This is a genomic window from Vibrio sp. 1562, assembly GCF_033340155.1.
In the GTDB taxonomy this organism is placed as follows: Bacteria; Pseudomonadota; Gammaproteobacteria; order Enterobacterales; family Vibrionaceae; genus Vibrio; species Vibrio alginolyticus.
Genome location: NZ_JAWOVY010000021.1, coordinates 1 through 85,414 on the forward strand (window position 1 = coordinate 1; position 85,414 = coordinate 85,414).

The 85,414-nt window shown below is 44.8% G+C and carries 76 protein-coding genes, 1 tRNA gene, 1 rRNA gene and 1 pseudogene; 27 read left to right on the forward strand and 52 right to left on the reverse strand.

What is annotated here, in order from left to right; genetic code table 11:
• The 8 genes from R7Z49_RS18440 to R7Z49_RS18475 all read right to left on the reverse strand — a co-directional run.
• Positions 1-67, reverse strand: a 16S ribosomal RNA gene (locus R7Z49_RS18440); the annotation flags it as partial.
• A gap of 565 nt (positions 68-632) precedes the next feature.
• Positions 633-1,886, reverse strand: a complete 1,254-nt coding sequence (locus R7Z49_RS18445; protein WP_005381029.1) for an HD-GYP domain-containing protein — start codon at positions 1,884-1,886, stop codon at positions 633-635.
• A 130-nt stretch (positions 1,887-2,016) separates the two neighbouring features.
• The gene (locus R7Z49_RS18450; RefSeq protein ID WP_053303320.1) at positions 2,017-3,015 is read right to left on the reverse strand and encodes a LacI family DNA-binding transcriptional regulator; all 999 of its coding nucleotides are present in this window, start codon (positions 3,013-3,015) and stop codon (positions 2,017-2,019) included.
• A gap of 104 nt (positions 3,016-3,119) precedes the next feature.
• Positions 3,120-3,875, reverse strand: a complete 756-nt coding sequence (gene chbG / locus R7Z49_RS18455; protein WP_053303321.1) for a chitin disaccharide deacetylase — start codon at positions 3,873-3,875, stop codon at positions 3,120-3,122.
• An 18-nt stretch (positions 3,876-3,893) separates the two neighbouring features.
• Positions 3,894-5,216, reverse strand: a complete 1,323-nt coding sequence (locus R7Z49_RS18460; protein WP_053303322.1) for a 6-phospho-beta-glucosidase — start codon at positions 5,214-5,216, stop codon at positions 3,894-3,896.
• Positions 5,217-5,228: 12 nt separating this feature from the next.
• Positions 5,229-5,540 (reverse strand): PTS lactose/cellobiose transporter subunit IIA, encoded by a 312-nt coding sequence (locus tag R7Z49_RS18465; protein WP_031777269.1) that lies wholly within the window; start codon positions 5,538-5,540, stop codon positions 5,229-5,231.
• 51 nt (positions 5,541-5,591) lie between these two features.
• Positions 5,592-6,926: a PTS sugar transporter subunit IIC gene (locus R7Z49_RS18470; protein ID WP_005381064.1), complete on the reverse strand. Its 1,335-nt coding sequence runs from the start codon at positions 6,924-6,926 to the stop codon at positions 5,592-5,594.
• 88 nt (positions 6,927-7,014) lie between these two features.
• Positions 7,015-7,320: a PTS sugar transporter subunit IIB gene (locus tag R7Z49_RS18475; protein ID WP_025767645.1), complete on the reverse strand. Its 306-nt coding sequence runs from the start codon at positions 7,318-7,320 to the stop codon at positions 7,015-7,017.
• A 247-nt stretch (positions 7,321-7,567) separates the two neighbouring features.
• On the opposite strand from R7Z49_RS18475, the gene R7Z49_RS18480 reads away from it, so the two are divergent.
• A complete protein-coding gene (locus R7Z49_RS18480; RefSeq protein ID WP_053303443.1) occupies positions 7,568-8,851 on the forward strand; it encodes a carbohydrate-binding protein in 1,284 nt (427 codons plus the stop codon).
• Positions 8,852-9,097: 246 nt separating this feature from the next.
• Here R7Z49_RS18480 and R7Z49_RS18485 read toward each other — a convergent pair.
• Both R7Z49_RS18485 and R7Z49_RS18490 read right to left on the reverse strand, forming a co-directional pair.
• Positions 9,098-9,182, reverse strand: a tRNA-Leu gene (locus R7Z49_RS18485).
• A gap of 190 nt (positions 9,183-9,372) precedes the next feature.
• Complete coding sequence (locus tag R7Z49_RS18490) at positions 9,373-10,038, reverse strand: SDR family NAD(P)-dependent oxidoreductase (RefSeq protein WP_053303444.1); 666 nt, start codon at positions 10,036-10,038, stop codon at positions 9,373-9,375.
• 227 nt (positions 10,039-10,265) lie between these two features.
• Between R7Z49_RS18490 and R7Z49_RS18495 the strand changes: the two genes are divergently transcribed.
• On the forward strand, positions 10,266-11,534 hold the full coding sequence (locus R7Z49_RS18495) for a DUF2254 domain-containing protein (protein ID WP_318111912.1): 1,269 nt from the start codon (positions 10,266-10,268) through the stop codon (positions 11,532-11,534).
• Between the two features lie 184 nt (positions 11,535-11,718).
• Positions 11,719-12,198 carry an RDD family protein gene (locus tag R7Z49_RS18500; protein ID WP_318111913.1) on the forward strand — a complete coding sequence of 160 codons (480 nt, stop codon included), beginning with the start codon at positions 11,719-11,721 and terminating at the stop codon, positions 12,196-12,198.
• Positions 12,199-12,285: 87 nt separating this feature from the next.
• Here R7Z49_RS18500 and lptG read toward each other — a convergent pair whose 3' ends face one another.
• Positions 12,286-13,356 (reverse strand): LPS export ABC transporter permease LptG, encoded by a 1,071-nt coding sequence (gene lptG / locus R7Z49_RS18505; RefSeq protein WP_005381071.1) that lies wholly within the window; start codon positions 13,354-13,356, stop codon positions 12,286-12,288.
• Positions 13,357-13,359: 3 nt separating this feature from the next.
• Entirely contained in the window at positions 13,360-14,460 is a 1,101-nt protein-coding gene (gene lptF / locus R7Z49_RS18510; RefSeq protein ID WP_005381072.1) for an LPS export ABC transporter permease LptF, read from the reverse strand.
• A 200-nt stretch (positions 14,461-14,660) separates the two neighbouring features.
• Here lptF and pepA point away from each other — a divergent pair, with 200 nt between their 5' ends.
• From pepA to R7Z49_RS18535, 5 genes are all read left to right on the forward strand, one after another.
• On the forward strand, positions 14,661-16,169 hold the full coding sequence (gene pepA / locus R7Z49_RS18515) for a leucyl aminopeptidase (RefSeq protein WP_005381073.1): 1,509 nt from the start codon (positions 14,661-14,663) through the stop codon (positions 16,167-16,169).
• 115 nt (positions 16,170-16,284) lie between these two features.
• A complete protein-coding gene (locus R7Z49_RS18520; RefSeq protein ID WP_031777270.1) occupies positions 16,285-16,734 on the forward strand; it encodes a DNA polymerase III subunit chi in 450 nt (149 codons plus the stop codon).
• A 96-nt stretch (positions 16,735-16,830) separates the two neighbouring features.
• Entirely contained in the window at positions 16,831-19,689 is a 2,859-nt protein-coding gene (locus tag R7Z49_RS18525) for a valine--tRNA ligase (protein ID WP_186584637.1), read from the forward strand.
• A gap of 202 nt (positions 19,690-19,891) precedes the next feature.
• Positions 19,892-20,296, forward strand: coding sequence for a DUF2061 domain-containing protein (locus R7Z49_RS18530; protein WP_005381078.1), 405 nt, complete (start codon positions 19,892-19,894; stop codon positions 20,294-20,296).
• 115 nt (positions 20,297-20,411) lie between these two features.
• Entirely contained in the window at positions 20,412-21,317 is a 906-nt protein-coding gene (locus R7Z49_RS18535) for a bifunctional helix-turn-helix transcriptional regulator/GNAT family N-acetyltransferase (RefSeq protein ID WP_186584636.1), read from the forward strand.
• A gap of 19 nt (positions 21,318-21,336) precedes the next feature.
• Here R7Z49_RS18535 and R7Z49_RS18540 read toward each other — a convergent pair whose 3' ends face one another.
• Both R7Z49_RS18540 and rraB read right to left on the reverse strand, forming a co-directional pair.
• Positions 21,337-22,137, reverse strand: coding sequence for a glycosyl hydrolase 2 galactose-binding domain-containing protein (locus R7Z49_RS18540; protein WP_042523476.1), 801 nt, complete (start codon positions 22,135-22,137; stop codon positions 21,337-21,339).
• A gap of 154 nt (positions 22,138-22,291) precedes the next feature.
• Complete coding sequence (rraB, locus tag R7Z49_RS18545) at positions 22,292-22,705, reverse strand: ribonuclease E inhibitor RraB (RefSeq protein ID WP_005381081.1); 414 nt, start codon at positions 22,703-22,705, stop codon at positions 22,292-22,294.
• A 583-nt stretch (positions 22,706-23,288) separates the two neighbouring features.
• Between rraB and arcA the strand changes: the two genes are divergently transcribed.
• From arcA to R7Z49_RS18570, 5 genes are all read left to right on the forward strand, one after another.
• Positions 23,289-24,509 carry an arginine deiminase gene (gene arcA, locus R7Z49_RS18550; RefSeq protein ID WP_005381082.1) on the forward strand — a complete coding sequence of 407 codons (1,221 nt, stop codon included), beginning with the start codon at positions 23,289-23,291 and terminating at the stop codon, positions 24,507-24,509.
• 156 nt (positions 24,510-24,665) lie between these two features.
• Complete coding sequence (locus R7Z49_RS18555; protein WP_005385520.1) at positions 24,666-25,670, forward strand: ornithine carbamoyltransferase; 1,005 nt, start codon at positions 24,666-24,668, stop codon at positions 25,668-25,670.
• Positions 25,671-25,951: 281 nt separating this feature from the next.
• A complete protein-coding gene (gene pyrB, locus R7Z49_RS18560; RefSeq protein WP_005381085.1) occupies positions 25,952-26,881 on the forward strand; it encodes an aspartate carbamoyltransferase in 930 nt (309 codons plus the stop codon).
• Positions 26,882-26,896: 15 nt separating this feature from the next.
• Positions 26,897-27,358 carry an aspartate carbamoyltransferase regulatory subunit gene (gene pyrI, locus R7Z49_RS18565; protein WP_005381086.1) on the forward strand — a complete coding sequence of 154 codons (462 nt, stop codon included), beginning with the start codon at positions 26,897-26,899 and terminating at the stop codon, positions 27,356-27,358.
• A 130-nt stretch (positions 27,359-27,488) separates the two neighbouring features.
• On the forward strand, positions 27,489-27,878 hold the full coding sequence (locus R7Z49_RS18570; RefSeq protein ID WP_005381087.1) for a RidA family protein: 390 nt from the start codon (positions 27,489-27,491) through the stop codon (positions 27,876-27,878).
• An 85-nt stretch (positions 27,879-27,963) separates the two neighbouring features.
• Here the strand turns inward: R7Z49_RS18570 and R7Z49_RS18575 are convergent, their stop codons facing one another.
• The 8 genes from R7Z49_RS18575 to mlaF form a co-directional block, all read right to left on the reverse strand.
• On the reverse strand, positions 27,964-28,689 hold the full coding sequence (locus tag R7Z49_RS18575) for a 1-acylglycerol-3-phosphate O-acyltransferase (protein WP_005381088.1): 726 nt from the start codon (positions 28,687-28,689) through the stop codon (positions 27,964-27,966).
• A 155-nt stretch (positions 28,690-28,844) separates the two neighbouring features.
• Positions 28,845-30,101: a UDP-N-acetylglucosamine 1-carboxyvinyltransferase gene (gene murA, locus R7Z49_RS18580; protein WP_005388419.1), complete on the reverse strand. Its 1,257-nt coding sequence runs from the start codon at positions 30,099-30,101 to the stop codon at positions 28,845-28,847.
• A gap of 9 nt (positions 30,102-30,110) precedes the next feature.
• Positions 30,111-30,365, reverse strand: a complete 255-nt coding sequence (gene ibaG / locus R7Z49_RS18585; RefSeq protein ID WP_005381092.1) for a BolA family iron metabolism protein IbaG — start codon at positions 30,363-30,365, stop codon at positions 30,111-30,113.
• Positions 30,366-30,368: 3 nt separating this feature from the next.
• Complete coding sequence (locus R7Z49_RS18590) at positions 30,369-30,689, reverse strand: lipid asymmetry maintenance protein MlaB (protein ID WP_318111914.1); 321 nt, start codon at positions 30,687-30,689, stop codon at positions 30,369-30,371.
• Complete coding sequence (gene mlaC, locus R7Z49_RS18595; RefSeq protein ID WP_033907408.1) at positions 30,689-31,327, reverse strand: phospholipid-binding protein MlaC; 639 nt, start codon at positions 31,325-31,327, stop codon at positions 30,689-30,691. The genes R7Z49_RS18590 and mlaC overlap by 1 nt, the downstream gene beginning before the upstream one ends.
• Before the next feature lie 2 nt (positions 31,328-31,329).
• Complete coding sequence (gene mlaD, locus R7Z49_RS18600) at positions 31,330-31,818, reverse strand: outer membrane lipid asymmetry maintenance protein MlaD (RefSeq protein WP_005381099.1); 489 nt, start codon at positions 31,816-31,818, stop codon at positions 31,330-31,332.
• 2 nt (positions 31,819-31,820) lie between these two features.
• The gene (mlaE, locus tag R7Z49_RS18605) at positions 31,821-32,612 is read right to left on the reverse strand and encodes a lipid asymmetry maintenance ABC transporter permease subunit MlaE (protein ID WP_005381100.1); all 792 of its coding nucleotides are present in this window, start codon (positions 32,610-32,612) and stop codon (positions 31,821-31,823) included.
• Positions 32,602-33,405 (reverse strand): phospholipid ABC transporter ATP-binding protein MlaF, encoded by an 804-nt coding sequence (gene mlaF, locus R7Z49_RS18610; protein WP_005388422.1) that lies wholly within the window; start codon positions 33,403-33,405, stop codon positions 32,602-32,604. The genes mlaE and mlaF overlap by 11 nt, the downstream gene beginning before the upstream one ends.
• 374 nt (positions 33,406-33,779) lie before the next feature.
• Here mlaF and R7Z49_RS18615 point away from each other — a divergent pair, with 374 nt between their 5' ends.
• The 11 genes from R7Z49_RS18615 (at position 33,780) to mgtE (ending at position 42,542) form a co-directional block, all read left to right on the forward strand.
• Positions 33,780-34,745, forward strand: a complete 966-nt coding sequence (locus tag R7Z49_RS18615; protein ID WP_005381102.1) for a calcium/sodium antiporter — start codon at positions 33,780-33,782, stop codon at positions 34,743-34,745.
• A gap of 29 nt (positions 34,746-34,774) precedes the next feature.
• On the forward strand, positions 34,775-35,746 hold the full coding sequence (gene kdsD, locus R7Z49_RS18620) for an arabinose-5-phosphate isomerase KdsD (RefSeq protein WP_005381104.1): 972 nt from the start codon (positions 34,775-34,777) through the stop codon (positions 35,744-35,746).
• Between the two features lie 86 nt (positions 35,747-35,832).
• Positions 35,833-36,396, forward strand: coding sequence for an LPS export ABC transporter periplasmic protein LptC (gene lptC, locus R7Z49_RS18625; RefSeq protein WP_005381106.1), 564 nt, complete (start codon positions 35,833-35,835; stop codon positions 36,394-36,396).
• Positions 36,377-36,871 (forward strand): lipopolysaccharide transport periplasmic protein LptA, encoded by a 495-nt coding sequence (lptA, locus tag R7Z49_RS18630; protein ID WP_005381109.1) that lies wholly within the window; start codon positions 36,377-36,379, stop codon positions 36,869-36,871. Before lptC ends, lptA begins: the two co-directional genes overlap by 20 nt.
• A gap of 1 nt (position 36,872) precedes the next feature.
• The gene (gene lptB / locus R7Z49_RS18635) at positions 36,873-37,598 is read left to right on the forward strand and encodes an LPS export ABC transporter ATP-binding protein (protein ID WP_005381111.1); all 726 of its coding nucleotides are present in this window, start codon (positions 36,873-36,875) and stop codon (positions 37,596-37,598) included.
• Between the two features lie 50 nt (positions 37,599-37,648).
• Positions 37,649-39,118, forward strand: coding sequence for an RNA polymerase factor sigma-54 (locus tag R7Z49_RS18640; RefSeq protein ID WP_005381112.1), 1,470 nt, complete (start codon positions 37,649-37,651; stop codon positions 39,116-39,118).
• 24 nt (positions 39,119-39,142) lie between these two features.
• Positions 39,143-39,430, forward strand: a complete 288-nt coding sequence (hpf, locus tag R7Z49_RS18645) for a ribosome hibernation promoting factor (protein WP_005381114.1) — start codon at positions 39,143-39,145, stop codon at positions 39,428-39,430.
• A gap of 2 nt (positions 39,431-39,432) precedes the next feature.
• Positions 39,433-39,879: a PTS IIA-like nitrogen regulatory protein PtsN gene (gene ptsN / locus R7Z49_RS18650; RefSeq protein ID WP_005381116.1), complete on the forward strand. Its 447-nt coding sequence runs from the start codon at positions 39,433-39,435 to the stop codon at positions 39,877-39,879.
• Between the two features lie 14 nt (positions 39,880-39,893).
• On the forward strand, positions 39,894-40,757 hold the full coding sequence (gene rapZ, locus R7Z49_RS18655; RefSeq protein WP_005381118.1) for an RNase adapter RapZ: 864 nt from the start codon (positions 39,894-39,896) through the stop codon (positions 40,755-40,757).
• Positions 40,758-40,759: 2 nt separating this feature from the next.
• A complete protein-coding gene (locus tag R7Z49_RS18660) occupies positions 40,760-41,035 on the forward strand; it encodes an HPr family phosphocarrier protein (protein WP_005381120.1) in 276 nt (91 codons plus the stop codon).
• A gap of 148 nt (positions 41,036-41,183) precedes the next feature.
• The gene (gene mgtE / locus R7Z49_RS18665; protein WP_005381121.1) at positions 41,184-42,542 is read left to right on the forward strand and encodes a magnesium transporter; all 1,359 of its coding nucleotides are present in this window, start codon (positions 41,184-41,186) and stop codon (positions 42,540-42,542) included.
• 64 nt (positions 42,543-42,606) lie between these two features.
• On the opposite strand, the gene pmbA is transcribed toward mgtE, so the two are convergent.
• The gene (gene pmbA, locus R7Z49_RS18670) at positions 42,607-43,950 is read right to left on the reverse strand and encodes a metalloprotease PmbA (protein WP_085570019.1); all 1,344 of its coding nucleotides are present in this window, start codon (positions 43,948-43,950) and stop codon (positions 42,607-42,609) included.
• Positions 43,951-44,060: 110 nt separating this feature from the next.
• On the opposite strand from pmbA, the gene yjgA reads away from it, so the two are divergent.
• Positions 44,061-44,588, forward strand: coding sequence for a ribosome biogenesis factor YjgA (yjgA, locus tag R7Z49_RS18675; protein ID WP_025767614.1), 528 nt, complete (start codon positions 44,061-44,063; stop codon positions 44,586-44,588).
• Between the two features lie 89 nt (positions 44,589-44,677).
• On the opposite strand, the gene R7Z49_RS18680 is transcribed toward yjgA, so the two are convergent.
• Both R7Z49_RS18680 and R7Z49_RS18685 read right to left on the reverse strand, forming a co-directional pair.
• The gene (locus tag R7Z49_RS18680; protein WP_025767613.1) at positions 44,678-45,640 is read right to left on the reverse strand and encodes a D-2-hydroxyacid dehydrogenase; all 963 of its coding nucleotides are present in this window, start codon (positions 45,638-45,640) and stop codon (positions 44,678-44,680) included.
• A gap of 103 nt (positions 45,641-45,743) precedes the next feature.
• Positions 45,744-46,496, reverse strand: a complete 753-nt coding sequence (locus R7Z49_RS18685) for a pseudouridine synthase (RefSeq protein ID WP_085570018.1) — start codon at positions 46,494-46,496, stop codon at positions 45,744-45,746.
• Positions 46,497-46,838: 342 nt separating this feature from the next.
• On the opposite strand from R7Z49_RS18685, the gene R7Z49_RS18690 reads away from it, so the two are divergent.
• Complete coding sequence (locus R7Z49_RS18690; protein WP_085570017.1) at positions 46,839-48,104, forward strand: NRAMP family divalent metal transporter; 1,266 nt, start codon at positions 46,839-46,841, stop codon at positions 48,102-48,104.
• 108 nt (positions 48,105-48,212) lie between these two features.
• Here R7Z49_RS18690 and rapA read toward each other — a convergent pair whose 3' ends face one another.
• Positions 48,213-51,122, reverse strand: coding sequence for an RNA polymerase-associated protein RapA (gene rapA, locus R7Z49_RS18695; RefSeq protein ID WP_005388434.1), 2,910 nt, complete (start codon positions 51,120-51,122; stop codon positions 48,213-48,215).
• A 561-nt stretch (positions 51,123-51,683) separates the two neighbouring features.
• Between rapA and R7Z49_RS18700 the strand changes: the two genes are divergently transcribed.
• Positions 51,684-53,060 carry a PhoH family protein gene (locus R7Z49_RS18700; protein ID WP_005381133.1) on the forward strand — a complete coding sequence of 459 codons (1,377 nt, stop codon included), beginning with the start codon at positions 51,684-51,686 and terminating at the stop codon, positions 53,058-53,060.
• 66 nt (positions 53,061-53,126) lie between these two features.
• On the opposite strand, the gene tldD is transcribed toward R7Z49_RS18700, so the two are convergent.
• The 26 genes and pseudogenes from tldD to R7Z49_RS18830 form a co-directional block, all read right to left on the reverse strand.
• Complete coding sequence (gene tldD, locus R7Z49_RS18705) at positions 53,127-54,572, reverse strand: metalloprotease TldD (protein WP_005381134.1); 1,446 nt, start codon at positions 54,570-54,572, stop codon at positions 53,127-53,129.
• A gap of 11 nt (positions 54,573-54,583) precedes the next feature.
• Positions 54,584-55,405, reverse strand: coding sequence for a carbon-nitrogen hydrolase family protein (locus tag R7Z49_RS18710; protein WP_005381136.1), 822 nt, complete (start codon positions 55,403-55,405; stop codon positions 54,584-54,586).
• A gap of 33 nt (positions 55,406-55,438) precedes the next feature.
• Complete coding sequence (locus tag R7Z49_RS18715; protein WP_318111917.1) at positions 55,439-59,320, reverse strand: YhdP family protein; 3,882 nt, start codon at positions 59,318-59,320, stop codon at positions 55,439-55,441.
• 12 nt (positions 59,321-59,332) lie between these two features.
• A complete protein-coding gene (gene rng, locus R7Z49_RS18720; RefSeq protein ID WP_005381138.1) occupies positions 59,333-60,802 on the reverse strand; it encodes a ribonuclease G in 1,470 nt (489 codons plus the stop codon).
• Positions 60,803-60,820: 18 nt separating this feature from the next.
• Entirely contained in the window at positions 60,821-61,390 is a 570-nt protein-coding gene (locus R7Z49_RS18725) for a Maf family protein (protein WP_005381139.1), read from the reverse strand.
• Between the two features lie 4 nt (positions 61,391-61,394).
• A complete protein-coding gene (mreD, locus tag R7Z49_RS18730; protein ID WP_005381141.1) occupies positions 61,395-61,883 on the reverse strand; it encodes a rod shape-determining protein MreD in 489 nt (162 codons plus the stop codon).
• Positions 61,873-62,769 (reverse strand): rod shape-determining protein MreC, encoded by an 897-nt coding sequence (gene mreC, locus R7Z49_RS18735; RefSeq protein WP_005381142.1) that lies wholly within the window; start codon positions 62,767-62,769, stop codon positions 61,873-61,875. Before mreC ends, mreD begins: the two co-directional genes overlap by 11 nt.
• A gap of 150 nt (positions 62,770-62,919) precedes the next feature.
• Complete coding sequence (locus tag R7Z49_RS18740; RefSeq protein WP_005381144.1) at positions 62,920-63,963, reverse strand: rod shape-determining protein; 1,044 nt, start codon at positions 63,961-63,963, stop codon at positions 62,920-62,922.
• 151 nt (positions 63,964-64,114) lie between these two features.
• Complete coding sequence (locus R7Z49_RS18745; protein WP_318111918.1) at positions 64,115-68,170, reverse strand: DUF6701 domain-containing protein; 4,056 nt, start codon at positions 68,168-68,170, stop codon at positions 64,115-64,117.
• Positions 68,171-68,178: 8 nt separating this feature from the next.
• The gene (locus R7Z49_RS18750; RefSeq protein WP_186584633.1) at positions 68,179-68,613 is read right to left on the reverse strand and encodes an MSHA biogenesis protein MshP; all 435 of its coding nucleotides are present in this window, start codon (positions 68,611-68,613) and stop codon (positions 68,179-68,181) included.
• Complete coding sequence (locus R7Z49_RS18755) at positions 68,603-69,316, reverse strand: PilW family protein (RefSeq protein WP_104979757.1); 714 nt, start codon at positions 69,314-69,316, stop codon at positions 68,603-68,605. The genes R7Z49_RS18750 and R7Z49_RS18755 overlap by 11 nt, the downstream gene beginning before the upstream one ends.
• Entirely contained in the window at positions 69,316-69,897 is a 582-nt protein-coding gene (locus R7Z49_RS18760; RefSeq protein WP_132937235.1) for a prepilin-type N-terminal cleavage/methylation domain-containing protein, read from the reverse strand. Before R7Z49_RS18760 ends, R7Z49_RS18755 begins: the two co-directional genes overlap by 1 nt.
• Positions 69,894-70,385 (reverse strand): type II secretion system protein, encoded by a 492-nt coding sequence (locus tag R7Z49_RS18765; protein WP_132937236.1) that lies wholly within the window; start codon positions 70,383-70,385, stop codon positions 69,894-69,896. Before R7Z49_RS18765 ends, R7Z49_RS18760 begins: the two co-directional genes overlap by 4 nt.
• Positions 70,386-70,500: 115 nt before the next feature.
• Complete coding sequence (locus R7Z49_RS18770) at positions 70,501-70,734, reverse strand: MSHA biogenesis protein MshA (RefSeq protein ID WP_132937237.1); 234 nt, start codon at positions 70,732-70,734, stop codon at positions 70,501-70,503.
• A gap of 44 nt (positions 70,735-70,778) precedes the next feature.
• Entirely contained in the window at positions 70,779-71,291 is a 513-nt protein-coding gene (locus tag R7Z49_RS18775; RefSeq protein WP_132937238.1) for a type II secretion system protein, read from the reverse strand.
• Positions 71,292-71,582: 291 nt separating this feature from the next.
• On the reverse strand, positions 71,583-72,044 hold the full coding sequence (locus R7Z49_RS18780) for an MSHA biogenesis protein MshF (protein WP_132937239.1): 462 nt from the start codon (positions 72,042-72,044) through the stop codon (positions 71,583-71,585).
• Positions 72,045-72,047: 3 nt separating this feature from the next.
• Positions 72,048-73,271 (reverse strand): type II secretion system F family protein, encoded by a 1,224-nt coding sequence (locus R7Z49_RS18785; protein WP_318111919.1) that lies wholly within the window; start codon positions 73,269-73,271, stop codon positions 72,048-72,050.
• Positions 73,272-73,279: 8 nt separating this feature from the next.
• Positions 73,280-75,004 carry a GspE/PulE family protein gene (locus R7Z49_RS18790; protein ID WP_005381188.1) on the reverse strand — a complete coding sequence of 575 codons (1,725 nt, stop codon included), beginning with the start codon at positions 75,002-75,004 and terminating at the stop codon, positions 73,280-73,282.
• Complete coding sequence (locus tag R7Z49_RS18795; RefSeq protein ID WP_186584632.1) at positions 75,001-76,095, reverse strand: tetratricopeptide repeat protein; 1,095 nt, start codon at positions 76,093-76,095, stop codon at positions 75,001-75,003. Before R7Z49_RS18795 ends, R7Z49_RS18790 begins: the two co-directional genes overlap by 4 nt.
• On the reverse strand, positions 76,092-76,937 hold the full coding sequence (locus tag R7Z49_RS18800; RefSeq protein WP_186584631.1) for an ExeA family protein: 846 nt from the start codon (positions 76,935-76,937) through the stop codon (positions 76,092-76,094). Before R7Z49_RS18800 ends, R7Z49_RS18795 begins: the two co-directional genes overlap by 4 nt.
• Positions 76,938-76,981: 44 nt before the next feature.
• Positions 76,982-78,622 (reverse strand): pilus (MSHA type) biogenesis protein MshL, encoded by a 1,641-nt coding sequence (mshL, locus tag R7Z49_RS18805; protein ID WP_005388471.1) that lies wholly within the window; start codon positions 78,620-78,622, stop codon positions 76,982-76,984.
• A 20-nt stretch (positions 78,623-78,642) separates the two neighbouring features.
• Positions 78,643-78,975 (reverse strand): hypothetical protein, encoded by a 333-nt coding sequence (locus tag R7Z49_RS18810; protein ID WP_005381196.1) that lies wholly within the window; start codon positions 78,973-78,975, stop codon positions 78,643-78,645.
• The gene (gene gspM / locus R7Z49_RS18815) at positions 78,968-79,618 is read right to left on the reverse strand and encodes a type II secretion system protein GspM (protein WP_005381197.1); all 651 of its coding nucleotides are present in this window, start codon (positions 79,616-79,618) and stop codon (positions 78,968-78,970) included. Before gspM ends, R7Z49_RS18810 begins: the two co-directional genes overlap by 8 nt.
• Positions 79,615-81,060: a hypothetical protein gene (locus R7Z49_RS18820; RefSeq protein ID WP_005387799.1), complete on the reverse strand. Its 1,446-nt coding sequence runs from the start codon at positions 81,058-81,060 to the stop codon at positions 79,615-79,617. Before R7Z49_RS18820 ends, gspM begins: the two co-directional genes overlap by 4 nt.
• An 11-nt stretch (positions 81,061-81,071) precedes the next feature.
• Positions 81,072-83,081 (reverse strand): RNase E specificity factor CsrD, encoded by a 2,010-nt coding sequence (csrD, locus tag R7Z49_RS18825; protein WP_005381201.1) that lies wholly within the window; start codon positions 83,079-83,081, stop codon positions 81,072-81,074.
• Between the two features lie 487 nt (positions 83,082-83,568).
• A pseudogene (locus tag R7Z49_RS18830) lies at positions 83,569-85,332 on the reverse strand (UvrD-helicase domain-containing protein); the annotation flags it as partial.
• Positions 85,333-85,414 lie beyond the last annotated feature (82 nt).

Consider the following 85,414-nt stretch of genomic DNA (forward strand, 5'->3'; position numbering starts at 1 on the left):
GCTCGACTTGCATGTGTTAGGCCTGCCGCCAGCGTTCAATCTGAGCCATGATCAAACTCTTCAATTTAAGATTTTGTCGGCTCAATGAATACTGAACATTCCTTTCGCTAATAAATAGCAGAAGTAATGTTTGAATTGACTGTGCTCTTATTGGTTTTTACTTTTGAAAAAGTAAAACAAAACAGCTCAAGGCTGCTTCCCAATTCGAATGGTCACTTCGTTTCATTGAAACCTAATTTGATACCGCTTTCCGTTAAGAAAGAAATATCTAATTGGATTATCATCAACGAGTGCCCACACAGATTGATAGGTCTATATTGTTAAAGAGCTTGCTTTGCGAGAAGTTTTTCTCTCAAAGCGGAGGTGCATTCTAGCGATTTAGTTGTTAGTGTCAAACACTTTTTTAAACTAATTTTTTGTAGAAGCTTTTTACCTCTTCGACCCTGCTGAAGCCTTGTGACGTCTGCCGTGTCGATGGATGCGCATTATAGGGAGAAGATTTTCTTTGGCAATACTAAAAATGCATTTTTTCTAAAAAAACATGCCAAATGGATACTTTCCATCCAACCCCAAAATTACCCAGAAATAACACTCAGGATTTATACAATTTACCCACAAAAAGCTGTGGATAACTACTCATCGCTATCAAAGAAATAAGAAATACGCGAACGCGGATTTAGATACTCTTTTACTTTATCCGGTAATTTTGACGGATGAATCGCGTTAACTATCTTTATATCTTTTGACGCAAGATCAATGATTGGCGCTTGCGTCCTTGGTACTGATGGATCGTAAACCAAGACATTCGGGAATAATAAATGCGATGCATTCACTGAGATAACCAGGCCGACCATATTATTAGAAAGCTGAACTACGGTACCCGGAGGAAACACGCCCATAAACTTAATTAGGATGTTCAGGTTCTCTTCTTTATATAGGTGTTTACAGTTCTTATATAAATGAGAGAGTGCGGTATAAGGAATCTTTTGGTCTGAGACTATCGGGGTATGACACAAGTTATCAAACGCATTGGCTACAGCAATAATTTGAGCAAACTCGTTGATCTCATCTCCTTTCAGGCCTTTAGGATAACCAGACCCATCTCTTAGCTCATGGTGCTGCGCGATCACAATTCTCGCGACTTCGGGAAAAGCCTCGATTTGACTCGCAAGATCGACGCCATATTTAGTGTGCAACTTTAAGTAGTTGGTTTCTGGCTCTGTTAGAGGTAGTTGCTTTCTTAATATTGCAGTCGGGATTTTTATTTTCCCGATATCATGGAATAGTGCGGAGAAGGAAAGCTCTTTCAACTGTGCTGCTGAGTACCCTTTAGCACGGCCAATCATCATCGAGATAACAGCCACGTTCAATGAGTGGAAATAAATATCTTCAAACTCATTTTTTCCGTTCATCAGATGTAACGTAACATTATCATCGCACATTAACTTCTCGACGATATCTTCAATAAGAAGCTTTGCTTCATCAACTGCTGCTGTCGGACGGTTACGGATTTTAGTCATGACTGAACGCATACGTGCCAGAGAGCGCTCAAACTCTTTTTCACACTGAATCACGCGTCGACGGTATGCACTTAACTTCTCTATGCGGTTCTGTTTTTCTTGCCACATTTTTTGAGTTTCATGATCTAACGACGCTTCATTTGTTACTCTGTCAGCTTGTCTTTGATCAACAGGGAGTGGAACGGCATCGCTTTGCTCTGGATTAAAGTAAACGAACTTTACGCCGAGGTGGCGGATCATCTCGACTTGCTCTTGGTCTTTAATCTTAAAGCTATTGAGTAGAAAGGGGTGATCGTTCCACTTTAGCGGAAGACGGATATGTAGTCCGGGTTGAATACGATCGACCGTTAGTTTAATGGCTGCCACTTATTCACTACTGATTTATATTTCTTAAGAGAGTTAGAATACTAGTAAATTTTGTGAATAAATTCATCAGTAACTATCAAAACATCAAACCGTTATTTCTAAGCGACTCACTTAATTAGATAGAAGTAAGCTACTTTAAGGAGCGATCTGCTTTGCGTATTTTAAGCTTGGCCTCGAACACTGGCTTGTCTATTACTTCTTGATCTTTGACTAGTCCCATTAACGTTTGTACCGCTACACGGGCCATGTCACTGATAGGAAAGTGCACTGCTGATACTGTAGGGTAAAGACTTTCACAAAGATCAACACTGTCAAAGCTAGTTAATGAGATTTGCTCTGGTACAGAAATACTGTGCTCGTGTAAGTACTGCATTGCGCCAACCGTCATTTCTTCACTGCACGAAAAGACAGCCGTCACATCAGGGTGTCGTTGTAAAATTGCAGCCATTGCATCATAACCACTTTGCCGGCCATAATTCCCTTCTTCACACCAGCTTTCATCAATATCTATACCAGCATCCTTCATTGCATCAATATACCCAAGCTTTCTCAATACACTGTTATGACGTTGGGATGGACCGGCAATACAAGCAATCTTTCGATGAGCACCAGCTAAAAGGTGCTCAACGGCAATACGACTTGCATGATGATGGTTAAAGGTAACACAACGCTCTTCTATTCCTTCCACGTAGCGATCCAGGAGAACGAAAGGTGTTGGCTGTTTAGCTAGTTCACGTAAGTCATCATCTGACAAATAACGACTATGAAGTACATAGCCGTCACAACGTAAATCATTAAAACGCTGAATTGCCTCTTTTTCACCTTGTGCAGAATGATGGCCTTGAGCTGTAATCAAAAACTTCTTATGAATATCCAGCTCGGTCTGAACCTGCTCCATCATCTCGCCAAAGAAGCCCCCCGTATAGTAAGTCACCAATAACCCAACCATATTACTGGATGAGGTTGCGAGTGAACGAGCAATTGCACTAGGACGATAATTCAATTGCGCCATAGCTTGCTCTACTTTTTTTCGAGTTTCCTCGCGAAATTTCCCCTCTCCATTAATAATTCGAGAAACGGTAGAGCGATTTACACCGGCGAGTTCGGCTACATCTTTAATCCTGGCCATAATGCTATTGGGTCCAACTGCAATTGTTATTAAATATTCGTTTGTGTAGAACGGCTGCCAGCAATTCGTAAGGTGCTATAGGGGGCGAAGCTGGCAGCCTTTAATCATACACCGACCATTTGATTGGTAGAAACAAGCTCAGAGTAATCCGTGACAGTTATACCATGATGAGCTAACTGTTCTTTTAAAATGGGAGAGGTAAGAACTTGTAACTCTAGCTCTCGCTGAAGCACATAGCCACTCTTTAAGATAAGCGCCTGATCGGCCTCTGCCGGGTGGCACATCACCTCAACCAAGTCATAGTCAGCTTTTAAGCTCAATAGATGTGCCATTAAGCCATCCAAGCTCACTTTTTGATCATAAAACTCATCAGTAAAGATATACCTGATTGTCATCGATTCTTGACACAAGCCAGTGCCCCGCAGTGGCACTCGGTATTCATTCGCTACTTCTTTAATAACGGGCAAAATTTGAGGGTGAGTATGCGCGTGATGATGGCTATCTAAGTGGCTTAGCTCTAACCCAAGCGATAAAAAATGTTCCACCTGAGCTTTTGCTTCATCATAAACGACCTGAGTTTCGAAGTCCTGCTTACTCCAAAGTTCGTCATAGTTGATAAAGTGCGCTCGGCCGTTAGTCAAGTTACGATGCTTCGTTATAGGCACACCTGCTGTAAACCTAAGATGAACGCCAACTTTCAAGTCTGGATTATGGCGAGCTAGTTCTAAGGCATGTTGCTCAGCATCCATACCCACCATCATGGTGGTTGAATGAACCACACCTTGCCGATGAGCTTTAACGATGCCGTTATTTACACCTCTCGTTAAACCAAAATCATCAGCATTAAAAATGACTTTCATCGGCGCCCTTCCTTAGTCTTACAACGTCGTTAGTTTAAATTGAGGTAAATACGGAGCGTTCACCGCCAGAATATCATCCAGGATTGACTTGGCGCGGCCAATGTCAGGCACCAATGGGTTATTGGTTAATGCCATAAGCGCCTTGTCATAATTACCTTCGACAGCAGCTTCTATTGTTAGCTGCTCATACGCTTTAACTTGATAGAGTAATCCTTTGATATTGTTTGACAACTCGCCAACCGCAAGAGGTTTCGCCCCCCAGCTACCAATCACCGCACTACATTCAATCACAGCATCGTCAGGTAGGCCGTTGATCGCTCCATTATTTAAAACGTTAACAACATGAATACTATTACGATTGTTATAAATTGAATCAACTAGGTTCAGTGATGCATCAGAATAATAAGCACCACCCCGCTCCTCTAACTCTTTCGGCTTATGATCGAGGGTAGGATCTTGATAGAGCTTAAATAGCGCATTTTCTGTTTCCATTACCTGCTCAGCACGAGTGCCTTTTTCATCGGCACTTTGTTTCTCTTCAGCAAGCATGGCATCAGTTTGGTAGAAGTAGCGATGATAAGGACATGGTATCGCCCCCAGTGCTTTTAGAAATGCAGGATCCCACGGCTCTTCCCAGATATTCTTCATACTGAAGTTGGCACCATCACCGACTTTCTCTAATACCGTTTGAGTAATATCTTCCCCATTGAGCCATGCTTTGTGTACCCACACGAGATGGTTTAACCCAGCAAACTCAAGTTGTAGCTCTTTTGGCTCGCACTCCATCATTTCTGCAATCATCATTTCCATTGAAACGGGCACATTGCATAAACCAATACTCTTTACTTTGGTGTACTTACTGACCGCTTCGGAAACTAAACCCGCTGGGTTGGTGAAATTGAGCATCCATGCGTTTGGAGCCAACTCTTCAATGTCTTTACAGATATCAAGAATGACCGGAATGGTTCGCAGTGCTTTAGCAAAACCACCAGGGCCCGTTGTTTCTTGGCCGATGACGTCGTACTTGATTGGGATTCGCTCATCGTTAGCGCGTGCAGCAAGGCCACCAACACGAAACTGCGTCATCACAAAATCCGCATCTTTTATCGCAGCACGGCGATCGAAACTGGCTTTTATCTCAATTTTTGCTCCGGCTTTATCGACCATTCGCTGAGCCAATCCTTTGATGATCTCAAGCTTCTCAGCTCCTGACTCAATGTCCACAAAATGAATCTTCCTAACGGGTAAATATTCTAAGCGCTTAATAACCCCTTCAACCAATTCCGGGGTATAGCTACTACCACCGCCAATAATGGCAAGTTTGATCGCCTCTCTAGACATTTTCATCCCCCTTTATTTGTTCGAGATTTTTTTGTTCAGTGCGACGATTTCTACAGCCATCTCTTGAGCCAAAATCGTAGTCATTAGGTGATCTTGAGCATGCACCATCACTAACGTCATCGGGACTTTCCCTTCTCCCTGATCTTCTTCAATAAGCTGAGTCTGTATTAAGTGGGCTTTATTAATGCACTCTCTTGCTTGAGAGAGCTTCTCATCAGCCGCTTCAAAATCTTGTTCTCGAGATAAACGCAATGCCTCGTAGCTTAAACTTCTGGCTTCACCAGCATTGCAAATGATCTCCATTACAACCAATTCTTGTTCCATCATTTTCTCTCCGAAAATCGGGCCGCGGTAATTGCGGCCCATTAAGCACAGTTAAGCAGTAACGCCTTCGCCTGACGGCTGCGTGTCACCTTTAGTTTCCTTCGTCGTTGGTAGTTCTTGCTCCAACATTTGCTTCTCAAACATTTTGAAGAATGGGAAGTAGATGATTAGATCAAGAATTAATAAACCAATGACGAGCAATACTGGCGCAAAGGTCCAACCGCTACCCCACGAAGCACCTATCAGTGCCGGTGTTGTCCAAGGTGTTGTAGCGACACCCATACCCACAAAGCCGACATGCACAGCAAAATACGCAATCGTAGCGTTGATGACTGGAGCGAAGACGAACGGGATAAACAAGGTCGGGTTCATCACAACTGGGCTACCGAAGATCACTGGTTCGTTGATTTGGAAAAAGCCAGGCACCGCACTCATTCGACCAATGCTCTTAAGGTGAACAGAACGGCTAAACGACATCAGCATAACAAGAGCAAGTGTTGCACCAGAGCCGCCAATAAAGATGTAAAAATCCCAGAACGGTTGAGTAAATACGTTTGGAATCGGTTCACCTGCAACAAAGGCTTCAATGTTGGCACCAATGTTGGTCAAAAAGATTGGAGAAAGCAGTCCAACAACAATTGCAGCACCATGAATACCCGCAAACCAAAGCAGCTGGCAAAGCAATAAAGCGCCAATAATGGCAGGCAATGAGTTAGACGCACTAATTAGCGGTTTAAAGATAGCCATAACAGCATCTGGAATCAGCATGTCGTACTGGGTTTGTACGAAAAGGCTAAGTGGATATAAGGTAATGAATATCGCTAAGACTGGTAGCAATACTTCAAATGATCGCGCAATCGCCGGTGGCACCTGCTCTGGCATGCGAATCGTAATATTGTGCTTTTTCATAAAACGGTAGAGCTCCACCGAGAAAAATGCACACATCACTGCGGTGAAGATCCCGGTTCCGCCCATGTGAGACATAGACAAAGCGCCATCTTTAGCTGGGGCCGCTATGAGTAAAAAAGACATTAGTGACAATACAGCACTCGTGATCCCATCCATCTTGTAAGCCTTCGCTAAACTATAAGCAACGCCCAGCGAAACAAAAATGGTCATGATCCCCATCGACATGTTGTAGGGCATCATTATGGTATCAAAATGTGTAGTGGCGAAATCGAGCCAAATTCGACCAAAAGTAAAGGTTGTATCTTCGGCAAATGGGGGGAATGCAAAAATCAAAATGAAACTACCAACAATAATAAACGGCATTGCGACAATAAAACCGTCTCTCATTGCGCGAACATGGGGCTGATTCCCCACTTTAGCTGCTATAGGGGCTATATGCTTTTCGACTGCGCCTATAATTGCGTCATAAAGCTTCATAGAATCCATCCTTATTTTAGGCAAAAGAATCCCGCATCAAATATTTATATTTGATGTACAGTTATCTTTTTTAATTTAAAACTATGGTTTAGTTAATTAATTCTAATGCTTGCTCTAGTACTTCCTCTCCCTTCATCATTCCATAATGCTGAGGAGAAATCGCGTCAATGTTTTTACCATGCTCTTGCGCCGTTTTTCTTAGCTCTTCTAGCTGAAAACGTACTTGAGGCCCGAGAAGACAAACATCGTACTCTTTAATTGCATCTTCAAATGCATTCACTGACATCGCATCAATTTTGCATTCAATTCCTTTATTTTCAGCAGCTTGCTCCATTTTCTTAACAAGCATACTGGTTGACATCCCTGCGCTACAGCATAAAAGGATCTTTTTCATAGCCTTACTCCCGTTGTGTAAATTTCAACCTGCAAAAACTGTAGCAAAAATAACCAAGACAAAAAAGCGCAACCGGTTGCATTATTCGTGAACACAATCCCAATTTAGAAAATACCACCTATTTTTTTATAATTATTTAGGTCTAGGATAAAAGTCATAAAATAATTTAAGACATCACATTAAGTTTCAAATTATCAATATTTTACTACTGACAACGTCGTTATTAATTTCTTAAAAGGAATAGAGAATGAAATTTAATAAATTGGCTATTGCAACGCTTGTAAGTGCCGCACTATCACAACACTCATTTGCTCAAACCGACTCTAAAGGCACAATTTATCTAACGTTTGATGATGGCCCAATCAATGCATCTATTGACGTTATTCAAGTACTTAACCAGGAAGATATCAAAGCGACGTTTTACTTTAATGCTTGGCATTTAGATGGAATTGGTGATGAGAATGAAGACCGTTCCCTAGAAGCCTTAAAGCTCACATTAGACACTGGTCATATTGTTGCGAACCACAGTTACGATCACATGGTGCACAACTGCGTGGATGAGTTTGGACCGAACAGTGCTGCGGAGTGTAATGCGACCGGGGACCACCAGCTTAACTCGTATCAAGACCCTGTTTACGATGCCTCAATGTTTACGGAAAACTTATCTGTGTTAGCAAAGTATTTGCCGAACATTACAAGCTACCCGAACTACAAGGCAACAGAGTTTGCTAGACTGCCCTACACCAACGGTTGGCGCGTGACGAAAGACTTCAAAGCAGATGGGTTATGTGCCACGTCTGATGACCTGAAACCTTGGGAACCAGGATATGTATGCGATACATCCAACCCATCCAACAGTGTAAAAGCAGCTATCGAGGTTCAAAATATCCTAGCGAATAACGGCTATCAAACTCACGGTTGGGATGTGGACTGGGCACCCGAAAATTGGGGCATTGAAATGCCAGCAAACAGCCTTACAGAAGCAGAAGCATTTCTTGGATATGTGGATTCCGCGTTAAACACTTGTGCACCAACAACGATTAACCCGATCAACTCCAAAGCTCAAGAGTTCCCATGTGGTACACCTTTACACGCCGATAAAGTTATCGTATTAACTCACGAGTTCCTATTTGAAGATGGTAAGCGTGGCATGGGTGCAACGCAAAACCTACCTAAGCTCGCTAAGTTTATACAGTTAGCAAAACAAGCGGGTTATGACTTCGACACAATGGATAACTACACACCGAACTGGCAAGTTGGTCATAACTACGACGCTGGCGATTACGTCTTACACCTAGGTACTGTATACCAGGCTGTAACAAACCATACTGCGCAACAAGATTGGGCACCATCTCCAACCTCTAGCCTTTGGACAAATGCAGACCCAGCCACTAACTGGACTCAGAATGTTTCCTATAAACAAGGTGATGTGGTGACTTATCAAGGTTTGCGTTATCTAGTTGATGTACCGCACGTGTCCCAAGCAGACTGGACTCCGAACACTCAGAATACCTTGTTCACAGCTCTATAGGCTGTTCTTACTATCACCATGTAGTAGTTTGCGCGAGGCATACCCCTCGCGCTTTTTTGTTTTGAAGATCCAGATACAACAAAGCCCCGACTTTCATCGAGGCTCTGTCTTAAAATATGGTACCGGTGGACGGAGTTGATTGGACTGGCATTCCTGCCGCCACCGCGAAGGCAACGCTAACTTTCTTTTGATATTTACGAACACCTAAAACGACGAAAGGCCGCTATAAAAGCGACCTTTCTAATATGGTACCGGTGGGCGGACTTGAACCGCCACGCCCGAAGGCAACGGATTTTGAATCCGTCGTGTATACCAATTTCACCACACCGGCATCTTTGGGCTATTGCCCTTTGATGGTTGGCATTATACGTAAGCTTTTGACCTGCGCAAGCAGAAATACCTTAAATAACTATCGTTTGCTGATAATTTCGCCACAAAGTGTGACAAAGCTGTACTCATAAGAAACGTACGCTCCATTTTCTACTACTCTTCCAGATGAAAATGAGTATACGAAACTCTTTTTAAGTTCTATTCACTGTAATATCAGAAACATAACCATTCCCAATGCTCGACAACGCATTATGGAGCATCTCTGCGGCATCTTCTGCTTGCATGAAGTGACTCGTGTCCATCGTATTGCCACTTGTTTTCCAGAATTCCGTATCCATTCCACCAGGATAAACCGCGATAATTTTCATAGGTTTTCCTTTTAGCTCCAAACGAACCGACTCAATTAATCCTTTGATGGCCCATTTCACTGCACAATACGTAGACTCTTGCGCTTTAGGTTGTTGCGCGGCTGTGGACATGATCATGACCACTTTTATTGGATGATCTTTGTAACGCTTTACTAACTCTCTTAGCACATGAATCGCAGAATTCAGGTTGTTATCAATCAACTTTTGAATCTCTTTCGGCTCCTGCTCTTCCAGTAAGCCAAAATAACCACTTCCCGCACTATGAATGACCATTTCAGGGGACTGTTTCACCCCATCAAAGAGCTGTTTCACATTTTGGTGCAATGAGAGGTTGCAAGCTTGATAACCAACGTTATGAGAGAGTTGTTTTGCTAGTGCGGATAGTTTTTCTGTATTTCTTCCTATTACATACGTCTCTTTGCCTTCCGCATCATAACGCTTTGCTAGTTCCGCCCCTAAGCCGCTACTTGCACCTGTAATTACAATCATGCGCTACCTCTTTTCAATCACATACTTTTAATTCATCTATCAATTAAGGTAACAGAATCGTGGTAATTCACACCTCAAGAGCACCATTCTTTGAAGCAAGCAGCTTTCTTACTTTCGTGATGCATGAAATATCAAGCAGAACGACGGGCATTTAACCTATGCTTAAGCAAGAATAACTTTCTGAATTTTCTATCGACTTTCTAGTGAGAACTGAATAGGAGCAAAGAATGACTGGGTCAAAATGGCAGTGGTTACTGAAACAGATGACACGAAAACTGTGGGTCCGGACGTCACTCTACGCATTACTAGCTGTTGCTACCGCCTTAATGTCGATTGTTTTAAACCAGTTCATTACTCTGCCCCCTGTCATCAACGTCAGCAAGGATTTGTTGAACAACATATTAAATATCCTCGCAACCTCCATGCTTGCAGTGACTACATTCTCTCTCAATATTATGGTCTCAGCGTACAGTGCCGCTAGTGCAGGGGTAACGCCGCGAGCGACAAAACTGTTGATGGAAGACAGCACAACACAAAATGCCTTAGCAACCTTTCTTGGCTCTTTTCTATTTAGTTTGGTAGGAATTATCGCGCTAGGTATTGGGGCCTATCATCAACAAGCACAAATTTATCTATTCATCGTGACTATCGCCGTAATCGTGATGATCATACTCACTCTGCTACGTTGGATTCAGCACCTTTCCGTACTAGGAAGGGTCAGTGAAACCACTTCATACGTAGAGCAAGCCTTGTTAGATGCGATAAGAAAACGGGGCAAAGAGCGCTGGCTAGGTGCTCACCCATGGAGCCACCCAGAGCATAAGCCCAGAGGAAGTAAACCTATTTTGAGCCAAGAAATTGGCTACTTACAGCATGTTGATATGCATCACCTCGATAGTATTGCTGAAGCAAACCAATGCACCATCTACCTTGAGCGACAACCGGGAAGTTTTGTGTACGTAGGTCAACCATTGGCTTGGGTTTGTGGAGAATTGCCAGACGAAAGCGAAGTAACGGCAGCCTTCACGATTCGAACGGAGCGTTCATATGATCAGGACCCTCGCTTTGGTTTAGTCGTTATGGCGGAAATCGCCTCACGAGCACTATCTCCGGCTGTAAATGATAATGGCACCGCGATTGACGTTCTTGGGCGTTCTGTACGAGCACTTTCATTATGGGGAGACCTACTCAGTGAGCCGCCAGCCAAAACTCGATATCCTAGACTATTTGTGCCCGCATTGAGCTACCAGGATTTGTTTGATGATGTCTTTTTGCCGATAGCACACGATGGTGCAGCGCAACTCCAAATACAGATTCGCCTACAAAAGGCCTTGCTAGCTCTCTCTAGTATGCACCCTAAGTTATTTTTGTCACCAGCAATCAAGCTGTCAGAAAAAGCTTTAGAGCTTTCATTAAGCCAACATTATACCGAAGATGAGAAACACCAACTCTCTCAGCTATCTAATCTGGTCACAGACCAAAAAGCCAATGGTTAAGAGAGTCGAATTCAGTTGAAACATATTGCTGCACGGCCTCGTGTATCATGACATGTGCTGATAACGTAGGGCAGAAAAGTCTCTTCGTTTATACACAATTAAAGACTCTGTGCGTTAGGTCTCTTTTCTCTTGGTGAGGGAATCTATATTCTGACGCACAATTTTTAAGGTAAGTGATGGAATAATGACAACGTCTACAACTCTTCCACCTGCAGGTCTCTTTCGTCGACTTGCAGCGTTGATTTACGACACATTGATTATTATCGCAATTGAAATGATGGCCGCTGGTATTGTTATGGCCGTTGTGTTTGCACTAAATGCAGCAGGATTGTTGAGCTATGGCGAGTACGCTGATGCCGCAGATATGCTCGGAAAGCACCCTGCATTGAGCCCTCTATTTACACTTTATCTTGCGGGTGTGTGGATATATTTCTTTGTGTTCTTCTGGACGCGAGCAGGACAAACTCTTGGGATGCGCGCTTGGAAGCTTCGAGTTCGCAATGCCAAAGACGGTGCACCAATTACGGTAACTCAAGCTCTAATTCGTATTTCGACATCTGGCTTTGGCTTGGCAAATCTGACTGTACCGATTGATCCGAAGAAACGTGGTTTCCACGACATTTGGGCCAAAACAGAGGTTGTTGTATTACCGAAGGCAAACTAACTTGTCTAGGAACACAAAAAAGGAAGGCGTAATGCCTTCCTTTTACATTTGGTTCGGTAAAACTTGGTTTATTCGATGATGCTTCAGTTATAGCTTTCTTCGTAGCAGTGCAATCGCAATAGCTAAGAACACCAAACTCGGGGCCAAAGCACCAAACACTGGGGATATGCCATACACCAAGCTTAATGGGCCAAAGAACTCACTGGATATGTAAAAAGTAAACCCGGCAACCACGCCCGACAATACCCTTGCCCCCATGGTCACGCTTCTGAGTGGACCGAAAACAAAAGATAGCGCCATTAACATCATCACAGCAATTGAAAGCGGCTGAGTCAACTTACGCCAAAACGCCAACTCATAGCGAGATGCATCTTGTTCCGATGCTTTTAGGTAAGTCACATAATCATACAAACCGCTCAGTGACAGTTCTTCTGGCTTCACGGTCACCACAGCTAGCTTATCTGGTGCCAAAGAGGTGTGCCACTCCATCTGTTCGATGTCTTGCTTTGAAATTACGTTTTCATTTTCCATGTCCGTAATTTGTACGTAACGCATCAGCCAGTTGTTATCTTGTTGGTAGTCGACTTCTTCGGCGAAAATAACTTTTTGTAGATTCTTATCATCATCAAAACGCCACATATTTAAAGCATAAAGTTTGTCGTCTTCGACTTTACCGATAAAGATAAAGTCGTTTGCATCACGAGCCCACACACCTGAGCGCACAGACACAATGCTACCACCTGATATCGCAAACGCACGTAAGTCACGGGCCATCTTCTGGGCCTCAGGAGCGCCCCATTGACCTAACGCCATAACAACAATCATGAGCGGGACGGCCGTTTTGAGTACCGATAACCCGATATCCAGCTTAGAGAAACCAGCAGCTTGCATCACCACAAGCTCAGAGCTTGAAGCCAACATACCTAAGCCGATCAGGGCACCGAGTAATGCCGCCATTGGAAAGAACATTTCGATATCACGCGGCACACTGAGTAACACAAAGTACAACGCATGAGTGAGGTCGTACACACCTCGCCCAACTTTACGTAGCTGTTCTACATATTTGATGATGCCCGATAAGCCAACAAACGTCGCTAAAACCAAGGCAGTGGTAGAGATGATGGTTCTACCGATGTAAAGGTCTAATATTTTGAACACAGCTTACGCGAGCCTCTTCTTGCGGAATTTGTCTTTTATTCGTCTAGCAGCAACGCTGTCCATCATATTCGCCATGATAGCAACAATCAGCAACATCGCATTGATTGGCCACATACCAATAGCAGCCGGGATGTCACCATCTTCTAATGCAGATTTGGTTGCACTGATCGCCAAGAAATACGCTAGGTAGATCAGAATCGCAGGCCCCATTTTGGCAAACCGTCCCTGACGCGGATTCACCGCAGACAAAGGAATAACGAGCATCGTTAAGAGTGGAATACACACAAATAACGAAATTCGCCATTGTAGCTCCGCTTGCGCCTCTGGATCTGGGTGACCTATCAAGTCAACCGTTGGGTATGCTTCCCAGTCTCGCCCTTTCTTTTTGACCTCACGTTGGCCGATAACACCTTCGTATTCATCGAATTTCGTGATCATATATTCAACGCGAGTAGGCACACCTTCATAACGCGTACCTTCTTTCATAGTGATGATCTGACGACCGTCCGAAAGCTCTTTTACTTCACCAGAAGATGAGAACATCACACTCGGTAACACCGAATCTCGAGGGCGCATCTGCGCAACAAAAACGTTGCTCAAGGTATTGTCTTTAATGTCATCGATGAACACAACCGATGAACCGTCTGGTGTACCTTGGAACTGACCTTTTTTAAGTAGGTCAACGCTGTTTTCTGACGCTACCTGCTCATAAAGCTGCTCAACGCGGTCTTGAGACCACGGAGATAGCCACAACGCATTGAAAGCCGCCACCGCTGAAGTAATCAACGCTAGGTATAAGGCCGCTTGAACTAAGAATTTATTACCAATACCTGTCGCGTTCATTACGACAATTTCGCTCTCTGCATACAGACGACCAAATGTGATCAATATGCCGATATACAGACTTAAAGGCAGCATTAACAGACCCATTGCTGGCATGTTCAAACCAACAATAGAGAAAATCAATCCAGCAGGAATATCCCCATCAGAAGCATCAGCAAGAACACTTATGAATTTCTGGCTTACAAACACCAAAAAAAGTACGAAAAAAATCGCAAATTGGCTCTTGAGTGTTTCGCGGATCAAATATCTAACAATAATCACGCTGAAATTACCTATACAAAACTTGTTTTTTTGGTCGAATCACTATAGTTTCCCGTTGAACCATTTATTTTTTTAAAAATTATAAACTAGATGTTAGTCGCTTAATCAGCTCTGCATGTAAGTCTGGAGCTAAAATTCAACAAGTAAGCGATCATTATCTAACATTTAGAGCAATTTGTCTTCAGGATGTAGGAGTACGCATGGAGTTCAGTGTAAAAAGTGGCAGTCCAGAGAAACAACGTAGCGCATGTATCGTTGTTGGTGTGTTTGAACCACGTCGCCTTTCTCCAGTAGCCGAACAACTTGATAAAATCAGTGACGGTTACATCAGTTCACTACTTCGCCGTGGTGATCTAGAGGGTAAACCTGGTCAGATGCTGCTACTGCATCAAGTACCAGGTGTTTTGTCAGAGCGCGTTTTACTTGTCGGTTGCGGCAAAGAGCGTGAACTTGGCGAGCGCCAGTACAAGGAAATCATTCAAAAGACGATCAGCACACTTAACGAGACAGGCTCAATGGAAGCGGTATGTTTCCTAACTGAACTGCATGTTAAGGGTCGTGATACATACTGGAAAGTGCGCCAGGCTGTAGAAGCGACTAAAGATGGTCTATACACATTTAATCAATTCAAGAGCGTGAAACCTGAGACTCGCCGCCCACTGCGCAAGCTTGTTTTCAACGTACCAACGCGTCGTGAATTGAACTTGGGTGAAAAAGCAATCACTCATGGCCTTGCTATCGCATCAGGTGTCAAAGCCTCAAAAGACCTTGGCAACATGCCGCCAAACGTAGCTAATCCAGCTTACCTTGCTTCTCAAGCTCGTCGTCTAGCGGACGATTACGAAACCGTAACCACCAAAATTATTGGTGAGCAAGAGATGGAAAAACTGGGTATGACCTCTTACCTAGCAGTAGGCCGTGGTTCTAAAAACGAATCTATGATGTCTATCATCGAGTACAAAGGTAACCCTGACTCAGATGCAAAACCGATTGTGCTCGTAGGTAAAGGTCTAACCTTCGACTCAGGCGGTATCTCTCTAAAGCCGGGTGAAGGTATGGATGAGATGAAGTACGACATGTGTGGTGCGGCATCGGTATTCGGTACAATGAAAGCGCTAGCGAAGCTAAACCTACCAATCAACGTTATTGGTGTTCTAGCGGGCTGTGAAAACATGCCTGGCAGCAACGCTTACCGTCCAGGTGACATCCTAACGACCATGTCTGGTCAAACTGTAGAAGTTCTGAACACGGATGCTGAAGGCCGTCTTGTTCTTTGTGACGCACTGACTTACGTAGAGCGTTTCGAACCAGACTGCGTGGTTGACGTTGCAACGCTAACTGGTGCTTGTGTTATCGCACTAGGCCACCATATCAGCGGCGTAATCTCTAACCACAACCCTCTTTCTCATGAGCTAGTAAACGCTTCTGAGCAAGCGAGTGACCGTGCATGGCGTCTACCAATGGCAGACGAGTACCACGAACAGTTGAAGAGCCCGTTTGCGGATATGGCAAACATTGGTGGTCGCCCTGGTGGCACAATTACTGCGGGTTGCTTCTTATCTAAGTTCGCGAAGAAGTACAACTGGGCACACGTCGATATCGCAGGTACCGCGTGGAAATCAGGCGCAGCGAAAGGCTCAACGGGCCGTCCTGTCTCAATGCTTGTCCAATTCCTTTTGAACCGCAGCGGCCAAGAGACAGAAGAGTAATTTCTGAACAGAATCTAAAAGGGCCGCAAGGCCCTTTTTTATTATCCTAATTTTCTAAAATGAAAGTGGGACTTAAGATGGTCTTAGGAAGAGACCCAAGGCAAGTGAGAGAATGATGCAAACTGCAACCTTCTACATCATTAACGAAGAGAGCCCGCAAGCAACGGTGGCTGGCTTTGAAGAATACATCGTGTTTTTGGCTCAGCACTTTGCTCGCCAAGGCGCTAAAGTGTATTTAAACTGCCAAGACAAACCACACGCCGAGCAGCTCGCTGAAGCCTTTTGGCAAGTTGATGCAGACAAGTTCATGGCACATAACCTCGTAGGCGAGGGACCGAAATACGCCACCAACATTGAAATCGGCCATGAAGGTGTAAAACCTAATTGGAACCGTCAGCTGGTAATTAATTTGGCGGAAAATGAGACAACCTTTGCGAACAAGTTTGCTCAAGTGGTAGACTTCGTGCCCTGCGAAGAAAAAGCTAAACAACTCGCAAGAGAAAGATATAAAATTTACCGTCAAGCAGGTTACCAGCTGCAAACGATCGAAATTCAATATCCTTAACGGTCAATCCTTATAGTTAAGGCGATCTTGTTAAGATCCCTCACTTATAAAGATTGACTAAGATTCAACCATCAACGTATCCATTAAAAGAGCGCTATGGAAAAGACATACAACCCAACTTCAATCGAACAAGCTCTGTATCAGACTTGGGAAGAGAAAGGCTACTTTAAGCCACACGGTGACACTACTAAAGAATCATACAGCATCATGATCCCGCCACCGAACGTCACTGGTAGCCTACACATGGGCCACGCGTTCCAAGATACGATCATGGATACGCTTATCCGTTGTGAACGTATGAAGGGTAAAAACACCCTTTGGCAAGTAGGTACTGACCACGCTGGTATCGCAACTCAGATGGTTGTTGAGCGTAAGATCGCTGCAGAAGAAGGCAAAACAAAACACGATTACGGTCGTGAAGCTTTTATCGACAAAATCTGGGAATGGAAAGGCGAATCTGGCGGCACTATCACTAAGCAGCTTCGTCGTCTTGGCGCATCTGTAGACTGGGATCGTGAACGCTTCACGATGGACGATGGTCTATCTAACGCCGTTCAAGAAGTGTTCGTACGTCTATACGAAGACGATCTAATCTACCGCGGTAAGCGTCTAGTTAACTGGGATCCAAAGCTACACACAGCGATTTCAGATCTAGAAGTAGAGAACAAAGACACTAAAGGCAACATGTGGCACTTCCGCTACCCACTAGCAGATGGCGCAAAAACAGCGGATGGCAAAGACTACATCGTTGTTGCAACGACTCGTCCAGAGACCGTGCTAGGCGATACAGGTGTTGCAGTTAACCCAGAAGATCCACGTTACAAAGATCTTATCGGTAAAGAAATCATCCTTCCTATCGTTGATCGTCGCATCCCAATCGTGGGCGATGAGCACGCAGATATGGAAAAAGGTACTGGCTGTGTGAAAATCACACCTGCGCACGACTTCAACGACTACGAAGTAGGTAAGCGCCACCAGCTACCAATGATCAACATTCTGACTTTCGACGCGAACATCCGCGACTCAGCAGAAGTATTCAACACTAACGGCGAAGCAAGCGACGCTTACAGCACTGAGCTACCAGCTAAATACCACGGTATGGAGCGTTTTGCCGCTCGTAAAGCTATCGTTGCTGAATTCGACGAGCTAGGCCTACTTGAAGAAGTGAAAGATCACGATCTACAAGTTCCTTACGGCGACCGTGGTGGCGTGGTTATCGAACCAATGCTAACTGACCAATGGTACGTACGTACTGCGCCTCTAGCGAAAACCGCAGTTGAAGCAGTAGAAAACGGCGACATCCAATTCGTTCCTAAGCAATACGAAAACATGTACTTCTCTTGGATGCGTGACGTTCAAGACTGGTGTATCTCTCGTCAGCTATGGTGGGGTCACCGCATCCCAGCTTGGTACGACAACCAAGGTAATGTTTACGTAGGTCGCACTGAAGAAGAAGTTCGTAAGAACAACAACCTAGAGTCAGTCATTGAACTTCACCAAGACGAAGACGTACTGGATACGTGGTTCTCTTCTGCACTATGGACGTTCGGTACTCAAGGTTGGCCAGAGCAAACTGACGATCTGAAAGTATTCCACCCTTCAGACGTTCTAGTAACTGGTTTCGACATCATCTTCTTCTGGGTTGCGCGCATGATCATGATGACCATGCACTTCGTGAAAGACGAAAACGGCAAACCACAAGTACCATTTAAGACGGTTTACGTTACTGGTCTAATCCGTGACGAAAACGGTGACAAGATGTCCAAGTCGAAAGGTAACGTACTTGACCCAATCGACATGATTGATGGTATCGACCTAGAGTCTCTCGTAGAGAAGCGTTGTGGCAACATGATGCAGCCTCAACTAGCGAAGAAGATCGAGAAGAACACTCGTAAGACGTTTGAAAACGGTATCGAAGCATACGGTACAGACGCACTGCGTTTCACTCTTGCAGCAATGGCATCAACAGGTCGTGATATCAACTGGGACATGAAGCGTCTTGAGGGTTACCGTAACTTCTGTAACAAACTATGGAACGCAAGCCGTTACGTAATGATGAACACAGAAGAGCAAGATTGTGGCTTCAACGGTGGTGAGATTGAATACTCACTAGCAGACAAGTGGATCGAGTCTCAGTTTGAACTTGCAGCGAAAGCGTTCAACAACCATATCGACAACTTCCGTCTAGATATGGCGTCTAACACGCTTTACGAATTCATCTGGAACCAATTCTGTGACTGGTACCTAGAGCTAACTAAACCCGTTCTATGGAAAGGTACTGAAGCGCAACAGCGTGGTACTCGCCGTACGCTAATCACGGTTCTTGAGAAGACTCTTCGTCTAGCTCACCCAGTGATTCCTTACATCACTGAAACTATCTGGCAAAGCATCAAGCCACTAGTTGAAGGTGTTGAAGGCGAGACAATCATGCTTCAAGCACTGCCTCAATTCGACGAAGCAAACTTCAACCAAGAAGCGCTAGACGACATTGAATGGGTGAAAGCGTTTATTACCAGCATCCGTAACCTACGTGCTGAATACGACATCAACCCAGGTAAGCCGCTTGACGTTATGCTGAAAGCAGCAAACGCAGAAGACGCTGCGCGTCTAGAAGCAAACAAACAAGTACTAATGTCTCTAGCGAAACTAGAATCTGTACGCGTACTTGCTGCTGACGAAGAAACGCCAGCGTGTGCAACAGCATTGGTTGCTAAGTCTGAGCTAATGATCCCAATGGCAGGTCTGATCGACAAAGATGCTGAGCTTGCTCGTCTAGATGGCGAAATCAAGAAGACGCACGGCGAAATCAAGCGTATCGAAGGCAAACTGGGCAACGAAGGCTTTGTAGCGAAAGCACCTGAAGCTGTTGTTGCTAAAGAGCGTGAGAAGCTTGAAGGCTACAAAGAGACACTAGCTAAGCTAGAAGAGCAGAAGACAACGATCGCTGCACTTTAAGCCTCAGTGAAAGAGAAGAACTCACACTTCTCACTTTGAATCCAAAGGTTGGCCATCATGGTCAACCTTTTTTGTATCTCTTTCACCAAAAACCATCATCAATAGCTTTCCCCTATCGCAACAATACTCATCATCCATTAGCATTAATGAGAATTATTATCGATAATGAACTCATCGAAACAAACACGATTGAGTAATTATCATGAAAAAGACACTAACTTTCGCAGCACTGCATTTTACTATCGCATTTAGTGTCGCTTACGTACTCACAGGCGACATTCTAATTGGTAGTTTAATTGCCATGATTGAGCCTTCAGTGAACACCGTAGCCTTCTACTTTCATGAAAAGGCATGGGCAAAAGTCCCAGCACTTAAAGCTCGTCAGTGGATGACCAAATTAAAAACCGCAAGCTTTGCGACCGTGCACTTCAGCGTCGCTTTTACCGTGGTTTACTTACTAACAGGTGATGCATTTGTCGGCGGCGTAATGGCGATGCTAGAGCCGAGTTTGAACACGGTGGCTTACTACTTCCACGAGAAAGTATGGATGCGTAAATCATCAGAAAAAGCTCCAGCACCGCAGTTTTGTTTACATCACCACGCTTAAACATGGAGGCTCACTACGTCTCCTAACGAGAAAAATGACATTTACCATTGACAAGGTTGCGCACCGCAATTATTTTAGTTGCGGTGCGCAACTTTATTTTTAGAGGTAAGTGATAATGAACGCTCGTCAACTTCGACACTACTCCCGTCAAGCAGTCCGATTGCTTGGTATGCTTGATAAACAATGCGGCGATGTCGCTCTCACTCCAGTGCAAGCGCACGCATTGGGTGAAATCCAATTGCAGCCATTGACCATCAATCAGCTGGCACAGCAGCTTAATGTCGACAAGTCCAACGCGAGCCGAACCGTTACTGGTTTGATTAAATTAGGTTTGGTCGAGAGCATCGAAAACCCAAAAGACAAACGTAGTCAACTCGTCGCGATTACAGAGCAAGGCCAACAGGCGTTATCACAACTGGACCAACAGCAAAACCACTTCTTTGAACAACTGCTTACCCAACTCGATGACAGCGAGCAAGAGCAACTCAAACTTGGTCTAGAGACTTACCTAAAAGGGCTAACAAAAGTGTGTCAGGCTGAGGAATACGTTCTTCGACCTCTTACTAAAGCAGACAACCCGCAAGTCGCAGATGTGATTCGTAAAGTCTCTGCAGAATACGGCTTAACCGCAGACAAAGGTTATGGTGTGGCCGATCCAACGCTTGATGATATGTATTCGGTGTACAATCAAAACAGGGCCGCCTATTGGGTCATTGAACATCGCGGAGAGATCGTTGGTGGCGGTGGCTTTGCCCCTTTAGCTGGCGAGCCAAATGTATGTGAACTACAAAAGATGTACTTTTTACCTCAAACACGAGGGCACGGTTTAGCCAAACGCATCGTCGCATTGAGCTTACAATTGGCGAAACAATTTGGTTATCAGCAGTGCTATTTAGAGACAACTGAATGTCTGAGAGAAGCGGTAAGCTTGTATGAAAAGCTAGGCTTTGAGCATCTCGATGCCCCGCTTGGACAAACAGGGCATGATGCATGTGAAGTCGTAATGCTTAAAACACTGTAATAAAGAGCATTACTAAGAGTTAAAGCACAACATGGGTAACACAAAGCTCCTGGCTCAAGGCAACAGTGAAGTTTTGGTGCTGCCCATCCAACTCAACAGACAACTGGTAGAGATCACTTGGATCAGGATCAGTAAGATCGGCATACTTTGGCGCTTCGATCTGGAATAAAGCGCTCGCATGCTCCGCTCGGACATCAATAGGAATATGGTAAGTCATACCATTAAACTTAACCGATGCAGAGACCAGGCCCGGCGAAAAAGTTTGATAGTACAAGTCTACTTTAAACTCACAACCACCACCGTGGTGCCAAATCTGTTCGGTAGCCACGCGGTCTAAACGCACATTGCGAATGAACTGCAGATACGGTTCTTGCCATACCCCTAAGCGCTCATCACTTTTTTTATATTCATGATCTGCAAGTAAACACAACTCCGGTTTATCCTCATCCAACAGAAGATCTTCTTCTTCCTCAAGGAATAGGATCTCAAAACGGTTGCGCCCCATCTGCATGAACGGGCGAATGTCTTTCTTGTAGACATTTTGAGAACCGTCACAGTCAAACAATGCTACTCCGTTCAAACGCACTTCTGCATGGTAATCCACACCACCCAACACCATTTCTACCGCTGGGAATGCCATCATGGATTCGTCCACTTCAATGTCATGCATCAGGTGCCACTCTTGCTGACGAATTGCTTCTTCTGTCAGTTCAGCTGGCAATACCTGACTCAAAGGAGCAGGGAAAGTAATGTCATCCTGTGGGATAGAAAGGTCCGTCAGTGGAGAGACTTGCCATAAACCGGCGAGTGAGAGTTGCATATACACCTTGAGCTAGATCAATTTTCACGCATTATAGGGAGAAATCCCCTATAAACTCAATGTGAATTATTTATCGCCTCCACATTCGTCAGTTTTTCAAGGAATAAAAAAACCAGCGTTAAACGCTGGTTTTTCCAAAAGTAGTGAGCTTTGATTACTCGTCGTCTTCATCTTCTTCAGGGTAAAGCGCATCTTCGCCTTCGTAGTACGTACCCCAACCGTCATAGATGATGTCGTATTTTTCTGCCAAGTGAATCAATTTTTCAACTTGCGCATCAATCGCTTCTGCGTCTAGTGCGGACTCCATAGTCGCATCACAGCAAAGCAACTTGTTACCATCTTCATCTTCAGTTTCTTCTGCTTCAAGAACTTCAAAGCCCATCTTGAATGCTTCAACTACCGCTTTTTCTAGCGTGTCAAAATCTTCTGCAAACAGGTGGTGCTCAATTTCGTATAGCGAATCTGGATCGCTGCCATCTTCTAGCAATGCTGCAATGATATCGCGAGTCTCTTCCTTTTGAATCTCAATTAATTCTTCTACTGATAGATATTCATCTTCGTGAGACATGTTTTGGCTCCAGATTAGTTACTTGATGGAAACACAATACCCGATACTGAGTATGCTGATCCGGTGAAATATGGCATGGATTGCGATGAAAAGCCACAAACAAACATCATACCACTGCGATTCTTATCGGTTATTTGAATCTAAATATTAAACCGACCACACAAAGAAACAAAAAATTAACAAAGAATGGCGTTTTTTAATATTCAGAACATCCTAATTGACACTTAATGTGGTTATTTTCTCTTTCTATGCGTGTTTATGATGCTTTCTTGAATACACTCACGTGTAAAACGAAGATGCATAACGAATAAATTCACTTTAATAATGCATAATTTAGAATAAAAATGCACGTTTTATGCACTGTGCATGTATTCTTTCTCAACGGGAAAATTAGAATAAAAACGCACGCACTCTAATTTTAGTAAAATAGCATTTATATCTAATAATAAATTTCATAAGAATAAAAATAAAAATAAAAAACTCACAAAACCATAAACACCAGAATATAAACAAAGCTTGATAACTTGCATCTTTCTAGGAAGCTTGTCATAACTAATGGCTGGAAAATTTGTAAGGATACAAAATGAGCAAGCTGTACGTTGGATCAGAAGTTGGTCAACTTCGACGAGTTCTATTAAATCGCCCTGAACGCGCCCTAACCCACTTAACTCCGTCAAACTGTCATGAGTTGCTATTTGATGACGTTCTTGCTGTAGAAGCGGCAGGTGAAGAGCACGATGCATTCGCACGTACGCTGCGCGAGCAAGACGTTGAAGTGCTTCTCCTCCACGATTTACTGGTCGAAACCCTCGCTGTTCCAGAAGCAAAACAATGGCTGCTGAACACTCAGATTTCTGACTTTCGTTACGGGCCAACCTTTGCGCGAGACCTACGCCAATACTTTTCAGAAATGGATGATGAACACCTTGCCTGCATCTTTTTAGGTGGCTTAGCTTACTCAGAGCTACCGATCTCCTCATCTTCTATGCTGCCAAAAATGAAGCGTCCTCTCGACTTTGTTATTGAGCCACTGCCTAATCACCTCTTTACTCGTGATACCTCATGCTGGGTTTATGGCGGCGTTTCTCTTAACCCGATGATGATGCCTGCACGCCAACGTGAAACAAACCACTTACGTGCGATTTATCGTTGGCACCCAATTTTTGCTGGCCAAGATTTTATCAAATACTTCGGTGACGATGATCTGCATTATGATAATGCGAATGTCGAAGGCGGTGATGTGTTGGTTATTGGTAAAGGTGCAGTTCTTATCGGTATGTCTGAGCGTACGACTGCACAAGGTGTAGAGAACCTTGCAGCAAGCCTATTTAAAGCAGGCCAAGCTACCGAGGTGATTGCAATTGATCTGCCTAAACACCGCTCATGTATGCATTTAGACACCGTGATGACCCATATGGATGTAGATACTTTCTCTGTTTACCCAGAGATCATGCGCAAAGATCTCGACACATGGCGCTTAACACCAAAAGGCAACGGTGAAATGCATGTTGAAGCCTCACATAACTATCTGCACGCGATTGAGTCCGCTCTTGGCTTAGATCAGCTGAAAATCATCACCACTGGTGGCGACAGCTATGAAGCGGAACGCGAACAATGGAATGATGCCAATAACGTTCTAACTGTAAAACCGGGCGTAGTAATTGGTTACGAACGCAACGTATACACCAACGAAAAATACGATAAAGCTGGCATCAAAGTACTGACAGTACCTGGTAACGAGCTTGGTCGTGGTCGCGGTGGCGCTCGCTGTATGAGCTGTCCAATAGAACGAGACGATATATAACTTACTCGTCCCTTTACATTAGGTGAATCAAAACTAAGGTTGATGTGAATACATCAACCTTTTTTAGCTTTAATTAAAAATAATTATTCACAATAAAAGCATTTATATGTTTTAATAAATTCTATTAATCTAATCACATGTACTAAGGGACGAGCTATGGCTTTCAATTTACGTAACCGCAACTTTTTGAAGCTATTGGACTTCTCAACCAAAGAAATCCAGTTTTTGCTCGAACTGTCTGCAGAGCTGAAAAAAGCTAAATATGCAGGAACAGAGCAGAAGAAACTTCAAGGTAAAAACATCGCACTAATCTTTGAGAAATCTTCGACTCGTACCCGATGTGCGTTTGAAGTCGCTGCCTTTGACCAAGGTGCTCAAGTCTCTTACATCGGCCCTTCTGGCTCGCAGATCGGTCATAAGGAATCGATGAAAGACACAGCTCGTGTTCTTGGTCGTATGTACGACGGGATTGAATACCGAGGCTTTGGCCAATCCATTGTTGAAGAGCTTGGTACTTATGCTGGTGTTCCAGTGTGGAATGGTTTAACGGATGAGTTCCACCCAACCCAGATCCTTGCTGACTTCCTGACCATGCAAGAGCACGGCCGTGGTAAACAGCTGCATGAAATAACCTTCGCTTACCTAGGTGATGCGCGCAACAACATGGGTAACTCACTTATGGTGGGCGCAGCGAAAATGGGCATGGATATTCGCCTTGTCGCGCCAAAAGCGTTCTGGCCTGAAGAAGAGCTCGTGGCAACTTGTCAAACTATCGCGCAACAAACCGGTGCAAAAATCACGTTAACAGAAAGCGTTGAGGAAGGTGTGAAAGGTTGTGACTTCCTATACACCGACGTTTGGGTGTCTATGGGTGAGTCTGCCGAGGCATGGGATGAACGTGTAGCGTTAATGACACCTTATCAAATCAATATGGACGTGATTGAGCAAACGGGTAATCCACATGTGAAATTCATGCACTGCCTTCCAGCTTTCCACAATGATGAAACCACCGTCGGCAAAGAAGTCGCTGAAAAATACGGTATGAAAGGCCTTGAAGTAACAGAAGAGGTATTTGAATCGGAATACTCCATCGTATTCGACGAAGCTGAAAACCGTATGCATACCATCAAAGCCGTGATGGTTGCGACGCTAGGAAGCTAAACCAGTGCGCAAAAACAGCCGATAAAAACCATGATGTAATCGCTTGCGCTCACGAAAGTTAAGCGTATAATGCTCGGCAATTTGTCTGAGGATTAAGAAATGACCACGCTGATTGCTGACGTAAAAACGCGATTTGCTCTCGCTAAGCGACTACGCTTACGTGGTGTTATTTTCGTTAATTCTATTGAATTTTAAAACCTCCCCATTGGGGAGGTTTTTTTATGTCCAAAATTCCTTTCGGTTATTTGGATGTAGTCATCAATGTTATAGGGAAGAAGATCATGGCGAACTCGCTTTACCAGAAGCACATCATCTCTATTCCAGAGCTTTCACGCGAAGAACTGGAACTTATCGTAGAAACAGCAGGTAGCCTTAAAAAAGCACCTCGACCAGAACTGATTAAAAACAAAGTCGTTGCAAGTTGTTTCTTTGAACCATCAACACGTACACGTTTATCGTTTGAAACAGCGATTCAGCGCATTGGTGGTGACGTGATTGGCTTTGATAATGATGGTAATACCTCTCTGGCGAAGAAAGGCGAAACACTCGCAGATTCAGTACAAGTCATCTCTTCTTACGTCGATGCCTTTGTGATGCGTCATCCACAAGAAGGCGCCGCTCGCTTGGCATCTGAATTTTCAAATGGCGTGCCAGTGATCAACGCGGGCGACGGTGCAAACCAACACCCAACTCAAACGCTACTCGACCTATACACCATCGCGGAAACACAAGGGCGTCTAGACAACCTGAACGTCGCATTCGTAGGTGACCTAAAATATGGCCGCACAGTGCACTCACTGACTCAAGCCTTAGCAAAGTTTAACAACATCCGCTTCTTCTTTGTTGCACCAGATGCGCTGGCAATGCCAGATTACATCTGCGAAGAACTAGACGAAGCTGGCATTCAATATAGCCTACACACAGACATGGAAAGTGTGATTCCTGAACTGGATATTCTGTACATGACACGCGTACAGAAAGAACGCTTTGACGAATCGGAATACGCACATATTAAGTCGGCTTACATCCTAACGGCGGCACTACTAGAAGGCGCGCGTGAGAACTTGAAAGTACTGCACCCACTACCACGTGTGGATGAAATTACAACTGATGTTGATAAAACGCCTCATGCTTACTTCTTCCAGCAAGCTCAAAATGGCGTGTATGCTCGCCAAGCACTGCTGGCGCTTGTTCTAAACGAAACACTGTAATCGAGGGGAGAAATCATGGCTAAAGAAACTCAATTGCAGGTAGAAGCAATCAAAAATGGTACGGTCATCGACCACATCCCTGCGCAAATCGGCATCAAAGTATTAAGACTGTTCGATATGCACAATTCATCACAACGCGTAACGATTGGACTGAACTTGCCATCATCAGCACTCGGTCATAAAGATCTACTCAAAATCGAAAATGTGTTTATCAATGAAGAGCAAGCGAGCAAGCTAGCGTTGTATGCTCCTCACGCGACCGTGAATCAAATCGAGAATTATGAAGTGGTGAAAAAGCTCGCATTAGAGCTTCCTGAGCGCATCAATGATGTATTTGAATGCCCGAATTCAAACTGTATTTCTCATAATGAACCAGTAGAAAGCAGCTTTAGCGTGTTCGAGAAGAAACAAGAAATCCGCCTAAAGTGTAAATACTGCGAGAAAGTGTTCTCACGCGAGATCGTAACCGAGCGATAAACACGCCGCACGACTAGGCTGTGATACGTTTAAAATACCCTGTAATGTCAGGGTATTTTGCTCTTTACCTACCGAGGGTTTAGAGGCAAACTGAGAATCTTTATTCCCTACAACTGATGGAAAAAATCAAATGACGAAAGTACTTCACACTGAGTCTGCACCAGCAGCAATCGGTCCTTACGTTCAAGGCGTAGATCTAGGTAACATGGTTCTTACTTCAGGCCAAATCCCAGTAAACCCAGCGACAGGTGAAGTGTCTGCTGATATCGCAGAACAAGCTCGTCAGTCTCTAGAAAACGTAAAGGCTGTAGTTGAATCTTCAGGTCTTAAAGTATCTGATATTGTAAAGCTAACGGTTTTTGTTAAAGACCTAAATGACTTTGGCACAGTGAACGAAGTTTACGGCAAGTTCTTTGATGAGCACGGCGTAGCAAACTACCCTGCACGCTCTTGTGTAGAAGTGGCTCGCCTACCAAAAGATGTTGGCATCGAGATTGAAGCAATCGCTGTTCGCAAATAATTGCACTTGCTGACAAACATAAAAAAACGGGTAGCTCAGGCTACCCGTTTTTTATTGTCTTTTCGTGATGATATCGCAGTAAAACTTAAGCAGCGTTGCGCTGTTTGACTTCTTCATCTAACGATTCAAGCTTCTCTTTCATCTGTTCACGACAGATATTCGCTAACTCGCGAATGCCCTCTTTACCATAGCCTTCAGTGCTGATTGGAGGTAGCATTTCAACAATCACATGACCATTGTTCCAACGGTTCAGCTTAATTTTATTCGTCGAGCTACATACGATAGGAATGATTGGCACACCTGCACCAATTGCCGCATGAAAAGCACCTGTTTTGAATGGAAGCAAACCACGCCCACGAGAACGCGTGCCTTCTGGGAACATCCACACCGAAACATCACTTTCTTTCATGCTGCTCACGACCTGATCGATAGTACCTTTTGCTTTAGAACGATTCGCTCGGTCAATCAGAATGTTACCCGTAAGCCAGTAAAGCTGACCAAACAGTGGCATCCAAGCCAAGCTCTTTTTACCTACTGTCACAACTTTCGGAGTCACAGCCGCAGAAACAGTAAACATGTCCCAGTTGTTCTGGTGGTTAGCAATGTAAACATGTTGACCGCGTGAATACGCATCTTCAGGGATACGCAACTCTAACTTAATCCCAAACACACGAGACATCTTGGCAAACAAACGGCCAAAAGTGAAAACGTGCTTAGGGTTTCTAGGGCTTAATAGGCAGTAACCACAACCACCAATAAACATAACAATCGCAAAGATAGCGACAGCAAATACACGTAACAGTGCAATCATTCTTGTTCTCCAGGAACCGGCTTTTGCCAGATACAGCTATTAATATCTCTCTTTCCATAAAGGGAAAATATGGTCATGAGAGTGATATAAAAAAGCCGAAACTCAGGTTTCGGCTCTCTTGATATCCAAGTTACCTGCGGTGCAGTTTAACTTGCCTAGCTCACTCGCTCAATATTTGCGCCAAGTGCAGCCAGTTTATTTTCGATTTTGTCGTAACCACGGTCGATATGGTAAATACGATCAACGACGGTTTCGCCTTTAGCAATGCAACCTGCAATAACCAAACTAGCCGAAGCTCGTAGATCGGTTGCCATCACTTGCGCACCGCTGAGTGACTCAACATCACCACAGATAACCGTATTGCCTTCGATCTCAGCTTTAGCGCCCATACGCATGAGTTCTGGTACGTGCATAAAGCGGTTTTCAAAGATAGTCTCAGTGATTACGCCGCCACCTTTCGCCATCATGTTCAGTAGCGTAAATTGAGCTTGCATATCCGTCGGGAAACCAGGATGTGGCGCAGTACGTACACTTACCGCTTTTAGCTCGCGGTCGGTCATATCAACGGAGATCCAATCTTCACCCGTTTCGACAAGCGCGCCAGCTTCTTCCAGCTTGGCGAGAACCGCTTCAAGCAAATGAGCATTAGTGTTGCGACATACCACTTTACCGCCAGATACTGCTGCTGCGACAAGGAATGTTCCCGTCTCAATACGGTCAGCAACCACGTTGTGTTTACAACCGCCTAGGCGCTCAACACCTTCAATCGTAATGGTATCTGTGCCAGCGCCAGAGATTTTTGCGCCAAGCTTATTTAGGAAATCAGCGGTATCGACGATTTCAGGCTCACGCGCAGCGTTATCTAGTGTTGTTGTGCCTTCCGCCAGCGCAGCGGCACACATGATGGTGATCGTCGCGCCTACGCTGACTTTATCCATCACGATGTGCGCGCCTTTTAGACGACCATCCACTTCTGCTTTCACATAACCATCTTCTAATGTAATGGTTGCGCCAAGCTGCTCTAAACCAGAAATATGCAGATCCACAGGACGAGCGCCAATAGCACAACCGCCTGGTAAAGAAACCTGACCTTGACCAAAGCGCGCCACCAAAGGACCCAAAGCCCAAATAGAAGCACGCATGGTTTTCACCAAGTCATAAGGCGCACAGTATTCTGTAATACTGCTTGGATCAACATGAACAGAGCCATTGCGGCTTACTTTCGCGCCTAAACGCTTAAGCAATTCCATGGTTGTATCGATATCACGAAGGTGTGGTACGTTTGCCACTTCTACTGGCTCTTCCGCCAAGATAGACGCAAATAAAATCGGCAGTGCTGCGTTTTTTGCACCTGAAATGGTCACTTCACCAACTAGTGGTTTATCTGACCCAATAACTCGAAACTTTTCCATCAATAAACCTTAAAGCGACATCAATTTCTTATCACGAGCCCACTCTTCTGGTGTGAACGCTTTGATTGATAATGCGTGAATGTCGTTACGCTGGATGTATTCCATCAGAGGAGCATAAATTAGCTGCTGCTTCTTAACGCGGCTCATTCCATCGAAACAAGCATCAACAGCAACCACTTCATAGTGGCTACCTTCACCTTTCACATGCACTTCTTGAAGGTTTAGTGCTTCTTCTAATAACTGTTGTACTTTTGCGCTATCCACAATTTACCCCTGATAATTCTGTATGTGTTTGGCCACTAAAGATTCAACATTGCTCAGTTGAAACAAAGTGCGCAGTTGCGCCGGCACGAAACTGAGCATTATATGACAGTTTTGCTTTTTTGCATGCTCTAATAAGTGGATTAACATCACCATTCCTGCAAAGTCGACGCGCTCTATCTCTTTTAGCGAGCATTCCAGCTCCGATTGAGCAGGTTGCCATTGCTGTGCATACGCCCACAATGAAGGCACTGTATCTCTATCAAGTGCCCCTGTTAGCTTAAGAATGTTTTGATCCAATTGCCACTGAGCGGGAGTCTGGGCCATTATTTCTTCGCCTCGAAGCGGATCGGTTCTGCGGCCAATTTTTCTAGGTCTTTAGCAACAGATAGAATACCTTCTTGACGAATTTTACTGTTCCATTCGGATTGTTTACTAGAAAGCAAACTAATGCCCTCTGCAATCATATCGAATGCTTCCCACTCACCAGACTGGTTGTCTTTACGCAGTTTAAACTCAAGTTTGATGTTTGGACGCGGAGTATCGATGATATCAACTTTAATGCTTGTAATACGCTTAGAGTCATCAATGCTAGGCTCAGGACCAAACTCAATTTTTTGGTCAGAGTATTGCGTCAACACTTGTGCATAAGACGCAATTAGGTACGCACGAAATGCATCGATAAACTCAAGTACATCTTCACGCTTAGCACCTTTTAAGTTTGGACCAAGAAGTTTTAACCCTGCATAGCGGTAGTTGACGTAAGGCATTAGCTCTTCTTCAACGATCACTTTAAGTAAATTTGGATCTTGTTTGATTTTCGGCTGTTCGGCTTTCAATCTTTCGAACGTGACTTCAGCTACCTGCTTCATCATCTTATAAGGTTCAGTTTTATCCACCTCTGCTGCTGTTGTTCCAAAGACGCTAAACACAGCACAAACTGAAAGTAGTAATCTCGCTAACATAGTTATTCCTTACTTGAGTCGTCTGAACCACCTACGCTGTATAGTACTTGACCAATTAAGTCTTCAAGCACAAGCGCCGATTTGGTGTCTTCGATGGTATCACCATCCACCAGCATGACTTCATCATCAAAAACGAAGCCAGGTACTAAACCAATGTATTGCTCACCAATCAGGCCAGATGTCAAAATTTGTACGCTCGACGTTTCTGGGAACTGATTGTATTTGCTATTGATAGATAGTGTTACAACTGGCAATAAGTTGTCTGGGTTAAGCGAAATACTACTTACTCGACCAATCACAACGCCCCCCACTTTTACGGGCGAACGAACTTTTAAACTGCCAATATTATCGAACTCGGCTTTGAGGGTATAAGTATCACCAGAGCCAATGCTTTTTACGTCAGCAACTTGAAAAATCATCACAAGAATCGCGCAAATTCCCGCTAATACAAAGCTGCCAACCCATAATTCAGTTTTACGTGTTTGTTGCATGATTAATTCCCAAACATCAATGCGGTCAGTACAAAGTCTAATCCTAGTACTGCTAAAGAAGAATGCACAACAGTGCGCGTAGTTGCTCGGCTGATCCCTTCCGATGTTGGAATAGCATCATAACCGTTAAATAGAGCGACCCAAGTAACCGTAATTGCAAACGCAAAACATTTGATCATACTGTTACCAATGTCTTGCCCTAGCTCAACAGAGGACTGCATCGCTGACCAAAAACTGCCGTGATCAACGCCTTTCCAGTCAACACCAACAAGCTGAGCGCCCCAAATTCCCACAGCCATGAAAATCATAGCCAGTAAAGGCATTGAGATAACCCCAGCCCAAAACCGTGGTGCAATCACTCGTTTCAATGGGTCTACCGCCATCATTTCAAGGCTAGACAGTTGTTCCGTTGCTTTCATTAGACCTATCTCTGCGGTTAACGCAGAACCGGCACGACCAGCAAACAAAAGTGCAGTAACAACGGGTCCTAATTCACGGAGTAACGAAAGCGCTACCATTTGCCCCAAACTGCCTTCTGCGCCGTAATCCACCAACACAACATAGCCTTGTAGACTCAAAACCATTCCAATGAACAGACCAGATACGACGATGATCGCCAGCGACTGAACACCAACAGAATAAAGTTGCTTAACAAGCAGAGGAAAGCTTCTGATCGGTTGTGGCTTAGAAAATAGCGCCCCAATCAACATGAAAGTCGCACGACCAAATGCTCCGCAAATAGAAAGCGTGCGTCGACCCAGCGAGGCGACAAAGTGAATGAAGTTATCGACCATCAAATAAGTCCTTTTCGATACTTTGAGAAGGGAAACGAAACGGTACAGGACCGTCGGCATCACCTTGTAAGAACTGCTGGACACGAGGATCAGAGTTTTGAGTCAGCTCTTCTGGCGTACCATAGGCGATGATTTTTCCATCGGCCATCAGGTATACCCAGTCAGCAATACTCATGACTTCAGGTACGTCGTGAGAAACCACAATAGAGGTCAAACCTAACGCTTGGTTTAGATTGCTAATTAGCTCAACCAAAACGCCCATAGTGATTGGGTCTTGCCCCACAAACGGCTCATCGTACATGATCAGGTCAGGATCAAGTGCGATTGCACGAGCCAAAGCAGCGCGTCTTGCCATACCACCTGAAAGCTCACTCGGCATTAATTGCGCCGCGCCGCGCAGACCGACAGCTTCGAGCTTGAGTAACACCATGGTGCGAATCAAATCTTCCGATAAATCGGTATGCTCTCTCAATGGAAAGGCGACATTATCAAAAACATTCAAATCAGTGAATAAAGCCCCTGACTGGAACAACATGCTCATTTTCTTTCGAGCATGGTAGAGTTTTTTACGCGAGAGAGAGGGAATATTGTCGCCATCAAACCAGATCTCTCCTTGCTCGGGATACAACTGACCACCAATCAAACGCAGCAGTGTTGTTTTACCAATTCCCGATGGTCCCATAATGGCCGTCACTTTGCCCTCAGGAACATGCAGATCAATATCATCAAAGATCATGCGTTCTCCCCGTGAAAAAGTGAGGTTGTTCACGGTGACTAAATCGTTGTTCGACATATCATCTCTTCTACTGTAGGAGCGTTGCAACTCACGGAATCATCAAGCAGATACTCATCGGAGTTGAATTCTACGTTTAATAAAGTAACGTCGGTACATTTATTAGGCTGCAATCATAAGCACATTGGCGTTGAATTTAAAGCACTGTTCAATTAAATAAAGTCGAGTATATCCCTGCAATTTCTCATGGTTTATGACCGAATTAGCACGAAGTGTTTAAATCCTAGACCAGAATTGCTCATTTAAATGAGTGAGATTTACATACATTTTCGTTACTAACCTTTAATTTATTCTTCGTTTATCTTCCATTTTAGGCCGCAAAAGGTCAAAATTAGCGGTTATTCATTTTACTTATTTAATACTTAGGAATTCTCATGCTCGAAGCCGTTGCGTTGCTTATAGTCGGTCTTGTTTTGCTTGTTTGGAGTGCAGATAAACTTGTTTTTGGCTCTGCAGCGATAGCCCGCAACGTCGGTATTTCCCCGCTTGTCATTGGCATGACAATCCTCGCGATGGGCTCATCCGCCCCTGAGATGATGGTATCTGCAACCGCTGCTTGGGATGGCAAAACAGATACAGCGGTGGGTAACGTATTAGGCTCAAACATAGCGAACATTGCGTTAATCCTAGGTATTACAGCGCTGATCAAGCCTTTGTCGATTAGCTCCGCCGTCATCCGCCGAGAACTTCCACTCATGATAGCCGTAACCGTACTCGCTGGTATTCTGCTTTGGAATAGCCATCTCGGTTTTTATGAGGGTGTCTTATTGTTTGTACTCTTTGGGGCATTTTTATTTGCTATGTTGCAAATCAGCCGCAAAGAGCAAAAATCAGGTGATGTTTTTCTTGATGACCAAGAGTCAGAGATCCCAGAAGGCGTCAGTAACCCTAAAGCAATCATGTGGGTGGTTATTGGCTTGATACTGCTTCCTTTGGCAGCCAGCATGCTGGTTGATAACGCGGTAATTATTGCTAAACACTTTGGTATGAGCGACCTTGTTATCGGTCTAACTATTATCGCCATTGGCACTAGCCTGCCAGAACTAGCCGCATCACTTGCGGGAGTTTTAAAGGGTGAAGACGACATGGCTGTCGGTAACATTATCGGTTCGAATGTGTTTAACATTCTGGCGGTAATGGGGATTCCTGGCATCATTAATCCATCGGTGCTCAGTGAGTACGCGATGGGACGTGACTTCTGGGTCATGTTAGGCGTTTCATTGTTACTTGTCGCGATGTGTTTGGGTAAATCACGCAGTATTAACCGTATTGAAGGTGCCATCTTGTTTGTGTGCTTCTTAGGTTACCAAGTGTACTTATTCGCAAACATGACCGCTTAATTACCACGATCAATAAGTAGAGATCTGATATGTCCAATCAATTTGATTTTCGCGCTGCTGCTAAACAAGTTCTTGATATCGAAGTTGCTGCTCTGCAAGAGCTAGATACCTACTTTGATGATCAATTTGAAAAAGCGTGTGAACTTATCCTTTCCAACAACGGCAAAGTTGTCGTTATGGGTATTGGCAAGTCAGGCCATATTGGTAACAAGATTGCCGCCACTCTGGCAAGCACTGGGACTTCGGCGTTTTTCGTTCATCCAGGCGAAGCCGCACATGGTGACTTGGGTATGATTAGCCCTGGTGACATTGTGCTGGCAATTTCTAACTCTGGTGAATCAAACGAAATTCTGTCTCTATTTCCAGTATTAAAGCGCCTGAATATTAAGATCATCAGCATGACAGGTAAGCCAGAATCAAATATGGCCAAGCTGTCTGACTTACACCTGCAAATTACGGTACCTCAAGAAGCTTGTCCGTTAGGCCTGGCGCCAACTAGCAGTACGACTGCCACATTAGTGATGGGAGATGCATTAGCCGTAGCTCTGCTTCAAGCTCGTGGTTTTTCTGCCGAAGATTTTGCCCTATCTCACCCAGGTGGTGCACTGGGGAGAAAACTGCTACTTAAGTTGTCTGATATTATGCACTTTGGAGAAGCGTTACCTAAAGTTTCTCCTGACGCATTAATTCGTGATGCCCTGCTTGAAATTTCAGAAAAGGGGTTAGGCATGACAGCCATCGTCGATGAGCACGATGCTATGCTTGGTATATTCACCGATGGTGATTTACGTCGTACCTTAGACAAGCGTATCGATATTCATACGACGGCAATTGGCGAGGTCATGACGACAAACCCAACCACAGCACACCCTGATATGCTGGCGGTTGAAGGTTTGAACTTGATGCAGAATAAAAACATTAACGCTCTGATTTTATGTAAAGACGAAAAAATTGTGGGTGCACTGAACATGCACGATTTACTAAAAGCTGGCGTGATGTAATATCAGCACAAACATTTAAATCATTTATTAGACGAATAAAGGCAATGGTCAGGGAAGTACTGAGCTAAACGATAGGCCTTCATTATATGAGTTTTACTCGCCTTATTTATTTGCTCTTGATCTTCGTTGTAGCGTGGTGCGGTTATTACCTACTAACCCCTAAAGGCAACGACGCAATTCAAGTAGCACCAGATTCTGAACTGCCCATGTTCAGTGGTTCTGGATTAGAAAACATCACCTACGGTGAAGATGGTGTCCGCAGTTACATCATTCGCTCCACTAACTTAGACCATTATGCTAAGAGTGGAGATACTATTTTTAATAACCCGACTTTGATGGTTTACCGTGAAGGTAGCGTCATTGAATGGAAGGTGACTGCCACAAGAGCAGTGTTAGATGAAGACCAAGTTTTGACTTTATATGACAAAGTCTTAATGCAAAACCTTCTGCCTGGTGCGAGTTTTGATACCATGGCAACAGACAAATTGGTCATTAATCTAACCAATCGTGATTTTAAAGCTGACCAACAAGTGATGTTGGTTGGACCACAATTTGAAACTACTGGAGGCGCAATGCAAGGCAACTTAAAACAGCATACTGCGACTCTGACAGATGAAGTTCAAGGTCGATATGAAACCGTTACACCTTAGCCTACTGGCACTGGTATTGGCGGCGCCTCAAGCGCTGGCACTCAAGTCGGATACTCAACAGCCGGTTTACATAAACTCTGACACCCAACAGGTGGATATGAAGAGTAACCAGGTTGTTTTTGAAGGCGATGTATCTCTTAAGCAAGGGAGCATCAATATCGATGCTGATAGAATCGTGGTAACTCGCGATCCTAAAACCGAAGCAATTAAACAGATTCAAGCATTTGGTAAACCTGCGAAGTTTTCTCAGCTGATGGACGATGGTAAAACACTTAGTGGTCAAGCTACGGAGTTGGATTACCGTATTTCTACAGACGAACTGACCATGAAAGGTCAAGCGCAGCTGGCGCAAGACAACAACACCATCAAAGGTTCTTCGATTCGTTACCAAATTGGTAAACAAAAGCTAGTCGCAGATAGCTCTAAGGAAGAGCGCGTTACGACCATTTTGCAACCCAATCAGATAGAGAACTAATATGGCAGTACTGAGTGCGAAAAACTTGGCGAAAAGCTACAAAAAACGCAAAGTCGTCACTGATGTTAGCTTAGAAGTTGAATCTGGTCAGATTGTTGGGCTGCTCGGTCCAAACGGTGCGGGTAAAACCACCTCGTTTTACATGATTGTCGGCTTAGTACCTCGCGATGAAGGCACCATTACCATTGACGACAATGACATCAGTATTTTGCCGATGCATAGCCGTTCACGACTTGGCATTGGCTATCTTCCGCAAGAAGCGTCGATTTTCCGTAAGCTTTCAGTAGAAGATAACATCATGGCCGTACTTGAAACTCGTCAAGAAATGACGAGGGAAGAGCGCCAAGATAAACTGGAAGATTTGTTGGAAGAATTCCACATCCAGCACATCAGAACCAGTGCTGGTATGGCACTATCAGGGGGTGAGCGACGCAGGGTGGAAATCGCTCGAGCTTTAGCGGCCAACCCTCAGTTCATTTTATTGGATGAACCTTTCGCTGGTGTTGACCCAATTTCGGTTAATGACATCAAGAAAATCATTGAGCATCTGCGCGATCGTGGTCTCGGAGTGTTAATCACTGACCATAATGTACGTGAAACACTGGACGTATGTGAAAAAGCCTATATCGTGAGCCAAGGGCACCTAATTGCATCGGGAACTCCGGCAGAAGTTCTCAATAATGAACAGGTGAAACAAGTTTATCTCGGCGAACAATTCCGTCTATGATTATATTAGGAACGGTAAGATTCTGAGCATTACAAGGTAAGTAACACTGAATGAAACCTTCATTACAACTCAAGCTAGGTCAGCAGTTAGCCATGACGCCACAGTTGCAGCAAGCGATTCGCTTATTGCAATTGTCGACACTCGATCTTCAACAAGAAATCCAAGAAGCGTTGGACTCAAACCCATTATTGGAAGTTGAAGAAGGCCAAGACGAGCCTCTAGCAAACGGTGAAGATAAGTCAGCGGTCGAGGCTGCTGATAGCAACAGTGCTAGCGAACCAACAGAAATTGACGTTCCAGATAGCTCCGATGTGATAGAGAAATCAGAAATTAGCTCTGAACTTGAAATCGACACGACTTGGGATGACGTCTACAGCGCGAATACTGGTAGCACTGGCTTAGCTCTTGATGATGATATGCCCGTCTACCAGGGCGAAACCACTGAATCATTACATGATTACCTCATGTGGCAGCTTGACCTAACACCATTCAGTGAAACCGACCGCACGATTGCATTAGCGATTATTGACGCTGTTGACGACTACGGCTATTTAACTTTGTCGCCTGAAGAGATTCATGAGAGCTTCGATAATGAAGAGATAGAGTTAGACGAAGTAGAAGCCGTTCGTAAACGCATTCAACAATTCGATCCTCTTGGCGTTGCATCGCGTAACTTACAAGAATGTTTGTTACTGCAACTGACGACCTTCCCAGAAGACACGCCATGGCTTGCTGAAGCCAAAATGATACTTGCGGATCATATTGATCACCTAGGCAACCGTGACTACAAGCTCGTCATCAAAGAGACTAAGCTGAAAGAAGCCGATCTTCGTGAAGTCTTAAAGCTTATCCAACAGTTAGATCCTCGTCCAGGTAGTCGCATCACTCCTGATGATACCGAGTACGTAATCCCAGACGTATCCGTTTTTAAAGACAATGGCAAATGGACCGTTTCTATAAACCCGGATAGCGTGCCAAAATTAAAAGTAAATCAACAATATGCTCAATTAGGCAAAGGTAATAGCGCGGATAGCCAGTACATCCGCAGCAATTTGCAAGAGGCAAAATGGTTAATTAAGAGCTTAGAGAGTAGAAACGAGACGCTACTCAAAGTTGCAAGATGTATTGTTGAACATCAACAAGATTTCTTCGAGTATGGTGAGGAAGCCATGAAGCCAATGGTACTCAATGATGTCGCTTTGGCTGTGGACATGCATGAATCCACGATTTCTCGTGTAACAACGCAAAAGTTTATGCATACACCACGTGGTATTTTTGAATTGAAGTACTTCTTCTCTAGCCATGTTAGTACTGACAACGGCGGAGAATGTTCGTCAACAGCAATTCGTGCACTCATTAAAAAACTGGTCGCAGCAGAGAATACTGCCAAACCACTGAGTGATAGCAAGATTGCTGCTCTTCTGGCTGACCAAGGGATTCAGGTCGCAAGACGTACGATAGCCAAATATCGCGAATCCTTGGGAATTGCCCCTTCAAGTCAGCGTAAACGCCTATTATAAGGCACTAACTGAAAAGGAAAGTCTATGCAAATCAATATTCAAGGCCATCACGTTGATCTTACCGATTCAATGCAAGACTATGTAAATTCTAAGTTTCAGAAGCTCGAAAGGTTCTTCGACCATATCAATCAAGTGCATGTTGTACTAAAAGTTGAAAAAATTACTCAAATCGCGGAAGCTACGCTTCACATAAATCAAGGCGAAATCCACGCATCAGCCGATGACGAAAATATGTATGCCGCGATCGATTCGCTGGTAGATAAATTGGTTCGCCAACTTAATAAGCACAAAGAAAAACTAAACAGTCATTAATCATGCAACTGAGCGAAATACTGTCATTGGACTGCACCAAAAGTGCGGTCCACTGCACGAGTAAAAAACGCGCCCTTGAAATGATCAGCCGTATCGTGGCTGATCAAACGGGCCAAGATTCTACCGAGCTGTTCGAATGCATGCTCAATAGAGAAAAAATGGGCAGTACCGGTATCGGAAACGGTATTGCGATCCCTCACGCGAGAATGCAATCAAGCGACAAGGCCATTGCTGTCTTACTGCAATGTGATGAAGCAATCGAATTTGATGCGATTGACAATCGACCTGTCGATCTTCTTTTTGCGCTCCTTGTACCAGAAGAACAGTGCAAAGAGCACCTCAAGACTCTATCCTCTATGGCAGAACGTCTGAGCGATAAGCAAGTATTAAAACTACTGCGTAATGCTCAGAGTGATGAAGAACTTTACGACATCATGATTCACCAATAAGCAGGACTAACTCCATGCGACTAATCGTTGTTAGCGGGCACTCAGGTGCCGGTAAAAGTATTGCGCTTCGTGTACTGGAAGACTTAGGTTACTACTGTGTTGATAACCTGCCAGTTAACTTGCTGGACGCATTTGTTCATTCTGTTGCTGACAGCAAACAGAATGTTGCAGTCAGCATTGATATTCGTAATATTCCTAAAAAGCTAAAAGAACTGACGAGTACACTAGAACAGTTAAAAACTGAGCTTGATGTGACCGTGCTTTTCTTGGACGCCAATAAAGAAACGCTACTCAAACGCTACAGCGAAACACGCCGAATTCACCCGTTATCTTTAGGTGGCACCTCCCTCTCGCTCGATCAAGCCATCGAGCGTGAGAAGCAAATTTTGACGCCACTCAAAGCGCATGCAGATCTGGTCCTAAATAGTAGTGGGCAGTCTTTGCATGAATTGAGTGAAACCGTGCGTATGCGCGTTGAAGGCAGAGATCGCAAAGGGCTCGTTATGGTATTTGAGTCTTTTGGTTTTAAATACGGCCTGCCTTCCGATGCCGATTACGTATTCGACGTTCGCTTCTTACCTAACCCACATTGGGAACCAGCACTACGCCCGCTTACAGGTCTGGATGCTCCTATCGCCGCATTTTTAGAGCAACACCAATCGGTGTTAAGTTTGAAATATCAAATTGAAAGCTTTATAGAGAATTGGTTACCTCTGCTTGAGAAAAACAACCGCAGCTACCTGACCGTTGCAATCGGTTGTACTGGTGGTAAGCACCGCTCGGTGTACTTAACTCAGCAAATCGGTGAATACTTCGCCAACAAAGGACACCAAGTACAAATTCGCCATACCTCACTAGAGAAAAACGCTAAGGAGTAGCCGTGGAGTTAAGTCGTAAAGTATTGATTCAAAACCGCCTTGGCTTACATGCTCGTGCAGCAGTCAAACTGGTCGAACTGGCACAGAGCTTTGAAGCGGTCATCACCATCGACAATGAAGAAGACAAAACCGCCACAGCAGACAGCGTAATGGGCCTGTTAATGCTAGAGTCCGCTCAAGGACAATACGTCACGATCCACGCAACGGGTGGGCAAGCGGAAGAAGCACTGGATGCCGTTTGCCATTTGATCGAAGATAAATTTGATGAAGGCGAGTAGTTTACTCGCTTTTTTCTTACCTCCCATTATCTTTCTCTTCCCTGACCTAATAAATAAATTTGCTTAGTATCATAAGTTGTTATTAAAAGGCGCCTAGAATTAAGTTATTATTCAACGCATTGTAAATATCAGGAATTGGGAGGAATGAATGGCAGAGCAAATTGAATTCGACCAAGCTCACCAAGCCCTCCAAGAAGTCACAGAAGCGCTAGAAAATGGCCGCTTCGTCCATGTTCGTCGTCAATTACAGGACATGGAACCTGAGGATATCGCTCACCTTTTAGAAGCCTCCCCACGTAAGAGCCGTGAAGTTCTTTGGCAACTCACCGACCCTGAAGATTATGGTGAAATCCTTGACGAGCTGAACGAAGACGTCAAAGACAGCCTCGTATCCAAAATGGCACCAGAAGCGCTTGCAGAAGCGACAGAAGGCATGGATACCGATGACGTGGCTTACGTACTGCGTAGCTTGCCTGACAACCTGTCACGCGAAGTCCTGTCGCAAATGGACTCATCTGACCGCCTACGGGTCGAAACCGCCCTATCCTACCCAGAAGACACCGCGGGTGGACTGATGAACACCGACGTCATCACAATTCGTGGTGACGTAGATGTGGACGTAGTTTTGCGTTATCTACGTATGAAAGGCGAGCTTCCAGAAGCTACGGATGCCCTGTATGTGATCGATGAAGAGAGTAAGCTCATCGGTGAACTGCCGATCACGACGCTTATTACCACTCAGCCAGACGTAAAAATCATTGATGTAATGGAAGACGCGGACGAGGCCATCACCGTCGATACTAGCGACTCAGATGTTGCGAGTCTGTTCGAACGCCGTAATTGGGTATCTGCACCTGTTGTTGATGAAAACTTGCATTTGGTCGGTCGTATCACCATCGATGACGTGGTTGACGTTATTCGTGAAGACGCGGAACACTCGATGATGAGTATGGCGGGTATGGACGATGACGAAGATACTTTCGCGCCTGTTGTAAAATCAGCTCGCAAACGCAGTATCTGGCTTGGCGCTAACGTATTAGCCGCCCTTGCTGCTGCTTCCGTTTCTAACATGTTTGAGGCCACATTAGACCAAATGGCCGCCATTGCGGTATTGATGACGATTGTTCCGTCCATGGGTGGTGTCGCTGGTAACCAAACCGTCGCACTAGTGATTCGTGGTCTTGCTCTTGGTCATATCGGAGACTCAAACAAACGCGAACTGTTAATGAAAGAAGCCTCGATCGGCTTACTTAACGGCATCATGTGGGCGCTAATTATTGGTGGTATTGTTGTTGCTTGGAAAGGTAACTGGATGCTCGGAGGAATCATTTCCGCCGCCATGCTGACCAACTTATTGGTCGCAGGTATTGCCGGAGTAACGATTCCAATCCTATTGAAAAAAATGAACATCGATCCCGCTTTAGCTGGTGGTATGGCATTAACAACAGTGACGGATGTGATTGGTTTATCTGTCTTCTTAGGGCTTGCCACAATACTGATTACCTAACAGCAAAAACGAAAAAGCCTGATGAACACATCAGGCTTTTTTGATTCTGAATTGCTAGAAAAGCTTATTCACCCGCCACTTTCATGGTATCCAGTAGGATAGAGCCCGTTTGGATTTGTGAGCGCGTTTCAATATCACTACCAACCGCTACAATCTTGGTGAACATGTCTTTTAGATTACCTGCGATGGTAATTTCTGATACTGGGTATTGGATCTCGCCGTTCTCAACCCAGAAGCCTGCGGCACCGCGAGAGTAATCACCCGTTACCACGTTCACACCTTGTCCCATAACCTCTGTCACTAGAAGACCAGTACCGAGCTCTTTAAGCATTTGTTCGAAGTTTTGGCCTGTCGACTTCACGTACCAGTTATGAATCCCACCAGCGTGACCTGTCGGCGTCATCTTCATTTTACGTGCGGCATAACTGGTTAACAGATAAGTTGCTAGCACACCGTCGGTAATGATCTCACGGTCTTGAGTGTACACACCTTCACTATCGAATGGACTTGATGCCAAACCACGCAATACATGCGGACGTTCTGAGATATTGAACCATTCAGGAAGCACTTGTTTGCCTAGATGGTCAAGTAAGAAAGAAGATTTTCGGTACAGGTTACCACCGCTGATCGCCATAACGAGATGGCCAATCAAGCCTGTCGCAACATCAGCCGCAAACATGATTGGGTATTGACCTGTTTTTAGACGCTGCGCATCTAAGCGGTTAACCGTATTCTCTGCCGCCTTACGACCCACCGTTTCTGGGGTCCATAAGTCATCACGATGACGTGCCACGGTGTAGCTGTAATCACGTTCCATCTCGCCGTTTTGACCAACGCCAATTACACAACAGCTAGTACTATGGCGGCTAGACGCATAACTAGCTAATAAGCCATGGCTATTGCCATACACTTTCACGCCGTAATGACTATCATAACTCGCGCCATCACTTTGCTTGATTGCACTGTTATAACTTAGCGCTTCTTTCTCAGCGGCAATCGCCACATCGGCAGCATAGTCTGGATCGGGTGCGTCAGGGTGGAAAAGATCAAGCTCAGGGATCTCTTGCACCATGTATTCTTTCGCTGCAGGGCCTGCAAATGGGTCTTCAGATGTGTAATGTGCAATATCTAGCGCCGCTATAACGGTTTGCTCGATTGCAGCTTCACTTAAATCAGACGTGGAAGCACTGCCTTTGCGTTGACCTCGGTAAACGGTAATGCCCAGCGCACCATCGCTGTTGAACTCGACATTTTCTACTTCACCCATACGAGTTGAAACACTTAAACCAGTGCTTTTAGTAATTGCGACTTCGGCGGCGTCAGATTTTGCCGATGCAAGCTTTAAGGCTCTTGCGACGGCTTGCTCTAGCTCGGTACGTTGCTCAGCAACCTGCTGTTTAATATCCATTGTCTTTCACATCTTGTCTTTGATGAACAATAGGATAACAAGAATTTCGCTTTCTCCCCATGATTCTTGTTAAAATAGTCATAATATTAATCAAAACACAGGCAACTGAAATGGCACGTAAGAATCAAAAAGCGCCATGGGAACCAGAAGAAGAGATCATCTGGGTAAGTAAATCCGAGATGAAGCGAGACATGGAAGAACTGCAAAAGCTAGGTGAGGAGCTTGTCGGCCTCAAACCTTCAGTTCTAGAAAAGTTTCCATTGAGCGAAGATTTGCGAGAAGCAATTGCTGACGCGCAACGCTTTAAAAATGAAGCGCGTCGTCGCCAATTACAACGTATTGGTAAATTGATGCGTTACGAAGATCCAGAGCCAATCCAAGCCGCACTGGATAAAATTCGTAATAAGCACTCTCAATTAACGGCGGTATTCCACAAACTTGAAGCGTTGCGTGATCGCGTAGTGGAAGAAGGTGACAAAGCCATTGATGACGTAATGGAAATGTACCCAGAAGCGGATCGTCAGCGTCTACGCCAACTTGCTCGCCAAGCAGCGAAAGAGAGAAAAGCTGGGAAACCAGCAAAAGCGTACCGCGAAATCTTTCAGATCCTTAAAGGTCTAAACGAAGAAGAGTTTTAATTCGAGGGCTCACGCAATGAGCATTCGATTTAAACGCAAAAAGCAGACGTCAATGTCTGCTTTTTTTATCTTTGGTTTTACAGTCAGCGTTACACTAAGCGATTAACGCGGTCTCCGCGATCGAAAGCGTTAATGTTATCAATCAGGATTTCCGCTAAACGTTGGATAGATGAGTCGCTGCCCCATGCAACATGCGGTGTCAGTAACAAATTAGGTAAACTCATATTGGCAATCAGCGGATTGCTCTCATCAGCCGGTTCTTGTGTAAAAACATCAAAACCAGCCGCTGCAATTTCTTGCTGTTTTAAGGCATCCACCAGTGCGCTCTCATCCACCAAACCTCCACGCCCTGTATTAATCAAAATGGCGTTGGACTTCATTTGTTTCAACTCTGCTTGACCAATTAAATTCTGAGTATGATCGTTGAGCGGGCAATGCAAAGTCAGCGCATCGGAGCGTTTTAATACTTCCTCAAACGACACATAACCTGGTCTACATTCTGCCGCCCCTTTACGCTCAGAAAACAACACGGTCATTCCTAACGCTTGAGCCAGATTCGCCGTCGCTTGCCCTAGTGCCCCACTACCAACAACACCTAACGTGCTACCACCAATATCCCCGATTGGGTGAGTAAAAAAACAAAACTGCTGGTTACGCTGCCACTCACCTGCGGCAATATCTTGGTGGTACCCAAATAAATTTCGTCTTAAAGCGAATAACATTGCCATCACGTGCTCGGGCACCGAACGCGTCGCGTAACCACGTACATTAGCAACCGCAATACCATTATTAGCACAGTAGTTCACATCGACGTTGTTAAAACCAGTTGCGGCAACCGCGATCATCCGTAATTTTGGTAGTTGCTCTAATACATGTTGGTCAAGCACGACTTTATTGCTAATCACGATATCGGCATCTGCTAACCTTTCTATTACCTGCCCAGGCGCAGTTAGGTCGTACTCACGCCAGTGGTGCGGAAAGCCAGGTCGTGGGATCTCAATATGTTCTGGGATGGTCGCTCGGTCTAAAAATACGATGCTTGGCAAAGACATAACAACTCCTTGTTCACGGCTGAAAGACAGGATACATCAACCACAGTAACGAAATAGCCAAAAATAGCGAACTAGAAAGAACCGTTGTTGAGTGCAATTGGCATTAAGGGTGTGGCAACGTTTTATAATCAGGCAATGTACGCTCTGGCGAAAAATAGTTAAAGATCATCGCCTCGGCTTCAGAATAAAAGTCACAGGGTACAAAAATACTGCTCAGCTGATCCGTAGCTGGATGATAAAAACTTAGCTCCGCAGCGTGCAACTCTAAACGTTCTGAAAACTGATACGCCTCTTCGCTTGCATAAAACTCATCACCCACAATCGCATGACCAATCGCCATCAAATGCACGCGTAACTGATGCGATCGACCAGTAATGGGCAGTAGTCGCACAACGGTCGTATGGGTGCCATCAGGGTGCACTTCACGCTTCACTACTTGGAATAAAGTTTGAGATGGTTTGCCGTCGTCAAAACATACTTTTTGTCGTGGACGATTTGGCCAATCACAAATTAATGGAAGATCAATATTCCCTTCTTGCGGCTCAACATGCCCCCAAACACGTGCGTAATACACCTTGTGAGTGAGGCGATATTGGAACTGCTTTTTTAATGCTCGCTCCGCGGGTTTGTTTTTCGCCAGCAACATCAACCCTGATGTCGACATATCCAAGCGATGCACAACTTGAATTTCTGGATGCAACTCTTTGAGGCGGATCCACATGCTGTCGTAATGCTCTGCAAGGCGACCAGGGACAGACAGCAGCCCTGATGGCTTATTCACTGCCAGAATGTCGTCATCCTCAAAAACGATGTCAACCCAAGGGTCGGTGGGAGGGGTATATTCAAGCATTGCCATGGGAGATCTCTACAAAATAAAAACGCCGCGATTATATACCCAAATAGCACCCAGATGCAGGATTCTGAAGAAAAGTTCAACCCAATAAAACAAAGTCAATCCTTTAGCATAAAAACTAAAAATAGCACGTTGTAAATTTAGTTTGACAACAAGACGCATAACTGAATAGAGTGCTAGATGCACACAGCATGATATTCGCAAAGAATACTTAAAATAAATACACCAAAACACAGCATTTAAAAGACATTACCGTTGCGCAGTATAGGGCGATCGCTCAGCTTGTCATGTACTGCGGTATGTATCTCTTTAGAAAGATACATAAGATAAAAAGGACAATAAGCAATGGACTCCGCCGTTATAGATAAACCCCAATCCAAACTTTCCTTATTTTTTCGTTCGCTAGGCCCCGGCATATTAATGGCATCTGCTGCGGTCGGTGGCTCTCACCTCGTGGCATCAACCAAGGCTGGTGCGATTTATGGTTGGCAATTGGCTGCACTGATTCTGCTCGTAAACCTGTTTAAATACCCTTTTTTCCGAGCGGGCGTACAGTACACCATGGGGACAGGGCTCACCTTGGTTGAGGGCTACGCGAAATTAGGTCGGCCTTATCTATGGCTATTTCTATTTCTTAGCGTGGTATCGGCCGTCATCAATACCGCCGCTTTGTTGATGTTTAGCGCTAGCTTGCTGGGCTACTTCATTCCGTTTTCACTATCAATGGCATCACTCAGCATCATTGTGATTGTCACCTGCCTGATCATATTATTTGCTGGCCATTACAAAGCGCTCGATACGCTATCTAAGGTGATCATGTCGGTGTTAACCATCGCGACTTTACTCGCTGTTTCTATCGCCTTTGGTAACCCTGTTGAACAAGTGGCCAACTTCGAGCCGCCGTCACCTTGGTCTATTGCGGCTATTGGTTTTATCGTTGTGACAATGGGGTGGATGCCTGCACCGATTGAGATCTCCTGTTTAACCTCAGCGTGGCTAAAACGCCAATCAAGCCAGCAAGAAGTAACATACCGCTCTGCTCTATTTGACTTTAATGTCGGTTATATTGGCACGGCGTTTCTTGCCATTATCTTTGTATCGCTAGGCTCTTTGATGCTTTATGGTTCTGGCGTTGCGCTTGAAAGCTCTGGCGTTGGCTTCTCCCACCAATTGGTTGGCTTATATGCGGCAACGATTGGCGAATGGTCTCGTTACTTAATCGCGGTAATTGCGTTTTTCTGTATCTTTGGCAGCACGATTACCGTTATTGATGGCTATTCGCGCGTTATTTCGGATTCTCAACGCTTACTGCGCTCGCAACCAGACACTAACCCTAAAACCACTTCAGCGATCATGCTGGTAGTCTCCTTACTTGCATTGGGTATTGTGGTTTTCTGGGCTTCTGCGTTATTGCCTATGCTGAACTTTGCGATGATCCTCGCCTTTATGACCACGCCATTCTTTGCTCTGCTAAATTACACATTAGTGAGCAAAACCAAGTTACCTGAGCCTTTGGCTGTTGGACCTAAACTAAAGTGGTTGTCGATTGCAGGCCTGATTTACTTGTTTGGCTTCTTGGCTGTGTTTATTTGGTGGAAGTGGTTGATGTAAATGAGATAGCTATCAGTGATTAATGCATTCCGCATAAAGAAACTAAACCGTAAATAAAGAAAAAGGTCTTCAACTGAAGACCTTTTTTAATGAGCAATAAATACTTACTTAGTTGTGGCTCACCACAATCAAACGCAGCGAGTCGAGCTGAACCTGAGCTTGGTTGATGTAACCAGTGAGCTCTTTAATTTGTGCGTCGATAGCTTCAATTTCTTCGTCACGAATATTTGGGTTCACCGCTTTCAGTGCTTGCAAACGCTCAAGCTCTGCATTCAAACTGTGCTGCATATCTTGATGAGCTTGCTTGCGTACTTCTTCGACCTTCTCTTCAATAAGAACATCACCAGCTTCAATTAAGCGGTGTACGTCTTTCTGTACCGACGTAACCAACTTGCTACCTAAGTGACGGTTTACAGGGCTGAGCTGGCGGTTAAAGCTTTCAAACTCCACTTGAGCAGACAAATCATTACCACGCGAGTCCATCATTAAACGGATTGGCGTTTTCGGTAAGAAGCGCGCGATACCACTGCGTTTTGGCGCTTGCGCATCTACCGCGTAAATCAACTCAAGAAGAATAGTCCCGACTGGTAACGCTTTGTTTTTCAATAGAGATACCGCAGACGTCCCCACCCCTTCACTCATAAGAAGATCGATACCACCCTGGATCATTGGGTGTTCCCAACTGATAAAGTGCATATCTTCACGAGATAACGCTGTATCACGATCAAACGTGATCGTCGCTCCTTCGTATGGCAGACCTGGGTAGCTTGGCACCATCATGTGCTCAGATGGGGTCACAATCAGGGCGTTTTCACCTTTATCGTCTTGATTCAAGCCAATCGTGTCAAAAAGAGAAAGTGCGAAGGTGACCAGATTGGTATCGCCGTCGGTTGATTCAATTTTCTCAACGATTTGTTGTGCTTTTTCCCCGCCATTTGAATGCATTTCTAATAGGCGATCACGGCCTTGCTCCAATTGGGATTTCAGCTCTTTATTCATTTTTGCTGACGCTTCAATGATCTCATCTAGCGTGCTGGTATCACCAGAGGCAAGAATTTCAATCAGATCATCGGAGTACTTATCGTAAACAGCACGGCCTGTTGGGCAGGTTTCCGCAAAAGCGTTCAGGCCTTCATCGAACCAACGTGCTAGGATCGCTTGCGATGTGCCTTTCAGGTAAGGAACATGAATGTCGATATCGCGATTTTGACCGATACGGTCCAAACGACCAATACGTTGCTCAAGCAAGTCTGGGTTGAATGGCAAGTCAAACATGACAAGTTGGTTGGCAAACTGGAAGTTACGACCTTCAGAGCCGATTTCGCTACAGATAAGAACTTGTGCTCCACCTTCTTCTTGCGCAAAGTAAGCCGCCGCTTTGTCACGTTCAAGAATCGACATACCTTCGTGGAAAACGGTGGCGCGGATACCTTCACGCTCACGCAGTGCTTGCTCCAATTGCAGTGCGGTACTCGCACGAGAAGCAATCACGAGGATTTTCTCGCTGCGCTTCTCTTTTACTTTTTCAAGCAACCAATTCACACGCGAGTCAAACTGCCACCAGCTCGCGTCATCGCCTTCAAATTCTTGGAAAATTTCTTCCGGGTAAAGGTTCTTCATCGCACGTGCTTCAGAACTCATCTTACCGCCAATCATTCCAGCAACACGCATTGATGTAGTGTATTGCGGTGGAATATCCATTGGCATCAGATGCACGTTACGCGTAGGGAAGCCTTTGATGGCCGCGCGCGTGTTACGGAACAAAACACGCCCTGTACCATGACGATCCATCAAGTTATCGATCAGCTCTTGGCGTGCCGACGCTTTAGCTTCTTCGTCCGCTTCACTTTCAATAATACGGAAAAGTGGTTCTACGTCTTGTTCAGACAACAACTCAGTGATCTGGTTTTTTGCTTCATTAGGTAGCTTTTCACCGGAAAAGAGTGAAGTAATCGCATCTGCTACGGGCGCGTATTGCTCTTCTTCCTCAACGAATGCTTCGTAATCATAGAAGCGGTCTGGATCCAACAAACGCAGACGAGCAAAGTGACTCTCACGACCAAGCTGCTCTGGCGTTGCAGTCAGTAGCAACACACCTGGAGTACGTTCAGCCAAGCCTTCTACCACTTGGTATTCACGGCTCGGTTTATCTTGGCTCCATTCAAGGTGATGCGCTTCATCGACAACCAGTAGGTCCCATTCACCTTCCAGTGCTTGTTCAAAACGCTTGCGGCTCTTGCGTAGGAAATCCAAAGAACACAGCACATATTGCTGAGTATCAAATGGGTTTTCTGCATCCGCAAAAGCTTCGATACAGCGCTCTTCGTCAAAGATAGAGAAATGCAGATTGAAACGACGCATCATCTCAACCAGCCATTGATGCTGCAGTGTTTCAGGCACCACAATCAAAATGCGTTCGGCACGACCAGACAGAACTTGTTGGTGGATGATCATACCCGCTTCAATGGTTTTACCCAAACCTACCTCATCCGCCAACAAGACGCGTGGCGCGTGACGACGGCCAACTTCGTGCGCGATGTAAAGCTGATGAGGGATCAAACCTGCACGCATACCGCATAGGCCACGCATTGGGCTCTTATGCTGCTCAAACTGGTTGGTTAGCGCACGGTAACGCAGAACAAAGTTGTCCATACGGTCGATTTGACCGGCGTACAACTTATCTTGAGGTTTGTTAAAACGAATTTGGTTGCTAAGGAAAATCTCACGCAGAACAACAGCGGTTTCTTGCGTGTCTTCACGAGTACCGAAATAGGTGTAAAGACCTTCATCTTCCAGTACTTCTTCTACTTTTAGAGACCAACCTTCTTGGCAATCGATGACATCCCCAACATTAAAGGTGACTCGGGTAACAGGTGCATCGTTACGTGCGTAAACTCGGTTTTCCTCTGACGCTGCAAACATCAATGTCACAGTACGAGCATCCATTGCTACAACGGTACCTAAACCTAAATCGCTTTCCGTATCGCTAATCCAGCGCTGCCCCAAAGCAAATGTCATGAATTGACTACCTCGTTATTAGTTCTTGATTCGTATTTCTTGTTGGTCTACTCATGCCCGTAGGCACGGATAATAGTTTAGATCTGATTCTGGCTTCTGCTATGCCGATAGCATTCGTCATTCCAGTATGAACTGAGTATTTTTTAAGCCAGCTCAACATGATAAATCGGACGTAGCCTATACGCAGAAAAAGGTCGCTAATCTTACTTGAAGCTGTGATTTAGGTCACGCCGAAACCGCACCAAGCAGAAACTTTTTTTCCCAAACTCTAAATGCAATCAAATTGTAAAATACTCATGCCAATTATTAAGTTGTAGAACGTAAATATTACGTATACTTCTAATGAGGGGCGTTTAAAACCATTGCATATGATTTAAGCGCGTTAGTACACGATTAGGATCAACACGGGTTTGCAGTAAGTTGTCTTGCTACTCGGTTGCACACTAGCCGACATCAGCCCGACAACCTCTATTGCAAGCAATCAGAGTTAGGTCACTTCACACCTATTTGGAAACGACCTAACAACTCGCATGCAGAGCCGTACTACGGCAAGGAGACGCTATGGGCGATACCGATCGGAAACTGTTTGTACTCGATACCAACATTCTTCTTCATGAACCCTTTGCCATCTTCTCTTTCCAAGAACACGATGTCGTTATCCCCATGACCGTGTTGGAAGAACTCGACCGAATCAAAGACAGTAAGCGCGACGTTGCAAGAGATGCGCGCGTGGCTATTCGCACCTTGGAAGATTTGTTTAAAGAAGCAACGCCAGATGAAATCTCTGAAGGCATTCCTGTTTCTAAAGACAACCCCGACCAAGGTACTATTTCCATTTTGGCGGATTTTGAACTGCAGGAAACTGTCAAAGCCTTCGCCGACAAAGCCGGTGACAACCGTATTCTCAACGCGGTGCTTTATCTGCAAAATAAACGTGCACCACGTGAAGTGGTACTGATCACGAAAGACATCAACATGCGTCTGCGAGCCAAAGGGGCTGGTGTACGCTTTGTTGAGGACTATAGAACCGACCAACTGATTGACGACATTCAATACCTAACCAAAGGCTTTCAATTGCGTGAAGGTGATTTCTGGAGCGGTATTGAGGAAGTAGAAAGCTATGCTCTGGGCGGAAAAACTTACCACAAACTCAGTCGCGAACCCTTCGACCCAACCTTTATCAACCAATACGTTATTGATGAAGACAGTGACTTTGCTGGTCGCGTAGAAACCATCAATGAAGACAAGCTAACGCTTCTCGACCTGAGCCGCGAACGTCTAATGCATCGTAAGGCTTGGGACATCACACCTAAAAATATCTACCAGGGAATGGCGTTAGATGCCTTACTCGATCCAGAAATTGACTTGGTGATTCTAACGGGTGCGGCGGGTAGTGGTAAGACATTACTGGCAATGGCAGCAGCATTGGAGCAAACCATTGAAAAAAGCATGTTCGATAAAATTATCGTAACACGTAACACGCCAGATATCGGTGAATCCATCGGCTTCTTACCCGGCTCCGAAGAGGAGAAAATGATGCCGTGGTTAGCGGCGGTGACCGATACCTTGGAAGCACTACATAAACACGATCACTGCACTGAAGGCTCATTGAAGTACATCTGCGATAAAGCCAACATTCAATTTAAATCGATCAACTTTATGCGTGGCCGTTCGATTCAAAATGCGTTTGTACTGCTTGATGAGTGTCAAAACCTCACTGCATCACAAATCAAAACCATCATTACCCGCTGTGGCGAAGGAACCAAAATCGTCTGCTCCGGTAACTTGGCGCAGATTGACTCTCATTACCTCACCCCAGTGACATCAGGATTGACGTACATGGTTGAGCGCTTCAAGAACTTTGAAGGCAGCGCAAATATTCACCTCAACGGCGTGGTTCGTAGCCGCTTGGCGGAATTTGCTGAAGAAAACCTGTAATTGACACCGACTCACAAAGCAAAAGAGCGCTCTAATGAGCGCTCTTTTTATAACGATTCGACTGAGTTACTCCGTGCCACCCACTGTCAGTGAGTCCAGCTTCAAGGTCGGCTGACCAACACCAACTGGCACACTTTGACCTGCTTTACCACATACGCCAACGCCCTTGTCGATACTTAGGTCGTTACCGACCATAGACACTTGCTGCATTGCTTCGATACCTGAGCCAATCAACGTCGCACCTTTAACAGGGCGCGTAATTTTACCGTTTTCAATCAAGTACGCTTCCGATGCAGAGAACACAAACTTACCCGAAGTAATGTCCACCTGGCCGCCACCAAAGTTTGGCGCATACAACCCTTTCTCGACCGTCGAGATAATTTCTTCTGGCGTATGTTCACCTGGAAGCATGTAAGTGTTGGTCATACGAGGCATTGGCAAGTGTGCATACGATTCACGACGACCGTTACCCGTTGGATTTACACCCATTAGCCGCGCGTTTAGCTTGTCTTGCATATAGCCTTTCAGCACACCATTCTCGATAAGCGTGTTGTACTGACCGTTTACCCCTTCATCATCCACATTCAGTGAACCACGAAGGTCTTTTAACGTGCCATCATCGACGATGGTACACAACGAAGACGTCACTTGTTGACCCATTTTGCCAGAGAAAACCGAAGATTCCTTCCGGTTAAAGTCACCTTCTAGGCCATGACCTACCGCTTCGTGTAGCAACACGCCAGGCCAGCCAGAACCCAATACCACTGGCATCATGCCAGCTGGTGCGGCTTCTGCTTCAAGGTTGATTAACGCCATGCGAATCGCTTCGTCTGCGTAATGAAAAGCTTGTTTCACACCATTGCTTTCCGTTAAAAAGAAATCGTAACCGAAACGGCCGCCGCCACCAGCACTACCGCGTTCACGTCGTTCACCTTTTTGTGCGAGCACGCTAATAGACAAACGCACCAAAGGACGAATATCGCCTGCATAAGTACCGTCTGTTGCCGCAACAAGCATCTGCTCATGCACACCGCTGATGCTGATCGAGACTTCTTTAATCAATGGTTCTTTAGTGCGGATGTAAGCATCTAGAGATTTGAGCAATTCTGTTTTTTGCTGCTTTTCCCATTCAGCTAGTGGATTCACAGCGGCGTAGTACGCTTGGTTTTCGGTGCGTTTAAACGCTTGGACTTTGCCATTTTGCCCTTGCTGAGCAATACCGCGCGCCGCCATTGCACTCTGCTTCAGGCCTTCAGGCTGGATTTGATCAGAGTAGGCAAAGCCTGTTTTCTCGCCAGTTACTGCACGGACACCAACACCACAATCAATGTTAAAAGAGCCATCTTTGATGATGCTATCTTCTAGAACCAGAGACTCATGCCAGCTGGACTGAAAGTAAATGTCCGCATAATCGATCTGGCGCGTCGCAATGCTGGCAAGCGTGTCAGCAATGTCTTGTTCTGTCAGACCATTTGGGGCAAGGAGTGCCTGTTCTATTTGGTTTGTGCTCATAGTTAGCTCTTTTATTTCCGTCTCAATTCATTTTGAAAGCGACTGTGTTGAGTCAGCGGCATATTCTGCCTTACTTGTTGGCTTTGTGACAAATCTATCTCTGTCACCAATAAGCCTACTTCATCCTGAAGCTGTTTATGGATACGTCCCCAAGGGTCAACGACCATTGAGTGTCCCCATGTTTTTCGTCCACATGGATGCGTTCCAGTTTGTCCGCTTGCCAAAATCCAACATTGTGTCTCAATCGCTCTAGCTCGCAATAATACTTCCCAGTGAGCTTGCCCCGTCACAGCGGTAAACGCAGCGGGCACCACAATGATATCCGCCCCTTCTTGACGCAATACTTTATAAAGTTCTGGGAAACGTAAATCATAACAAATACTCAATCCAACACTGCCGATATCAGTTTCCGCAACGACTATTTGATTACCCGCCATAAACGTATCCGACTCACGATAACTACCATAACCATCGGCTACGTCGACATCAAACATATGCAGTTTGTCATAGTGAGCAATGCATTTACCGTGCGGCGGAAATACAAGTGTTGTGGTGGTGACACCTTTTGCGGTTTGAATGGGCATGCTTCCGACAATTAGCGTTAACTGGTTCTTTCTAGCGATTTCACAGAGCCGCTGTTGAATCATGCCACTGCCAAGTGGCTCTGCATGTTGATGATAAGCTTCGCGACTGGAAAATAGCACTGTATTTTCAGGAGTAAGAACAAGTTTGGCACCTTGCTTGCTCGCTAAAGCACACTGTTTTTCAATGAAGTCCAAATTCGCGTTAATATCCGGACCCGAAGTCATTTGAATAATGCCAACACGCTCCATGTGTTTCCTCCCTATTCCATTATATTCGGTGAGTTATTTGGCCTGTTCACGCAGTTTTTCTGGCAGCTTGTATTCACCTTTACTTCGCGAAATTTCTTTCACCGTTGGTGAATCTAGTGGGCCTTTCACTTCATAATTGACTTGAGTGAAGACCTCAACCACCGGAGATATCACCGTAGAGATGGCCAAGACATACAAAGCAGTTTGAGGCGCAACGGCAAACGCGGTCAGCATTGGTAGGCCTGATGTGATGTCTGGTGTGAATTTCACTTCCGCATCAACCATTCTGCTGTTCATATTAGCGATGCCGCGGATTTGCATTTCCCCTGCTAACGCATCCATTACGATATCATTGGTGATAAACACACCGTCTTGGATTTTGCCCGTTCCCGTGATCGAGTTGAATGCCATGCCTTTATCGAATACGTCGGTAAAGTCGAGCTGCATCTTACGGATGATAGAATCCAAGCTAAACAAGCCTAACAAGCGTGCCGCACCACTAACTTCACTGATCACGCCTTTACCAAATTCCGTTGAGACGTTTCCTTGCAAGGTTTGTGTCTTCATTGACCAAGGTGCGCCGTCCCATTCCATATTGGCATTGATCTCAAATGGTGCTTGTTGAATGCCTGATGTAATACCAAAGCGCTCCATAAGATCGGTGTTGTTATCACCTTTCATTTTCATGGTTAAGTTGGAATGGCTACTCTCTTTCGTCAGGTCCCACCAACCACTCATATCAATGCGGTTTTTGCCGCTACTAAAGGTGATATTTTTCCACTCCAAACGGTTCTGGCGACGCTGCAAATCAACATTCACTTTGCCCACTTTGTAGCCTTGCAGCCAAAAATCATCAATGTTCAAAGTTAAGTTTGGCATCTCTGCGTGAAACTTGCGGTCAAAATTGGTAATCAAAGGTGCGTTTTGATCTTCACTCGCAAAGATTGAGCTGCGCTCTTTGGTCATCTCTTCAAACCCTGGAATGTACAGATGCAAGTGCTCTAAAGAGACCGATAGATCATAGGGTTTCAGATAGTTAGCTTTCCCTTTAACCTCTTGACTGTCCACATCGAGTTGCCAACTCAAATTTTTCTTGCTTGCTGAAAAATCCACATCATGAAACTCAATCCCACCGAGCTGTAAGTTTGGCGTTTCAACTTCAATGCGTGTCGGCAATGGAATGGTCGGCGTTTTCATGCTTGCCAAAACAGACGATGACGGCTTGCTCTCAGAGACCTGCGCAAGCTCCGCCCATTGGTCTAAATTCAGTTCTTCGACACGCACCGAAGCATCGTGCCCGACAATAGGACTAATCCGGAAGCCACCTTTGCCAACCATTAAATGAGTCGCAGTCAGAACCGGGACATCGCCAGCGATATCTATCTCAGTTTGATACTTCACATTTGGGATCTGTAGTCTTGCTGAAATACTCTCTTGGTTACCGGATGCTTGCAGTTTCGCTTGCCCAGACTCACCAATTTTTTTCGCTAAAGGATAAGGATATTGACTAGCCAGACGATTTAGCTGCGCCAGCACTTCAAGCTGATAAGTGAAACCAACATCATTGAGTTGCAAGTCAATGTCCATTTGCCACGGCGCATGGCCAGAAACAAGGTTTAACCAACGCTCACCGACATAGGGTTTGAGAGGCTCGACATCCCAATCTCCTAGTGTATTAATTGTCACGTTGTAGCCTTGCTCCGCACTCTCCCCATGGAAATCAAGAGAGATAGGCTGTTGTAATAATTCGGCCGACAAACCCGATGTGGTAACCACATCATTGTCGAAGGTGATACGCCCTGTGGCGTTTTCAAGCGTCATTGGCGGCGCTTCAATATCAACACGATTTTCTGTTAAATCGGCATAACCCCAAGCGCGAGACTCTTTCTCAAAATCAAACGGTATATTGAGTTGAAACTCAGAGTAAACGGGACCACTCACTTGCAGCGCTGTCAATGCGGCACCGACTGAATCCACTAATGGCGTCGCCATCATGTAGTCACGGACTTCATTACCCGGCGCGCTTGCTTTCGCTTCAATCTCGATGTGTCCACCTTCTGCCAACTCAGGGATTCGCCCAGTGATACGCTTGGCATGAACGCCATTTAGTGTGGCTGATTTTGAATCCAAATACATGGCATCATTTTCAAACAGCAAGTCTAGCTGCAAATCCGTGATGGTTGGCCATGCCGTATCAAAGCTAAATTTCGCGTCTTTTAATCCAACCCAAGCTTGGAACATGCCATTATGTTCTTTGTAAGGAAAATCACCTAACTCGCCATACCACAACAATTTCGCTGTATTCACTTTTCCGCCCTGAATCGCGGTCGAAAGATAGTCGGTCAAGTCTTGTCCAAGTGCCAGAGTCGGTAGATAGCGCCATGTTTCACCCGCGTTGTAGAGATCCGCTTCGGCATAGAACGATAAAAATGGGCTTTGTTCTTTTGGGAAATCAAGACGAAATGCCCCCAAAACTTGAAGATCAGGCGTTGCTGCCGTCACTTTATCCGACCACAAACGCCAACCCGCATCATCTTGCTGCCAGATAATATCGACTTCACCTTGTTTGATATTCAGCGGAGCTTGGAATACATCGCCGTACGGAAAGACATCATCAATGACGGTGACTTTTGCTTTAGCTTGATTCACATCCCCCGATACGCTGCCCTGTACGTGATGAAACCCGGGTAGGAGCTCCCATTGTGTCATCGCGAGTTCATCCAGTTCAGCCGAGTAGCGTAAGGTGTCTAAACCACCGTTCATTGACAATCGGACATCTTCGACCCGACCTTTCGGTGCTAGTTTGTTAATAAGGTCGCTGGTCGACTCTGACTCCGGAGCCAGCTTGATGAGCGGAATGAGTGCTTCGATGTCGAGTTGAGAGAGATTAAGCATCCAGCCGTTTGGTTGCCAATCAAACGCGACGTCTAGCTCTGGCCAAGGGGTATTATCGGTTCTGATCTGAAGTGAGTGGCCATTTACTTTCCAGCCTTGTTTATCTGGTCGAAGATTGAAAATTCCAGACTCAATAAACAGCTCATGATGTCCATCTTCATTCCACACCAACTCGGAAGGCAGCAATTCAACATAAGCATCATGCGGTTGGCTATGTTTGAGCGTTAGCCAAGTATTTAAGCTGACTTTACCCGACTCTGCTCCTGACTCTTCTTGCATGTAAGTGGTCAGCCAAGGTGTGACCGAGACATCTTGAGCACTCACGTAAAACTCACCAGATACATCACGCAACGAGCCATGATCTTTAAAGTTAGCGCTTACTAACAATGAGTTCAGGCGAACATCGGCAATGCTAACCGTGCCTTCGGCTACGTGACGTTTCCCTTGATTGCTCCAACGAAGCTGCTCAATATCTAAACGGCGAGTTTCACCAGACACCGACTTATACCAAATCCGTGAATCGCTAATAGTGAAGTCTTCGAACTGACGTAAAAGAAGTGAGTCGAGTTGGTCAATGAGTTTCACTTCGCTCTTATCCACTTCAGGCTTCGGATCTTGACGATGAGAAGTCGGCAGAATGTCTACCGTGTGAATGTCTAAAGCGAGGTTATGAATGGTAAGGTCTGCAACTACAGGTTTAAGTTGAAAAAGAGATTGAATAAGGTCGAACTCAATTTGGACTTCTTCAACAGCGAAGCGTGCATCTTGCACGTTTGGTAGATTTGCCTCTAAACCCAGTAACGCGATTGAGGAATGATTATTGCGCCACGTCCCTGCGACATTGGCAATAGAAACGTCAAAACCTGTGCCTTGTTTGACCCAGGTTTTGATCTCATCTTGGAAGTGGTTAAGTTGCGGCAGTGTGACGCGAAGCGTGGTTACTAATATGGCTAATAACACTAATACAGTAACTAAACTCCACGCACAAAAACGCCCAAAACGGTTAACACCAGAATTCACAAATGTTCCAAATTACATCATTACGACGTCAAACTGTTCCTGAATGTACAGGGGTTCAGCCTGAACTCGCACTTGCTTGCCAATAAATACTTCGAGCTCAGCCAACGCATGAGACTCATCGCCCAATAGCGCTTCAGCAACAAACGGCGATGCGTACACGACAAAATTATCGGCGTCGTAAGCACGGTTCACACGAGTAATCTCGCGTAATATCTCAAAGCATACGGTTTCGACCGTTTTCACGCTGCCACGGCCTTCACAAGTAGGACAGCCAGAACACAAGATATGTTCAATACTTTCTCGCGTGCGCTTACGCGTCATTTCAACTAAGCCAAGCTGGGTAAAGCCGTTGATGTTGGTTTTTACTCGGTCTTTCGCCAGCGCCGTTTCCAGTGAGGTAAGTACTCGCTGACGATGCTCTTCGGATGCCATATCGATAAAATCAATAATGATGATACCGCCGAGGTTACGTAAACGTAGCTGACGCGCAATAGCTTGCGTTGCCTCTATATTGGTATTGAAGATAGTCTCTTCGAGATTACGACGACCAACAAATGCACCCGTGTTGATATCGATGGTGGTCATGGCTTCGGTTTGATCGATGATCAAATAGCCGCCCGATTTTAGCTCGACCTTGCGCTCTAAAGAACGCTGAATTTCGTTTTCGGTGTCGTACATGTCAAAGATTGGCTTGTCACCTTCGTAAAGCTCAAGCTTATCTGTTAACTCCGGTACATACTCAGAAGTGAATTCTTTCAGGTTTTCATATTCAAGGCGGGAGTCGACCATGATCTTATCGAGCTCTGTGCCAACAAAGTCACGCAGAATGCGTTGAGCTAAGCCGAGTTCACCGTAAAGTGTTGAACGCGTTTTGTATTTTGAGCGACGCTCCATGACTTTTAACCACAAACGCTTTAAAAATGCCGCATCTTGAGAGAGCTCTTTTTCATCAGCGCCTTCTGCCGCGGTACGAATGATAAAACCACCGTGCTCATCGCAGTAATGGTTCACCACCTTTTTCAAACGCTCGCGCTCTTTTTCACTTTCAATACGCTGCGAAACACCGACATGGCTGGCCCCCGGCATAAAAACAAGATAACGCGAAGGTAAGGTGATATCCGTCGTTAAACGCGCACCTTTCGTGCCGAGCGGATCTTTGACCACTTGCACAACAATGTCTTGTCCCTGGCGTACCAGTTCAGAGATATCACGGACTTGAAACTGCTGTTTTTCGTTTTCTGCCACACATTCGGTATGAGGAACAATATCTGACGCATGTAAAAACGCCGCTTTATCTAAACCAATGTCGACGAAAGCCGCCTGCATACCTGGTAACACTCGACTTACTTTGCCTTTGTATATATTGCCCACAATACCGCGACGCGATTCGCGCTCGATATGTATTTCTTGTAGTACTCCACCTTCAATCATGGCCACACGAGTTTCACTCGGGGTCACGTTAAGCAGCAATTCTGCACTCATGTGCACACCTCAAAACAATTATAAAAATTCTTGAATTAGCTGATCGGTTTCGAACAAAGGTAAGCCTACTACAGCGTGATAACTGCCTTCGATTCGGGTGACAAATCGCCCTCCGAGTCCCTGAATACCATAACTTCCAGCTTTATCGCATGGCTCTCCTGACTGCCAATATTGTTCGATTTCTTCGTGAGTCAGTGGTTTGAACCACACGTCAGTGGTAACGACCACTGAATGTTGTTGTTCCGATGATACAACGCTCACCGCAGTCATCACTTGATGACGACGACCGGATAAGTCAGTAAGCATACGCTTTGAATCTTCAAAACTTTTTGGTTTTTCTAGCACACGGTCATCGCATACTACGACCGTATCAGAGCCCAATACAACGGAATCAGGCTTAGCCAACGCTAAGCCTGCCTGAGCTTTTTCCAAAGAAAGACGCAACACGTAATCTCGTGCTTGCTCATGAGCCTGTTTGGCTTCCTCAATATCAGGCAATACGATCTCAAAATCATAACCCAGTTGAGCAAGCAGCTCTTTTCTTCTCGGAGAACCCGATGCGAGAACGAGAGATAAGCTTTTCTTCACCGCTTTACCTTACGTGCCATGCACGACGAACTCGTCGCATTAATAAAAACATCCATGGCCAAAGTATACAGTTTATTGCCGCCGTCCACAGAGATAATGGATTAAATACTACGTCCTGGTTCAAATATTCCCCACAGAATATCAAAACTTCCAATAACGCAGTAAAAAAGGCAATTAAAATCGACTGTTGCCACAATGCCATGTTGCGAATCAACAGGAAATTCAGCGCCACAAGGTAGATAACGATCGACATCATCATGCCACGAATTCCAAGCGTTGAGCCGATCAAGATATCCCACAATAAGCCCAACACTAGCGCAGTTCCGACGTTCACTCGGTGCGGTAGTGCCAACACCCAATAACACGTGACAAGGAACAACCATGACGGACGTAACACATCTAACACACCTGGCCATGGAATGGTTTGCAGTACCAGCGCAACGAAGAAACTGACACCAATCACCATTCGGCTACTCAATACATTATTGGCCATCGGTTACCTCTTGTTCTTGCTCTAACCCTTCATCTACATTGGACCGTAGTACTTTGTGTTGACGGTCTTCATTCGGCCAAATCAGCAGTAGGTAGCGTAAGCGATCAAATTCCACAACCGGCTCAGCCTTGATTGAGGCGAACTCTTGACGCGTATCGTGATCCACATTGGTAACCGTCGCGACTGGATATCCTTCAGGGTAAATACCACCTAAACCGGATGTCACCAATAAATCACCAACCTGAATATCTGTGCTGGTTGGAATGTGCTCCAGTTGGATTTCATCCATTTCACCATTGCCCGATGCGATCACTCGGATATCATTGCGGATCACCTGGACAGGAATTGCATTTTTCGCGTCCGTTAGCAGCAGAACACGTGCGTTGTGCGCTGCGACAAACGTGACCTGACCAACGATGCCTTTCTCATTGATAACAGGCTGACCAACGTAAACACCATCAATACGGCCTTTATCGATCACCACTTGATGACGATAAGGTGAAGTATCAACCGCCATTACTTCTGTCACGACTTTCTTTTCATCACGGACAAATGAAGATCCTAACAACTTACGTAAGCGTTGGTTTTCTTCTTTATACTGGTCGAGCAAGATAAGCTCGCTTTTCAGGCGTAGCACTTCTCGCTTTAAGCTGCGATTGCCTTCAACCAATGCCTGATGAGAATTAAAACGTTCAAATACGCCATCGAACATACTACGAGGTAAATTCGCTGCGTACTGAATCGGTGCAACCATACTGTTTAGTAGGTATCGAACGTTGGAAAACGTATCTAGACGACTATCGGCCAGCATTAAGCTCGCCGACACGATGACAGCAAAAAACAGACGTAATTGCAGAGACGGACCTCTGCCGAAAATCGGTTTCATCTTGTTTTTGACCTGATTGCTTCCATGATTATTGAGCCTTACTTGGCAACCTAAAAATACTTAACTAAATACTTTTAGGTATGGAGCATGTTTGAATTACAGAGAGAGCAGAAATGAAGGTGAAGCCCGACATGAGCTTCACCTAAACCTTTATTCTTCAGAGAACAGATCGCCACCGTGCATGTCGATCATTTCTAGTGCTTTACCGCCACCACGCGCAACACACGTTAGTGGATCTTCCGCGATAACCACAGGAATACCAGTTTCTTCCATTAGTAGACGGTCTAGGTCTTTAAGTAGTGCACCACCACCGGTTAGTACCATACCGTTTTCAGAAATGTCTGAAGCAAGCTCTGGTGGACACTGTTCTAGTGCAACCATGACTGCTGATACGATGCCAGATAGCGGCTCTTGAAGCGCTTCTAGGATCTCGTTTGAGTTCAAGCTAAAGCTGCGTGGCACACCCTCTGCAAGGTTACGACCGCGAACTTCAATCTCTTGAACTTCATCACCAGGGTAAGCAGAACCGATTTCGTGTTTGATCTTTTCAGCCGTTGCTTCACCAATCAAGCTGCCGTAGTTACGACGTACGTAGTTGATCACAGCTTCATCAAAGCGGTCACCACCGATACGTACAGACGATGAGTAAACCACACCGTTTAGAGAGATAACGGCAACTTCAGTTGTACCACCACCGATATCGACCACCATTGAACCTGTCGGCTCAGATACGCGTAAACCAGCACCAATTGCCGCCGCCATTGGCTCGTCGATTAGGTAAACTTCACGCGCACCAGCACCAAGTGCTGATTCACGAATTGCGCGACGCTCAACTTGGGTAGAACCACAAGGAACACAAACAAGAACACGTGGGCTTGGCTTTAGGATGCTGTTATCGTGCACTTGCTTGATAAAGTGCTGAAGCATTTTTTCGGTTACGTAGAAGTCAGCGATTACGCCGTCTTTCATTGGGCGAATAGCGGAAATGTTGCCAGGTGTACGACCAAGCATCTGTTTTGCTGCGTGACCGACTGCAGCAACGCTTTTTGCAGAACCTACACGATCTTGACGAATAGCAACTACAGAAGGTTCATCAAGGACAATTCCTTGCCCTTTTACGTAAATTAGAGTGTTGGCTGTACCTAAATCGATAGATAGATCGTTAGAAAACATGCCACGAAGTTTCTTAAACATACTCTTCGCTCATCCTGCAAAAATATAGAAGACAAAAATTGCTCTAAATGTACCAATGCCTCGCTGTCACAGCAAGGTATTGGTACACAAACATGAGCAGAAAGCCTCAGTTTCTTGCAGTTTCCTAACTTAAGGGCAAAAACCTAAGTTGTTACTGTCCGGTTAACCCTGGCTCACCACGGTAAATCACGCGATCGTTACCTCGATGAATACCAAAGGTGACGACGGAGGATGGGTTTTCTTCGGAGCCATCATTGTCCCAGTCGTATTTGAGCCAAGGGAGGTTGTTACCACTAGGGTCGAGATTAAGCCAAACTTCAGCTTGTTGACGTCCACAGTCTGCGCGCTCTTGCTTAGCAATAAGTTCACGCATGGCACCATCGTTAACCGTCGTTCTGACGCCTTCAAGTAAAATGTCGCAGTCGGAGCCATCATCAGGCCAAACTGGCTCCTGGCTTTTTAGAGTTGGGGACACTGTTGTCCCGTTATCCTTACTGTTTAAAACGAATCGGGTATCTCTCCAATACTCCACTCTAAGGGGGATATTAACAGATTTACCCTGATTCACTCCCACATCATCCAGAGCTATGCGACCAAACCTGACATCAGGTTGCGATAGTAGCTGTTGCGAAACCATTCTATCTTCAGTGCTATTTTGCCCTTCTTTTAAGAACATCGTAGGATCAACATAGCCAGATACTTTAGTTCCATTATTATTAAGTGAAAGCGAAATAGACGTTTCGATGGAACTATCCTTGTCTGCCGGTAGTTTTGAATTAAATGGACCATCGGGACTCGGCAAAGATAAATCTTTACGCCAATAAACTGAGTTATCCCAAGTTTTGCTCCACACAGCTCCCGACCAGTTATCACTAGTCAAATCGGAATCCAAAATGCTAAGTCTATCTGAGTAACCACCAGCCAAATACAAATCTGCTTTTAAAGAATTGGCAAAACCACCATAATTTTGAGTTGTGTAACCGTTAGCGTTATATGCTGTGACTTCAAACTTAACCGATTCAAAATTCTGTCCCATATATACAGATTGATTCTGATTATCAGGGTAGGTCCACTCTGTCCCGGTGACTTTAAAGTAATCCGGATAGAAGCGCCCAATGGTTAACTTACCATCGGCTATTTTAAATGCATTACTACCAAGATATAGAGATGTGCCAATATCATCGCCATTTTCATCTTTAGCAACTGGTGCCTCAGCAATAAGCTCGAAAACACCGACTTCTGAAACCGATTGATCAAACGTCACACTACCACGAGACCATTTACTTGATTCTGGTAGCTTCTCATTTAGAAGTTTGGCTAATGAACCATTAGACGGGTACTTCACTTTATTACTAACCGTAATAGTCTTCTCTTGATAGTTCTCAGCAACCGTATCATCATCTTGCAATGCCGAGATGGTTAACTCAAAAACTTCACCAGCAGCAACAAACCCCGAAGAACAGCCATTTTCACTGTTGGTGCACTCTCCGCTCTTATCACCACTCTTTGAAGTAACTTTCAGTTTTGAAGGAAAACTAACGAAGCTGCCGAATCCATCCGAGTCATCAACACCTTCAACACTGGCTTTAAGTTTGACCTTTCCAGCTTCAGAGTATCTCAACTTAAAGAATGCCTTGCCTTCATCATCAAAATAAACATTAGGCAGGTATTTATTAGCTCTGGTTAGCTCGACATTTGAACTCCATTCCACAGCCTGATCTTTCACTTTTTTCTTGTAAGAAATCACGACAGGTTGAGAGCTATCGATCGGTGCCACTTCATAATCAATCGACATATTAACACCGCGAGATTCTCCGCCGTCTTCAGTTCGAGTTGAACAAAACGATAGGTAGTCCTCCCCCGTAGTTTCGCGACTAGCAACTACATCATTAACATTCACCGCAAGCACATTTGAAGCGAAGGTTACATTACAGTTGTTAGCAGATAGTGGCCCGCCATTAATTCGACATCGTGCCCCTTCAAAGCCAAACTGTGGTACGGAACTTTGATCGATACCCAAAGTAATATCGCCAGCTCTTGAACCTTGCAGCTCAAGCTGAGTTTCATTCTCAAACTGTACATTTGTACCACCAACCCAGTTGGCAACATTATTGCCAGTAGATGGAAGTAAAGTGACAGAGAGAGGCGTTAAGCTGCCATCATCGTATGCATCTCTAGGATATTGCTCAGAACAACTTTCATTCATACAAGCTCTAAGTGTCACATCAGAAGCCTGACACGTACTGCCTGAGCCTGAGTAGTCAAACTCGAAATGATGAATACCATCTGTTAATCGCGAGTACTTGTCCGCACAGACTCGGAAGTTATCAATATCATGCGTATTGGTAAGCATACCTGTGGATGCCGTTACCGACAGACGGAAGTTATCTGGAATATAGTTAAAACCACCTTTTTCCAAAACGTTAAACTCTTCGATAACAGGATCCCATCCGCCATTTTTTCCAACTTTTCGAAATACAGCCAGCGTTATCGTATCGGTGTTACGCGAATTTAAAACTACTTTATAACGATGCAGTTTCTCTTTACCTTTTCGATTATCCAACGAGCTGCTGTATTTTTTGCCAGTGATATACGGATAACCTTTCAACCACTTACCATTCGCATCTTGGACGCCCTGTCCACGCACCCCAACATTATCAGCAACACTATTTGAAACGATTTTCTCGCTCCCTTCACGAATGTAGTTACCAAACTCATCAATACCAATACCTAGCCAACCACCAGCAAAGCCTTCTACATCTTTGGAGACTTCAGGGTAGTGATTCTTTAGAAGCTTCATCCCGTAACCAAGCGGACCACCAAATGCCCCGGTTTGAGGAGGGACACTCGCATCAGAAATCACCAGCGCAACACCGTCAGCACCATTCCCACCATATGCATTGTGATCAAAATCAATCTCTAAATAGTTCTGATCTGACGGAAAAATATAGTTATATGCAGAGGCTGTTGCCTGCTCTGGTTTATTTGAGTTTAAGATGAAACGTCCATCAGAGATATGGGGCTCGTCACTGGTACCAAAGCCCATCACCGACCAGTTTGACAATGAACCTGAATTGAAGTTTTCTTCTGGTAATAGTGAACATTGCTGTGTTGGCGGAATAACAGGAACTAATTCAGGACAAAGTGAGGCTACAGCCTCTATTGGGCACTCTCCGGTCTGGGGGGGCTGACAGTTGGGATCATCTACACCACAATAAATGTCACTATCATTGTACTCGTAAGAATGTGATTTTGAGTTAACAGAACCACAGACGGTCGAGCTTTTTACTGTGGCTTTCCCGTGGGACTGAATCGCTTCACTAAGAGTATAAACACCTCGATTTTGATCGAGTTTAGAGTTAGTCAACGATACTTCGCTACCTGTTGATTCTACCCGGCCACAAACCAATGAGTTTTTAATATCGACTTTATGTAGAGCGAGAATATTTCCGTGTACTTGGTTATTGGCTTCTAAAATAACCTCTAAGCCCTTACTGGTAACGTCACCCGTAACTTTTGTTTCATTTAATGTAACCCGGCTTGATGCAGAAATATCACCTTGAATTTCATTCCCGCTTTGCTCAGTTTTCACCTCACCACCGATACTTGTCACGCTACCTTCGACATGGGTTTGCTTCAACGTAACCGTTCCAGCAGCTTCAACGTTACCGCGAATGATATTGTCGCTTTGTTCGGTTTTTATCGTGCTCGTTTTACTCGTAACATTTCCTTCAATAACCGCTTGAGAAAGAATAACCTCCCCATGCGTGGACAAGATCGAACCATAAACATGCGATCGGTTCTTAAGTTGAATTTTACCGTGCGACTCAATATCACCATAAATATCATAGCCACCGTTATCTCCGATAACATCGCTGGTCTCGTTAATAAGGTCAATATGAGCATTAGATTTACCGATCTGGTTGTTGCCAGCGAGTTGAATAGTACCTCGTACACGAATCGTCATTTTACTATCAGACACAATAGTATCGCCGTTATTCAACGTGAGTCCGTTCGGGCATACGTAGGTTGTAGGCCTAACAAAAAAATTAAATCGATCTTGGTAACTACCGTTATCACACAAATCGCTTGCACCTTCAGGGACCCACCTCACCCAGTCCCAACTTGGCGTAATATCGTGAACCTTAGCGAGAACGTTCGCCGTACTCATCATACATATCAAGGCTAAGCAAATCAGTTTTTTCATTCTTGTTATTACTCCCGAACCCAAATCTCTTGCTGGCGCTCAACTTGCGATAAGCCCGAGCCACAAACGGCCGTAGCTTGCACCCTAAATAGTGACTCTGCTGCTGGTGTTCCTAAGTTTAAAGTGCCTAAATCTACACAACTCATTGGGCTAAGCCTACATCCGGTCCCTTGTGTGACATTAGGCATTGCACCGCTTACCGTATTTGTGCAGATTGTCGCGACGCTATCACTCGTACCATTGATGGGATATAACCTTGTCAATGCCCACTCATTTGCAGACTGAGCAACAAACCAAGCTTTTGTTCCCAAAAACTCTCTTGTTAATCCGCTTTGATTCGACCATGTCACTTTCATTAAAGAGGAAGCCAAATATCCCATTACAATAATGACGAACAACACGATGATTAGTACATTTCCGCTGGAGTTTCTTCTATGGGACATTGAGCACCTGCACATCTTGTTGATACACACTACGTTCACCATCCTGCTCAAACTCTAAATTGATATGAACTAAACCACCTCGTTGCAGAGTTGGCTCTAGATAACGCATACCACTTACGGACGAATCGACACTATCCGCAACCGTAATACCATTTCGCGTAACTCGCTTGGTATCAAAACAGTAGCGAACCTCCGACTTCTCTTGATAAATATAAAGACGGCTAGAAACAGAGGATCCCGTAATCGTACTTGCCCCCCCACTAACAACAAAAACCTTACCTGTTTTAGCTAAACCACCAATGGCTATATTTCGCGAAGAAGTTGATTGTAAATCTTCATATCGGCTCGGATTTATCACCATCCTGCGATTCGCAGGAATAGGATTAAGCGTTGAGTCATTACCTAGCAAAAACTCTAAATCATTATTCTTAAACGTGTAAAAACCAGAATATTCAATCGGCACAAACTCTAGACAATTAGTTGTTCCTTTTGGCACATGAAAACTATTAGGTACAGCATGGCGGATTTCTCGGGTCATCTTTTCTAAAACAAACTGAGCCTGTGTTTGTATTCGTTGGCGATCGATAGTATCAGCGTAACCTTTCATTCCTAACTGGACATACCCAGCTATCCCCAACATGATGAAGCTGCCGACCACAATCGTAACTATCATTTCCATTAAGGTGAAACCACGATCTTTCATCAGTAGTTCCCCTTAATAGCTGTTAAAGTAAGGGGCTGCGTGTTCCCCGCAAAAATCCTTAATGTTACTTTTTTGTATTCGGTTATTTCATCGGGAGCTTTATCCGTCAGATCATCATAGGCAACGCTAATTTCTAATCTAAAGTTTTTGTACTGCTCAGTACTGTCCGCACCAAGTACATCACTAATATTCCCTCTAGGGACACCATCACACTGAGAAGCCGTTGTAGATGTGCTCCAACACCCGATATAGTCATCGACATCATTGAAATCACTAGGCGTTGTTTCCAAGGAACCGTCTAGTTTTTTATCCGCACCTAATTTATTTACGTCAGTGCAGCTCACTCCATTCTCACCACACCGAACGGTGCCACCATCAAAGTCGCTGTTTTCATCGAAGCCTCGCGACAATATCTGAGACATAAAACCTTGGCCTAATGCAGCGGCACGAGTTTGATAATGAGGTATAGCTGAGTCTCGAATTTGAGGGACAAGAAAAGAAGTAAACGCCACCATCGCAATGCCCATTAAAACAATCGCGATGATCATTTCTATTAACGTAATGCCACTAGATTTCTTCATGAGCATGTACCTTTTGAAACATAACCTTGAGTATTAATTTCAACTTGGCAGCGGCTTCGACCATGTTTATCTTCAATCAGGATTGAAACTCCACCACTCGCAGAATTTATAGGATTACCCAACAAATTAAACTCGATTGGATTAGTTACGGCATTGGTCAGTGAAAACTTTGCGGATTTATCAATAACTACGTCACTACGAGCATCTTGTGCACTGCCTGTTAGTGTGCAGGCAGCAACTGAACCAATGCATGAGCTAGAAACTTGTAAACGAAAGTTATTATCAGTTTTTTTTTCAAAATTCGACTGCATACGATTCACCTGCACTTGGCGAATAACAGAAATCACGCGTTCTTGTAATGCATATGCAGAGAAACTGCCAGAGCCCATAAAACGGCTGGCTGCAAAAAGTGAAAGGATAGAGAGGAGAACAATCACGAGGATTAACTCCATTAACGTAAACCCTAATGCAGAGCTGCGAATTTTCATAACCCAACCTTAGGCTTAGAACAAGCGAGATAAGTATACGATGAAATTATGAGATTAATGATAGGTTTATAATTTTTCGATTCGAAATGTGAACAGACGAACAAATAGCCAATGTCTAGTTATTTCTCCCCTTTGAACGACTAATCTCTTCTTCAATTCGATCGTAAGTTTCTTTATTGCTTAGCGTCTCAGAAACGTGCTCCGCGGTTTGCTTGGTTTGCTCCCATTTTGCTTCGTATGTTTCTGGTCCAAAACTGATATACCGAGGCAATAGCACGTAGCCAGCGACGGCGAGAAAAGTCAGCAGCACGATAAATTCAGTAGTGCTTAATCCTCTGATGCTTTTCACTGCTCAGTCCCTAAAAAATTAAAAGGGGCTTTCGCCCCTAAACTCTATGAGCCAGATGCAACTTTAGTACATTCAGTCACTAATGATGCTTTAGCTGGCAAAACATCGCCATCTTTATTTTTATATGCTTCAGCATACTGAACACACTGGTCCACACCACTTTCTGATGCGTAAGTGACTTTACCTGGAACTCCATCTGTAGTGCCAGCTTGAGCTGTACGCGTTTCTGTTTTAATCAACGTCCAGTCATTTGTATCACTAAGGCCCTGTACCGCTTTACCGATACCAGCCTCATTTGCTGTTGGGTAACCCAAATAAATCGTAATGTCTTCAACTTTGGTATCTGCAGCTGTTTTGGTTTCTTTCCCTTCAACCGCTGCTTTGCCGTAAACAATACCCGCAGCGCCATCCATTGCGCCTTTCAGGCCCTGGTTAACTGCTTTGCGAGCATCGTCCTGCAGGTTAAGGAAACGTGGTGCTGCAGTGACCGCTAGAATACCTAGGATTACAATTACCACTACCAATTCGATAAGGGTGAAACCACCTTGTCTTTTCATTGTTTACTCTCTCTATGTAAGCATGCAGTACAACTGCAAAGTTTTGTTTAGGTCACGCGACCATTTTGGATATTGTCAAAACGGTTTGGGGCAGCAACGTTCACTAAAACTGACCGTGAAGTGGATACTGTATCTACCGCTTGAGCAGAATGACGATTCGCCATTATTCAGTTCATGCTGCAATGAGAAAAACACATTATTGTTTACCCTCTATTACAGCTTCTTACTTATGGTAATGATTGCATTATACCGACTTTCAATACCAATTATAGTGATTAGGTGTCAAAAAATTCACTCCGCCGACATTTCGACGTCTATTTTCAGTTGATTAGCTGTTGAAATAACTACAATCGACTGACCATTTTCATAAGTGTATTGACAGACATAACGATCAGTTTTGATGACTCCACTGATATCTATTAACTTGTTGGTCATTATTTTACGTTGGGGGTAATGCACCGCTAGCCAATAACCACAATCTAATACACCTTGCTGAGTAAAGGGAGACACTAACCCGTCCTCAGTCATAGTAAGGTTAAAACCATCCATCAGCATATGTTCTGGCTCGCCTTGTACTAGCCAAGCTTGACGATAACGCTGAACACTATCTTGCATCCAAACTCTCGCTAACTTCGCTCCAGTTACTTGTGCTTGCTCGGTCACAGGACGTAATTTGACCGCCAAACCCACCGCCATAATCGTAGCAATAACCCCAAACACAATAAGCGTTGCTCGGCTTTGATTTTCAACCACGCATTAGCCGCCTTTGATAATGTCGAGCATTCCCCACATTGGTAGGAAGATACCCAATGCCAGCACCATGACCATGCCTGCGACAATCACCAAAAGTAATGGTTCTATTCTTGCGGTCAGTGTTTTTAGATCGTAATCAACTTCTCGATCGTAAAAGTCCGACACCTCCAGCAGCAACTCATCAATACGACCAGTTTCTTCACCTACTGCAATCATCTGAATCACCAATGGGGTAAATATTTTACTGTTGATGGCCGTCACTGAAATGGTGCTACCCGCTTCAATTGCGGACTTCATCTCAAGAATTCGGTTTTCTAAAAAACGGTTCCCTAATGCTTCCCCGGCCAAAGCCAAAGACTGGTTAAGTGGCACACCTGATTTCAGCATCAACGAAAAGGTTCTGGCAAAACGAGAAAGCTGCGCACGATTAACGATATCGCCTACAATTGGCAGCCGAAGCCGAAACTTATCGAACTTCTCCCGACCATCAGCCATCGCCACCCACGCTCTGAATACAGTAAACGCGCCAATCATTGCTACAACCAGCAACACCCAATAATTAACAAAGAAATTAGAAGTCGCGATCAAAATACGCGTCGGCAATGGTAGCTCAACCCCAAAGCGCGTGAACATCGATGCAAACTCAGGGATCACCAAGATATTCAATACAAACATGGCGATGGTGATAAAGATAATGACAAACGTCGGATAACGCATCGCCGCTTTAATGCGTTTGCGAGTCTCAAGTTCCTGTTCGTAGTAATTCGCCAGTTGCAATAGCGCTTGGTCAAGCCGACCCGTATTCTCACCGACGTTGATCATAGAAACAAATAGTGGGCTGAATACTTTGCTGTGTTGCTGCATCGCAGAAGACAAACCTCGGCCATTACTCAGTTCAGAAACGACATCTTCTAGCGCCTCTTTGAGCTGTTTGTTTTCGCAATTTTGCAACAAGCCACGCATAGAGCGCAGCAAAGGTACGCCAGCTTTAGTCAAACTAAACAACTGGCGAGAGAAAAGAATAATTACTTCCAACGGAATAGCAGGCACAAACAGCTTAGATAAGCTCACTTGGCTTTTTGCCGACTCTTTCTCTAAACGTACATTGAGCGGGATGACCCCTTTATTCATCAATGCTTCCGCCGCAGCTTCTGAGTTCACTGCTTCGATTTTGCCGTTAGTGGATGAGCCGTCTAACGTGCGGCCTTGATAACGAAAAGTTGGCATTCACTTACCTATATGAAAATGGGATCAGTCTTACCAGAAGCATCGCCCTCACCTAGGGTCATCACTTCATCCAAACTGACGGTGCCTTGTAGCGCCAGTTCCATTGCAGAAGCAAGCAGTGGCTTATAGTTTTCTGAGCGGCGCGCGGCTTGCGCAAAGCCAACCGCATCATTGGCGCGCAATTTATCCATCATCTCTTGCTCAAGTTCGAGCATTTCAAACACACCGATTCGGCCTCGATAACCAGTCAAGTTACAGTTTTGGCAACCTGCGCCTTTATAAAAAATGGTGCTAACTTGATTTGGGAAACGCCCAGCTAACCACTGCTGGCGAGACTCATCTAAGTGGTCTTCTGTTTTACAATCTGGGCAAACTCGGCGCACGAGACGCTGCGCCACCACGGCTCTGACTGCACTAGCAACCAAGTAACCCGGCGCACCCATATCGATCATACGTAACGCACTGTCGACAGCATCGTTGGTGTGGAGAGTACTCAATACTAAGTGACCCGTTAGTGCAGCTCGCAGACCAATTTCTACTGTCTCTTGATCACGCATCTCACCAACAAGAATTATGTCTGGGTCTTGACGTAAAAAGGTTCTAAGGACACGCGAGAAAGTTAGATCGATCTTACTGTTAACCTGTACCTGAGTGATGCGAGGCAGACGATATTCAACCGGGTCCTCTGCTGTAATGATCTTTTTCCCAGGTTCGTTGAGCTCACTCAATGCGCCGTAAAGCGTGGTGGTTTTACCGGAACCTGTCGGCCCGGTAACCAAAATCATGCCATGCGGACGCGCCAACTGTCGACGTAAGCGAGCAAGCAAGTCTGGCGGCAAGCCCGACTCTTCTAACGGACGCAAACCAGCGGACTGGTTAAGCAGGCGCATTACTACAGATTCTCCGTACTGCGTTGGTAACGTCGACATACGAATATCAATTGATTGGCCACGAACTTTGATATTGAATCGGCCATCTTGCGGCAAGCGCTTTTCAGAAATATCTAGGTGTGCCATCAACTTCAGTCGAAGAACCAAAGCCGATGCAATATTCACTTCATTTAAGAGCGTTTCATGCAATACGCCATCAATTCGCTGGCGCAAACGCAATACTTGATCGTCTGGCTCAATATGAATATCCGAAGCTCCAACCTGTACCGCATCTTCAAACATGGAATTAACCAGCTTTACAACGGTAACCTCTTCACTATCGGCTTCATCAATACCGTAATCAAAGCTTTGTACATCTTTATGCTCTTCATGCAGCTGTTCAGCAAAGGAGGCTATCTCTTTAGTACGGCGGTAATAACGGTCAAAGCTTGAAATAAGCTGACGCTCTGAAGCAACAATGAACTCAAGGTTGTATTGGCCCAACAAGTTCATCAATGATTCTTGGATGAACAAGTCCGCAGGGTCACTCATAGCAACGCGCAGTGTGTCCCCATTTCGAGCAACGACCATCGCACGTAAGCGACGTGCGTGTACCTCAGGTAGAATCTGCACGGCTTCGGCATCCACAGGCGCACGACCAAGATCGATCAGTGGCAAACCAAGCTGCTGAGACAAGAAGTCCAACATTTGCTTTTCGGTAATAAAGCCAAGGTCAATTAACGCATCCCCTAGCTTCTGCCCGGTACTGCGTTGTGCGTTTAGTGCTTGCTGGATTTGTTCTTCAGAGACGATACCTTCCTCAACCAGAAGATCGCCCAAGCGTTTTCTCAACTGAATTTTCATTGTGCGCTCTCCAACTCTTTCAAGATGCTCAAACGGTCACGGATAAATGCTTGCGATTGATTCGAAATGCCAACTTTACCCAGAGCTTGGTTGTAAGAGTTAATCGCGGCAGTAAAAGCCAGGGCGCGCTCTTGTTGAATAGCCAAACCTAACCACCAGCGCGCGTTTTCCGGCTCACGCTGAGTGAGGAGTTGATAGCTCTCAAGCGCAATGTCATTTTGCTTGTGTTTTTGTGCCAATGCCGCACGCATCGCCAAGTAATCTCGACTTGGTACTGGAGGCAAATGAACAAGCGGGCTCAGCGCCGCTTCAGGTTGATTAGCTTTCACTAACAACTTAGACAAGGCCAAGCGGAGTACTTGGTTGTTCGTATCTAGGTTGATGCCTTCTTGAATAATCTCATATGCTTTACGCGTGTCACCTTTACCAAAGTACAACGCTGATAACTTTTGACGCGTGTCTGCATTCATTGGCTCATAACGCAACGCCTCGGCATAAGCCGATAACGCCGTTTGCATATCGTTAGCATCCAGTGCTTTTTCCGCTCGGCTAACCGCTTTAAGAGATAATTGGCGGTGAGTAAGCTCAACCTGCTCAATGCGCATTGAACTGTTTTCTGATGTTGTGTGGGTTACGTGATCGTATTGCTCCTCGCTCGGCATCGTTGCTAACTGCGCGAGTAAAACTGCATCATCAGAGGCGATATTTATCTCAGATCTTGGCGTGAACCTATCAGTCTCTTGCATGTGAGGCTGTTGCGCAACCGGCTGTGTGGCTGGTTTGGTGTAAACCACTTGAGTTGTATCGGGCGTCATTTTACTCGTTGGTGAGTGAGTGCGCTCCGATGAAACAATTGGTGAGACATTCACAGACGACAGTGGCATAGCGTCGGTTTGAAACTGTGATAGCTCGCCTGAAGGGACAGGACCGCGAGAGACCGCCCAACTGCCAACCGCAAGGCTTAACGAAAAACCGGCGACAAGCCAAAGCCAAGGTTTACTGCGTGAGACACTTGGAATCTCTGCACGAGTAAGCTCTGACGGCGATGTTTTTTCAGCAAGTTCTGATAATGCTTTATTGATGGCACTCAAGGTTGACTCCATCCCCAAAATACGGGTGTTTTAAACTTAGGTTTACGGGCATCAAACGTATCGTGCATAGCGGCGTAAACATGATGATTTTTCAATAGTGTGCAACGATCATTAAATGCAGCAAGCAACGACTTGTGGCTAATTTGGTTTATCAAGCGCGGAATCCCCATGGATGAACGCCAAATCGCTTTTTTCTGTTCAATAGAAAAAATGTGTGCCCCATTGCCTGCTTTATCTAAACGATTATTGATGTAAGCCACGCCTTCATCGATAGAGAGAGGACGGAACTGGCAACTAAACGTAATGCGTTGACGAAATTGCCTTAGATCATGGTTAGCCAATCTTTCATCCAACTCTGGTTGTCCGAATAACACCAATTGAATGAGCTTATCTTGTTCCGTTTCTAGGTTGCCAAATAGACGCAATGTTTCTAAAGCTTGTGGGGAAAGAGCTTGCGCTTCATCAACGATCAAGACGGTTTTCTTTCCCAAGGCATGTACTTGAATCAAGTGCTCTTGAATGAGGGAAACGATACGCAGCGGATCATCGTTCTCGATACCCAACTCTCTGGCGACAGCAAACTGCAACTGTTCCCCATTCAACACTGGATTGGGTAAGTAAATAAGCTCAACTTCAGATTCAATCTGCTCGATCAGCTTACGGCATACCATGGTTTTTCCAGTGCCGACTTCTCCCGTCACCTTAATCACCCCTTCTCCCATTTGCACGGCAGCTAGGATGGTTTGGATCGCCTCATAGTGAGGGGCTAACCCCAAGAACATTTCTGTATTTGGGGTTAACGAAAAAGGCTGAACTCGGAATCCAAAGTGTGACAAGTACATACTCGAATCACAAACCTATTGAAAAACAGAACCTTTCCCAGCGCTTATTGCGCATCTGGGAACCACTCTTGCAGCAGATCACGAGAGCGCTCTAGCTCTTTCTGCCAAGAGTTCACGCCAACTACGGTCGGTTTTAGCAAGATGACCAATTCTGTTTTCTCAGTTACGTTATTCACGTTGCGGAACAAATGCCCCAGTGCTGGTACATCGCCCAAAAATGGGACTTTAGAAACAAGCTCACGATTTTGCTGTTTCATCAAACCGCCGATAACCACAACATCGCCATCTTTAGCACGAATAACCGAGTCTGATTCACGAATAGAGCTTTTCGCTAATGGCAGTTGGATGTTTTGGAAATCTCCGCCCAAGTTCAATTGCTTCACTTCTTCCGTGACTTCAATAACTGCGGGGTGAACATGCAGGAACACATTGCCTTTGTTATCAATTTGCGGAGTCACATCGAGGGAAATACCCGAGAAGAATGGCGTCAGTTCCACTTCAGGAACTGCATTTGAGTTTTCACCGTTGCCTGCATTGCTCGATAGCTCGGTAACAAAGTACTCATCGGTACCCACTTTAATGACAGATTTTTGGTTGTTGGCAGCGGTAATACGAGGGCTCGAAAGGACGTTCAAGTCACCTTGCGTAGACATGAAGCTCAACACTGCATTGAAGTTACCATCCGAAATAGTCACGTTAGTTTGACCGCCCAATAGCGTGCCAATCGCATCCAATGGTGGTAATGTCGACGCAGGGCGGTTGACTACGATACTACCCGAGTTACCAATTGACGCCGATAAGTTTGACCAGTTGATGCCTTGTTGGTAGCCATCATTCAACGTCACTTCTAGGATTTTAGCTTCAAGAATGACCTGGCGCTGCATGCGCTCCTGCGATACACCTAAGAACTCGCGTACTTCGCGAATATCATCTGGAAATGCTCGAACCGTAATAACTCCCGCTTGTGGCGTTACAACCACACTTTGCCCTTTGCCTGAACCAATTAGATTCGCAACAGCTTGCTGCAGCATAGGCCAGAAGTCACTTTCAGTGATGGTTTCGATGCGTGTACCACCCGTAGATGTGGTCGAGCTATCGTTGTTGTTTCCATTGTTAGAGTCTGACGAGTCAGAACTGTCTGAGCTACCACCAGAATTAGACGTACCAGCCGAGGTTACAGAGCCCGTAACAATACTGGTTAATGAGCGACCAGAACGCTTGAACTGCAGGTAATCGACTGGAATGGTCACAGTACGCATACCTGCTGGGTAGATTTGAATAACTTTGCCAGACTTCACCACGTCATAGCCATACATATTCTGTACAACATTCAGAACTTCATCCAATGTCACATCTGACAAGTTGACAGTGATATTACCTTGTACCGACGGGTGAATCGCCACGCTGTACTCTGTGCCTTTCACCAACGAGGCGAAAAAGCTTCTTGCATCGACCGCATTCGCTTGAATACGAAAACGCTTCGAGGTGCCTTGCTCTGATGCAACGTTCGAGTCTAAATTTGGCATCAAGTCTGCCTCAACAGAAGAAGGGATTTCTTCCAATGTGCGGCTGTTCGCTTGATTGATCGATTCATTGAGCGCTTCTTTAACTTCCACTGGATTCCGATGACCCATTGAACATCCCATTAAAGAAGCAATCGTTATTCCTACAACTAATTTGCGCATATCTGATCGGGCTCTGGTTATTATTGTTTTACGTTTAAATCAAAAAGCTCTAGGTCCCACTGACGGTTACCACGCTTTAAAGTTACAAATTCACTATTAATGCTCGCGACGCGATAACCCTTAAATAGCTCGCCTTTTTCGACAAGTTTGTTATCCATAATCGCGATACAATCAGTACTTGGCTTACACACAATACTGTTGAGCTTAGGCAGTCGGTACCGTTTAACTTTTGGTTTCGCTGACGTTTCAACCGCTGGTTTTTCCCAACCAAGTGGGGCCGTTGGGTCTTGGTTTGCCCAAGCGGTTCCTGCCGCTGCCATAACAAGCAATGAGATGATGAGTTTGTTAACCACCAATAAACTCCTCTCTAGATCCTAGTGTGTAGACTTCTAACACAAGCTTCGCTTTCGGGTACTCTTCGACTTTATAACTAAAGCTGCGCCAGTAATAACTCGCAGGAAGGCTCTCCAATTTATTCAGATAATTAGCAATAGAAAAATAGTCACCAGTCAGTTCCATACGAACAGGATGCACGTAGTAACCAGAGTATTGCGATGCTTCTTTATCTTCCGTTATTGGCTCAGATGGCAAGGTTTGCAGAGACAAAAGGTGAATGCCACTTTGCTGCTCCAACACATTTTCAAGCAGCTCAGCCATTTGCGAAGGTGTAATAAGATGCTCGATGATCTCCGCTAATTGCATCGAAAGATGCTGACTCTCAGCTAACAGATTAGATATCGCGCGATCAATCTCAGCATTTGGATCTTTCTTAAGTTGCGCCTGAATACGTAGCGTATCGATTTCAATCTTTTGATTGGCTTGCTTTAAATTACTTAGTTGCCTCTCATTACTGATGATCTCGTTAAGCTTTGGCTCCAATACCAGCGTAAAGAGCAACATGATCACGACAACTAAACCGCACAATGCGGTGAGCACTTTTTCACGCGTACTCATTTCGCCAAAGCGCCCTTCTAATGAGAGCCAGAATTCGTTCATTTCTCTTTATCCTCGCGCGTTTTTAGTTCAAACGTCACAATATCCTTATCATTTCGACCTATTTTGACGTCGTCAAACGTTCGGCCAACCAAGCTAATTTCATTTTTAAATTGGCTGACCCAATTTGGCACTGAGCTCGGTTTTTTCGCTAGTCCCTTCAGATCTAAGGTATGGGTATTGATTCGAATTTCGGACAAAGAAATTTCTTGGTTTCCTAGCTTCGCTAATGATTGCATCACGCCAGAGTAACCCGTGCGTTGCGAGTCATCGTATTTCCCGACAGCTTTAAGCGAGTCTCGCTTCGCCTTGACTTCACGCTCTAAGCGGGCTTTAGCTGCCAGCTTATTATTGTCAGGTTGATGTTTACGTAGCTTGACTTGATAACGTTCAAGCTCTGACTTCATGATATCGCCTTTACTTTTTACAATAGCAATCTCATCTTCCAAACCGCTGCTCTGCCAAGTGACATAACCGTAAGAAAATAGAATTGCAGCCGCCGCAACGCCCCAAGATAACGCGATATTTTTTAGCGTCAGGAGCTCTTTTTTCGGTTTTAAGTAATCGGGATATAAGTTGACGCGTCGAGTATTTGAAGTAGCCGCAGTGTCAGCCAAAACATGCCCTGATAGCTCATGTTCTGGTGGTAATAACGGTGAAACCTTAGTACTTAAACGGTAGTTCAGAGCCTGAACAAGCTCGCTCTCATCCTCTTCATCACAGCACACTTTCAATTGGTGTAATTGCACGTGGCGTAACTGAGATGAAAGATAGTCAATCGAACGTTGCAGTTCTAACGACAGACTGTCCATCTGTAAATCGCTAGACGGAACCCCCGTTAACGGTGGCGTCACACTGCGAATAGAGCGGTGGAACGCAATAGTATTTTCGACAAAAGCGCTTATACGGAAATGACCACGCACACTGCGTTGTAATAATAGGAAGTTTCCTAGTTCACCAGCAGTCTCTCCCCAAATATCGTCTTCAGGAAGAATGGCTTCTAATGGTAACTGGGCTCGACTGGCCAGTAACACAATCTTATCCAATATTTTTCGCGATAAGACGTATGCTTGCACTTTGGTTGAATTCGGTAACTCGACCGCATCGGCAATAATGTCGATGGCGCGCTCAGAGATCAGTTCTTTCAACAAAAACGGTAATGCGGCTGGCCATTCTTGACGCGGCATGACCGGTTTGTCGATTTGGTACATCTGGTAATAGTTATGAGAAAGAATAACCGTTAATGAATCATACGCACTCGCTGCAACGCTCAATGCTTGCTCAACGGCTTTTTCCCAATTGGACTCAGAAATATCAAATTGGTATGGACGACTACTTTTGATTGAAGATGATAAATAAACGGCGTCTGGCTGAATAACCAAAAAGCAGGAGCGATCACCACTAGATGATCGCTTAAGCTTGTCGAATAGTGCTTTGAAATCCATGATTATTATCTTTATTTTTTCCGCCAGCGATTTCGTCTTCCCAATTTAACTTGGGATTCTGATTGAGAATTCGGCAACGCTTGGGGACGAGGAAGAAACTGCTGCTCCGCAGAAAAGTAACGCCCTTGCCCACCATAAACCCCGAGCTCAATTAATGTGTTGAGCTCGTTCTGATTCTCAATTCCCACTGCTATAATTTTAGTTTTACTGTTTGCCGCCGCACCTAGCATACTGCGGACAAATAGCTGGTTTTCATGTCGTTGGTCGATTTTTGCTACTAAACTGCGATGAAGTTTAAGGTAACGAATGTCCACTTCTTTTAAATAGTGAGTGCTGACGATGGTACGCCCAGCCTGCCCAACCATTAAGTGGCACCCTAAACCGGCCAGCATTTTAGCGACTGGTCGCATAAAGTCTAAGTGTCTTACAAATTGTGCTTCAACAAACTCAAAACTGAGACACTTTCTCTGCTCACGTGACAACTGTAAGAGTTCATCACGAAACCATTTAAAGTACTCTCGGTTAGAAAATGGCGTTACATTCAAATTGAGCGCATACGATCTTGAGTTATCAAAATTATCCTTAAACTCTCTTAAGAATTTATTAATAACCGACTTATCCATTTGCGCTTCATAACCAACCTGTCTGATCGCAGAAATGAACCGAGATGCTTTAACAATCCCATTCTCAGGATCGCGAATCCGACATGTTAACTCTTCATATAATGATTTTTTATGCGTCGCGTCACTTATTGGGTGCACAGATTGTGCGTAGAGTATCACACTTTCAGGTGTAAGTGCTGTGTCAAATAACGTTCTCCACCTCACACTTCCGCGAGCTTCTTCATCGTGGTTCCATTTTTTGAAGCGACTCCAATTATTGTTATTTTGTAGTTGCGCACTACGCAAAGCAGTCTCGGCTTCATCAATGATTTGGCTGTGTCGCTCACCTTCTTTATAAGTGGTGATGCCAATATGGCACCAGTTGTCTGGATCAAGTGGCTCTGGCGGCATTAACTTTTCTAACTGGCGAATGCATTGCGAGGCAAGGTTAGCCACATCTTTCGCACTTTGGTGCGGTAGAAAAAGCGCAAAATCAGCATCGTAATAACGGGAAAATACAACATCTGGGTATCGTTGAACTAAATTGGACAATAAACTCCCAACTTCAACAATAAACTCATCCGTAATTTGCTTATCTTGCTCTTCTTCAACCAGTTTCCAGTCTTGAATACGAACTAGCAACACGGCGCCGCGAGCCCCGCTTTCTAGTAACGCCGATTCCAACTTGCTATCAAATAACACTCGGTTAGCGGTACCGGTTAGCTTATCAAGGAAGGTTTGAGTTCGAATAAAGGTATCAAATCGGCTTCGCTCTTGACGCGCATCTTGTAACTCTTCGATTAATACATCGAGCGCTTCACTGGCGGTGTAAGGCCATTCTTTTTTGTCACCTTTGGCATACTGCTCCACCCTACCAGCCAGGATCATTCTGCCTCGCTCTTCGAGCATTTCGGAGCCTTCTAATTGTTCCTTAAGCCATGCCACGCCGCGCATTAAGCAGAAGATGATCAATATAACGGCAAGCGTGATCGACCAAAGCGCCTGCATTGAGTAGCTGTAACCTAAGTAAGGGGGAATTGCTTTAAAGTGAATTGTGTAATCTTGATTGTGAGTCAACTGGTACTCAGCCTCAAACAAGACTGACGCTTCCATTTGATGAGAAGTATCTTTGAAGCGATAAACAACGGCGTTGTTGGTCGACAACGTCATTTCGACAATATTGGAAGCCTGCAGCATCTTCGGCATCCAGCGCTGCATAGAATAAGCGGCGTCAGGATCTTCCATCTCCTTGTCGACCACCTCTACGATCCCTTCTAAATAATGGGTGAGATATTCCTGCCCAAGACGTTTAAAAGAGAGGGTGCCACCGACAAACAAGATAAACATGGCGCAGATAACGATCATGGTGACAAAGGCCACCAGCCGTGTGCTTAACTTAAGAGTTGGGGTATACCTCATGAATACCAAATTCCTTTTTTATTCATCATATACCTTATTGAAATATTTATACTTGATAAGAGTTCATCAAACAATCGGATTAGTCTGATAGTGAGAGGCTGGAGCATAAAGAAAATCACACTCATTGATAAGTTTTATTGTTACGCCTAACCTTGCCAAGAGAAGCCTGTGAAATCATTAGATTGCGACAATAAAAAAGGCCGCGATATTCGCGGCCTTTTCGATTCAAGCATAAGCAGAATTTAAAAGGGTTATGGTTACCTTGAAGGAAAAGCCGTACTTTAAGACATTGTTAAACAAAGAATAAAACCAAAACACCATAAAAAACGTAAAGAATTTCGTAAAAAAATCCACGAAAAGCAATGAAACTTTACAAAAACACATTAAGCTTCTTGTATGTAATGATACATTTTAGCCGTATAGTAGTACACGTTTCACTAGCCATTCATTGTCACAGAAAAGTCTTCTGGTTACTAAGTATGTACTGCTACTCTAGAAACTCCTCGATTTCATCTTCTCTAAACCATCCAGCATCAATACTTGTTTTTTTTACCATGGATGGGTTTTGTGTATATGCCACAACGGCCAAACTCTTCTCTGCACGACTACAAATTACATACAGAAGTCTTCTCGTGCGTGACAATACTGATTCTGTTCCTGTTGATTCATTACGACTATCTGTACTAGATAATGGTTTCGCTCCAAACAGTTTTTCATAACTAAACAAGAAACCATTCGCGTCTTCATCATCAATGATTGCCATAACTCTATCAAACTCTAGCCCTTTAACGCCCTGATGTGTTCCGTAACCAAGTTTCTCGTTGATATAGAGTGAATAGCTCTTTAACTGATTTATTGGTGCTAGAATAGCGAGTTCCCAAGCTGCAATTTGTGGTGCTTTTTCTTCTTCATCATCATCTTTACCTTCGACAAGAAGAGCACTCAAGATCTCTGGTAGTACTAAGAGGGAATTGTCATGAACAAACTTCAAAACATCCCTTATATTTGGCTCTTCTTCCATTAACAGAGATTTGAGCCTATCTACAGCATCATTAGTTTGCTTTAGAACCAACAAAGGATCATTCGAGAACTCTATATTGTAACTGGCAGATACAAGTTTCGAGTGTCTTTTTAAGATAGCCATTACAGCAAAATTATTCTCAGCTAACACTGCATCACTTAAGGCCAGTAGTTGGTCGCTAAGAAACTTAAAGACTCCACTAGTGCCATTTAATAAAGGGTCTCGTAATGAATCGACCTTAGATAATGGCGTAAAAAAAGCATCAAATTGACCTCTGCTAGCAGCCATAGCGTGCTCTAATGTCAAAACCCTAACACCATCTCTTTGAGTCCACGCAGCATCATTAGTTAACTCTTTCATTCGGTTTCGGACAGATGCTTCTATTTCGGGCTTCTTAGAGCATGATGATTCAACTATAAATAACCTAATAAAACCTTCTTCCGCATTGTCATCAGGAACCTGCTGATGACCATCTCCATCTTTTCGAATAGTGTTTATCAGACTCACTATTCTCTTAGGACTACGAAAGTTGCTCTCCTTTATAGGAGCCATCCAACCCTCAGGTAAAGGTTGCCCAAGGTCTTCTTTTCCTCCGCTATAGATTCGTTGCATTAGGTCACCAAAAAGACCTAAAGAAAAAACCTTGTCATTAAGACTCTGAGTAAAAATGAATGCCTCTAACAATGCTTTCTCTGTATCTTGGCTTTCATCGATCAATAATATTGGGAACTTATTGACTAATACGCTTCTAAAAAGAGTGCTACTCATTAAGAAATACGTAGCTATTTTAATGACTTCTGAATGAGTGAGAGATCCCAAATCCACCCTATGCGTTATCGGGCTATAGGTGAATTGTTTAATATCATCTAATTGACTAAGGCGTTTCTCTTTTGATTTCTTTCGTCTGGCATTTTGTAATGCGGTCTTACCTTGGAGATCTCTAGCTCGACTAAGCTTATATTCTAAATCATCAATTTCTCGTTGTAGTTCTACTCTTAACCACGCCTTAATATCTTGGGTAAATGGTTGAATCAACTCCCAAACAAAACTATGAATAGTAGATACTGCAAAAATTGGGTCATAAGCCAATCTATGTTGTATTTCATTACACGCTGCATTTGTATATGTGATTACAGCGACACGCTGCCCCTTTCTCACAAACTCTTGAATATTATTACCGCGAACAGCTTGCAACACATTTACGAGTGTCCGAGTTTTTCCTGAACCTGCCCCTGCAAGTAAATTACCACCTTCTAAAGAAGGTGGCTTTGTGTGAGCCCCCTAAAAGGGGGCCTTTGTTTAGTCCAGCGCC

Bases quoted from the DNA above. Each gene is read 5' to 3' on its own strand.
- murA (WP_005388419.1), bottom strand. From the start codon at position 30,101: ATGGAAAAGTTTCGAGTTATTGGGTCAGATAAACCACTAGTTGGTGAA.
- R7Z49_RS18680 (WP_025767613.1), bottom strand. From the start codon at position 45,640: ATGTCTTTGCCAAGCATCGTATTTTTAGACCGAGCGACCATCCCAGAA.
- R7Z49_RS18700 (WP_005381133.1), top strand. From the start codon at position 51,684: ATGGGCGATACCGATCGGAAACTGTTTGTACTCGATACCAACATTCTT.
- kdsD (WP_005381104.1), top strand. From the start codon at position 34,775: ATGTCCAATCAATTTGATTTTCGCGCTGCTGCTAAACAAGTTCTTGAT.
- R7Z49_RS18760 (WP_132937235.1), bottom strand. From the start codon at position 69,897: ATGAAGAAATCTAGTGGCATTACGTTAATAGAAATGATCATCGCGATT.
- R7Z49_RS18470 (WP_005381064.1), bottom strand. From the start codon at position 6,926: ATGAAGCTTTATGACGCAATTATAGGCGCAGTCGAAAAGCATATAGCC.
- rapZ (WP_005381118.1), top strand. From the start codon at position 39,894: ATGCGACTAATCGTTGTTAGCGGGCACTCAGGTGCCGGTAAAAGTATT.
- mlaE (WP_005381100.1), bottom strand. From the start codon at position 32,612: ATGGTCGATAACTTCATTCACTTTGTCGCCTCGCTGGGTCGACGCACG.
- R7Z49_RS18790 (WP_005381188.1), bottom strand. From the start codon at position 75,004: ATGAAAATTCAGTTGAGAAAACGCTTGGGCGATCTTCTGGTTGAGGAA.
- R7Z49_RS18740 (WP_005381144.1), bottom strand. From the start codon at position 63,963: ATGTTTAAGAAACTTCGTGGCATGTTTTCTAACGATCTATCTATCGAT.
- mlaC (WP_033907408.1), bottom strand. From the start codon at position 31,327: ATGTTAGCGAGATTACTACTTTCAGTTTGTGCTGTGTTTAGCGTCTTT.
- ptsN (WP_005381116.1), top strand. From the start codon at position 39,433: ATGCAACTGAGCGAAATACTGTCATTGGACTGCACCAAAAGTGCGGTC.
- R7Z49_RS18500 (WP_318111913.1), top strand. From the start codon at position 11,719: ATGACAACGTCTACAACTCTTCCACCTGCAGGTCTCTTTCGTCGACTT.
- pyrI (WP_005381086.1), top strand. From the start codon at position 26,897: ATGGCTAAAGAAACTCAATTGCAGGTAGAAGCAATCAAAAATGGTACG.
- lptB (WP_005381111.1), top strand. From the start codon at position 36,873: ATGGCAGTACTGAGTGCGAAAAACTTGGCGAAAAGCTACAAAAAACGC.
- R7Z49_RS18755 (WP_104979757.1), bottom strand. From the start codon at position 69,316: ATGAAAGATCGTGGTTTCACCTTAATGGAAATGATAGTTACGATTGTG.
- R7Z49_RS18690 (WP_085570017.1), top strand. From the start codon at position 46,839: ATGGACTCCGCCGTTATAGATAAACCCCAATCCAAACTTTCCTTATTT.
- R7Z49_RS18520 (WP_031777270.1), top strand. From the start codon at position 16,285: ATGCAAACTGCAACCTTCTACATCATTAACGAAGAGAGCCCGCAAGCA.
- arcA (WP_005381082.1), top strand. From the start codon at position 23,289: ATGAGCAAGCTGTACGTTGGATCAGAAGTTGGTCAACTTCGACGAGTT.
- R7Z49_RS18640 (WP_005381112.1), top strand. From the start codon at position 37,649: ATGAAACCTTCATTACAACTCAAGCTAGGTCAGCAGTTAGCCATGACG.
- R7Z49_RS18820 (WP_005387799.1), bottom strand. From the start codon at position 81,060: ATGGATTTCAAAGCACTATTCGACAAGCTTAAGCGATCATCTAGTGGT.
- R7Z49_RS18575 (WP_005381088.1), bottom strand. From the start codon at position 28,689: ATGATTGCACTGTTACGTGTATTTGCTGTCGCTATCTTTGCGATTGTT.
- mlaF (WP_005388422.1), bottom strand. From the start codon at position 33,405: ATGTCGAACAACGATTTAGTCACCGTGAACAACCTCACTTTTTCACGG.
- R7Z49_RS18540 (WP_042523476.1), bottom strand. From the start codon at position 22,137: ATGCAACTCTCACTCGCCGGTTTATGGCAAGTCTCTCCACTGACGGAC.
- hpf (WP_005381114.1), top strand. From the start codon at position 39,143: ATGCAAATCAATATTCAAGGCCATCACGTTGATCTTACCGATTCAATG.
- mreC (WP_005381142.1), bottom strand. From the start codon at position 62,769: ATGAAACCGATTTTCGGCAGAGGTCCGTCTCTGCAATTACGTCTGTTT.
- R7Z49_RS18685 (WP_085570018.1), bottom strand. From the start codon at position 46,496: ATGGCAATGCTTGAATATACCCCTCCCACCGACCCTTGGGTTGACATC.
- R7Z49_RS18525 (WP_186584637.1), top strand. From the start codon at position 16,831: ATGGAAAAGACATACAACCCAACTTCAATCGAACAAGCTCTGTATCAG.
- csrD (WP_005381201.1), bottom strand. From the start codon at position 83,081: ATGAGGTATACCCCAACTCTTAAGTTAAGCACACGGCTGGTGGCCTTT.
- R7Z49_RS18530 (WP_005381078.1), top strand. From the start codon at position 19,892: ATGAAAAAGACACTAACTTTCGCAGCACTGCATTTTACTATCGCATTT.
- R7Z49_RS18710 (WP_005381136.1), bottom strand. From the start codon at position 55,405: ATGGAGCGTGTTGGCATTATTCAAATGACTTCGGGTCCGGATATTAAC.
- chbG (WP_053303321.1), bottom strand. From the start codon at position 3,875: ATGAAAGTCATTTTTAATGCTGATGATTTTGGTTTAACGAGAGGTGTA.
- R7Z49_RS18535 (WP_186584636.1), top strand. From the start codon at position 20,412: ATGAACGCTCGTCAACTTCGACACTACTCCCGTCAAGCAGTCCGATTG.
- R7Z49_RS18450 (WP_053303320.1), bottom strand. From the start codon at position 3,015: ATGGCCAGGATTAAAGATGTAGCCGAACTCGCCGGTGTAAATCGCTCT.
- R7Z49_RS18570 (WP_005381087.1), top strand. From the start codon at position 27,489: ATGACGAAAGTACTTCACACTGAGTCTGCACCAGCAGCAATCGGTCCT.
- pmbA (WP_085570019.1), bottom strand. From the start codon at position 43,950: ATGGATATTAAACAGCAGGTTGCTGAGCAACGTACCGAGCTAGAGCAA.
- R7Z49_RS18475 (WP_025767645.1), bottom strand. From the start codon at position 7,320: ATGAAAAAGATCCTTTTATGCTGTAGCGCAGGGATGTCAACCAGTATG.
- rng (WP_005381138.1), bottom strand. From the start codon at position 60,802: ATGAGTGCAGAATTGCTGCTTAACGTGACCCCGAGTGAAACTCGTGTG.
- yjgA (WP_025767614.1), top strand. From the start codon at position 44,061: ATGGCACGTAAGAATCAAAAAGCGCCATGGGAACCAGAAGAAGAGATC.
- R7Z49_RS18615 (WP_005381102.1), top strand. From the start codon at position 33,780: ATGCTCGAAGCCGTTGCGTTGCTTATAGTCGGTCTTGTTTTGCTTGTT.
- mreD (WP_005381141.1), bottom strand. From the start codon at position 61,883: ATGGCCAATAATGTATTGAGTAGCCGAATGGTGATTGGTGTCAGTTTC.
- R7Z49_RS18480 (WP_053303443.1), top strand. From the start codon at position 7,568: ATGAAATTTAATAAATTGGCTATTGCAACGCTTGTAAGTGCCGCACTA.
- R7Z49_RS18745 (WP_318111918.1), bottom strand. From the start codon at position 68,170: ATGAAAAAACTGATTTGCTTAGCCTTGATATGTATGATGAGTACGGCG.
- R7Z49_RS18785 (WP_318111919.1), bottom strand. From the start codon at position 73,271: ATGCCAACTTTTCGTTATCAAGGCCGCACGTTAGACGGCTCATCCACT.
- R7Z49_RS18765 (WP_132937236.1), bottom strand. From the start codon at position 70,385: ATGAAAATTCGCAGCTCTGCATTAGGGTTTACGTTAATGGAGTTAATC.
- mgtE (WP_005381121.1), top strand. From the start codon at position 41,184: ATGGCAGAGCAAATTGAATTCGACCAAGCTCACCAAGCCCTCCAAGAA.
- pepA (WP_005381073.1), top strand. From the start codon at position 14,661: ATGGAGTTCAGTGTAAAAAGTGGCAGTCCAGAGAAACAACGTAGCGCA.
- R7Z49_RS18555 (WP_005385520.1), top strand. From the start codon at position 24,666: ATGGCTTTCAATTTACGTAACCGCAACTTTTTGAAGCTATTGGACTTC.
- R7Z49_RS18460 (WP_053303322.1), bottom strand. From the start codon at position 5,216: ATGTCTAGAGAGGCGATCAAACTTGCCATTATTGGCGGTGGTAGTAGC.
- R7Z49_RS18750 (WP_186584633.1), bottom strand. From the start codon at position 68,613: ATGTCCCATAGAAGAAACTCCAGCGGAAATGTACTAATCATCGTGTTG.
- mshL (WP_005388471.1), bottom strand. From the start codon at position 78,622: ATGCGCAAATTAGTTGTAGGAATAACGATTGCTTCTTTAATGGGATGT.
- R7Z49_RS18800 (WP_186584631.1), bottom strand. From the start codon at position 76,937: ATGTACTTGTCACACTTTGGATTCCGAGTTCAGCCTTTTTCGTTAACC.
- lptA (WP_005381109.1), top strand. From the start codon at position 36,377: ATGAAACCGTTACACCTTAGCCTACTGGCACTGGTATTGGCGGCGCCT.
- pyrB (WP_005381085.1), top strand. From the start codon at position 25,952: ATGGCGAACTCGCTTTACCAGAAGCACATCATCTCTATTCCAGAGCTT.
- R7Z49_RS18495 (WP_318111912.1), top strand. From the start codon at position 10,266: ATGACTGGGTCAAAATGGCAGTGGTTACTGAAACAGATGACACGAAAA.
- lptC (WP_005381106.1), top strand. From the start codon at position 35,833: ATGAGTTTTACTCGCCTTATTTATTTGCTCTTGATCTTCGTTGTAGCG.
- R7Z49_RS18465 (WP_031777269.1), bottom strand. From the start codon at position 5,540: ATGGAACAAGAATTGGTTGTAATGGAGATCATTTGCAATGCTGGTGAA.
- rapA (WP_005388434.1), bottom strand. From the start codon at position 51,122: ATGACATTTGCTTTGGGGCAGCGCTGGATTAGCGATACGGAAAGCGAT.
- gspM (WP_005381197.1), bottom strand. From the start codon at position 79,618: ATGAACGAATTCTGGCTCTCATTAGAAGGGCGCTTTGGCGAAATGAGT.
- R7Z49_RS18490 (WP_053303444.1), bottom strand. From the start codon at position 10,038: ATGATTGTAATTACAGGTGCAAGTAGCGGCTTAGGGGCGGAACTAGCA.
- R7Z49_RS18775 (WP_132937238.1), bottom strand. From the start codon at position 71,291: ATGAAAAGACAAGGTGGTTTCACCCTTATCGAATTGGTAGTGGTAATT.
- rraB (WP_005381081.1), bottom strand. From the start codon at position 22,705: ATGTCTCACGAAGATGAATATCTATCAGTAGAAGAATTAATTGAGATT.
- mlaD (WP_005381099.1), bottom strand. From the start codon at position 31,818: ATGCAACAAACACGTAAAACTGAATTATGGGTTGGCAGCTTTGTATTA.
- R7Z49_RS18590 (WP_318111914.1), bottom strand. From the start codon at position 30,689: ATGGCCCAGACTCCCGCTCAGTGGCAATTGGATCAAAACATTCTTAAG.
- tldD (WP_005381134.1), bottom strand. From the start codon at position 54,572: ATGAGCACAAACCAAATAGAACAGGCACTCCTTGCCCCAAATGGTCTG.